The organism is Burkholderia sp. LFS061, assembly GCF_047978125.1.
Taxonomy (GTDB): domain Bacteria; phylum Pseudomonadota; class Gammaproteobacteria; order Burkholderiales; family Burkholderiaceae; genus Burkholderia; species Burkholderia pyrrocinia_C.
In genome coordinates this window covers 57,363-170,101 of record NZ_JBFPFS010000011.1, presented here as the reverse complement: position 1 = coordinate 170,101, position 112,739 = coordinate 57,363, and the positions used below count along the sequence as shown (strand labels likewise).

Below are 112,739 nucleotides of genomic sequence, written 5' to 3'. Positions count from 1 at the left end.
GGCGGCGCGCGCGAGCGCCGGTCGCGAGCAGCAGCGCGTCGTAGCCGAACACCCGAGCGCCGGACACGTGCACTTCGCGTGCGTGCGAATCGATGCGCTCGACCGTCGCGACGACCGGCTCGATGCCGTCGGCCGCCCATGCGCCCGGATCGCGCAACCGGCACTGCGCCGCGCTGCGCTCGCCCGTCAGCACGCCCTTCGACAACGGCGGCCGCTCGTACGGCAGGTGCGCCTCCGCGCCGATCAGCACGATGCGACCGCGCCAGCCGGACTCGCGCAGCACCTGCGCCGCGCGGCCGCCCGCATGGCCCGCGCCGACGATCGCCATCACACGGTGGTTCGTCATCGCATCACACCTCGATCAGGATGCGGCCGCCCTCGATCTTCGCGCGGTACGTGCGCAGCTTCTCGCATGCGGGCGCTGACAGCGGCCGGCCGTCGCGCACGTCGAAGCGGCCGTTGTGCTTCGGGCATTCGATCACATGGCCCATCACGAGCCCGTCCGCGAGATGCACGTTCTCGTGCGTGCACAGGCCGTCGCTTGCATAAACCTGGCCGTCGATCCGGTAGATCGCGTACGTGCGGCCCGCGTGATCGAAGCGCGCGACGTCTTCATCGTCGATGTCGTCGAGCGCGCCGGTGTCGATCCATTGCGTCATGATGCGTGTCTCCTTGATTGGGTTGTTCGATGCCGGTCACGCGCGCGCCGTGTCCGGCACCGGCCGCACGACGTAATGGGACGGGTCGCGCGTCTGCCGGACCAGCGCCGGCACGATCTCCGCATACGCGGCGAGCGTGCTGCGGTACGGCGGCGGCATGTCGGCCTTCACGGCCTCGTGCAGCTTCGGCAGCGCGTGAAACGGCACCATCGGGAACATGTGGTGCTCGACGTGGTAGTTCATGTTCCAGTACAGGAAGCGGAACACCGGATTCATCATCACGGTGCGGCAATTGCGCCGGTGATCGAGCACGTTCTCGGGCATGCCTGCGTGCTGCGTGAGGCCGAAGTACAGGTACAGCCACGAGCCGTAGAGGCTCGGCAAGCCGATGTAGAGCAGCGGCAGGAGCGTGTGCCAGTACAGCGACGCACCGGCCACGAGCGCATAGACCGCCAGATGGATGCGCGCCTCGCGCACGACCTTCGGCCATTCCGACTCGGGCACGTAGGTGCGCTCCTCGTCGTCGAGCCGGCCGGTGAACGCGGCCGCGATCATCTTGCGCAGTTCGCCGGCCACATGCTTCAGCGCGACGACGTTCAGCGCGAGCGCGAGCCAGTCGGTCGGCTTCGGCGCGGCGATTTCCGGATCGCGCCCGACGACCAGCGTGTCGGTGTGATGACGCGCATGGCTCCAGCGCCACGCCGTCGCGCGGCGGAACACCTGGAACGACGCGACCTGGTACAGCGCGTCGTTCATCCAGCGCGTGCGAAACGCGGTGCCGTGCCCGCATTCGTGCCAGCGCGAGTCGGCCGGGCTGCAATAGAGCGTGCCGTACACGAAGAACGCGGGGATCGCCCACGCCGAATGCGCACGCCAGGCAAGCCACGCGAGCGCGCCGCTGGCCGCGATCGCCGCGTACCAGATCAGTGTGTCGCGGATCGCACGCGCGTCGCCGCGCTGCATCAACTGCTTCATCAGCGGCCGCGGCACCGCGCACCGGTACCACTCGGCGTTGACGAGCCCAGCCGCGTGCGCGCGCTCGCCGGCGCCGCCGATCATTCTGTATTCCTGACGGCGCGCCGCCGTGCGATCGTGCGCCTGGTCGTCGGTATGGACCACTCGTGTCTCCCTGGTTTGCTTGTGCGCGGGAAGGGCGGCAAGCGCTTCCCCCATGGAACCAAAATTAGGCGACCGGCCGCCCCCGCTCAATCGAAACGTTGACGAAATTTCGCCATCGTTTTAGCGTTCCTGGCAGCGCCACGCCCCCGATGATGGCGACCACAACGATGGAGACGACCATGGCAGGTGAATCCGGGCCGCGCTGGCGCAAGCGCACCGCGCGCTTCGACGAGATCGCGGCGCTCGCGGGCGTCAGCACGACCACCGTCGACCGCGTGCTGAACGAGCGCGGCAGCGTGTCGGCGCAGGCGCGCGAGCGCGTGGTCGCGGCGGCGCGGCAGCTCGGCGTGCCGCGGCAACTGCCCGACACGCGGCACGGGCTGATCCACGTCGACGTGCTGCTGCCGGACACCGACGCGCCGTTCTTCCGGCGGCTGCAGCAGGCGCTGCAGCGCTCGCTGCAGATGCTCGACCGGCGCGTGGTCGTACACCGGACGATCCTGCCCGCCGCGGACGACGAACGCGCCGCCGCGCTGATCGAACGGCCCGCATACCGGCGCGCGGCGCTGATCGTCACCGCACGCGACACCGCCCGCGTGCGCGATGCACTGGCCGGCGCGATCGCGCGCGGCGAAACCGTCGTCACGATGGTCACCGACATCGGCGGCATCGATCGCGTGCACTACGCGGGCATCGACAACTACCGCGCCGGACGCACGGCCGGCTACTACGTCGGCCGCCTGGCGGCACGCCCCGGCCGCGTGCTGCTGCTCGGCGGGCGCATGGGCTACCGCGCGCACGCCGACCGGATGGCCGGCTGCCGCGACCAGCTTGCCGACGCGTTCGCCGCGCTGCGCTGCGACGGCGAGCCGGTCGAGACGCTCGACCAGGACGACCGCTGCTACCGCGCGGTGACGAAGGCACTGCAGGCACACGACGACGTGGTCGCGATCTACAACAGCGGCGCCGGCTCGGCCGGCATCGAAGCGGCGCTGCGCAAGGCCGGCGCGACCGGGCGCGTGGTCTGGATCGGGCACGAGATGCTCGACGAGCACCGCAGCTTCATCGAAGCCGGCGCGATGGATCTCGCGATCGACCAGGATCCCGACGGACAGGCGATTTCCGCGCTGCAGCACGTGCTGCATGCGTGCGGGATCGTCGAACAGCCGCCGCCGGGCGACCCGGTCGAATTCCGCGTGTTCTGTGCGGCGAACGTGAGGACGAGCGCCTACCTGCAGCCCTGAATGCCGCCGCACCTCGCGCCGCACGCACGTGCCGCACGCACGTGCCGAAAAAATCGACCGGCACATTGGCGATTTTTCGTCAACGTTTGTCATGCAGCCCGCTCGGCGCATCCGTACATTGAGCAGCCATCCCCACGACAACAACGTACAGGAGACGATGGCTGAACCGATCCTCATCGGCGTGAACCTCGACGGCGTGCTCGAACACGACGGCCTGCCGTTGCCCGCGCCCGCCGAACGCTTCCGGATGGTCGCCAATGCCGGCGTGTTCGACTACATCGAAAAGAACCCGGCACGCGGCGAAGATCTGTCGCCGTATTTCGCGCTGGTCGAACGCCATGCGCTGCCGATTCGCGTGATCGGCGGCATCTGGCGCGCGGGCCATGACGAAGCGCATGTCGCCGAAATCGTCGATGCCGGCGCGCGGTTCGGCAGCACGGTGCTCAACTGCCAGCTCTACGCGCATCACGCGGACGGCCATCCGCTGTCGGACCGCGATGTCGCCGATTTCTACCTGCGTACGTACGAGCGCGGCGAGCCGGTCGGCTGCCTGCCGAGTCTCGAAGTACACGTCGACATGTGGAGCGAGGACTTCACGCGCGTCGCGCGTGTCGCGCGGCATGTCGAGCAGGCCGGTGCGCCGTTCCGGATCACGCTCGATCATTCGCACCTGCTGTTCAAGATCGGCAATCGCGCCGAACTCGATGCATCGGGCCTGCGCGAGCCCGCCGACAGCGTGCACCGCATGCTCGACCCTGCATCGCCATCGACCGTCTACGCCGACTGGATCGCGCGCGGCTGGGTCCGGCATGCGCATGCGCGCAGCGTGATCCCGAACAATCCGGAGAATCGCTGGATGCGCCGCGCGGACGGCCGGCCCGGACGCGGCATCCAGTATCCGTTCGTCGCGCCGGCACCGGGTGCATACCACGGCGATTGGCACGCGGCGGCGCTCGACACGTGGAAAGCCGCGCTACGCCAGTTGCTGCAATCGCAGGTTCACGCGCGGCCGGCGCGGCTCGAGCAGATCAGTTGCGAGTTCATCCCGTTTCCCGATTACGGCGGCGGCGCACGCTATTCGATCTTCGACAACAACGTCGCGTGCGCACACTGGCTGCGCGACACGTGGCACGCGCTCGCAGCGCCGCCGGCAAACCCGCCGGCCGGCGGCACCGCCTGCCCCGGCCCCTGATTCGGACCCCGCCCTACTCGACACACAAGGACAGAACGATGACGCAAGCATTCCACTTTTCGCTGAACCGGATGAGCGCGCCGCGCCTGCCGCTCGATCGCTATGTCGCGCTGTGCCGGCGCCTCGGCATCGACACGATCGAGATCCGCAACGATCTCGACGGCGTCGAGATCGTCGACGGCACGCCGGCCGCCGCCGTGCGCGCGACGGCCGAAGCCGGCGGCGTGACGATCCTGACGATCAACGCGCTGCAGCGCTTCGAGCAATGGAACGCCGAGCGCGCCGACGAAGCGACCGTGCTGGCCGACTACGCGGCGCAATGCGGCGCGCGCGCGCTGGTGCTGTGCCCGACCAACAGCCGCGGCGACACGCGCGGCGCGGACGCGCGCCATGCGGATCTCGTGAAGGCGCTGAAGGCGCTCAAGCCGATCCTCGAAGCGCGCGGCCTGCTCGGCTTCATCGAGCCGCTCGGTTTCGAGGAGTGCGCGCTGCGCCGCAAGTCCGATGCGGTGAAAGGCATCTACGCCGCGGCCGGCGAACAGGTCTTCCGGCTCGTGCACGACACGTTCCACCATCACCTGTCGGGCGAGGACATCTTCTTCCCGAACCTGACGGGCCTCGTGCACATCTCTGGCGTCGACGAAGACGACCTGCCGGTCGACCGGATGCGCGACGGCCATCGCGTGCTGGTCGGCGGCGCCGACCGGCTCGGCAACATCCGGCAGTTGCACGAACTGCTCGCGCGCGGCTACCGCGGCGCGTTCTCGTTCGAGCCGTTCGCGAACGAAATCGCCGAAGCCGACGACATCGAAGACCGGCTGCGCGCGAGCGTCGAATACGTGCGGCGCGAACTGGCGGATTGCTGAGCGTCGCCGCGGTACGCGGCCGGCGCGGCGACCGGCACGCATGACGCCATGCGCGATACGCGCGGGCCCGACAGGAAGAAGACCACGGACTCAACGGAACAGGAGAACAGGATGATCGAATTCGCTTTGTTCGGCGCGGGAAGAATCGGCAAGATCCATGCGGCGAATCTCGCGCGCCATCCGGGTGCGAAACTGAAATACGTGATCGACCGGCATGCGCCGTCGGCCGAAGCGCTCGCACACGCACACGGCGCGCAGGCCGCCGACATCGATCGCGCGCTCGGCGACGCAGCCGTGCAGGCGGTCGTGATCGCGTCGAGCACCGACACGCATGCGGACCTGATCGTCGCGGCGGCGAACGCGGGCAAGGCCGTATTCTGCGAGAAGCCGGTCGACCTGAGCGTCGAGCGCTCGCGCGCATGCGCGGACGTCGTGCGCCGCACCGGCGTGACCTGCATGATCGGCTTCCAGCGCCGCTTCGACCCGACCTTCGCCGCGCTGAAGGCGCGCGTCGAACGCGGCGAGATCGGCGCGCCGGAGATGCTGGTCGTCACGAGCCGCGACCCGGGCGCACCGCCCGTCGACTACATCCGCAGCTCGGGCGGCATTTTCAAGGACATGCTGATCCACGATTTCGACATGTTCCGCTGGATCCTCGGCGACGAAGCGCAGACGCTGCACGCGACCGGCAGTTGCCTGACCGACCCGGCCGTGCTCGATGCCGGCGACATCGATTCGACCGCCGTCACGATCCGCACGCGGCGCGGGCTGCTGTGCCAGATCAACACGTCGCGGCGCGCGGCTTACGGCTACGATCAGCGCTTCGAGCTGCTCGGCAGCAACGGGATGCTGCAGGCCGGCAACGTGCGGCCGACCGAGGTGAGCGCGTGGCTGGCCGGCGGCATCGCGACGGACGTGCCGGAGCCGTTCTTCCTCGAGCGCTACCGGCATGCGTATTCGGCCGAGATCGCGCACTTCGTCGACGCGCTGCGCGACGGCACGCCAGTCAGGACGACGATCGACGACGGGCTCGCCGCGCTCGAGCTGGCCGAGGCCGCGATGACGTCGTGGAAAACGGGGCGCGCGATCGAGATGTGACGCAAGCGATGGCGGCCCGTGCAAGCGGGCCGCCGCCGTCGCACCATCGGCAGCACACCTGTACGAAATGCTGCGACGGCACGGCCGCATCGGGCAGATTTGCCGAAACGTCGCGCGGCATGCGTGTGAAAGCACGTATGATGGCGAATCGATCGGCGTTGCCGATATCCCGCTTGTTCACCATCATGCTCGATCACCTCATCTGCGACTGCGACGGCGTGCTCGTCGACAGCGAAGTCATCGCCGACCGCGTGCTGCTCGACACGCTGACCGCCACCTTCCCGCACATCGATTTCGAAGCCGCCGCGAAGTCGGCGTTCGGCCAGCAGACGTCGCGTTTCCTCGCGGGGCTCGAATCCCGCTTCGGGGTCGAGATGCCCGCCGACTTCATCGAGACCGTCGAGCACAACATCGAGATCGCACTGGCGCAATCGCTCGCGCCGATCACCGGCGTGCGCGACGCACTGCTGAAGGTCAGCCTGCCGGCCGCCGTCGTGTCGAACAGCCGGCTCGTGCGCGTGCGCAATTCGCTGAAGCGCGCATCGCTCACCGAGATCTTCGGCGAGCGCGTGTTCAGTTCCGAGCAGGTGTCGCGGCCGAAACCCTACCCCGACGTCTACCTGCATGCGGCGCAGACGCTCGGCGTGGCGCCGGCGCGCTGCATCGTCGTCGAGGACAGCGTATCGGGGTTGAATGCCGCGCGTGCGGCGGGGATGAAGACGATCGCGTTCGTCGGCGCGAGCCACATCCCCGACAACTACGCGGACGCGCTGCGCGCGATGGGCATCACGCGGATCATGCGCAAGATGGACGAACTGCCGGCGCTCGTCGAAGCCGGCATGCGCGGCGAATTCGGCGACGTGCAGTCCTGACTTTCATTCAGGCCGGCCCGGCGTGCGCCGCTTCACGCACGCCATGTCACGGGCGCGCGAACGCGCCCGCTCCCTCCTCGCTCAGGCCGGCTCGCAGCAACGCTCGCGCGCAGCGGCCAGCGCCTCGCGGAATTCGACGAGTTCCGCGATCGTCAGCATCGGCAGCCCGTGCTGTCGCGCGAAACGCTCGACGTCGTCGCCGCGCGTCATCGTGCCGTCCGGATTCATCAGCTCGCACAGCACGCCGGCCGGCTTCAGGCCCGCAAGGATCGACAGGTCGACCGTGCCTTCGGTGTGACCGCGGCGCGCAAGCACGCCGCCCGGTTGCGCACGCAGCGGAAACACGTGGCCGGGGCGCACGATGTCGTGCGGCTTCGCTCCGTCGGCGATCGCCGCGCGGATCGTCGTCACGCGGTCGGCCGCCGATACGCCCGTATGCACGCCTTCGCGCGCCTCGATCGATACGGTGAACGCGGTGCCGTTGCGGCTCTCGTTGGTCTGCACCATCGGCGGCAGTTCCAGCGCGCGCACCGTGTCGTCGGTCAGGCACAGGCACACGATGCCGCTGCACTCGCGAATCAGCAGCGCCATCGTCTCGGGCGTGATGCGCTCGGCGGCGACGATCAGGTCGGCCTCGTTCTCGCGGTCGTGGTCGTCCTGCAGCACGACCGCGCGGCCTGCGCGCATCGCTTCGAGCGCAGCGGCGATGCGCGGCGGCACCGGTTCGGAATCCAGCAACGGGAGATCGGCAAAGGCGTCGGCGGGAGCCGACGAAACGGACATCAAGGACATGTGAAACGCTCCTCGCAAATACGATTTGGGCGAAAAACGTTTCAGGGCATTGCAAACAGACAGAACGACAACCCGCTTCGCATGCATCGCGAAGCGGCCCTGGCGGACATGACTATCTGCACATCTTCTCTCATCCGGACTATGACCGTCGGCTCTGGCATTCGACCAGATCTGCTGACCCCGCGCGGTTGCGCGGGCGCTCGCGGGCTCGCCGGCTTACGCCAGCCTACCGCCGGTGGGGAATTTCGCCCCGCCCTGAAGACGCACTGATTGCCGGATGGGGGCTGCCCATCGCCGGCGGGCCAAGCATACAACAGCCGCGCGCATAGCGCAGCCAACAACACTTAAAACCTTACTGACAACTCCGTCTAACGGCATCGTCCAAACAGCTGACTGCCGCGCTGCGATCCCGCCCGATATGGGGACGGCACCCGTTCCGTGCGACCCGCACGATCAACCGGCCGCGTGCGCCGCATCGGGCACGAGCCAGCGCGGTGGCACTTCAGGGCTCACCGTCACGCGGAACGCGCGCGCTTCGCTGTCGCCCGGGTTGCGCAGGCTGTACGGCTGATCGGCATCGAACACGATCGCGTCGCCGGTCGCGAGCAACTGGCGGCGGTCGTGCACGCTGACTTCGAGCGTGCCTTCGCTGACGACGAGATTGACCGTCGTGCCGGGCGCGCGGCGCGTGCCGGGCTCCGTATGCAGCGGCGCGATCCGCAGCTCGTGGAATTCGGCCGCGGCCGGCTCGCCTTCCGGGTACAGCGCACGCGCCGAGAAACGGCCGTTCGAGCTGACGACGCGCGACGCGCGCTCGGCCGCCAGGTGTTCGAAGCCGTTCACCGCATGGCGGCGCAGGAATGCGGCGACCGACACCTTCAGCGCCGCGGCGATCTTGCAGAGCACCTTGATCGACGGCACGCTGCGCGCCGACTCGATCTGCGCGAGCATCGCGCGCGACACGCCGGACAGCCGCGCGAGCGCATCGAGCGACAACTGCCGCTCAGCGCGCAAGCGCGCGAGGTTCACGCCGACGACCTGTTCGAGGACATCGAGCGATGCGGATGCCCGCGCGTCGGCGGCGTTGCCGGACTCGAAGGAAGACACGTCGCGCACCAGCGCCAGGGATGAAGACATAGCATTGCCTCCGGGCCGCCGCGCGGCCCTGCGTATGGGGTAAGCCGGGATCGAAATCGGGTTGCGCCTGCAACGGCGCGTATCGAGACGCTATCACCCGGCCTTGCGCGGGCAAACGAAGTTATCTTCACACCGTTATCAGCATCGCGGAGGAATGCGTTTCTCGCGAACCTTTTCCTGCCGCTATGGCGTCGCCGTCATGCCGCTATCGCACCGCTCATTGCGCCGCCGGCGCCGCGCCGCGTGCCGGCGCCCGCGCGTCGAGCCGCATCGCGAGCCACGTGACGACGAGCGCCGCGAACGTCACCGCGACGGCGACCCACGGCAGCGTATCGAGCGCGAAGTCGTGTTCCAGCGCGAGGCCGCCGAGCCACGCGCCGCCTGCATTGCCGACGTTGAACGCACCGATATTGAGCGTCGACGCGAGATGCGGCGCGCTCGCGGCCTTCTCGACCACGCGCGCCTGCAGCGGTGGCACCGTCGCGAAAGCGGCGATCCCCCACACGAACACGGTGACGGCGGCCGCGACCGGCAGATGGCTCGTCTTCGCGAACACGGCCATCACGGCCATCAGCGCGACGAGGATCGCGATCAGCGACGGCATCAGCGCGCGGTCGGCGAGCTTGCCGCCGATCGTGTTGCCGATCGTCAGCCCCGCGCCGAACAGCACGAGGATCAGCGCGACCGAGCGCGGCGCGTAGCCCGACACCGTCTCGAGAATCGGCGCGATATACGTGAACACGACGAACACGCCGCCGAAGCCGAGCACGGTCATCAGCAGTGCGAGCCACACCTGCGGCTCCTTCAGCACGCGCACCTCGTGGCCGAGGCCGACGGGCCCGCTGTCGTGGCGGTTCGGCACGAGCGCGGCCACGCCGCCGAGCGCCAGCACGCCGAGCGCGGCCACGATCCAGAACGACGCGCGCCAGCCGAGCAGCTGGCCGACGAACGTGCCGAACGGCACGCCGAGCACGTTCGACAGCGTGAGCCCCGTGAACATCAGCGCGATCGCGCTCGCCCGCTTGTCGGCCGGCACGAGCGACGCGGCGACCACCGCGCCGATCCCGAAGAACGACCCGTGCGCGAACGACGTGACGACGCGCGCGACCATCAGCATCGCGTAGCCGGACGCGGTGGCACACAGCACGTTGCCGACAATGAAGATTGCCATCAGCAATTGCAGCGCGGCCTTGCGCGGCATGCGGCTCGTCAGCACCGCGAGCAGCGGCGCGCCGACCGCGACGCCGAGCGCGTATCCGGTGACGAGCAGGCCGGCCGACGGCAGCGAAACGGCGAGATCGTGCGCGACTTCGGGCAGCAGGCCCATGATGATGAATTCGGTGGTGCCGATGGCGAAGGCGCTGATCGCGAGCGCCAGTAACGGAATGGGCATGACGTTCTCCGGAAGGTGGCGGAAGCGGCGCCCGGTTGGTGCCGCACCGCACAAGAAGCGGGATGTGCGCGCATTGTCCCGAATACGCCTATATTTGATAATTGGCGTGGCATTTGAACCATTTTCAAAAAATTCTGGAAAATCGAATGGATCGACTGGGCGACATCCGGCTGTTCGTCGAGGCGGCGGAACTGGGCAGCCTTTCCGCTGCCGGGCGCAAGCTGAACCTCACGCCGGCCGCCGCGAGCGCGCGCCTCGCGAAGCTCGAGGCGAAGACCGCGACGCGGCTCTTCGAACGTTCGACGCGGCAGTTGCGGCTCACCGACGAGGGCCGGCTGTACCTGAACTGCTGCCGCCAGGCGCTGCAGGCGCTCGACGACGCGGACGCGATGCTGCAGGAAGGCCGCAACGTCGTCGGCGGCAAGGTGCGGCTGTCGTCGACGTCCGATTTCGGCCGCAACCAGTTGCTCGACTGGCTCGACGAATTCACGACGCGCCATCCGGACGTCACGTTCTCGCTGACGGCGTCCGATTCGTCGTCGAACCTTTGGCAGGACGAAATCGACCTCGCGATCCGCTTCGCCGCGCCGCCCGACGGTGCGCTGATCGCCCGCCGGCTCGCGACGAACCGGCGCGTGCTGTGCGCGGCGCCGTCGTTCGTCGAGCGCCACGGCGTGCCGGCCGACCCGCGCGATCTGGCCCGCTTTCCGTGCAACGTGATCACGATCGCGTCCGGGCCGATGAACGTCTGGCACTTCACGCGCGGCGACGAGGTGCAGATCCACACGGTGCCGGTCGCGACCGCGTTCGAGACCAACGACGGCGGCCTCACGCGCGAATGGACGCTGCGCGGCCACGGCATAGCGTTGAAATCGCTGTGGGACATCGCCGACGACGTCCGCGCGGGCCGGCTGCGCGTGCTGCTGCCCGACTGGCGGCACCAGGACGCGCCGCTGCACGCGATCTATCACAGCAAGCGCTACATGGCGCCGCGCGTGCGCGTGCTGCTCGACTTTCTCGCCGAACGCTTCGCGCGCGAGGAAGCCGCGCTCGACGACCTGCTGAACGCATGCCGCTGACGGCCGGTGCACCACCGCTCAAGGGTCTGAACCTGACGACCGACGTCGCGCGGCCGCAACCCGCCGGCCGTCCGGCGCAGCGCGAAAAGCTATAATGGAAAGCTTTCCCGACGGCCTTTCATGCTCGACGCGCGCAACCTGCGTGCAGCGCACGGCCGTCCCGATTCACCCTTGACGACGCCCCCAGGTCAACCACTGCGAACGGCGAATCCCCATGACCAAGAAAGTTTACGTAAAGACCTTCGGCTGCCAGATGAACGAGTACGACTCGGACAAGATGGTGGACGTGCTCAATGCGGCCGAAGGCCTCGAAAAGACCGACAACCCCGAAGACGCGGACGTCATCCTGTTCAACACGTGCTCGGTGCGTGAAAAGGCGCAGGAGAAGGTGTTCTCCGATCTCGGCCGCGTGCGCGAGCTGAAGGAAGCGAAGCCCGGCCTGCTGATCGGCGTCGGCGGCTGCGTCGCGAGCCAGGAAGGCGCGTCGATCGTGTCGCGCGCGCCGTACGTCGACCTCGTGTTCGGCCCGCAGACGCTGCACCGCCTGCCGCAGATGATCGACGCGCGCCGCGCGAGCGGCCGCGCGCAGGTCGACATCACGTTCCCCGAGATCGAGAAGTTCGACCACCTGCCGCCCGCGCGCGTCGAGGGGCCGAGCGCGTTCGTGTCGATCATGGAAGGCTGCTCGAAGTACTGCAGCTACTGCGTGGTGCCGTACACGCGCGGCGACGAAGTGTCGCGCCCGCTCGACGACGTGCTGACCGAAGTGGCCGGCCTCGCCGACCAGGGCGTGCGCGAAGTCACGCTGCTCGGCCAGAACGTGAACGCGTATCGCGGCGCGCTGACGGCCGGCGCATCCGAGATCGCCGATTTCGCGACGCTGATCGAATACGTCGCCGACATCCCCGGCATCGAGCGGATCCGTTACACGACGTCGCACCCGAAGGAATTCACGCAGCGGCTGATCGACACCTACGCGAAGGTGCCGAAGCTCGTGAGCCACCTGCACCTGCCCGTGCAGCACGGTTCCGACCGCATCCTGATGGCGATGAAGCGCGGCTACACGGTGCTCGAATACAAGTCGGTGATCCGCAAGCTGCGCGCGATCCGCCCCGACCTGTCGCTGTCGACCGACATGATCGTCGGCTTCCCCGGCGAGACCGAGGAGGATTTCGACAAGATGATGGCGCTCGTGCACGACATGAGCTACGACACGAGCTTCTCGTTCATCTACAGCCCGCGCCCCGGCACGCCGGCCGCGAACCTGCACGACGACACGCCGCGCGACGTGAAGCTCAAACGCCTGCAACATCTGCAGGCGACCATCGAGGAGAACGTCGCGCGCATCAGCCAGTCGATGGTCGGGAAGGTCGAGCGGATCCTCGTCGAAGGCCCGTCGCGCAAGGACCCGAACGAACTCGCGGGCCGTACCGAGAACAACCGGGTCGTGAATTTCCCGGCGCCGCTCGCGTCGCACCCGCGCCTGATCGGCCAGATGATCGACGTGAAGATCAACCATGCGTACCCGCATTCGCTGCGCGGCGAGCTCGTGCTCGTCAGCGACGACGCGAGCGCGGCCACCCACTGACCGACGCATCACCGGAGCCCGACGCCACTTTGAAGCCCGCCCACCCCCTGGAATTCATCGCGCCGCGCGACGACAACGCGCGCCTCGCCAATCTCTGCGGCCCGCTCGACGAAAACCTGCGGCAGATCGAACAGGCGCTCGACGTGACGCTCGCGCGGCGCGGCCACCGGATCACGATCCGCGGGCGCGGCGCCAAGCTCGCGCTCGCGGCGCTCGATAACTTCTACAACCGCGCGCGCGATCCGCTGTCGGTCGACGACATCCAGCTCGCGCTGGTCGAAGTGCGCCACACCGCCGGCAACGGCCGCGAGAACACGCTCGACGTGCGCTTTCGCGGCGACCCCGACCATCCGTTCGACGAGCCTGTCGTGCAGCTCGACGACGAGGCGCTCGAAGAGCAGGGGCCGAAGCTCTACACGCGGCGCGCCGACCTGCGCGGCCGCACGCCCGCGCAGCGCGAATACCTGAAGCAGATCCTGTCGCACGACGTCACGCTCGGCATCGGGCCGGCCGGCACCGGCAAGACCTACCTTGCGGTCGCGTGCGCGGTCGACGCGCTCGAGCGCGACCAGGTCAAGCGGATCGTGCTGACGCGCCCGGCCGTCGAGGCCGGCGAGCGGCTCGGCTTCCTGCCGGGCGATCTCGCGCAGAAGGTCGACCCGTACCTGCGTCCGCTGTACGACGCGCTGTACGACCTGCTCGGCTTCGACAAGACCGCGAAGATGTTCGAGCGCCAGATGATCGAGATCGCGCCGCTCGCGTACATGCGCGGCCGCACGCTGAACCACGCGTTCATCATCCTCGACGAGGCGCAGAACACCACGCCCGAGCAGATGAAGATGTTCCTCACGCGGATCGGCTTCGGCTCGAAGGCGGTCGTGACCGGCGACACGAGCCAGGTCGACCTGCCGCGCGGCCACAAGAGCGGCCTCGTCGAGGCGCAGCAGGTGCTGAGCGGCGTGCGCGGCATCGCGCTCACGCGTTTCACGAGCGCGGACGTCGTGCGCCATCCGCTCGTCGCGCGCATCGTCGAGGCATACGACGAGTTCCACGCGCAGCACCAGGACGGCTGACCGGCCGGCGGCGCCCGCGCGCTGCCCCGGCCTGCCGGCCCGGCCCGCCAGACGGCGCGCCGGGCCTTTTTTCGCCCGCGCGAATTCGGGCGCGATCGGCCGTTTGGTGTATCCTCAACGCGTTCCAATCGCCCCACGTGTCATGAAATCCTCCCGTTCTCGCAAGTCCGGCCGCACCCAGTCCGCCGCGCCCGAATCCCCCCGTCTTTCGCTGTTCGATGCGAAGGGCAAGGCCCGGACCGTCAACGCACTGGGGCTGCGAATCGACTTCCCGGACGGCCGCAGCCTGATGTTCGACCTGTCGGGCAGCTCGGGGGACGCGGCCGTCGCGATCGTCGCGCAGCACAACGATCCGGAGATGCGCGCGAAGCTGGCGCTGCAGCCCGAGCACTACGACAGCGTGACGCTGCACGTGGGCGCCGAGCCCGCGCCGCGCGAAGACGAAATCGAAGGCGCGCTGCGCGAGCCGGAACTCGACCTGTCCGTGCAATACGGCGACGAAATCACGAGCGACGTGCGCAAGACGCTGCCCAAGCGCAAGCTGATCGCCGAATGGATCGAGCCGGCGCTGTTCGCCAGCGCGCAGCTCACCGTGCGCTTCGTCGGCGAAAACGAAGGTCGCACGCTGAACGCCGGCTACCGCCACAAGGACTACCCGACCAACGTGCTGACCTTCGCGTACGACGCGGCGCCCGACGGCACCGTGATCGGCGACCTCGTGCTGTGCTGCCCGGTCGTCGAGCAGGAAGCGCACGACCAGGGCAAGCCGCTCACGGCCCATTACGCGCACCTGCTGGTGCACGGCGCGCTGCACGCGCAGGGCTACGACCACGAGACGAGCGACGAGGACGCAGCCGAAATGGAAGCGCTCGAAGTCGACATCCTCGCGAAGCTGGGCTTCCCGAACCCGTACCAGTAAGCCGGCCGCACGATGCGCAACGCCGCGATGCTCCCGCCCGCCTACCCGCCGTCGATCGGCGACGGGCGGCTGCTGACGGAAGACGAGCTCGCGGCGTCGCTCGCGCACACGATGCGCGACTGGGACGGCCGGCAGGACCTCTGGCTATTCGGTTATGGCTCGCTGATCTGGAACCCGGGGTTGCCGACCGTCGCCGCCGTGCGCGGCAAGGTGCACGGCTACCATCGCGGGCTCTACCCGTGGTCGCGCGTGAACCGCGGCACGCCCGAACGTCCGGGCCTCGTGCTCGCGCTCGATCGCGGCGGCTCGTGCTCGGGCATCGCGTTCCGGCTCGCGGGCCCGACCGCGCAGCCGCACCTCGAGACGCTGTGGAAGCGCGAGATGCCGATGGGTTCGTACCGGCCCGCGTGGCTGCCGTGCTCGCTCGAGAACGGCGAGCGCGTGAACGCGCTCGCGTTCGTGATGCGCCGCGACGCGCCGACCTATACGGGCAAGCTGTCCGACGCCGTCGTAAAGGAAGTGTTCGGCTGCGCGGCCGGCCGCTACGGCACGACGCTCGACTACGTGAGCCGCACGGTCGACGCGCTGCGCGCGAGCGGCATCCCCGATCGCGCGCTGGAAGGGCTGCTCGCGCGATGCCGGTGACGCAACGCGACGCCCGGCTTGCCGCTGCGCGAAACCGCGCTCCCTGCGCATTCGAACGAGGTTCCTGCCGATGAAACCGTCACACTGGTCGCGCTGCAAGGTCGCCGCGCTGATCGTCGCCGCGAGTGTCGCGCTGTCCGGCTGCGGAATAATCGGCTGCGGCGGCGCCGCGAGCAACGGCGGGGCAGCCGGCGGCTGCTCGACCGGAATGCGGTTCTGAGCCGCGCGCCGGGCGCGATCGCATGCGGCAGAATGCCGCCCAGGCACCGACCGGCCGGCCGGTCGCCTTTCCGCGTCGCACCCACCCTTCCCGCATCCGTTTTTTGCCGCTGCTGCGCCGCCGCCCTTTTCTGGGATAGGATGGACACGAGGACGATGCCGCGCCCGGCGCGGCCGTCCGCGAGCAGGCCCGCGCGGGCCGCGCACCCTGGCCGCACGGCCGGGGTGACACGGTCGCGTCGTGCCCTTGGTGTATCCTTGCCTACTCCGTGACAGCGCGCCCCGGCACGACCCGGGCGCACCACCATGAACGATTCGTATCCCAGTCGTAAGCCAACCGACAAACCGCAAGAAAAGCGCTCGCTCCTCGAGCGCCTGACCGACTTCATCTCGCCCGAGCCCGAATCCCGCGGCGAGCTGCTGGAAATCCTCCAGGACGCCCACGAACGCAACCTGATCGACGCCGATTCGCTGTCGATGATCGAAGGCGTGTTCCAGGTATCCGACCTGTGCGCGCGCGACATCATGGTGCCGCGCGCGCAGATGGACGCGATCAACATCGCCGACAAACCCGAGGATTTCATCCCGTTTGTCCTCGAAAAGGCGCACTCGCGCTACCCCGTGTTCGAGGAGAACCGCGACAACGTGATCGGCGTGCTGCTCGCGAAGGATCTGCTGCGCTTCTACGCCGAAGAAGAGTTCGACGTGCGCGGGATGCTGCGCCCGGCCGTGTTCATTCCCGAATCGAAGCGCCTGAACGTGCTGCTGCACGACTTCCGCGTGAACCGCAACCACCTTGCGATCGTCGTCGACGAATACGGCGGCGTCGCGGGCCTGATCACGATCGAGGACGTGCTCGAGCAGATCGTCGGCGACATCGAGGACGAATACGACTTCGACGAGGAAGCCGGCAACATCATCGCGGGGCCGGACGGCCGCTACCGCGTGCGCGCGCTTACCGAGATCGAACAGTTCAACGAGGCGTTCGGCACCGATTTCCCCGACGACGAAGTCGATACGATCGGCGGCCTGATCACTCATCATTTCGGACGCGTGCCGCACCGCGGCGAGAAGCTGCAGCTCGGCAACCTCGTGTTCGAGATCCAGCGCGGCGATGCGCGCCAGGTTCATGTGCTGCTGGTACGCCGCAACCCGCTCGCCAGCCGTCGCGCCGACACCTCGCACGAGGACTGACCGTCCCGCGCCAGCCGCGTCTCCTTCAACCGCTCGCCCACTTCCGCTTCACATGGACGATCCGATCCCGTCACGCCCGGCTGGCGGCCTTCTCGCGCCGGCACCCGGCCGCGCGCTGCCGCGCTGGCACTACCCGGCCGCGCTGCTCGCCGGCGCGGCCAATACGCTCAGCTTCGCACCGACGCCGCACGGCGGCTGGCTGCAGCTCGCCGTATTCGTCTGGTTTTTCGCGCAACTGACGCGCACGTCGAGCTGGCGCGGCGCCGCGCTCACGGGCGGCGCGTTCGGCTTCGGCAACTTCATCAGCGGCGTCTGGTGGCTCTACATCAGCATGCACGTGTACGGCGAGATGGCCGCGCCGCTCGCGGGCGGCGCGCTTCTGCTGTTCTCGCTGTACCTGTCGCTGTACCCGGCGTTCTCGGCCGGGCTGTGGTCGTTCTGCGCGGGCCATGCGTGGCATCGCCGCGCGCCCGACCCGCGGCCGTTCTCGCCGACCTGGCACGGCGCGTTCGCGTTCGCGAGCGCGTGGGCCTTCGGCGAATGGCTGCGCGGCACACTGTTCACCGGTTTCCCGTGGCTCGCGAGCGGCTACCCGCAGGTCGACGGCCCGTTCGCGGGCTTCGCGCCGATCGTCGGCGTGTACGGGATCGCGTGGGCGCTCGCGCTGTTCGCCGCGCTGGTCGTGCAGGCGCTGGCCGCCGCGCGCCCGTCGCCCGCACGTGAAGGCAGCACCGGCGGCAACGCGCGCGTGCGCATCGCCGCGCCGGCCGGCGTCGCCGTCGCGCTCGTCGCGGCCGGCCTCGGGCTGTCGCAGGTCACGTGGACCGTGCCCGCGAACGCGCCGCTCACCGTGCGGCTGCTGCAGGGCAACGTGAAGCAGGACATCAAGTTCGAGCAGGAAGGCATCGACGCGGCGATCAAGATGTACCAGCAGATGATCGTCGAGAAGCCGGCCGACCTGATCGTCACGCCCGAGACCGCGATCGCGGTGATGATCCAGGAACTGCCCGAGCCGTTCGCCGTCGCGATCCGCAAGTTCAGCGACACGACCGGTTCGGCCGTGCTGTTCGGCGCGGTCGGCGCGTCGGTGACCGAGGACGGCCGCTACGTCGACTATACGAACAGCCTGTACGGCGTGACGCCGAACTCGCGCGACATCTATCACTACGACAAGCACCACCTCGTGCCCTTCGGCGAATTCATTCCGTGGGGCTTCCGCTGGTTCGTCGACCTGATGAAGATGCCGCTCGGCGATTTCGCGCGCGGCGCGCCGGTGCAGAAACCGTTCCTCGTGCACAACCAGCCCGTGATGGCCGACATCTGCTACGAGGATCTGTTCGGCGAGGAAATCGCCGCAACGATCCGCGACAATCCGCAGCCGCCCGGCGTGCTCGTCAACGTGACGAACCTCGCATGGTTCGGCGACACGATCGCGCTCGACCAGCACCTGCAGATCGCGCGGATGCGCTCGCTCGAAACGGGCCGGCCGATGCTGCGCTCGACCAATACCGGGATGACGGCCGCGATCGACGCGCACGGGCGCGTGCTCGGCCAGTTGAAGCCGTTCACGATCGGCTCGCTCGACGTGCGGATCGAAGGCACGAGCGGCTTCACGCCGTACGTGACGAGCGGCAACAACATCGTGCTCGCGGTGTCGTTCGTGCTGCTTGCGTTCGGCTTCACGTTCGGGCCGGGGCTGCGCCGGCGCAACGGCCCGAAGCCCGACGACGACCGGCACGCATGACGCAACAGGCGGCCGCCGCGCGCCGCGTGGAGGCCGCCGCCGCGCGACGCGGCCCGCGACCGCAACGCGGTCGGCCGCTCAGGCCTGCCGGACCGATTGAGCCGGCTGCGCGGCCAGGCTCCGCAGATCGCGGCTCGCCTCCTCCATCACCGGTTCCCACGCGCCGAACGTCCGCTGCCGATACAGCGTCGCGGTCGGATACCACGGGCTGTCCTTGCGTTCGAGCAGCCACGGCCAGTGCGGATTCACGTCGAGCAGCACCCAGGTGCGCGCACCGAGCGCGCCCGACAGGTGTGCAACCGATGTGCACACGGTGATCACGACATCCAGCGCGCCGATGAACGCGGCCGTATCGTCGAAGCTCGCCAGCTCCGCCGTGAAGTCCTCGATCGCGAAGCCGGCTGCACGCGCCGCCGCGACATCCGCATCCGCGCCCGGCTGCAGCGAATAAAACGCGACGCCGTCGATCCCGCGGAACGCGTCGGCATAACGCTCGAGCCCGACACGCCGGAACGGATTGCGCTGGTGGCCCGCGCTGCCCGTCCACACGAGCCCGACCTTCAGCCGGCGGTCGCCCGCGAGCCGCGCGCGCCACGCATCGCACGCATCCTGATCGGCCCGCAGGTACGGCACCGACGACGCAAGCGTCGACGCTTCCATGCCCAGCATCAGCGGCAGGCCGATCAGCGGCACTTCGTAATCGAATGCGGGCAGCGCGTCGACGCCGCCGCCCGCGCCGAACGCGTCCGCCTGCGCGCCCAGGCTGCGCTGCATCAGCGTGCCCACCTGGGGGAACGTATTCCACGCGAGCCGGCCGCCCTCGCGATGCACGCGCTCGGCGAGCGGCGTGACGAAGCGGCAGAACTGCAGCACGTCGCCGAGCCCCTGCTCGCCCCATACGAGCAGCGTCTTGCCCGCGAGCGGCTCACCCTGCCAGCGCGGGCCCGGCAGCGCCGGCCGGCGGCCGCGCAGCTCGCCCGCGCCGTCCCAGCGCGCTTCGTGGCCGCGCCAGCCGGCCGCGTGGTTGCCGCGCACGAGCTGGATGATCGCGAGGTTGAAACGGAACGACGCGTCGTCGGGCGCCAGCTCGCACGCACGCGCCGCGTAACGCTCGGCGTCGTCCCAGCGCTGCGCCTCCTTCATCGCCATCGCGACGTTGTTCATCGCGAGCGCGTTGTCGGGCGCGAGGTCGGCGAGCCGCGCGGCGCACGCGAGCGCGCCGTCCAGGTCGTGCGTCGCGATCCGCGCGACGACAAGGTTGATCCACGCCTGCACGTCGCGCGGATCGGTGTTCACGGCCGCGTCGAGCAGCGCGATCTCCTCCGCGCGGTCGCCGCCCGACAGCCGCAGCGCGATCGCGAGGTTGTTGCGCAGCGACGGCCAGCCCGCATCGGCCGCCAGCGCCGCACGGTACGGCGCGACCGCGTCCGCGTGACGGCCGGCGATCTGCAGCGTATAGCCGTGATTGAAGTGCGCGGCCGCGCCCGGCCGCACGCGCGCCGCGCATTCGGCGAGCGCGAGCGCGTCGGCCGTGCGCTGCCGCGCGACGAGCGTCGATGTGAGCTGCGCGAGCGCATCGGCGTCGACCGCGTGTAGATGGGCGGCTGCGGCGAGCCACAGATCGTGCGCGGCGCGCTCGCCGCGCGCCTGCGCATCGGCGGCGTGCCGGAGCAGCGCGAGGAACGGCGGAAGCAGCGGAATGAGGATGTCGGTCGGGTCGTCCATGCGATCGGAGCCTGCAAGCGGTGACGCGGCACGCGTCGCGCGAGCCGCAATACGCGCATCTTAACGCCCGCGCAAAGCGGCGCGACACGCGCGTCGCGACGGGCCGCATGCGCCCGCGCGGAGCGCATGGGGCCACGCTTGCGCAGGCCGCAGGAAGCGGGCCGGCAGCGGCCTCGCCAGCGTTCCGGCCGCATCCGGTCGCCGATCCGGTAAAATTACGCGTTTCAGCACACTAACAAGCCGCGCCGCCGCGCGAGCCGACCCTCGGGGCCCTGCCCGGAGCGCGGCCCGCAACGGAGCGCCAGCGCCTCGAAGGCTCTTCATGCTTACGTTTCAGCAAATCATCCTGACGCTGCAGTCCTACTGGGACAAGCAGGGTTGCGCCCTGCTCCAGCCCATCGACATGGAAGTCGGCGCGGGCACGTCGCACGTCCACACGTTCCTGCGCGCGATCGGCCCCGAGCCGTGGCGCGCCGCATACGTGCAGCCGTCGCGCCGCCCGAAGGACGGCCGCTACGGCGAGAACCCGAACCGCCTGCAGCACTACTACCAGTACCAGGTCGTGCTCAAGCCGGCGCCGGAAAACATCCTCGACCTTTACCTCGGCTCGCTCGAAGCGCTCGGCTTCGACCTGAAGCAGAACGACGTGCGCTTCGTCGAGGACGACTGGGAAAACCCGACGCTCGGCGCATGGGGGCTCGGCTGGGAAGTGTGGCTGAACGGGATGGAAGTCACGCAGTTCACGTATTTCCAGCAGGTCGGCGGCCTCGACTGCAAGCCCGTGCTCGGCGAGATCACGTACGGCCTCGAGCGTCTCGCGATGTACCTGCAGAAGGTCGAGAACGTGTACGACCTCGTGTGGACCGAGTGGGAGGAGCATGGCCCGAACGGCCCCGAGCTGCGCCGCCTGTCGTATGGCGACGTCTACCACCAGAACGAGGTCGAGCAGTCGACCTACAACTTCGAGCACGCGAACGTCGACCTGCTGTTCACGTTCTTCAACAACTACGAGGCGGAAGCGAAGCGGATGATCGACGCGCAGCTCGCGCTGCCCGCGTACGAGCTCGTGCTGAAGGCCGGCCACACGTTCAACCTGCTCGATGCGCGCGGTGCGATCTCGGTGACCGAGCGCGCGGCGTACATCGGCCGCATCCGCGCGCTGTCGCGTCTCGTCGCGCAGGCTTATTACGACTCGCGCGAGAAGCTCGGCTTCCCGATGCTCGGCAACCCGCCGGGCGTGCCGGGCCTCACCACCGACGCCCAGGACGCCGCGCAGCCGGCATGGGCGCCGCCGCTCAAGGTCGAACGCAAGATCGACCAAGACTGACGAGACGAGATTTCTTCCAAACATGACGCACAATCATCCCGCTCCCCTGCTCGTCGAACTGCTGACCGAAGAGCTGCCGCCGAAGGCCCTCGCGCGCCTCGGCGACGCATTCGCCGAAGGTCTCGCGCAACGCCTCGCGGCGCGCGACCTCGTCGAAGGCGAACTCGTGTTCGAACGCTACGCCACGCCGCGCCGCCTCGCCGTCGTCGTGCAGAACGTGCGCGCCGTCGCACCTGACAAGCAGGTCCGCGAAAAGGTCCTGCCCGTATCGGTCGCGCTCGACGCCGAAGGCAAGCCGACGGCCCCGCTCGCGAAGAAGCTCGCGGCGCTCGGCCACCCGAACCTGTCGATCGCCGATCTCGAGCGCGCGCAGGACGGCAAGGCCGAGGCGTTCTTCATCAACTATTCGGCAGCCGGCGCGACGCTCGCCGACGGCCTGCAGGCCGCGCTCGACGAAACGCTCGCGAAGCTGCCGATCCCGAAGGTGATGACGTATCAACGCCCGGACGGCTCCGACGTGCAGTTCGTGCGCCCCGTGCATCGCCTGACGGTGCTGCACGACGATCGCATCGTGCCCGTCACCGCGTTCGGCATCGACGCCGGCGACACCACGCTCGGCCACCGCTTCCTGTCCGACGGCCTCGTCGCGATCCAGCATGCGCGCGCCTACGCCGACACGCTGCGCGACAAGGGCCGCGTGATCGCGCACTTCGCCGATCGCCGCGAAACGATCCGCACGCAACTGAACGAGCACGCGAACGGCGACACGGTCGTGATGCCCGAAGCGCTGCTCGACGAAGTGACGTCGCTGGTCGAATGGCCGGTCGTCTATCCGTGCCGCTTCGAGGACGAGTTCCTGCAGGTGCCGCAGGAATGCCTGATCCTCACGATGCAGACGAACCAGAAGTATTTCGCGCTGACCGACGTCGGCGGCAAGCTGCGCTCGCGCTTCCTGATCGTGTCGAACATCGAGACGAAGACGCCGGACGAGATCATCGAAGGCAACGAGCGCGTCGTGCGCCCGCGCCTCGCCGATGCGAAGTTCTTCTTCGAGCAGGACAAGAAGAAGCCGCTCGCCGACCGCGTGCCGCTGCTCGCGAACGTCGTCTATCACAATAAGCTCGGTTCGGCGCTCGCGCGCGTCGAGCGCCTCGAGGCGCTGGCCGGCGAGATCGCCCCCGCGATCGGCGCCGACGCCGCGCACGCGAAGCGCGCCGCGCGCCTCGCGAAGGCCGACCTGCTGACCGACATGGTCGGCGAATTCCCGGAACTGCAGGGCACGATGGGCACGTACTACGCGCGCCACGACGGCGAAGCCGACGACGTCGCGCTCGCGTGCGCCGAGCACTACCAGCCGCGCTTCTCCGGCGACGCACTGCCGACCACGCCCGTATCGACCGCCGTCGCGCTCGCCGACAAGCTCGAGACGATCGTCGGCATCTGGGGCATCGGCCTCGCGCCGACCGGCGAGAAGGATCCGTTCGCGCTGCGCCGCCATGCGCTCGGCGTGCTGCGCCTGCTGCTCGAGAAGCAGTTGCCGCTCGATCTCGTGTCGCTGCTGCGCACGGCCCACGCGCGCTTCGAAGGCGTGCCGGGCGTCGCCGAATCGACCGATGCGATCTTCGCGTTCTTCATGGATCGCCTGCGCGGCCTGCTGCGCGAGCGCGGCTATTCGGCCGGCGAAGTCGACGCGGTATTGAGCCTGAACCCGACGCGCGTCGACGATCTCGTCGCACGCCTCGACGCGGTGCGCGAATTCACGCTTCTCGTGGAAGCCGAAGCGCTCGCGGCCGCGAACAAGCGGATCTCGAACATCCTGAAGAAGTCGGAAGGCGGCGTGAACGGCGCGGTACAGCCGGCGCTGCTCGTCGAAGCCGCCGAGAAGGCGCTGCACGAACAGCTCGCGGCCGTGACGCCGCACGTGCAGTCGCAGCTCGAGGCGCGTGCATACACGGGCGCGCTGTCGGCGCTCGCCGCGCTGCGCGCGCCGGTCGACACGTTCTTCAACGACGTGATGGTCAACGCGGAAGATCCCGCGCTGCGAGCGAACCGTCTCGCGCTGCTGTCGGCGCTGCACCAGCAGATGAACTGCGTCGCCGACATCTCGAAGCTCGCCGCATAAGGGCCGCACGATGCCGACCAGCCCCACCCGAAAGCTCGTCGTCCTCGACCGGGACGGCGTGATCAACGTCGATTCGGATGCGTTCATCAAAACGCCCGACGAATGGATCGCGCTGCCCGGCAGCCTCGAGGCGATCGCCCGGCTCAACCACGCGGGCTATCGCGTGGTCGTCGCGACCAACCAGTCCGGCATCGGTCGTGGGCTGTTCGACATGGCCGCGCTCAACGAGATGCACCTGAAGATGCATCGCGCGGCGGCCGCGGTCGGCGCGCGCATCGACGCGGTGTTCTTCTGCCCACATACGGCCGAGGATCACTGCGACTGCCGCAAGCCGAAGCCCGGCATGATGCAGATGATCGCCGAGCGCTTCGAGATCGATCCCGGTCACACACCGGCCGTCGGCGATTCGCTGCGCGACCTGCAGGCCGGTGTCGCGGTCGGCTTCCAGCCGCACCTCGTGCTGACCGGCAAGGGCAAGAAGACGCTCGCCGCCGGCAACCTGCCGCCCGGCACGAAGGTCCACGACGACCTGCGCGCATTTGCGCTCGATTTCCTTTCACACGAACACGAGTGATGCGGCTGCCGCGCGCATCCTCCCCAACGCCAGACTCACGCCGATGCGCTTCGTCCGCTCCCTGCTGCTGCTGATCTACTTCATCCTGTACACGGTGCCGTACGCCACCGCGTGCTTCATCGCGTTCCCGTTCATGCGTCCCGATGCGCGCTACTGGATGGCGGCCGGCTGGTGCAAGTCGACGCTGTGGGTCGTGCGCTGGCTGAACGGCATCCGCTACCGGATCGAAGGGATGGACAACCTGCCCGACGGCCCGGCCGTGCTGCTGTCGAAGCACCAGTCCGCGTGGGAGACGCTCGCGTTTCCGGCGCTGATGCCGAAGCCGCTCTGCTACGTGTTCAAGCGCGAGCTGCTTTACGTGCCGTTCTTCGGCTGGGCGCTCGGGATGCTGCACATGGTCAACATCAACCGCAAGGAAGGCAAGAACGCGTTCGTCTCGGTGATCCGCCAGGGCAAGAAGCGCCTGTCGGAAGGCGCATGGATGATCATGTTCCCCGAAGGCACGCGCACGCCGGTCGGCAAGCAGGGCAAGTACAAGACGGGCGGCGCGCGCTTCGCGATCGAAACCGGCACGCCCGTCGTGCCGATCGCGCACAATGCAGGACGGGTGTGGCCGCGCAACTCGTTCACGAAATTCCCGGGCGTCGTTACCGTGTCGATCGGCAAGCCGATTCCCGTCGACGGGCTGACGCCCGATGCATTGAACTCGCAGGTCGAAGCATGGATCGAAGCGGAAATGCGCCGTATCGATCCCGATGCGTATCGTCAGGCGGGCAATGCCGGCACGCGCGATGCCGCGCGAGTCTGAATCCCGCGGATTGCAGCCGTTGCGTACGTCAAAAAGAAGCGAACTGATGAAACAGCGTCCGCGGCCACGGCCAGCCGTCGTGGCTCTCGATCATCGCCAGATGGATCTGCCGCTCTTCGACGGGCCGGCCGCCGCACCGTCGGCGCCCGCCACGCCGCCGGCGCCGCCTGAGGCAGCGCCCGTCGCACCGCTCGATCCGGGCCCGACGCCCGACCGTTCGCGCGTGCGCACGTTCGCACTCGACAGCCGCGTGCTCGAATACCGCCTGAAGCGCTCGGCGCGCCGCACGATCGGCTTCACGATCGACGGCAGCGGGTTGTCGATCACCGCGCCGCGCTGGGTCACGCTCGCCGATATCGAAGCCGCGATCTCCGAGAAGCAACGCTGGATCTTCGCGAAGCTCGCGGAGTGGAAGACGCGCACCGAGCAGCGCGCGCTGCCGCAGATCGACTGGCGCGACGGCGCGCAGCTTCCGTATCTCGGCAAGACGGTGACGATCGCGCTCGGCGCGGGCGCCGTCGGGTTCGACGCCGACGCGCTGCGGCTCTCGTTGCCGCTGCCCGCGCAGGCCGACATGCAGCAGATCAAGGATCGCGTGCAGGGCTGGCTGCAGGGCGAGGCAAAGCGGATCTTCGGCGAACGCCTCGCGGTCTATGCGGAAAAACTCGGCGTCACGTATTCGATGTACGCGCTGTCGTCGGCCGCGACGCGCTGGGGCAGCTGCTCGAGCGACGGCAAGATCCGCCTGAACTGGCGGCTGATCCATTTCCCGATGTCGATCGTCGACTACGTGGTCGCGCACGAACTGTCGCACCTGCGCGAGATGAACCACAGCCCGGCCTTCTGGCAAACCGTCGAATCGATCTTCCCCGAGTTCCGCGAAGCGCGGCACACGCTCAAGCACCACCCGCCCGAGCTGCTGCCGTCGCTGTAACGCGCAACGTCTTGTTTGTAAACGCGAACGGGCGATGCGGGTCACCCCGCACCGCCCGTTCGCACCGCCGCCGCGCGAATCGTGCGCCGCGGCCTGCTCATCCGGCGCTCAGTGCGCCTTCTTCTGGATGAACTCGATCTTGTAGCCGTCCGGATCCTCGACGAAGGCGATCACGGTCGTGCCGTGCTTCATCGGCCCCGCTTCGCGCGTGACCTTGCCGCCTTGCGCCTTGATCTTCTCGCACGCCGCGTAGGCATCCTCCACCGCCACCGCCAGGTGGCCAAAGCCGTTGCCGAGATCGTAGGACGGCGTGTCCCAGTTGTGGGTCAGCTCGATCACGGTGCCCGTGCTTTCGTCTTCGTAGCCGACGAACGCGAGCGTGAACTTGCCTTCCGGATAATCCTCGCGACGCAGCAGCTTCATGCCGAGCAATTCGGTGTAGAACTTGATCGAGCGGTCGAGATCGCCGACTCGCAGCATCGTATGCAGCAAACGCATGTTGTGTACTCCTGTGGGGACTTTCCAGAACCGGAAACTCTACCAGAGTCGGCTGAAACTCGTCGGGGACGCCGAGTGGGGGGCACCAAGCTGGGGACGCCCTGCCTGGGCGGCCGATACCGGGCATCGATCCGATACGCGAGCGCGGGTACGCCGGCTGAACCGGCCGCACACTCGACGCGCGCCCCTTCAGGCCGGCCGATCGGGTAACATCCGTCCACCTCGCACCAAAATCGGGCATGCGGCCCGCCGCCCGAACGCGACCACTCTCCCAACCAGCCATACTGCCGTGCGAAACCGCCGATTCGAGCGCGCCGAACGCGCCGCCCACCCGATCTCGCTGCTGCTGCCGTATCGAATCAGCGAGGCCCGCCGATGACCACGCTTGCCGCCACGCCCATGCGTCGCGCGCTCGACATGCGCGCGGTGGGCCTGATGCTGTTGCTGTGCGCGATCTGGGGCTTCCAGCAGGTTGCGATCAAGAGCACGAATGCCGCCATCGCGCCGATGTTCCAGGCTGGGCTGCGCTCGGTGATCGCCGCGCTGCTGCTGTGGGGTTGGGCCCGCGCGCGCGGCACGCCGCTGTTCCACGCGGACGGCACGTTCGGCGCGGGCCTCGCGGCCGGCGCGCTGTTCGCCGGCGAATTCGTCTGCGTGTTCTTCGGGCTGACGCTGACGAGCGCGTCGCACATGGCGATCTTCCTGTACACGGCGCCGTGCTTCACCGCGCTCGGCCTGCACCTGTTCGCGCCGGGCGAACGGCTGCAGCGCGCGCAGTGGGCCGGCGTCGGCCTCGCGTTCACCGGTATCGCGCTCGCGTTCGCGGACGGCTTCCTGACGCCGCGCGCGCCCGGCGCATCCGTGTTGGCGGGGCTGGCCGGCGACGCGCTCGGCATTCTCGGCGGCGCGATGTGGGCCGCGACGACGGTCGTCGTGCGTTCGACGGCGCTCGCGCGCGCAAGTGCGAGCAAGACGCTGTTCTACCAGCTCGCGGTGTCGGCGGTCGTACTGGTCGCGCTGGCCGCGCTGTTCGGCCAGATGTCGTTCGCGCATGTGACGCCGATCGCGGTGGCGAGCCTCGCGTACCAGTCGGTGATCGTCGCGTTCGTCAGCTACCTGTCGTGGTTCTGGCTGCTGACGCGCTACAGCGCGTCGCGGCTGTCCGTATTCACGTTCCTGTCGCCTCTGTTCGGCGTCGCGTTCGGCGTGCTGCTGCTCGGCGAATCGGTCGGCTGGCGCTTCATGTCCGCGGCCGCGCTCGTGCTGACCGGCATCGCGCTCGTCAACGCGCCGCCGCGCAGGCGGGAGTGACGGCAGGCGGCAGCCGGACATGCGAAGAAAGGTACAAGCGCAAAAAAAGCTGCCCCGCGGGGCAGCCTCGTCGCGACATCCGGTGGTCCGGCCCGCGCCATGCGCGTTATCCGGCCTTGCGCACCGCCGCGAGCGCCTGAGCGACGCCGACGTATTCGGCCACGCTCACGTCCTCCGCACGGCGCGCGAGATCGAAGCCGAGCGCATCGAAATCGATCGTCTCGCGATAGTCGCCGAGCGTATTGCGCAGCATCTTGCGGCGCTGCGAGAACGCGGCGGTGACGATTTCGCCGAGCAGCACCGGATCGACGTCCGGCAGTTCATGCGGCTCGTACGGAATCATCCGGACGATCGCCGAATCGACCTTCGGCGGCGGCTGGAACGATTCCGGCGGCACGTCGAGCATCTTTTCCATCACGTAGCGGTATTGCAGCATCACCGACAGCCGCGAAAACGCCTTCGTACCCGGCTCCGCGACCATCCGCTCGACGACTTCGTTCTGCAGCATGAAATGCTGGTCGATGACCACATCGGCGAACGTCATCAGGTGAAACAGCAGCGGGCTGGAAATGTTGTACGGCAGGTTGCCGACGATCCGCAGCGACGGCTTGTCGCCGGGCGCCGCGAGCGAACCGAAGTCGAACGCGAGCGCGTCGCCCGCGTGCAGTTCGAGCAGCGCGCCGAAGCGCTGTTGCAGGCGCCCGATCAGGTCGCGGTCGAGCTCGACCGCGTGCAGCGGCGACTCGGGCGTCGCGAGACGCTCGATCAGCGGCCCGGTCAGCGCGCCGAGCCCGGGGCCGATCTCGACCATGCGCTGGCCGCGCGCGGGACCGATCGTCGACACGATCGAATCGATCACGCCGTGATCGACGAGGAAGTTCTGCCCGAAGCGCTTGCGCGCGAAGTGGCCTTGGTGCTGTCTGCTGTTCGACATCGACTCAGTAAAACAAAAAATACGACGAATGGGGTGAGGTCGGGCCGCGTCAGGCGGCGCGGCGATGGCGCGCCATCGTGACGGCCGTATCGAGCGCGGCGACCATGCTGCCCGGATCCGCGCGGCCCGTGCCGGCCAGATCGAGCGCGGTGCCGTGATCGACCGACGTGCGGATGATCGGCAGCCCGAGCGTCACGTTGATGCCCTCGCCGAACGTCGCATACTTCAGCACGGGCAACCCCTGGTCATGGAACATCGCGAGCACGCAATCGGCATCGGCCAGATGGCGCGGCTGGAACAGCGTGTCGGCCGGATACGGGCCGCGCGCGTCGATACCCTGCGCGTTCGCGCGGGCCAGCGCTGGCGCGATCACGTCGATCTCTTCGCGGCCGAGATAACCGTTCTCGCCCGCGTGCGGGTTCAGGCCCGTCACGAGGATGCGCGGCGCGGCGAGACCGAAGTCGCGCCGCAGGTCGCGATCGATGATCGCGAGCGTCTCGACGAGCCCGTCGATCGTCAGCGCGGCCGACACGTCCTTCAGCGGCAGGTGCGTGGTCGCGAGCGCGACGCGCAGCGGCCTGGCGCCGGTGCCCGCCAGCATCATCACGACACGCGGCGTATGCGTGCGCTCGGCCAGGTATTCGGTATGGCCGGTGAACGGCACGCCCGCATCGTTGATCGTGCTCTTCTGCAGCGGCGCGGTAACGATCGCGTCGTACCGGCCTGCCAGCGCACCGTCGATCGCCGCGTCGAGCAGGTCGAGCACGTACCGGCCGTTCGCCGCGTCCAGCTTGCCCGCCTGCACGGGCGCGGCGAGCGCGTGATGCGCGACCGACACCTGCCCGCCAGCGAGCGTTGCCGGGTTCGCGCCGACCGCCGCCGCGCGTGCGTCGAGCAGCGCCGCATCGCCGAGCACGGTGAAATGCGCCTCGGGCCAGCGCTGCGCGGCATCTCGCAGCGCCTGCACGGTCAGCTCGGGGCCGACGCCCGCGGGTTCGCCAGTCGTGATCGCGATCTGCAGCGCGGGCGTGGTCATCAGAGGCTCGTTCAGTTCGCCGGGCCGGCGCCGCCGATCTTGTACTGCACGTACGACGAGTCGCGCAGCTCGCGCAGCCAGTCGGCGTATGCCTGCTCGGCCTTGCGCTGGCCGATCGCCTGACGCGCGATGTCCATCTGCTGCTGCACCGAGCCTTCCGCCTCGCGGCGGTTCAGCACCTGGATCAGGTGGTAGCCGTATTCGGTACGAATCGGCTGGCTGATCTGGCCGTCCTGCAGGTTGTTCATCGCACGCTCGAATTCCGGCACGGTTTCGCCCGGGCTGATCCAGCCGAGATCGCCGCCCTGCGACGCCGAACCGTCCTGCGAGTAGGTGCGTGCGAACTTCGCGAAATCGCCGCCCGCCTCGACCTGGTTGCGGATGTCGGCCAGTTGCTGGCGCGCCTGCCCTTCCGACTTGCCTTCACCCACGCGCAGCAGGATGTGGCGCACGTGCGTCTGGACGATCTTCGGCGCCGCGGCGGAAGTGCCCTGGCTCTGGCGGCGGTCGACGAGACGCACGATCTCGAAGCCGTCCGGCACACGGATCAGCGTCGGGTTGACCTGGCCCGGGCGCAGCTTCGACGCGGCATCGACGACTTCGGCCGGCAGCGCGCTCGGCGCCTTGAAGCCGAGGTCGCCGCCCTTCTTCGCGTCGTTCGCTTCGGAGCTGTTCTTCGCGAGCCGCTCGAAATCGGCGCCCGATTTCGCTTGCTGCAGCAGCGCGTCGGCCTTCTTCTGCGCGGCTTCGATGTCGGCCTGCGGCGCGTTGGTCGGCGCCTTGATGAAGATGTGCTGGAAGCGCAGGTCCTGCTGCTGTGCCGCGTTCGGCCCGCGCTGGCTCGCGATGTAGTTCGCGACCTCGGCGTCCGACACGGTGATCTTGCCGTCGACCTCGCGCTCGCGCAGCTTCGACAGCATCAGCTCGGTACGCGCATCGCTCGTGAAGATGCTCCAGGGCACGCCTTGCGACTCCAGACGCGCGCGGTACTGTTCGAGCGTCATCCCGTTCGCTTGCGCGAGACGCTGCAACGTCGACTGCACGGTCGCGTCGTCGATGCGGATCCCGTCGTCCTTGGCCTTCTGCACCTGGATCCGCTCGAGCACCATCTGGTTCAGCACCTGCGCACGCAACTGGTCGGCCGGCGGCACCGGCGCGTTCTGCTGCTGCAGCCGGCGCGCGATCAGGCCGACGCGCTGGTCGAGTTCGCGGCCCGTGATCACGTCGTTGTTGACGACCGCGACGACTTCGTCGGCGAGCTGCGCACCGCGCGAACCGAGCGCCTGCGCCGCGGCCGGCGCGGCGGCGAGCAGCGCGGCGGACGCGGCGAGGCTGGACACGACTGCCGCGAAACGAAGGGTTTTCTTCATTGCCACTGATACTCCATTGAAATCGTGCTGACCGGTGCAGACAAGCCGGCGTTACTCGTAATTGCTGAAACGGGACATCGGCGGCGGCGGCGGCGGCAGCGGCGTGTAGCCCGGCACCCCGGCGCGGAATGCGGACACGAGGCCGTTGTCGACCGTCGACAAGCCCTTGAGCGTCAGTTGCATCATGAAGCGCGTCGACGAGTTCTGCTGTCCCGACGAATTTATGCCGTTCGCAGCCCGCTGCACGCCGACCCCGAGCGCCCAGCAATCCGCGTCGTATTGTAAGCCGAGCAGACCGTCGACCACGCGATCGCCGGCGAGATCGTAGTTGAAGCGGCCGATCGCATACAGGCGGCGCGTGAGCGGCCATTGCGCGGACACCAGGAACTGGTTGATCGGCTGGCCGTCGAGCGTGGGGTTCGCGCGCGTATAGCGGTAGCCGACGTTGATCACGCGGCGCTCGCCCGGGCTGTAACCGAAACCGATGCTCGACTTCACGAGCTGGTTGTTGTTCTGGTTGTACTGGAACGCCGTCTCCGACATGAAGCCCGAGCCGAGCTTCAGCGCGGCGCCGACAATCAGGTCCGAGTGGCGCGCCTGCGCCGCAGGCTGCACCGAATTCAGCGTGACGCGCTGATCGGCGAAGTAGTACTGCTGCGCGATCACGAAACGCGCACGCTCGTCGCCGGTGCGCGGATCGATGAAGCGCGACGTGAGGCCGGCCGTGATCCGGTTCGCATCGGCGATCCGGTCGTTGCCGACGAACGTGTTCGGCTGGTAGATCTCCGCGAGGCCGAAGTCCGATTCCGCGGTATCGAACAGCGGCGCGTTCGACTGGTCGCGATACGGCGTGTACACGTAGTACAGGCGCGGCTCGAGGGTCTGGATGAAGTCCTGCCCGAACAGGCGCACCGAGCGGTCGAAGATCAGGCCCGAGTCGAAGCTCACGGTCGGGATCGACTCGGTGAAGCGCTTCGGATTGTTCGGCGTGCCCGACGACAGGTGGCTCAGGTCGTACGACGCGAAGTGGTACTGGACCTTCGGCACGACGAAGTAGCCTGGGCCGTATACGCCGTATGCGATGTACGGGTTGAAGACGATCCGGTCGCCTTCGGTCGCATCGGCCGTCGTGATGCGGAACCGCGAATAGTCGGCTTCCGCGCCGAAGTCGAAGCCGCCGACGTTGTACTTCGTATACTTCACGTTCAACTGCGGCTCGCGGCTGTACGGCGCGATCGACGGCGGCAGCGTCTGCCAGTGCTGGTAACGCGCAAGCACCGACCACGGGCCGTTGTTGTACGTGAGGCCGGCTTCCTGCTGGTACAGCGTCTGCGTCCCGTTGATGAACTGGTTCGTCGAACCGAGATCTTCGGGATAGGTGTTGTCGGAGACCTTGTTGTAGTAGACGTAGCCGCCGAAGCCGCCGCCGAAGTTCTGCTGGTGCTGCCAGTAGATCGCGTAGCGGTTGCGGTGTGCGAGCCGGTCATCCGGCAGGTAATTGGCCGTAAGCGTGCCCGAATACGACGCCGACAGGTAGCGGAACGTCGCTTCGGCCATCACGCCGCGCCGCGAGATGATGCGCGGCGTAAGCGTCAGGTCGCGGTTCGGCGCGATGTTGAAGTAGTACGGCAGCGACAGCTCGAAGCCGTTGTTCGAGTTCATCGAGAACGTCGGCGGCAACAGGCCGCTGCGCCGCTCGCCCGACAGCGGGAACGTCAGCCACGGGCTCGCGAAGATCGGCACGCCCTGGAAGAACAGCACGCCATTGCGCGCGGTGCCTTCGTCGGCGCCCGTATCGAAGTCGAAGCGGCTGCCCTTGATGTACCACGCGGGGTTCGTCGAGCACTGGCACGCCGTGTACGTGCCGTTGACGAACACCGAGCGCTCGTTGTCGACCATGTCGACGCGCTCCGCGCTGCCCGAGCCGCCCGTCACGTTGAAGTGGTACTTCGGCGCCGTCATGAAGCCCTGGTTCGCCTCGATCTTCAGATGCGCCTCGGGCCCCGCGAACGACGTGCCGCCATTGACCACCTTGACCTGGCCGTACGCATCGGCCATGTCGGTATCCTGATCGTAATGGATCGCGTCGGCCTTCACGACGGCGTCACCGCGCCGCAGTTCGGCCGAGCCCTTCGCGGCCAGATCCTGCTCGGCCGTGCCGCTCGTGTGGTCGGCGATCACGAAGGCGGCCGGCTTCGCGCCGTCCTTCAGCGGATGATCCTCGAGCTGGGGTGCGAGACGCAGATCCCACGGCGAGTCGAGCGGCTGCGGCTGCGCAGCCGCGCCCGACAGCTGCGCGTACGACACGGCCGGCACGAGGCCTGGCACGGCCAGGAGCGCGAGCGCGAGCCGCCGTTTGCGCGGCGCCCCGTCACCGGGGAAAACATTCGGGAATAGCGGTTTGGGCGGCATCTATCGTTTGGCGAATCGCCCCTTGTCAACCGCGCCTTCGCGCACATTCGCGCACGGCGGGCCGCACCGTCGAACCGCGACTGCGGCTGAGCGCAAACCGGGGAGGCGATCGGGCGGACGGCGCGACAGGCAGTGGGCCTGTACGGCGGAAGCTGACGCGGGGCGCGTCAAAAAAGTCGTGGGGTATTATATGGCAAGACGTTCCCCCCTCCCGCGAGTTTCATGACGCCCCCATCCGCCGCATCCCAGCCCGACGCCCGCCTCGACGCGCTCACCGCGTGGCTGCACCCGCTCGCCGGGCGCTACGCCCTTGACCTGTCGACCCTCGCGCCTGCGTCGTCGGACGCCAGTTTCCGCCGTTATTTCCGTGTCTCGTCGGCCACGAGCGCCGGCGGCACGCTGATCGCCGTCGACGCGCCGCCGCCCGAGAAGTGCCGCGAGTTCGTCCAGGTCGCGCAATTGCTCGCCGCGGCCGGCGATCACGTTCCGGACATCCTGGCCCACGATTTCGATGCGGGCTTCATGCTCGTGACGGACCTCGGCCGCACGTCGTACATCTCGGTGCTCGATCCAGCCGACCCGGCCGCCGCGCGGCCGCTGATGCGCGATGCGCTCGACGCGCTGATCCGCTTCCAGCTCACGTCGAAGCCCGACGTGCTGCCGCCGTTCGACGAAGCGTTCCTGCGCCGCGAAATGGAGCTGCTGCCCGAATGGTTCGTCGGCCGCCACCTCGGCAAGCCCGTCACCGACGCGATGCGCGGCACGCTCGAGCGCACCTTCGCGCTGCTGGTCGCCAGCGCGCAAGCGCAGCCGCAGGGTTTCATGCTGCGCGACTTCATGCCGCGCAACCTGATGGTCTGTGAGCCGAATCCGGGCGTGCTCGACTTCCAGGACGCCGTCCACGGGCCGCTGACGTACGACGTCGTGTCGTTGCTGCGCGACGCGTTCATCAGCTGGGACGAGGAGTTCGAGCTCGACTGCTTCGCGTATTACTGGGAAAAGGCGAAAAAGGCCGGCCTGCCGGTCGATCCGGATTTCGGCGAGTTCTACCGCCAGCTCGAATGGATGGGGCTGCAGCGCCATATCAAGATCCTCGGCCTGTTCGCGCGCATCAATTACCGCGACGGCAAGCCGCACTACCTGAACGACCTGCCGCGCTTCCTCGCGTATGCGCGCAAGGTCGCGCTGCGCTACCGCCCGCTCGTGCCGTTCGCGAAGCTGCTCGACGAACTCGAGGGCAACGCGCCGGCCGACGTGGGTTACACGTTCTGACCGTCCCGACTGTCCTGATACCCAGCCGAACATGAGCGACACCCTGACCACGGCGATGATCTTCGCCGCCGGGCGCGGCGAACGGATGCGCCCGCTGACCGACACCCGCCCGAAGCCGCTGCTCGAAGCGGGCGGCAAGCCGCTGATCGTCTGGCAGATCGAAGCGCTCGCACGCGCGGGCATCGAGACGATCGTGATCAACCATGCGTGGCTCGGCGAACGGATCGAGGCCGCGCTCGGCGACGGTTCGCGCTGGGGCGTGCGGCTCGCGTATTCGGCCGAGGGCGAAGCGCTGGAGACCGCCGGCGGCATCGCGCAGGCGCTGCCGCTGCTGGAACACGACGGGCGGTCGACGGTGTTCGTCGCGGTGGCCGGCGACGTGTTCGCCGAGTTCGATTACGGGAAGCTCGCCGCCCCCGCCGCGCGCATGTCGGCGCTCGACGCGCCCGCGATGCATCTCGTGATGGTGCCGAATCCGCCTTTCCATCCGTCCGGAGACTTCGTGCTCGGTGGCGACGGGCGCCTGTCGCTCGACGGCGGCGAGCGCGTCACGTTCGGCAGCATCGGCCTGTACGACACGCGGATGTTCCGCGATCTCGCGCCCGGCACGCGACGCGCACTGACGCCGTACTTCCGCGCGACGATCGAAGCCGGCCGCGCGAGCGGCGAACTCTACGAAGGTATCTGGGAGAACGTCGGCACGCCCGCGCAGCTCGGCGAGCTCGACGCGCGGCTGCGCGCCGCGGGCTGACCGGACGACGGACGGCACGGCACGACACCGCGTCGTGCCGCTGCGCCGCCCGCGCGCCCTTGCGGCGGACCGCCGCCTTCCCGCTGCGCGCCACCACGCGCAGCATCGCCGCTCAAGCGGCCTCGGCCTCTTCCCCGCCCGCCGCCGCGCGCTGCTGCTGCAGCGCCCACATCTGCGCATACAGCCCGTCCGCGCGCACGAGTTCGTCGTGCGTGCCGCGTTCGACGATTCGCCCGTGATCCATCACGAGGATCTGCTGCGCGTGCACGACCGTCGACAGCCGGTGCGCGATCACGAGTGTCGTGCGATGCCGCGCGATCTGGTCGAGCTCGTGCTGGATCGCGCGTTCCGAGCGCGAATCGAGCGCCGACGTCGCTTCGTCGAACAGCAGGATCGGCGGATCCTTCAGCAGCGTGCGCGCGATCGCGACGCGCTGCTTCTCGCCGCCCGACAGCTTCAGCCCGCGCTCGCCGACCGGCGTGTCATAGCCCTTCGGCAAGCTTTCGATGAAATCGTGGATGTGCGCGGCACGCGCGGCCGCGACCACCTCGTCGCGGGTCGCGGTCGGCCGGCCGTACGCGATGTTGTAGTAGATCGAGTCGTTGAACAGCACGGTGTCCTGCGGCACGATCCCGATCGATGCGCGCAGCGAATCCTGCGTGACGTCGCGGATATCCTGGCCGTCGATCCGGATCGCGCCGCCCGCCTGCCGGTCGAGATCGTAGAAGCGGAACAGCAGGCGCGACAGCGTCGACTTCCCCGAGCCGCTGTGACCGACCACCGCGGTCGTCGTGCCCGCGTCGATCGTGAACGTCACGTCGTGCAGGATCGACCGCGCCGGCTCGTACGCGAAGTTCACGTGCTCGAAGCGCACCTGTGCGCCGGCCACCGCGAGCGGCCGTGCGTCGGGCAGGTCCGCGACTTCCTTCGCGGCCGACAGCAGCCCGAACATCCGGTCCATGTCGGTGAGGCTCTGCTTGAGCTCGCGATAGACGACGCCGAGAAAGTTCAGCGGAATATAGAGCTGCAGCATGAATGTGTTGATCAGCACCAGATCGCCGAGCGTCAGCTTGCCCGCGAGCACGCCCTGCGTCGCGCGCCACAGGATGAACACGAGCCCCGTGCCGATGATCGCCTGCTGGCCGAAGTTCAGCACCGACAGCGAGTTCTGCGAGCGGATCGCGGCCTTGCGGTAGCGCTTCAGGTTCTCGTCGTAGCGCTGCGCTTCCCACTCCTCGTTGCCGAAGTACTTCACCGTCTCGTAGTTGATCAGCGAATCGATCGCCCGCGCGTTCGCGCGCGAATCGAGTTCGTTCATCGTGCGGCGGAAGTGCGTGCGCCAGTTGGTGACCTTCACCGTGAACACGATGTAAGTGACCAGCGCCGCGAACGTCACGTACGCGTAATAGGCCTCGTACTTGACCACGAAGAAGCCGAGCACGAGCCCGACCTCGACGAGCGTCGGCAGGATGCTGTACAGCGAATACGAAATCAGTTGCTGGATGCCGCGCGTGCCGCGCTCGATGTCGCGCGACATGCCGCCCGTCTGGCGCTCCAGGTGAAACCGCAGCGACAGCCCGTGCAGGTGCCGGAACACCTGCAGCGCGAGCTGGCGCACCGCGCTCTCGGTGACCTTCGAGAACAGGATCTCGCGCAGCTCTGTAAACAGCGACGTCGACAGCCGCACGAACGCATACGCGACGACCAGCAGGCCGACGCCGCCCGCGAGCACGATGCCGGCCGACTGCTCGGCGCGGCCGAGCGCGGTGAGCTGCTGCACGTAGGACAGGTGGTCGACGATGCGCTTCATCACGACCGGCACGCCGAGGTTCGCGACCTTCGCACCGATCAGGCAGGCGAGCGCGAGCGCGACGCGCCATTTGTAGGTGGTCAGGTACGGCAGCAGCGACCGGATGGTCTGCCAGTCGTTGCGGGGCCCGGTCGAAGCCGGCGCGGGCTCGCCGGAAGCAGGAAATCGGCGCATGAGGGGAAGGATCGGCGGCGGTGCCGGACGCGCGCATCTGCGGCCGGCTCGCCCGCTTTCTCGTACAATTTGCGAACGTTGTATTGTCGCAGAAGCCGCTTCGCGCCGCTGCCGGCGGCCTTGCCGGCCAGCCTGCGCGCGGCGGCGAATTTATTACAGGATGAAAGCCCCGCCATGACCGATTCGACCCTCGAACTTCCGCAAAAGCAGCCCGCGCTGCGCGTCGTCCCGCAACCGCACGACGCGAACGTCCACGGCGACGTGTTCGGCGGCTGGATCATGTCGCAGGTCGACATTGCCGGTTCGATCCCCGCGAGCCAGCGCGCAAATGGCCGCGTCGCGACGGTCGCGGTCAACTCGTTCGTGTTCAAGCAGCCGGTATTCGTCGGCGATCTTCTGAGCTTCTACGCGACCATCATGCGCACCGGCAATACGTCGATCACGGTCGACGTCGAGGTGTATGCACAGCGCATGCGCCTGATGGGCGAAATCGTGAAGGTCACCGAAGCGACGCTCACGTACGTCGCGACCGGCCCGGACCGCAAGCCGCGGCAACTGCCGCCGCTCTGACGGGCGAGCGCTGCGGTGCGGCACGCAGCGAGTCAGTGCGTGGCCGTCAGCCCGAACTCCCGCATCGCGGGCAGGAAATCGTGATTCAGCTTCGGTTTGCGCGACAGCTTCACCAGCACGTAGCGCTGGAACGGCGCGAGCCGCTGCCACTGCGCAAGCGCCGGCGCCGACAGCCCGGCCAGCGCGCTCTGCTGCACGAGCGACTCCGGCACCGAGTCGGTGGCGCGCCAGGCCGGCTGCTCGTCCGGCTGGAACCACGACGGTTCCAGATCGGCGTGCGTGCGCAGCATCTCGAACAGCGCATGATCGAAGTTGGGCTCGATCGCGGTGTCGTCGTCAGCCGGAAAGCGCGCGAGCAGCTTGCGGTCCTCGAGCGGCAGCAACTGCCACTGCTCGAGCGAAATCCGCAAACCGAAGCGGTCGAGGTTGAAACGCACGATCATCGGGATGTACGTGAAATTTTCCGACGAATCGTGTTCGAAGTTGAATAGCAACGGAGCGTCGCTGAGTCCCATGGTCGTTACCTGACGTGACGGTTGCCGGCGCGGCCGGCCTGCCTGGGGTATTTTAGAACCTCTGCGCGCGGGCGGCGGACACGATTGCTGGTCCGCCGGCCGCGCCTCGAATCAACGGGAGTGCTCGTGAATCCGATCGAATCCGACGAACTGCGCGATGAACTGCGCGACGAACCGCGCGGCGCGATCGAACTGTCCGTGCGCCGCACGCGCGGCGGCGCCGTCGAAACCGCGCACGACTACGTGGGCCAGGAATGGCCCGTCGCACTCGTCTTCAACGGCATCTCGCACGCGGTGATGATGTGCACGCCGTGCGACCTCGAAGCGTTCGCGGTCGGCTTCGCAATCTCGGAAGGGATCGTCGCGCGCGGCAGCGACATCAAGGACATCGAGGTGATCCTGCACGCCGACGCGCCGTTGCCGCACGCGGAAGTCCATCTGGAAGTCGTCCAGCAGGCGTTCGCCGCGCTGAAGGACCGGCGCCGCGCGCTCGCTGGGCGCACCGGCTGCGGCGTATGCGGAATCGAAAGCATCGACCTGCTCGACCTCGCGCCCGAACGCGTGCCCGACACGGGCTTTCTCGCGCGCCTCGCGCCCGACGCGCTGGCGCGCGCGGCGCATGCGCTGCCGGCCCACCAGGCGCTCACGCAGCTCACGGGCGGCCTGCATGCGGCCGCATGGTGCGACGCAACGGGCGCGATCCGGATCGCGTTCGAGGACGTCGGCCGCCACAACGCGCTGGACAAGCTGATCGGCTCGCTCGTGCTGTCGCGCGCCGACGCGACCGACGGCTTCGTGTTCCTGTCGAGCCGCGCGAGCTACGAGCTCGTGCGCAAGGCCGCACGGGTCGGCATCCCGATGGTCGCAACCATCTCCGCGCCGTCGTCGCTCGCGATCGAGATCGCAAAGGCGGCCGGTTTGCGGCTCGTCAGCTTCTGCCGCGAAACCGGCCACGTGGATTACGGCACCGCGTGAGCGCTCGCGGCGGGCACCTTGCCCGCCGGTTCGGGAACCGCGCCCGGCAGTTCGTCCGCGGCGGCCGGCGGGAGCGCCTCGCATGCCGCGTCGCTCGTCCGGTTTCCGAGGTAGTCCGTCCAGAGCTTGCGGTCGGTGTCATAGAGCTTGCAGCGGCGCGCCGTGTCGAAATACCAGCGCCAGCTGAAGCGCTGCACGACGATCCGCCCGGGCAGCATGTCCTCCAGTTTCGCCTGCGCGGGCTTGAGCCGGTACAGCGGCACGCTCATGTCGACGTGATGCGCCGTGTGCTCCATGATGTGGTGCAGCAGGCCGCCGATACCGAACGGGAACGTCAGGTGCAGCGTGGTCGACACGAACGGCGCGGCATTCGACCATTCCGCGCGGTTCGCATGCCACGCGATGCGCGGATCGGTGTGGTGGACATACACGACGAAGCCGATCATCGAGCACCAGAACAGGAACGGCACGAGCACGGCGGTTGCGAGCAGCAGCGCGATGGGCTGCCCTGTCGCGATCGCCACCCAGACGACGGCGGCGATCCACACGGCCGCGAAGCCCGTCACCAGCAGGCAGTCGCGCCGGAACACGGGCCGCGACGTACCGATATAGGTCCTGGTCGGGAAATACATCCGCAACCACCAGATCTCGACGAGATAGTAAAGCCCCGGTGCCCAGCCGCTTCGGTAGACGCGATCCAGCAAGCGGCGCGCCGGCGACAGCGCGGCGTATTCCGCCGGGGTATTGGGCGCCCACACGAAGTCGAAGCCCTTCAGGTTCGTATAGCCGTGGTGCACGACGTTGTGTCCGACTTCCCACAGGCTGTATGGCGTCAGCGACGGCAGGAATGCGATGCGGCCGAGCCAGCGGTTCAGCCGGCGATCGGGCGTCAGGCTCTGGTGACACGCGTCATGCCCGATGATGAAGAGCCGCCCGGTGATGAAGCCGGCGGCCATCCCGCAGACGATCTTGCCGATGATCGACGGAATCAGCAGCGCGCCGGCGAACGCCGCGAACAGCAGCAGGTAGTCGAGCACGAGCAGCGCGATCGGGCGCACGATCTCGCGCGTGGCGAACGGCACGAGCCACGCGCGGATGACCTTGCGATGCGGGATCGGCTCGTCGGCACGAACCGGTGTCTGGGAATCGTTGTTGATCATGATGCGCAAAGGCGCGCGAACCGCACGCCCGAAAGGAAAAAAGCCGTGCGGCGGGCACGGCGCGGAAGGGCGGGCCGAACCACGGCCCGGGCCGGTCAACGCGACATCATGTTCATGCCGACGTTGTGCATCACCCACAGCGTCCCGAAGATCAGGATCAGCGCGGTGAGCACCGTGTAGCTGAACGCCATCACGTTCCAGCGCTGGCTGGACGACGTGTTCATGTGCAGGAAGCACACGAGGTGCACGAGAATCTGCACGAACGCGAGCACCGCGAGCGCGATGAGCGCCGCCCTCGGCGCCAGCACGCCGCCCGTCACGAGGCCGAACGACGCGGCCGTCAGCAGCACCGACAGCACGAAACCGACGATGTAGCCGCCGGCCGTGCCGTGCGCTTCATCGTGGTGGATGAGTTCCGAATGAGCCATTTAGATCACGCTCGCGAGATAGACGAAGGAGAACACGCAGATCCAGACGATGTCGAGGAAGTGCCAGAAGAGGCTCAGGCAGGTGAGGCGCCGGAAATCGCGTTCCGTCATGCCGGGGCCACGAGCGATCTGCACCACGAGCACGACCATCCACAACAGGCCCACAGCCACGTGCAATCCGTGCGTGCCGACCAGCGCGAAGAACGCCGACAGGAATGCGCTGCGCTGCGGGCCTGCGCCTTGCGCGATCAGGTGCGAGAACTCGCGCAGTTCCATCGCGAGAAACGCAGCGCCGAGCACGAACGTCACCGCAAGCCAGACGAACACGGTGCCGCGTCGGCGGCGCTGCGCGCCGAGCATCGCGAAACCGTACGTGATGCTGGACAGCAGCAGCGCGGCGGTCTCGAGTGCGACACCCGGGATATCGAACAGGTCCTTCGCGGTCGGCCCGCCCGCAAACTGGCGGCCGAGCACCGCGAACGTCGCAAACAGCGACGCGAAGATCACGCAGTCGGTCATCAGGTACAGCCAGAAGCCGAACACGGAATGCGACGGCGGATGGTGGTGCGCCGCAGGTTGATGGCCGGCGCCCGCGAGAGATTGATACGACATCAGTTCGCCTCCAGTTCGGCTTGCGGCGCAGACGTGCCGATCCGCACGCCCGCGCGTCGTTCCTCGATCGTGCGGACGGTATCCGCCGGAATGTAATAGCCGTCGTTGTCCTGTGCGCTGTACAGCACCACCGTCGCGACGATGCCGACGAGCGCGGCGATCGCGAGCCACCAGATGTGCCAGACGAGTGCGAAGCCGAGCATCAGGCTGAAGAGGCCGACGAAGAAACCCGCACTCGTGTTCGACGGCATGTGGATGTCCTGGTACCTGACGTTCTTACCGAGGCCGAGCCCGAGGCCCTTCGCCTTGCGATACGCGAACTCGTCGAGTTCATGAACGGTCGGGATCACCGCGAAGTTGTAGACGGCGGGCGGCGAACTCGTCGCCCATTCGAGCGTGCGGCCGTTCCACGGATCGCCCGTCGCATCGCGATACTGCGGCTGGTTGCGATTGCGCCAGCCGACCCACACCGATGCGACCTGACATAGCACGCCGATCGCGATCAGTGCGACGCCGAGCGCGGCGGCAACCAGCCACGGATGCCAGGCCGGGTTGTCGTAGTGATTCAGGCGACGCGTCATGCCCATGAAGCCGAGCACGTACAGCGGCACGAACGACGCGTAGAAGCCGAGGAACCAGCACCAGAACGCGCGCTTGCCGAACTTCTCGTCGAGCCGGAAACCGAACACCTTCGGGAACCAGTAATGCACGCCCGCGAAGTAGCCGAACACGACGCCGCCGATGATCGCGTTGTGGAAGTGCGCGATCAGGAACAGGCTGTTGTGCAGCACGAAGTCCGCGCCGGGAATCGCCATCATCACGCCGGTCATGCCGCCGAGCGTGAACGTGACCATGAAACCGATCGTCCACAGCACGGGCGCCGTGAATTCGATGCGTCCGCGGTACATCGTAAACAGCCAGTTGAAGATCTTCACGCCGGTCGGAATCGCGATGACCATCGTCATGATGCCGAAAAACGCGTTCACGTTCGCACCCGAGCCCATCGTGAAGAAGTGGTGCAGCCACACGAGGAACGCGAGCACCATGATCACGCACGATGCATAGACCATCGTCCTGTAGCCGAACAGCGGCTTCTTCGCGAACGTGGCGATGACTTCCGAATAGATGCCGAACGCGGGCAGCACGAGGATGTACACCTCCGGATGCCCCCATGCCCAGATCAGGTTCAGGTACAGCATCGCGTTGCCGCCGGCATCGTTCGTGAAGAAGTGCATGTCGAGGTAGCGGTCGAGACCCAGCAGCGCGAGCGCGACCGTCAGGATCGGGAACGTGGCCATGATCAGCACGTTCGAGCACAGAGCAGTCCACGTGAACACCGGCATCTTCATCAGCGTCATGCCCGGCGCGCGCATCTTGACGATCGTCACGAAAAAGTTGATCGCCGTGATCAGCGTGCCGACGCCCGAGATCTGCAGCGCCCACAGGTAGTAGTCGACGCCGACGCCCGGGCTGAACTGCAGCTCCGACAGCGGCGGATACGCGAGCCAGCCCGTCTGCGCGAATTCGCCGATCACGAGCGAGATGTTCATCAGGATCGCGGCCATCGCCGTCATCCAGACGCTCAGCGAGTTCAGGAACGGGAACGCGACGTCGCGCGCGCCGATCTGCAGCGGCACGATCAGGTTGAAGAACGCGACCAGCAGCGCCATCGCCATGAAGAAGATCATGATCACGCCGTGCGCGGTGAAGACCTGGTCGTAATGATGCGGCGGCAGGTAGCCGGGGCCGTTGTACGCGAGCGCGAGCTGCACGCGCATCATCACGGCGTCCGCGAAGCCGCGCAGCAGCATCAGCACCGCGACGACCAGGTACATCACGCCGATCTTCTTGTGATCGACGGACGTCAGCCATTCGCTCCACAGCCATTTCCATCGGCCGGTGACCGTCAGCGCGGCGACGAGGCCCAGCACGACGAGCCCCATGAAGGCGCTCGCCCCCATGATGATGGGCTGATCGAACGGGATCGCCGATAGTGTGAGTTTGCCGAACATGCGTTACCCCTTCGTCGTGCAGGCGGCGTCCTTCGGGTCGAGGACGTGGCCGTTGTTGTATTTCGCGATGATGTTGTGAAACAGCTTCGGATCCACCGACGAGAAGTAGCGCACGGGCGCCTTCTCGCTCGGCTGCGCGACGGTGCCGTACACGGTCGCGTCGAGTCGCTCCGGCGACGCCTTCACCTTGCGCACCCACGCGTCGAACTGCTCGCGCGGCTCGGCGAGCGTGCGGAACTTCATGTCGGAGAAGCCGCGGCCGCTGTAGTTGGCGGACACGCCCGTGTAGCTGCCCGCCTCGTCGGCGATCAGGTGCAGGCGCGTCTGCATGCCGGCCATCGCATAGACCTGGCTGCCGAGCTGCGGGATGAAGAACGAGTTCATCACCGAGTCCGACGTGATGCGGAAATTCACCGGCGTGCCCACCGGAATCGCGAGCTGATTGACCGACGCGATGCCAAGCTCCGGATAGATGAACAGCCACTTCCAGTCGAGCGCGACAACCTCGACGTCGATCGGCTTGACCGACGATTCGAGCGGCTTGTACGGGTCGAGCTCGTGCGTCGTCCGCCACGTGAGGATGCCGAGGAACAGGATGATCAGCGTCGGCACCGTCCAGATCACGGCTTCGATCGCGGTCGAGTGCGACCAGTTCGGCGCGTAGGTTGCGTTGCGGTTCGACGCGCGGTAGCGCCACGCGAAGTAAAGCGTCAGCAGGATCACCGGCACGACGACGATCAGCATCGCCCACGTCGCCGTCGCAATCAGCGATTTCTCGGCGACGCCCACCGCGCCCTTCGGATCGAGCACGTGAAGGTCGCTGCATCCGGCGAGTGCCGCCAGCAGCCCGATGACGGGCGCCGCACGCGCTCCGCCGGTGATTCGTCCGATCATTGTTCGTTCGCCTGATTGTCGTTGAGTAGAGCCGGCCGTATGCCGTCATCGCGCGACGCGTCCGGCCGCGGCGACCTGTGCGCGAACTGTACGGAAAATTGCCGCAGTGCAACTTGACGGCGGACAAGCTTTGCCGAGGTGAGCCGGAACCGCCCCGAGCGGGGCGAGTCGGGACGCCGGCACCCGCGCACGATTGCCGGCGATGGCCTATGGCACAACGGATAGGGGGCCGCCGCTCAAGCACCGCGGATAGCGGGCGGCAATGGCGAAACGGGAAACATGACGGCGCCGCACCGCGACACGAGAGACGCCGGCCGCGGCATCACGCCACGCCATCGTCGACACCGACGCGCGTTGCGAGCGCAGCGCAACCGCAGAACGGCGCAGGGGAACGCGGAACGCCGCGCGAACGCGCAGCGGCGCAGGTTCGAACCGACGCGTCGATTGACGCATCGACGGTGAAGACCGAACGAAAGCCGCGCGGTCGGCGGCTCGCGGAGGCTGGCGTTGCCGCCTCGGACGGCGAAGGAATCCGAGGCGGCAAAGCACGTGTGCCCGGTGTCAGTCGAACTGACGGAAATCCGGCTTGCGCTTCTCGAAGAACGCGGTCATCGCCTCGCGCGCTTCGGGTGCGCGCAGCATCGCGGAGAAATGGCCCGCCTCTTCGGCCATCCGCGCGGCGGTCGCCACGCCGCCCGTATCCTTCAGCAGTGCCTTCGTCACGCGCAGCGACGACGCCGGCAGCGCCGCGAGCTTCGCCGCCTGCTTCGCCGCGAACGCGTCGAGTTCGGCGGCCGGCAGCACGCGGTTGACGATGCCGATCCGGTGCGCCTCCAGCGCATCGAACGCCTCGCCGAGCAGCAGCTTCTCGGCGGCGACCTGATGGCCGGCCAGGCGCGGCAGCAGCACGCTCGATGCGGCTTCCGGGCACAGCCCGAGCTGCGCGAACGGCAGCGAGAACGTCGCGGTATCGGCTGCGTACACGAGATCGCAGTGCAGCAGCATCGTCACGCCGACGCCGACCGCGATGCCCGGCACCGCGGCCACGATCGGCTTCGGTGCACCGCTGATCCGCGCGAGAAACTGGAACACCGGCGCGTTCTCGTCCTTCGGCGGCGCCTTCAGGAAATCCTCGAGATCGTTCCCCGAGCTGAAATTGCCGTCGCCGCCACGCAGCAGGATCACGCGGACAGCCTTGTCTTCCTGTGCTTCGGCGAGTGCGTCGGCCATCGTCTGGTACATCGCCGCCGTCAGCGCGTTCTTCTTCGCCGGGCGCGCGATCGTGATCGTCATCACGCCGTCGGCGCGTTCCACTTGAATTTCGGCCACAACCGTCTCCTTTGACTTTCCTCTATCGGAATGAAAAAACGGTGCGCGAGCTCGTGGCCCGCGCACCGTCGTCGCTTTTCGTCGCGTCCCGCTTACAGGCGTTCGATGATGCCCGCGGCACCCATGCCGGTGCCGACGCACATCGTGACCATCCCGTACTTCAGGTTGCGGCGGCGCAGGCCGTGCACGACGGTCGCCGCGCGGATCGCGCCGGTCGCGCCGAGCGGGTGGCCGAGTGCGATCGCGCCGCCCAGCGGGTTGACCTTCGACGGGTCGAGGCCGAGATCGCGGATCACCGCCAGCGATTGCGCGGCGAACGCCTCGTTCAGCTCGATCCAGTCGAGATCGTCCTGCTTCAGGCCCGCGGCCTTCAGCGCGGCCGGAATCGCTTCCTTCGGACCGATGCCCATGATTTCCGGCGGCACGCCGCGCACCGCGAAGCTCACGAAGCGCGCGAGCGGCGTCAGGTTGAACTCCTTGAGCACCCTCTCCGACACGACGAGCAGCGCGCCCGCGCCGTCCGACGTCTGCGAGCTGTTGCCGGCCGTCACCGACCCTTTGTTCGCGAACACCGTGCGCAGCTTCGCGAGGCCTTCGAGCGACGTGTCCGCGCGCGGACCTTCGTCGAGTGCGATCTCGCGCGTCTTCACGTCGACTTCGCCGGTCGCGAGGTTCGGGAAACGCTCGGTGAGCGTGTATGCGGCGATCTCGTCGTTGAACTCGCCGGCCTGCTGCGCGGCGAGCGCCTTGCGGTGCGACTCGACCGAGAACGCGTCCTGGTCTTCGCGGCTTACCTTCCACTGGTCGGCGACACGCTCGGCCGTCAAGCCCATCCCGTACGCGATGCCGAAGTCTTCGTTGCGATCGAAGATGTGCGGCGACATCGACGGCTTGTTGCCCATCATCGGCACCATGCTCATCGATTCGCAGCCACCCGCGAGCAGCGCGTCCGACTCGCCGACGCGGATGCGGTCGGCCGCCATCGCGAGTGCCGTGATGCCCGACGCGCAGAAGCGGTTGACCGTCACGCCGCCGACCGTCTGCGGCAGGCCCGCGAGCAGCGCGCCCATCCGCGCGACGTTCAGGCCCTGCTCGGCTTCCGGAATCGCGCAGCCGATGATCGCGTCCTCGATCAGCTTCGTGTCGAAGCCGGGCACCTGCGCGACCGCCGACCTGATCGCGTGGACCAGCAGCTCGTCCGGGCGCGTGTTCTTGAATACACCGCGCGGGGCCTTGCCGATCGGCGTGCGGCTGGCGGCGACGATGTATGCGTCTTGCAATTGTTTGCTCATTTCAGACTCCTTGTCCGCTCTGTCCGCTCGCTCAGTTACGCACCGGCTTGCCGGTCTGCAACATGCCCATGATCCGTTCCTGCGTCTTCTGCGTGCCGAGCAGCTCGACGAACGCGCGGCGCTCGAGCGCGAGCAGCCACTGCTCGTCGACGAGGCTGCCGGCTTCGACGTCGCCGCCGCACACGGCTTCGGCGATGCGGCTCGCGATCAGGTAATCGTGGTCGCTGATGAAGCGGCCGTCACGCATGTTGACGAGCGATGCCTTGATCGTCGCGATCGCCGAGCGGCCCGCGACCGGCACGTCCTTCGCCCGCAGCGGTGCGCGGTAGCCGGTTTCGGCCAGTGCGCGCGCTTCCTTCTTCGCGGTGTCGAGCAGTTCGAACACGTTGAAGATGATCGTGTCGGACGGCTTCAGGTAGCCCATCGCTCGCGCATCGTGCGCCGATGCCGACACCTTCGCCATCGCCGCGTTTTCGAACGACTTCGTGACGAACTTCAGGATGTCGGTGGTCGCGTTCGCGGCCGTGGCGGCATCCGCCGCGCGCAGCGCCGCTTCCTTCAGGCCGCCGCCCGCCGGCACCAGGCCGACGCCCACTTCGACGAGACCGATGTAGCTCTCGACGTGCGCGACGCGCTTCGCGCTGTGCAGCATCAGCTCGCACCCGCCGCCGAGCGCGATGCCCGACACGGCTGCAACGACCGGCACGTTCGCGTACTTCACGCGCAGCATGCCTTCCTGGAACTTCTTCACGAACGGCTCGATGCCCTTCGCGCCGCCCATCATGAACGCGGGCATCGCCTCTTCGAGGTTCGCGCCGGCCGAGAACGGGCCGCCCGGCGTGCCGAGCTTCAGCGACGTCGGCTGCCAGATCACCACGCCCTTGTAGTCCTTCTCCGCGAGCTCGATCGCCTGCACGAGGCCGTCGATCACGCTCGGTCCGATCGTGTTCATCTTCGACTTGAACGACACGATCACGACGTCGTCCTCGCCCGCACGGTCGTCGACCCAGGCGCGCACCGCGTCGGTTTCGAACAGCGTCTTGCCGTACGACTTCGGATCGGCACCGGTTTCGCCGAGCAGCGGCGCGCGGAACACCTGCTTGCCGTAGACCGCGAGGTCCGAACGCGGCACGAAGCGCTGCGCTGCCGGCGCCCACGAGCCTTCGGCCGTGTGCACGCCGCCCTGCTCGGCGACCGGGCCTTCGAGCACCCACGTCGGCAGCGGCACGTTCGCGAGCGCCTTGCCGGCCGCGATGTCTTCCTGCACCCACTCGGCGACCTGCTTCCAGCCGGCGGCCTGCCAGCCTTCGAACGGACCTTCGTTCCAGCCGAAGCCCCAGCGGATCGCGAGGTCGACGTCGCGCGCGTTGTCGGCGATCGACTCGAGATGCACGCCGATGTAGTGGAACACGTCGCGGAAGATCGACCAAAGGAACTGCGCATGCGGATGGTCCGTCTCGCGCAGCAGCTTCAGGCGCTCGGCCGGCGGACGCTTCAGGATCCGACCGACGGTTTCGTCGGCCTTCGCGCCGGAATCGACGTAGGCGCCCGTCTTCGCGTCGAGCACCTTGATCGCCTTGCCTTCCTTCTTGTAGAAACCGGCGCCCGTCTTCTGGCCGAGCGCGCCCTGCTTCACCAGTTCGGCGAGCACGGCAGGCGTCTGGTAGACCGGGAAGAACGGATCGTCGGCGAGGTTGTCCTGCATCGTCTTGATCACGTGCGCCATCGTGTCGAGGCCAACCACGTCCGCGGTGCGGAACGTTGCCGACTTCGCGCGGCCGAGGCGGCTGCCCGTCAGGTCGTCGACTTCATCGAAGCGCAGGCCGAACTTCGCGGCCTCGGTGATCACCGCGAGGATCGAGAAGATGCCGACGCGGTTCGCGATGAAGTTCGGCGTGTCCTTCGCGCGCACGACGCCCTTGCCGACGATGCTCGTCAGGAACGTCTCGAGCTGGTCGAGGATCTCCGGGCGCGTATGCGCGGTCGGGATCAGCTCGACGAGGTGCATGTAGCGCGGCGGGTTGAAGAAGTGCACGCCGCAGAAGCGCGCCTTCAGCTCGTCCGAGAAACCTTCGGACAGTTTCGTGATCGACAGGCCCGACGTGTTGGTCGCGAAGATCGCGTTCGGCGCGAGGTGCGGCGCGACCTTCTTGTACAAGTCGTGCTTCCAGTCCATCCGCTCGGCGATCGCCTCGATCACGACGTCGCATTCGGCCAGCTTCGCGACGTCGTCTTCGTAGTTCGCCGCTTCGAGGTACTTCGCGTCGTCCTTCACGCCGAACGGCGCGGGCGACAGCTTCTTCAGGTTCTCGATCGCCTTCAGCGCGATCGCGTTTTTCGGGCCTTCCTTGGCCGGCAGGTCGAACAGCAGCACCGGCACGCGCGCGTTGATGAGGTGCGCGGCGATCTGCGCGCCCATCACGCCGGCGCCCAGCACGGCGACCTTGCGAATCAGGAAATTGCTCACGGGATGTCTCCGGATAGTGTCGTGCAGCGCGGGATGTGAGGGCTGCACGGAGAAGTGAGTACCAGGAACCGTTGCGTTCGGGCGGCACGCATCGCGCACCGCCCGGACTCGCGTCAGAACAGCGATTCGTCGACTTCCATCAGCGTCTTCGAGCCGGCGCGCGCGGCGCGGATCGTGGATGCCGTTTCGGGCAGCAGGCGCGCGAAGTAGAAGCGGGCCGTCGCGAGCTTCGACTTGTAGAACGGATCGCCCGACGCTTCGTTGTCGAGTGCGAGACGCGCCATCCGCGCCCAGAAGTACGAGAACACCAGATGGCCGACGGTGCGCAGGTACGGCACGGCGGCGGCGCCGACTTCGTCGGGGTTCTGCATCGCCTTCATGCCGATTTCCATCGTCAGCTTCTGCACCTTGTCGCCGATGTCGGCGAGCGGGTTGATGAACTCGGCCATCTCCGGCTTCACGCCTTCGGCTTCCGCGAATTCCGTGACGAGCTTGCCGAACTTCTTCAGCTTCGCGCCCATGTCGCCCAGCACCTTGCGGCCCAGCAGGTCGAGCGACTGGATCGAGTTCGTGCCTTCGTAGATCATGTTGATCCGTGCGTCGCGCACGTACTGCTCCATGCCCCACTCGGAGATGAAGCCGTGGCCGCCGTAGATCTGCATCGCGTGGTTCGTGCACTCGAACGCGTTGTCGGTCAGGAACGCCTTGATGATCGGCGTGAGCAGCGCGACGAGGTCGGCCGCTTCCTTGCGCACCGCTTCGTCGGCGTGCGACAGTTCCTTGTCGATCTGCAGCGCGGACCAGTACGTGAACGCGCGCGCGCCTTCCGCGTACGCCTTCTGCGTGAGCAGCATGCGGCGCACGTCCGGGTGCACGATGATCGGGTCGGCCGGCTTGTCCGGCGCCTTCGGGCCCGTCAGCGAGCGCATCTGCAGGCGCTCCTTCGCATACGTGAGCGAATTCTGGTACGCGACTTCCGTGAGGCCGAGGCCCTGCATGCCGACGCCGAGACGCGCGGCGTTCATCATCACGAACATCGCGTTCAGGCCCTTGTTCGGCTCGCCGACCATCCAGCCCTTCGCGCCGTCGAGGTTCATCACGCACGTCGAGTTGCCGTGGATGCCCATCTTGTGCTCGATCGAGCCGCACTTGATGCCGTTGCGCTCGCCCGGCTCGCCCGCTGCGTCGGGGATGAACTTCGGCACGATGAACAGCGAGATTCCCTTCGTGCCTTGCGGCGCGTCCGGCAGGCGCGCGAGCACGAGGTGGACGATGTTCTTCGACATGTCGTGCTCGCCGCTCGAGATGAAGATCTTCGTGCCGCTGATCGAGTACGAGCCGTCGCCGTTCGGTTCGGCCTTGGTGCGCAGGATGCCGAGGTCGGTGCCGCAGTGCGGCTCGGTCAGGCACATCGTGCCGGTCCATTCGCCCGTCACGAGCTTCGGCAGGTAGGCCTTCTGCAGTTCCGGCGCGCCGTGCGCGTGCAGGCATTCGTACGCGCCGTGCGACAGGCCCGGATACATCGTCCATGCCTGGTTCGCCGAGTTCAGCATTTCGTAGAGCGCGTTGTTCACGAACGCGGGCAGGCCCTGGCCGCCGTAGTCCGGATCGCAGCCGAGTGCCGGCCAGCCGGCCTCGACGTATTGCCGGTAGGCTTCCTTGAAGCCGGTCGGGGTCTTCACGACGCCGTCGCCTTCATACGTGCAGCCTTCGCGGTCGCCGACCTGGTTCAGCGGGAACAGTACCTCGGAGCAGAACTTGCCCGCCTCCTCGAGGACCTGGTTGATCGTGTCGGCGTCGAGGTCCGCATGCTTGGGCATTTGCTTGACTTCGGCTTCGACGTTCAGAAGCTCGTGCAACACGAATTGCATGTCGCGCAGCGGCGCGGCGTACTGTCCCATGACTCTCTCCAAAGGTGGGCAAAACGGCTCGAGCTCCTGGCGGGCGGATCACGCGCCGCTAACGGCTCTCGCTCTGATACGAAACAATCGTCTTTTCCAGCGCGGCCCACGTGAGGCGCACGGCATCCGGCGAATGCAGGAAACGTGCGTCGTGGTGCAGGCCGAGCGTGAAGCTGTACAACTCGAAGAGCATCAGGTCCGGATCGGTATCCGTGCGCAGGTGCCCCTCTTCCATCGCCTGCGAAATGGCGCGCAGCAACGCGGCACGCCAGGCCGTCACGCTCGCGATCAACTGCTCGCGCACGGGGCTGTCCGGCCGGTCGTCGTACTCCACTGCGCCGCTGATGTAGATGCACCCGGTCGTCACCTCCTGGATGCGCTTCTCGATCCAGCGCGCCAGCATCGCCCGCAGACGCGGCAGGCCGCGCGCTTCGCGCAGGCTCGGAAAGAACACCTCGTTTTCGAAACGATGGTGATACTCGCGGACGACCTCGACCTGCAGGTCCTCGCGCGATCCGAAGTGCGCGAACACGCCACTCTTGCTCATCTGCATGCGCTCGGCCAGCAGGCCGATCGTCAGCCCCTCCAGCCCGTCACGACTGGCGAGGTCCAAAGCAGCTTCAAGTATCGCGGCACGCGTCTGTTCGCCTTTTCGCATAGCTATTTCTGTAACCGTTCGGGGGTTCGAATAAAATCGAACGGCCGTACTATTATTGAGTGCGGCCGCTCGCGAAACAAGGAAATTATTAGAAACCGGTGTCTAACCGAGCCGCTATTTTGCGCGATTCCGGCGGGACCGGAGCGGCTTTTCCGCACGAACGTGCGGACAGATTTTTGAAGCGAATGCTTAGTCCGCGTCAGTCGTAACTGCCGACCGTCAGCGCCTTCATCACGACGCGATACACGGTATAGGCGAGCCAGTTCAGCATACGCTCGATGCGCGGGCGCGCGGCGAATCGCGCAGCGTCGATCTCCCGGCCATCGGCGAATGCGGCCGCGATCGCGTCGCGCAGTTCGTTCGTGACCGAATCGTAGCGCACCAGCACGACGTTCGCCTCATTGTTCAGCATCAGGCTCAACGCGTCCAGATTCGACGAGCCGACCGTCGCCCAGCTGTCGTCGATCACGGCCACCTTGCCGTGCAGCATCGTCTTGTCGTATTCGGCGACGCGCACGCCCGCGCGCAGCAGCGTGTGATAGAGGAACGGCACGGCCGTATCGAGCGCCGCGAACTCCTTGCGGCCGATCAGGATCCGCACGTCGACGCCGCGTCGCGCGGCGCCCGTCAGCGCACGGCGCAGCTTGCGGCCGGGCATGAAATACGGATTCGCGACCAGGATCCGCTGGCGCGCCTGGCCGATCGCCGCGAGATAGGCCTTCTCGATCGCGCGGCGGTTCACGACGTTGTCGCGCGCGACGAACGCGACGCTCGGCTCCGTCACGACCCGCAGCGCGCCGGCCTTGATCCACCGGTGGCTGCGTATCCAGCGCCGGAACATGTCGGGGAACGCTTCGCCGCCATGCAGCCCGGCCGCGTACTGTGCATACGGCTTGTGGCCGAACTGGATCCGGTGCCACTGCAGTTCGAACGCCGCGCGCACGTCGGACACGGCCGACCCCGCCATCTCGACCGCGAAATCCCAGCGCGGAAACGGCAGCGTCGTGCCGTTTTGCGCGTAGTCATCGACGATGTTGATGCCGCCGCAGAACGCGGCCGCGTGATCGATCACCGCGAGCTTGCGGTGCGTGCGCGAGAAGCCGAAGCGGCCGAACAGGAAACGGTTGTAGATGCAGTGCTCGACGCCGGCCTCTGCCCACGTGTCGAACAGCGGCAGGCGCGCGGTGCCGACGCCGTCGGTGATCACGCGCACGCGCACGCCGCGCTGCGCCGCGCGGATCAGCGCATCCGATACTGGCCGGCCGGCCGCATCGTCGCAGAAGATATAGGTTTCGAGCATCACCTGCTCGCGCGCGGCATCGATCCGCTCGATCAGTGCCCGGAAGAATTCGCCGCCGCCCTCGCACAGCCGCACCGTGTTGCCCGCCGTGAACGCGAGCCGCGACGCGGAGCCGCGTTCCTGCAGGAACATCTGCCGCAATTGCGCGAAGCGCTTGCGAGCCTCCGCAGTCATGCGGACGAGCCGTGCGGCGTGCGCGCGAGTGCGACGCGCGCGGGCAATTGCAGGATCGCCTCCGCGTTCGACGGCGAGAAGCAGCGCGCGGCCGCCTCGCGGAACGGCAGCCATGCGTGATCCACATGCTCGCGCGGCGACAGCGTCACGTCGACGCGACGCGGCACGCACAGGCCGAACCAGTGCTCGGTGTTGCGCGTGACGCCCGGTGCATAGCGGTGCAGGTATTGCGGATAGATCGTGTATTCGATCCGGTGGCGCCAGTCGACCAGCGCGGTGGCCGGCACGTCCGGCGTGCCGACCGAGATGCCGGTTTCCTCGGCCACTTCGCGCGCGGCCGTGACCGCGAGCGGCTCGTCGAGCGCGTCCTTCGATCCGGTCACCGATTGCCAGAAATCGGGCTGGTCGGCACGCTTGATCACCAGCACATCGAGGTCGGGCGTGTAGATCACGACGAGAACGGATTCGGGGATTTTCGGCGGCTTCGTCATCTTGGTTTCATGCGGCACGGGGCCGCGCGCCGGGCATGTGCTCCGAACGTGCGGCAAGTGCTGCGACTGTACCGCAAAAAATGAAAAAGGCGCATCGCGGCGCCTTTTTCATGTGCGTCGTGTGCGCGTCGCCGCACACACGACCGGGTGCGAAGGAGTGTTAAGCCTTCGGCTGTTCCGGCTGACGCAGACGGATGTGCAGTTCGCGCAGCTGACGCTCGTCGACCGGGCTCGGTGCCTGCGTGAGCAGATCCTGCGCACGCTGCGTCTTCGGGAACGCGATCACGTCACGGATCGAGTCGGCGCCGGCCATCATCGTGACGATGCGGTCGAGGCCGAATGCGATACCGCCGTGCGGCGGCGCGCCGTACTGCAGCGCGTCCAGCAGGAAGCCGAACTTCAGCTGAGCCTCTTCCGCGCCGATCTTCAGCGCGCGGAACACCTTGCTCTGCACTTCCTCGCGGTGGATACGCACCGAGCCGCCGCCGATTTCCCAGCCGTTCAGCACCATGTCGTATGCCTTCGCGAGGCAGCGGCCCGGGTCGGTCTCGAGGTACTCGAGGTGCTCGTCCTTCGGGCTCGTGAACGGGTGGTGCGCAGCGACGTAGCGCGCATCTTCGTCGTCGTATTCGAACATCGGGAAATCGACGACCCACAGCGGCTTCCAGCCGGCCTGGACGAGGCCGTTCGCCTTGCCGAATTCCGAATGGCCGATCTTCAGGCGCAGCGCGCCGAGGCTGTCGTTGACGACCTTCGCGCGGTCGGCCGCGAAGAAGATGATGTCGCCGTCTTCAGCGCCGGTGCGCTCGAGGATCGCCGCGATCGACGCGTCGTGCAGGTTCTTGACGATCGGGCTCTGCAGGCCGTCGCGGCCCTTCGCCTTCTCGTTGACCTTGATCCATGCGAGGCCCTTTGCGCCGTAGATGCGCACGAATTCCGTGTAGCCGTCGATGTCGCCGCGCGACAGCTCGCCGCCCTTCGGCACGCGCAGCGCCGCGACCCGGCCGTCCTTCGCGTTGGCCGGCGTGCTGAACACCTTGAAGTCGACGTCCTTCATCGCGTCGGTCAGCTCGGTGAATTCGAGCTGCACGCGCAGGTCCGGCTTGTCCGAACCGAAACGCGCCATCGCTTCCGAGTACGGCATCACCGGGAAGGTCGCGTCGAGCTCGACGTCGATCGTCGTCTTGAAGATGTGACGGATCATGTCTTCGAACAGGTCACGGATTTCCTGCTCGCCGAGGAACGACGTCTCGCAGTCGATCTGCGTGAATTCCGGCTGACGGTCGGCACGGAGATCTTCGTCGCGGAAGCACTTGGTGATCTGGTAGTAACGGTCGAAGTTCGCGACCATCAGCAGCTGCTTGAACAGCTGCGGCGACTGCGGCAGCGCGAAGAACTGGCCCGCGTTCACGCGCGACGGCACGAGGTAGTCGCGCGCGCCTTCCGGCGTGCTCTTCGTCAGCATCGGCGTTTCGATGTCGATGAAGCCCTGCTCGTCGAGGTACTTGCGCGCCTCGATCGCGACGCGGTAGCGCAGGCGCAGGTTGTGCTGCATCTGCGGACGGCGCAGGTCGAGCACGCGGTGCGTGAGACGCGTCGTTTCCGACAGGTTGTCGTCGTCGAGCTGGAACGGCGGCGTGACCGACGCGTTCAGCACGTTCAGTTCGTGGCACAGCACTTCGATCTTGCCGCTCTTCAGGCCGGCGTTGACCGTGCCGTCCGGACGGTTGCGCACGAGGCCCTTGATCTGTACGCAGAACTCGTTGCGCACGCCTTCGGCGGTCGCGAACATCTCCGCGCGATCCGGGTCGCACACCACCTGCACGAGGCCTTCACGATCGCGCAGGTCGATGAAGATCACACCGCCGTGATCGCGGCGGCGCTGCACCCAGCCGCACAGCGACACGGTTTGGCCCAGCAGGTGTTCGGTCACGAGACCGCAGTATTCAGTACGCATCGACATGATGTTTGCTTTCGTTCGGTTTGATCAACGGGCGCCGCAACGCGCGGCCCGGGCGATGATTCTTTACTTACAGCGGCGGCTCGACGGGGCGGCGGGCGGGCGCCGGAGCCGGCGCCAGGGGCGCCACGACGCCCATCGAGACGATGTACTTCAGCGCGGCATCGACCGACATGTCGAGTTCGATGACTTCGCTCTTCGGCAGCATCAGGAAGAAACCCGACGTCGGGTTCGGCGTCGTCGGGATGTACACGCTCACGTATTCTTCCGTCAGATGATTGAGCACGTCGCCGCCGGGCGTGCCGGTCAGAAACGCGATCGTATACGAGCCGCGGCGCGGGTATTCGATCAGCAGCGCCTTGCGGAACGCGTTGCCGCTGCTCGACAGCAGCGTGTCCGATACCTGCTTGACGCTCGTGTAGATCGGCCCGACGACCGGGATGTGGCGCACGACCGCATTCCACCAGGTGACGAGCTTCTGGCCGATGAAATTCCGCGTGGCCAGCCCGACGACGAAGATGAACGCGAGCGTCAGCACCGCGCCGATCCCCGGCAGGTGGAAGCCGAGCAGCCGCTCGGGCTGCCACGATTCGGGCAGCAGGAGCAGCGTCTGGTCCATCGTGCCGATGATGAGACCGAGCACCCACAGCGTGATCGCGAGCGGGACGAGAACCAGCAGGCCGGTCAGAAACACCGATTTCAGGGTCGTCTTTTTCATCATCTGCCGTCAATGAACCGCGCCGGCGGCGCGGGGTGGTCGCGGCCCGGCCGGGCCGCGACGGTCAACTGCTGGCGGCGGCGGGCGCTGCGGCCGGGGCCGGCGCGGCACTCGTCGTCGTGCTTTCGGAACTGCTCGATGCAGCCGGCGCATCCGCTGCGGGCGTGGCCGCCGCAGCGGATGCCGGCGCCACGTCGCCCGACGCCGTCGCCGGTGCGCTGGCGCCGCCGGAGCCGCCGCGGAAATCGGTGACATACCAACCCGAACCCTTCAGCTGGAAGCCCGCGGCAGTGACCTGCTTGCGAAACGCATCCTTCCCGCATTCCGGGCACTGCGACAGCGGCGCGTCGCTCATCTTCTGGAGCACGTCCTTCGCGAAACCACACGCTTCGCATCGATAGGCGTAGATCGGCATGATATTTTTCCCGCGGAAACTGGAAACGGCTTGCAAAACCTTGAATTATAGCCGAAACCTCGGCGCGCTCCGGCAACGGCCGTGACGCCCGGGCATCAGCGGCGGCGCCACGTGAGCCAGCGCTCGTGCCCTTCGAACACCGGCAGCGAATCGGTCACGGGCAAATCCTCGATCAGTTCGAAGTGCGGCGCGAGCAGCGCGTCGAGTTCGGCACGCTCGATCCCGAACGGCGGCCCTTTCGGTTTCGCCGTCAGGAAGAAATAGCCGGCCAGCAATCCGCCTGCCGGCAGCAGCCCGGCCATGCGTGCCGCATAGTCGGCGCGCAGGCTCGGCGGCAGCGCGCACAGGAACGCGCGCTCGTACACCCACTGCACGTCGAACGGCGGCCGGTACGTGAAGAAATCGGCCTGCTCGACGACGTCCGCATGCGCGCCGAGCCGCGCCTTCGCGGCAGCCACCGCCTGCGCGGCGAAATCGATCGCACGCACGGGCCAGCCGGCCTGCGCGAGCCACCCGGCCTCCTGCGCACTGCCGCAGCCGGGAATCAGCACCGCGCACGGCTCGAGCCGGTGCGCGAACACGCGAAAGCCGTCCGGAACGCCGCCGAATTCCCACGGCGTCACGCCGCGCTCGAAACGCTCGTCCCAGAACGACGCGTTGCCCGGGTCGCGCGTCGCGAAATCGGCGGCCGCCGGTGCGGCCGGTTGCTTCGGATCGGACATCGCCCTGCTCCTTTCGGTCATGCGCCGTACGCGAGCGCGAGCAGCACGCGCGCGACGAGCGCCCCGACGCCGACGGCGAGGCCGAAGATCAGCAGCGCCTGCAGCAGCCGGTTGGTACGCTTCTGCTCGACGAGGACCTGGCGCATCAGGTCCTCGCTCGCGGCGCGCGGCGCGTCATGGCGCGCCGCCATCGCGTGATGGATCAGGCGCGGCAGTTGCGGCAGCGTCTTGCTCCACTGCGGCGCCTCGACCTTGAAGCGCTCGTACCAGCCGCGCAGGCCGATCTGCTCGGTCATCCAGCGCTCGAGGTAAGGCTTCGCGGTCTTCCACAGGTCGAGTTCGGGGTCGAGCGAGCGGCCGAGCCCTTCGACGTTCAGCATGGTCTTCTGCAGCAGCACGAGCTGCGGCTGGATCTCGACGTTGAAGCGGCGCGACGTCGAGAACAGGCGCATCAGCACCTGGCCGAGCGAGATGTCCTTCAGCGCACGGTCGAAATACGGCTCGCACACCGCGCGAATCGCGCTTTCGAGTTCCTCGACGCGCGTCTCGGGCGGCACCCAGCCCGATTCGAGGTGGAGCGTCGCGACGCGGTGATAGTCGCGCTTGAAGAACGCGAGGAAGTTCTGCGCGAGGTAATTCTTGTCGAAATCGGACAGCGCGCCGACGATCCCGAAATCGAGCGCGATGTAGCGGCCGAACGTGTTCGGGTCGAGGCTCACCTGGATGTTGCCGGGGTGCATGTCCGCATGGAAGAAGCCGTCGCGGAACACCTGCGTGAAGAAGATCTCGACGCCTTCGCGCGCGAGCTTCTTGATGTCGACGCCGGCCGATCGCAGCGTCTCGACCTGGCTGATCGGCACGCCGGTCATGCGCTCCATCACGAGCACCTGCGACGTCGAGAAATCCCAGAACATCTCGGGCACGAGTAGCAGGTCGAGGCCCGCGAAATTGCGGCGCAACTGGCTGCCGTTCGCGGCCTCGCGCATCAGGTCGAGCTCGTCGTGCAGGTACTTGTCGAATTCGGCGACGACCTCGCGCGGCTTCAGGCGCCGGCCATCGGCCCACATGCGCTCGGTCCAGATGGCGATGTCGCGCATCAGCGCGAGATCCGAATCGATCACGGACAGCATGTTCGGACGCAGCACCTTCACGGCGACGGCCTTGCCTGCGTGCAAGCCCTGCTTGAGTTTCGCGAAATGCACCTGCGCGATCGACGCGCTCGCGATCGGCTCGCGCTCGAATTCGTCGAACAGCTCGTCGACCGGCGCACCGAGCGACTTCTCGATGATCGCGATCGCGACCGCCGAATCGAACGGCGGCACCTGGTCCTGCAGCTTCGCGAGTTCGTTCGCGAAATCGACCGACAGCAGGTCGCGGCGCGTCGACAGCACCTGGCCGAACTTCACGAAGATCGGGCCGAGGCTTTCGAGCGCGTGACGCAGCCGCACGGCGGGCGGATCGGAGTAGCGGCGGCCGATCGTCGTGATCCGCAGCAGCAGCTTCACGCGCCGGTCGTCGATCCGGGACAGCATCACTTCGTCGAGGCCAAAGCGGATGACGGTGTAGACAATCTTGATGAAACGGAAAATGCGCATGCCCTGCGGCCCTCAGTGCGCGCCGCGCGGGCCTGAACCCGTGCGCGCGCCGATTTTTTGTTCGAGTCGCTCGACCCGCTTTTCGACCCGCGCGAGCGCATCGCGTGCGCGCGCCAGTTCGGCGTCGAAGCCGCCGAGCGCCGTGCGCCGGACGACTTGCGGATTCTCGTCGAGCCAGTACTCGGCGACGGAATCGAGCACGTTGCGGCCGGTACGTCGCGCGCGCGCGCCGGCATCGCGCACGACCGTCGCGATCCGGTGTGCCGCCGCGTCGCCGACCAGCTTCGCGAGATCTTCTTCCGGTTCCCAGCGCAGATGCTCGGCCAGCTTCGCGATCTGCGTCGCGAACTCCGCATCGCCGTCGATCTTCACGTGCTTCATCACCGCCGCCTGGCCGCCCTGCAGGAACGCGGCGACCGTGTCGCCCGCGAGTGCGATCGACACGTCGACCTGTTGCGCATCGTGCGCGTCGACAGCCGACAGGTAGCCGTCGGGCTGCACCAGCAGCGTGAGCGTGACGGGGGGCACGTCGATCCGGGCAGTCTTGCCCGCATACGGAATCAGGCGGTCGCGCGCCCACGATTCGCGCGCGAGCAGGTGATTGACAGCAGCAGCAAAAGGCTTGGCGGCAAAGGTCATCGGGCTGGGAAAGAAAAAACCCGCGCAGGCCGGGCGCCCACGCGGGTTTCTATTGTAACGTCGGATCGTCGGCAGACCGTGCCCGACCGTACACCCGGGCGGCAAGCGGTCGCAGTGCGGCGGCGCTCGCCCGGGCATCCGGCGGCGCGGGCCGCCGGTCACGCTCAGTGCGTGTTGAGCTGCTGGATGCCCGCGAGCAGCCAGCCCTGACTGCCCGACTTCGACAGGTTCCACACTTCGTCGAACGGCGCGGCCGACGCATTCGCCGATTCGCGGATCAGGCCGTGGAAGCGCACGCTCGCCGACTGCTCAATGCCGCGATCCTCGATCGCGACCAGTTCCGCGTCGAGCTGCACGACGTCGGTCTGGTTCGACTCGTTGCCGCGCGAATCGAGGTCGATCTTGATCTCGGCGAACATTTCGGGCGTCGTGAACTCGCGGATGTCGGCCAGGTTGCCCTGGTCCCACGCAGCCTGCAGGCGCACGAAATAGACCTTCGCGCTGCGCAGGAACGCTTCGGTGTCGAAGCCGGCCGGCACCTGGAGCGGTGCGGCCGAGGCCATCGCACCCGCTGCCGCGCCGGCAGCCGCGGCACCGCCGCCGAACACGCCTTGCGCTTCGTTCGCGTAGCTGCTGCCGCTGCCCGCCTGGTTGCTGCCGGTATTGCCCTGCTGGAACGACGGGCTTTGCGAGTAGCCGCCCGACGACGATGCCGAACCGCCGACCGAATACGCCGGCTCCTGCGAGCGACGGCGGTTCATGAACTTGCGCACCAGCCAGATGCCGATCATCGCGAGCAGCGCGATCACGATGATGTTCGACATCATGCCGGCAAACGCTTCGCCGAGACCGAAGTGCGACAGCAGCGCCGCGATGCCGAGACCGGCCGCGAGGCCGGCGATCGGCCCGAGCCAGCGCGAGCGGTTAGGCTGCGCGGCCGGCGCGGGTGCGGCCGGGTTGGCACGCTGCGCCTGCGACGGCGCGGCCTGCTGCATCGGCTGCTGCGCGGGCGGCGTGGCCTGGCGCTGCGTGACGGTGGAATTCTGGCGGCCGATGCTGCGCCCGCCCCCCATGCGCCTGGCTTCGGCGTCGAGCGACGCGAACGTGCCGGCCGTGAGCAGGCCGACCATCAGCAGCGTGCCGACCCGTCGAGCCCACGGCTTCGACGGCTTGCTACGGTTGAACAACGAACGCGATTCGGACATCACTTTCTCCAGATGTAAGGCGAATGTATGGAAAGAACCCCTTAGTACTTGGTTCCCATGTGTAAAGCTACCACGCCACCTGACAAATTGTAATATTTGACGGCATCGAGGCCCGCTTGTTCCATCATCGTCTTCAGCGTGTCCTGATCGGGGTGCATCCGGATAGATTCAGCAAGATACCGATAACTTTCAGCATCTTTCGCGAACTTGTCGCCAAGCCACGGTAATACTTTGAAAGAATACAGATCGTACGCTTTTTTCAGCGGATCCCAGACTTTCGAGAATTCCAGCACCATCACGCGGCCGCCGGGCTTTGTCACGCGGCGCATTTCCGCCAGCGCGGCGTCCTTGTGCGTCATGTTGCGCAGCCCGAACGCGACCGTGACGACGTCGAAGTAGTTGTCCGGAAAGGGAGTTTTCTCCGCGTCGCACAGCAGCGACGGCGTCACGATGCCCTTGTCGAGCAGCCGGTCGCGGCCGACGCGCAGCATCGATTCGTTGATGTCCGTGTGCCAGACCTCGCCCGTCGGCCCGGCCGCCTTCGCGAACGACTTGGTCAGGTCGCCGGTGCCGGCCGCGATATCGAGCACCTTGAAGCCGGGGCGCACGTTCGCCTGCGCGATCGTGAACGCCTTCCACGCGCGGTGCATGCCCGCCGACATCAGGTCGTTCATCAGATCGTAGTTGCTCGCGACCGAATGGAACACACCCGCCACTTTCTTCGCTTTTTCGTTTTCCTCGACGCTTTCGAAGCCGAAGTGGGTTTTGCTCATCGCGTTGATCCTCAGTAAATGGCAAGACGGCGCCGAGCGGGCGCCGTCGATTTCAGTGGCAGTGGCCGTGCGGCGCCGCGGCCGCCTGCATCGGGGCGTCGCGATCGGCGCCCGCCGCCTTCAGTTTGTCGAAATAGTCCCGCCACAGCGCGTCCTGCTGCGTCGCCAGTTCGTACAGCAGGTCCCACGAGTAGATGCCGGTCGAATGGCCGTCGGAGAACGTCGGCTGCAGCGCATAGTTGCCGACGCCTTCGAGCGCGGTGATCGTCACCTCGCGCTTGCCCGTCTGCAGCGTCTCCTGGCCGGGCCCGTGGCCGCGCACCTCGGCCGACGGCGAATAGACGCGCATCAGCTCGAACGGAATCCGGTAGCTGTCGCCGTTCGGGTACTGCAATTCGAGCACGCGCGATACCGCGTGCACGACGACGCCGGACGGAATCGGCGTCGTGGAAGTCAAACCGCTCATGGCTGCCTCGAATCGGTCGTTCGTTGAATTTCCTCGCGCACCGCATTGTGCAGCAGCGAGGCCTGCGCGGCGCGCGTGCGCAGCAGCGCCTCGGACACGCCGCGCTGGCGCGGCGCCCACACGGGCTGCGGGAAATGGGCGTCGTTCGAGAAGCGCGGGATCACGTGCCAGTGCACGTGCGGCACCATGTTGCCGAGGCTCGCGAGATTCACCTTGTTCGGCTGCATCACGCGGCGCACGGCCCGCTCGACCGCGTAGACCACGCGCATCAGATGTGCCCGCTCGGGCTCGCCGAGATCGGAAAACTCGGCCACGTGCGCACCCCAGATCACCCGGCAGAAGCCCGGGTAGTCGTGCTCGCCCGTCGCCAGCACGACGCGCAGCGCATCGTCCCGCCAGAGCAGCTCGCCGCCGTCTTCACGGCAAAACACGCATTCCATCGTCGCTCCCATGTGGGCGGGCGCCCGCGCATCGGCGCCGGCGCCCGCTCTCATCCCAAGCCCGGTCGGGCGGTCGTCATGCCCGCATTAGACCAGCACGCGCTCGATCCCGCCATGGTTCGCACGTGCGACATAATCGGCCATCCAGTTTTCACCGAGCACCTGGCGCGCGATCTCGACCACGATGTAGTCGGCCTCGATGTTCGCATCCTCGTTGTAGCGCGACAGGCCCTGCAGGCACGACGGGCAGCTCGTCAGGATCTTCACGTCCGGGCCGTTCGCGGCCGCTGCGGTCGTCGCCGGGGCATCGCCGGCGACGACCGGGATGCTGCGCAGCTTCGCCGCGCCCTTGCGGATTTCCTCTTCCTTGCGGAAGCGGACCTGCGTCGACACGTCCGGGCGCGTGACCGCGAGCGTGCCCGATTCGCCGCAGCAACGGTCGTTCTTCTCGATCTTGTAGCCGTCCTTCTCCGTGCCCATCAGCTCGTTGACGAGCTTGACCGGGTCCATCGTCTTGATCGGCGTATGGCACGGGTCGTGATACATGTAGCGCGTGCCCGTCACGCCGTCGAGCTTCATCCCCTTCTCGAGCAGGAACTCGTGGATATCGATGATCCGGCAGCCGGGGAAGATCTTGTCGAATTCGTAGCCTGCGAGCTGGTCGTAACACGTGCCGCACGACACGACCACCGTCTTGATGTCGAGGTAGTTCAGCGTGTTCGCCACGCGGTGGAACAGCACGCGGTTGTCCGTGACGATCTTCTCGGCCTTGTCGTACTGGCCCGAGCCGCGCTGCGGATAACCGCAGCACAGGTAGCCCGGCGGCAGCACCGTCTGCACGCCCGCTTCCCACAGCATCGCCTGCGTCGCCAGGCCGACCTGCGAGAACAGCCGCTCGGAACCGCAGCCCGGGAAGTAGAACACCGCCTCCGAATCGACGGTCGTCGACTTCGGGTTGCGGATGATCGGCACGATCTTGTTGTCCTCGATGTCGAGCAGCGCGCGCGCCGTCTTCTTCGGCAGGTTGCCCGGCATCTTCTTATTGACGAAGTGGATCACCTGCTGGACGACGGGCGGCTTGCCGACGGTCGCCGGCGGGTGCTGCGTCTGCTTCTTCACGACGTTCTTCAGCATGTCGTTCGCGAAGCGCTGCACCTTGTAGCCGACGCCCATCATTACGCTGCGCGCGGCGTTGATCGTCTGCGGATTGGTCGCGTTCAGGAAGAACATGCCCGCCGCATTGCCGGCGTTGAATTTCTTCTTGCCCATCTTGCGCAACAGGTTGCGCATGTTCATCGTGACGTCGCCGAAGTCGATCTTCACCGGGCACGGCGTCGCGCACTTGTGGCACACCGTGCAGTGGTCGGCCACGTCGTTGAACTCGTCCCAGTGCTTGATCGACACGCCGCGGCGCGTCTGTTCCTCGTACAGGAACGCCTCGACCAGCAGCGACGTCGCGAGGATCTTGTTGCGCGGGCTGTACAGCAGGTTCGCGCGCGGCACGTGCGTCGCGCATACCGGCTTGCACTTGCCGCAGCGCAGGCAGTCCTTCACCGAATCGGCGATCGCGCCGATGTCGGACTGCTGCATGATCAGCGACTCGTAGCCCATCAGCCCGAAGCTCGGCGTATACGCATTGCGCAGATCGGCGCCGTCGAGCAGCTTGCCCTTGTTGAAGCGACCGTTCGGGTCGACGCGCTGCTTGTACGCGCGGAATTCGGCGATCTCGTCGTCGGTCAGGAACTCGAGCTTCGTGATGCCGATCCCGTGCTCGCCGGAGATCACGCCGTCGAGCGAGCGCGCGAGCTTCATGATGCGCGCAACCGACGCATGCGCGTCCTGCAGCATCTCGTAGTTGTCGGAGTTGACCGGGATGTTCGTGTGGACGTTGCCGTCGCCCGCGTGCATGTGCAGCGCGACGAACACGCGGCCGCGCAGCACATGCTTGTGGATCGCCTGCGCTTCGTCGAGGATCTGCTTGAACGCGCCGCCATTGAAGATCGCGCGCAGCTCGGCGCGGATCTCCTGCTTCCACGAGATGCGGACCGTGCGGTCCTGCGTGATGTGGAACACGGTCGCGCCCGGCTGCTCGTCCGCGCGATCCGCGAACTTCTCGGCCAGCGCCTCGTAGCCGAGCTGCACGAGATAGTGCTGCGCCTCGCGCAGCGGCTGGTCGAGCCGGTCGCGCACGAATTCCCAGCGCGCGCGCACACGCTTGAGCAGCTCCAGCGCCTGCTGGACGCGGTCTTCGAGCAGCTCGGCGCTCGGGATCTCGTTCGCGTCGTCGGTCTTGCCGAGCGGCAGGTTGCCGCCGCGGAAGAACGCTTCGAGCGCGTCGACGAGTTGCAGCTTGTTCTTCAGCGACAGCTCGATGTTGATCCGCTCGATGCCGTCGGTGTACTCGCCCATCCGGTTCAGCGGGATGACGACGTCCTCGTTGATCTTGAATGCGTTCGTGTGCTTCGCGATCGCGGCCGTGCGGCTGCGGTCGAGCCAGAAGCGCTTGCGCGCCTCCGCGCTGACCGCGACGAAGCCCTCGCCGCTCTTGCCGTTCGCCATCCGGATCACTTCGGACGTCGCATGCGCCACTGCATCCGCATCGTCGCCGACGATGTCGCCGATCAGCACCATCTTCGGGAACGAATTGCGCTTGCTCTTGGTCGCGTAGCCGACCGCGCGCAGGTAGCGCTCGTCGAGGTGCTCGAGGCCCGCGAGGATCGCGCCGCCCTGCTTCGACGTTTCGAACAGGTAGTCCTTGATCTCGACGATGCTCGGGATCGCCTCGCGCGCCTGGCCGAAGAATTCGAGGCAGACGGTGCGCGTGTGCGCGGGCATCTTGTGCAGCACCCAACGCGCGGACGTGATGAGCCCGTCGCAGCCTTCCTTCTGCACGCCCGGCAGGCCGGCGAGGAACTTGTCGGTCACGTCCTTGCCGAGCCCTTCCTTGCGAAAGCGCCGGCCTTCGATCTCGAGCATCTCGGTGCGCAGCAGCTTCTCGCCCGGCGCGTACGCGCCGTCGAACCACTTCAGTTCGAAACGCGCGACCGCGATGTCGTGGATCTTGCCCTGGTTGTGCTCGTGGCGCGTGACTTCGAGCCAGTTGCCGTCCGGGTCGACCATCCGCCACCAGGCCAGGTTGTCGAGCGCGGTGCCCCACAGCACGGCCTTCTTGCCGCCCGCGTTCATCGCGACGTTGCCGCCGATGCACGACGCGTCGAGCGAAGTCGGATCGACCGCGAACACGTAGCCGGCCGCCTCGGCCGCCTCGGTCACGCGGCGCGTGACGACGCCCGCGCCGGAGAAGATCGTCGGCACCTTGTGCGCGACGCCCGGCAGCTCGGTCAGCTCGACCGCGCCGAGCTGTTCCAGCTTCTCGGTGTTGATCACCGCGGAGAACGGCGTGAGCGGCACCGCGCCGCCCGTGTAGCCGGTGCCGCCGCCGCGCGGGATTACCGTCAGGCCGAGCTCGAAGCAGGCCTTGATCAGGCCCGCGATCTCGGCTTCGGTATCGGGCGTCAGCACGACGAACGGGTATTCGACGCGCCAGTCGGTCGCGTCGGTGACGTGCGACACGCGCGACAGCCCGTCGAAGCGGATGTTGTCCTTCTGCGTGCAGCGGCCGAGCGCCTTGGTCGCGCGGCGGCGCAGGTCGGCCATTTTCTCGAATTCGTCGGCGAACTCGTTGACCGCCCGCTGCGCGGCGGCTTCGAGCATCTCGACGCGAACCGCGCGCTCGCGGCCCGCGTCGTCGCGGTGCGCGGTGAGATCCGCGCTGCGGCGCTTGCCGATCTCGGTCAGGCGGTGGTTCAGCGCCTCGATCAGCAGCGCGCGGCGCTTCGGGTTGTCGAGCAGGTCGTCCTGCAGATACGGATTGCGGCGCACGACCCAGATATCGCCGAGCACTTCATACAGCATCCGTGCCGAGCGACCCGTACGGCGTTCGGCGCGCAGTTCGTCGAGCACCGACCACGCCTCTTCGCCGAGCAGGCGGATCACGATCTCGCGATCCGAGAAGGACGTGTAGTTGTAGGGGATCTCGCGCAACCGGGGCGCGGGGTCGGCGGCGACGGCGGCGGCCGCGCCATTCGGATCGAAAACTTGTGGTGCGTTCATGTTCGGACGACTCGGAGGGCCGATACCCCGTGCACGGGCGTCGGCAAGCGCGTGGGCGCAATCTTGGGGAAATCTGTTCTGTTACCAGGCGCGCGGCTGTCCTTCATGGGGCCGGAGCGGGCGTTGATTCGCCCCTCCTGGCCGGCGACAGGGCCTGGCGGCACTCGGAACCATCAGCACGATCGCGCGCGGCGCGCGTGCCGTTCCGCCGCGGGGCTGGCTGCGCGCGGCGTCGGCTTCAACGGGGCGATCCGAGGGTGCCTCTGCATCTTCCGATCCTTGATTCAAAACGGAATTCTAACCCATGATCGGGCCATGCGTGACACGCCGGACAGGTCGTGGGGCTATCCCCGCAAGCCGCGCCAGGCCTGGTTCGGCGCGGATTCGTGCGATCATTCGCCGCCCGTCCGGTCGGTAACCGCGCGGTTAAACCGGTAAAAACGGGACGCCCGGCGTCGCGAATGCGCCGCCCGCGCCGCCCCGCGACCGCTCGCCCGGCATGCCGCTTGCATGCGGGCGGACCCTTGGCGCTATCATTGATCCTTTACCGTCTGCTTCCGCACTGCACGCGAGCGCCCATGGCATCCCACGATTACCTGAAGAAAATCCTCACCGCGCGCGTCTACGACGTCGCGATCGAGACGGAACTCGAACCCGCCCGCAACCTGTCGGCCCGACTGCGCAATGCCGTCTACCTGAAGCGCGAGGACAACCAACCGGTGTTCTCGTTCAAGCTGCGCGGCGCGTACAACAAGATGGCGCACATTCCGGCCGACGCGCTTGCGCGCGGCGTGATTACCGCGTCGGCGGGCAATCACGCGCAGGGCGTCGCGTTCTCGGCGGCCCGGATGGGCGTCAAGGCGGTGATCGTCGTACCCGTCACGACGCCGCAGGTGAAAGTGGACGCGGTGCGCGCGCACGGCGGCCCGGGCGTCGAGGTGATCCAGGCCGGCGAGTCGTACAGCGATGCCTACGCGCATGCGGTCAAGGTGCAGGAAGAGCGCGGCCTCACGTTCGTCCACCCGTTCGACGATCCTTACGTGATCGCCGGCCAGGGCACCATCGCGATGGAGATCCTGCGCCAGCACCAGGGCCCGATCCACGCGATCTTCGTGCCGATCGGCGGCGGCGGCCTCGCGTCCGGCGTCGCCGCATACGTGAAGGCCGTGCGCCCGGAGATCAAGGTGATCGGCGTGCAGGCCGAGGATTCGTGCGCGATGGCGCAGTCGCTGAAGGCCGGTGAACGCGTCGAGCTGACCGAGGTCGGCCTGTTCGCGGACGGCACTGCGGTGAAGCTCGTCGGCGAGGAAACCTTCCGGCTGTGCCGCGAATACCTGGACGGCGTCGTGACCGTCGACACCGACGCACTGTGCGCGGCGATCAAGGACGTGTTCCAGGATACCCGCAGCGTGCTCGAGCCGTCCGGCGCGCTCGCGGTCGCGGGCGCGAAGCTGTACGCGGAACGCGAGGGGATCGAGAACCAGGCGCTCGTCGCGGTCACGTCCGGCGCGAACATGAATTTCGACCGGATGCGCTTCGTCGCCGAGCGCGCGGAGGTCGGCGAGGCGCGCGAAGCCGTGTTCGCGGTCACGATCCCCGAGGAGCGCGGCAGCTTCAAGCGCTTCTGCTCGCTCGTCGGCGACCGCAACGTCACCGAGTTCAACTACCGGATCGCCGATGCGCAGTCCGCGCACATCTTCGTCGGCGTGCAGATCCGCCGGCGCGGCGAATCGGCGGAGATCGCCGCGAACTTCGAGTCGCACGGCTTCAAGACCGTCGACCTGACGCACGACGAGCTGTCGAAGGAACATATCCGCTACATGGTCGGCGGCCGCTCGCCGCTCGCGCTCGACGAGCGCCTGTTCCGCTTCGAATTCCCGGAGCGGCCGGGCGCGCTGATGAAGTTCCTGTCGTCGATGGCGCCGGACTGGAACATCAGCCTGTTCCACTACCGCAACCAGGGCGCGGACCACAGCTCGATCCTCGTCGGGCTGCAGGTGCCGCAGGCCGATCGCGCCGAGTTCGAGGGCTTCCTCGCGGCACTCGGCTATCCGTATGTCGAAGAGAGCGCCAACCCGGCTTACCGCCTCTTCCTGTCGTAAAGGCGTCACGCAATGAATCCCGAACATTCCCCGCTCGGCAAGGCCACCGTCTACGCAGCCCGGTACGACGCGTCGCTGCTGTTCCCGATCCCGCGCGCGGGCGCGCGCGAGCAGCTCGGCATCGCGTCGGCGCTGCCGTTCTTCGGCACCGACATCTGGAACGCGTACGAGCTGTCGTGGCTCAACGCGCGCGGCAAGCCGCAGGTCGCGGTCGCGACGTTCTTCGTGCCGGCCGAATCGCCGAACATCGTCGAATCGAAGTCGTTCAAGCTGTATCTCGGTTCGTTCGCACAATCTATGTTCGACTCGGTCGACGCGGTGCGCGACGTGCTCAAGCGCGACGTGTCGGCCGCGTGCGGCGCGAGCGTGTCGGTGCAGCTCGTGTCGCCGCACGATTTCGGCAAGCTCGAGATGGAAGAGCTCGACGGGCTGTCGCTCGACCGGCTCGACCTCGACACCGACGTGTACGAACCCGATCCGTCGCTGCTGTCGGCCGCCGAAAACGAAGCGCCGGTCGAGGAGACGCTCGTGTCGGACCTGCTGCGCTCGAACTGCCCGGTCACCGGTCAGCCCGACTGGGGCAGCGTGCAGATTCACTACGTCGGGCCGCAGATCGATCATGCCGGCCTGCTGCGCTACATCATCTCGTTCCGCAATCACACAGGCTTTCACGAGCAGTGCGTCGAGCGGATCTTCCTCGACATCCTGCATGCGTGCAAACCGGTGAAGCTCGCGGTGTACGCGCGTTACACGCGCCGCGGCGGGCTCGACATCAACCCGTTCCGCACGAACTACAACCAGCCGATGCCGGACAACGCGCGGACGGCGCGGCAGTGAGCGAGCGCCCCCTCTCGACGAGGGGCCACGGCATCCCGGACGGCGAACTGCCCGGAGTCATCCTTGCAGCGGCCGCTCCGGGAGGATTTCCACCAGGCGCAGCAGGTAACCGTCGGGGTCCTGCACCAGCATCTCGATCTGGCCGTGCTCGATATCGTCCTGCCGATACCAGGAAGTGCACGGTTCGACGAACATCGCCACGCCTGCGGCGCGGATCCGGGCGTAGATGGGTTCGAGCGAATCGACCTCGATCTGCAGATTGATCCCACGGCCGAACGGCGGTTCCAGCGGGCCCGTCAGCCAGCTCTCCGGACGGTGCTGTTCAAGCATGAGCTGGGCCGAGCCGATCTCGATGTATGCGAATCCGTCTTCCGGACGCTCGAAGCGGATCCGGAATCCCAGCACGTCACGATAGAAGCGAATGCTTCCGGCAAGGTCCGTGCAGACCAGCTCCGGCACCAGCGCAGCCCATTCCATGCATTTCCTCTCCTCACAATCGTGCGGCACACGATAAAACGGGCCCGGCGCACATGAATGCGCCGAGCCCGTTGCGTATCGGCTCGCCGTCGCCGCGTTACTTCGCCTGCGCCTTGTACGCGATGCAGTCGACCTCGACCTTGCAGTCGATGACCATGCTCGACTGCACGCACGCGCGTGCCGGCGGATGCTCGCCGAAGTACGACACGAACACCTTGTTGAACGACGCGAAATCGCGTGCGTCGTCGAGCCACACGCCGCAGCGCACGACGTGCTCGAGCCCATAACCGGCTTCCTTCAGGATCGCGATCACGTTCTCGATCGTCTGCTTCGACTGCGTGACGATCCCGCCTTCGACGACCTCGCCGTTCACCATCGGCGTCTGGCCCGACACATACAGCCAGCCGTCAGCCTCGACCGCACGTGCGAACGGCATCACCTGGCCGCCGGTACCCTTCGCTTCGCCTACGCCATATCGCTTCATCGTTTCACTCCTTGTTTTGTCGACCCGGGCAGGCGCTTCAGCACCGCCCCGGATCCCATGCAACGCTCGGTTGCGGATGCGCGCGCCGGCAGCGGCGCGCGCGAAGATCGGAACAACCGCCGCGCTCAGAACGCGGCGTCGGCGCCCACCGGCACGCGCTCGCCGCGCGCGACGAAGCCGCCGGCGCGCTCGCCGGTCGGCTGGCCGTTCTCGTAGGTCAGCACGCCGTTCACCCACACGGCATCGATCCCGTGCGCGGGCTGCTGCGGCTTCTCGAACGTCGCGGCGTCGATCACGCGCACCGGATCGAACAGCACGAGATCCGCGTGATAGCCCACATGCACCTCTCCGCGCCGCGCGATCCCGTAGCGGCGCGCGGACAGCGACGTCATCTTGCGGATCGCCTCCTCGAGCGGCAGCAGGTTCGTGTCGCGCACGTAATGGCCGAGCACGCGCGGAAACGCGCCCCACAGCCGCGGGTGCGGCAGCGGATCGTTCGGCAGGCCGTCCGAGCCGACCATCGTCGCGGGGTGCGACAGGATCCGCCGCACGTCGTCCTCGGACATGTTGTGGTACACGGCGCCCGCCGGGCGGATGCGCTGCGCGGCTTCCTGCTCGGTCACGTCCCAGTCGGCCGCGATCGCCTTCAGCAGCTTGCCCGCGACTTCCGGGTGCGGCTCCGACCACGTGATCGTGATGTCGATGTCGCCCGTCACCTGCTTCAGGTCGAGCGTCGACGAGCTGCGGCTGTACGGATAGCAGTCGCAGCCGACCGGCTGGTAGCGGCGCGCGCCCTCGAGCGACGCGAGCACTTCGGTGCTGCGCCCCCAGTTCGACGGGCCCGCGCATTTCAGGTGCGAGATCACGACCGGCACCTGTGCATGGCGGCCGACGCGATACGCCTCGTCCATCGCGTCGAGGATCGCGTCGAACTCGGTGCGCATGTGCGTCGTGTACAGCGCACCCGCATTCGCGAGCGGCTCGGCGAGCGCCATCACTTCCTCGGTCGGCGCCGCGAACGCGGAACCGTACGCGAGGCCCGACGACAAGCCGAGCGCGCCGTTCGCGAGCGCCTCCTCGAGCTGCGTGCGCATCGCGGCGATCTCGCCGCCGGTCGCCGCGCGGTCGAGGCGGTCCATCTGGTTGTTGCGCAGCGCCGTGTGGCCGACGAGCGCCGCGACGTTCACGGCCGGACGCGCGTCGTTCACGGCCGCGACGTAGTCGGCGAAGGTCGGGTACTGGAACGCGCCGCGCTCGCCGAGCAGGTTCATCGGATCGGGCGGATCGCCCGCGAGCGTCACCGGCGACGCGCTGATCCCGCAGTTGCCGACGATCACCGTCGTCACGCCCTGCGAGATCTTCGGCAGCATCTGCGGCGCGCGGATCACGTGCGTGTCGTCGTGCGTGTGCACGTCGACGAAGCCCGGCGCGAGCGCGCGGCCGTTCGCCTCGACGACGGTCTCGGCGAGCCAGTTCGACAGGTTGCCGATCGCCGCGATCACGCCGTTGCGGATCGCGACGTCGCGCGTGACGGGCGGTGCGCCGGTGCCGTCGTACAACTGCGCGCCGACGATCAGCGTATCGGCGGCTTCGGGATGCGAATGCATGGTCAGTCTCCTACCGGTTGACGGTCTCCGCCGCCGCGATGCGCATCGAGCGCATGCTTGATGCGGCGCAGCGATTCTCGGCCCGCATCGCCGAGCCGCAGCGCGACTCCGGTGACGAGCACGTCGATCGCCATCATCATCGCGTAGCGCGATGTCGACGGCTTGTAAATGAAATCGGTTTCGAACGCGACGACCGGGATCAGGTGGTCGGCGAGCTTCGCGAGCGGCGAAGCCGGCGCGGTGATCGCGATCAGCTTCGCGCCGTAGCGTTTCGCGAGCCGGCAGCTCTCGAGCAGCTCGGGCACGCGCCCGCTCACCGACAACGCGACGACAACTGCGTCGCGCGACAGCGTCGCGGACACCATCCGCTGCAGCAGGCTGTCCTGGTAACTCGCGACCGGCCGGCCAAAGCGCACGAGCCGGAAGCGCAGCTCGTCGGCGAGCATGGTCGAGCCGCCGCCCTGCCCGTACACATAGATCATCTTCGCGCCGGCAAGCAGGTCGGCCGCCGCGTCGAACGACGTGTTGCGCAGCAGTTGGTGGTTGTGCGCGAGCGCCACGCGAATCTCGTCGTAGACGACCGACGCGGGGCTCGCGTCGGCGGCCGGGGCATCGTCGGACGGCACCAGAAAACGCTGGCCGACGGCCGCCGCCTGCGCGACGAGCACCTTCAGTTCGCGCACGTCGCGGCAGCCGACGGCCTTCGCGAAACGCGTGACCGTCGCGGCGCTGACCTCCGCGTCGCGCGCGAGCGCGCCGATGCTCGCATGCGCGGCGCGCGCGAGATCGGCGAGGATGAACGCGGCGACCTTGCGCTCGGCTTCGCGCAGCTCGGGCGCGCATTCGGCGATCCTCGCGACGATGTCGAGGACCGGCGGGGCGGCCGAAGCCGGATGGGGCTCGGCCGCGAGCGGAGCGGACGGGGTGGCGGGCGTATTCATCTGCGGGAAAGGTTGCGAAGCTTGATGTTACTAAATAACATCACCGCGCCGATGCTACTTTCTGTACCATCGGCATGTCAACTTCAGTGCAATGCATAGTGATGATGGAGCGGGATGACATGAAAGTTACAAACTATCAGGAAGCGACGATCGATCCTTTCGGCAAGGGCCTCGGCAACCTGCCGAGCGCCAGCGTGCCGCTCGGCGACGCGGGCCGCCTCGAGTGGAACCTGCTCGCGGAAGACGTCAGCCTGCCGGCTGCCGTGCTTTACGAGGACCGCATCGAACACAACCTGAACTGGATGCAGGCCTTCGTCCAGCGGTATGGCGTCAAGTTCGCGCCGCACGGCAAGACGACGATGGCACCGCAACTGTTCCGCCGCCAGCTCGATGCGGGCGCGTGGGGCATCACGCTCGCGACCGCGCACCAGACGCAGGCCGCGTATCACGGCGGCGTGCGGCGCGTGCTGCTCGCGAACCAGCTCGTCGGCCGCCAGAACATGACGATCATCGCCGGGCTGCTGTCCGATCCCGACTTCGAATTCTTCTGTCTCGTCGATTCCGCCGAGGGCGTCGACCAGCTCGGCCGCTTCTTCGGCGACGCGAAAAAAACGCTGAACGTGCTGCTCGAGCTCGGCGTGCCGGGCGGCCGCGCGGGCGTGCGCGACGCCGCGCAGCGCGAAGCCGTGCTCGCCGCGCTCGCGCGCTATCCGGACACGCTGAAGCTGGCCGGCATCGAACTCTACGAAGGCGTGCTGAAGGAGGAAGGCGAGATCCGCGCGTTCCTGCAGGACGCGGTCGCGCTCACGCGCCAGCTGGCCGACGCGGGCCGCTTCGCGCGCACGCCGGCAATCCTGTCCGGCGCCGGTTCGGCGTGGTACGACGTGGTCGCGGAAGAATTCGCGAAGGCGTCCGACGCAGGCTTCGCGGAAGTCGTGCTGCGTCCGGGCTGCTACCTGACGCACGATGTCGGCATCTACAAGAAGGCGCAGACCGACGTGTTCGCGCGCAACCCGATCGCACGCACGATGGGCGAAGGGCTGCTGCCCGCGCTGCAGCTGTGGGCGTACGTGCAGTCGGTGCCGGAGCAGAATCGCGCGATCGTCGCGCTCGGCAAGCGCGACGCGGCGTTCGACGCGGGCCTGCCCGAGCCGGCGCGCCACTTCCGCCCGGGCCGCGACACCGCGCCGCGCGACGTCGCCGCCACCGAAGGCTGGGCCGTCACCGGGATGATGGACCAGCACGCGTACCTGCAGATCCCGCCGGGCGCCGACGTGAAGGTCGGCGACATGGTCGCGTTCGACATCTCGCACCCGTGCCTGACGTTCGACAAGTGGCGTCAGGTGCTCGTGCTCGATCCGCAGTTCCGCATGACGGAAGTGGTCGAAACGTTCTTCTGACGCACGTTGCGCGCGCCGCCCCGCCGCTCGCGCGGGGCGGCCGTCACGCGCGCTTCAATCTGCCGGAGTACACTGCGCTTTCGTCCTCGGGGCTCCTCGCGGCCGTTGCGTCGGTCTGCCGCACGCGGCGCGAACGGGCCCTCAACGCTGCTTCACTGGAGAAAGCCATGGCCGCGAAGAAGATCCTGTTCCTGACCGGCGATTTCGCCGAAGACTACGAAACGATGGTGCCGTTCCAGGCGCTGCAGGCCGTCGGCCATCACGTCGACGCAGTCTGCCCGGGCAAGCGCGCGGGCGACAAGATCAAGACCGCGATCCACGATTTCGAGGGCGACCAGACCTATACCGAAAAGCCCGGCCACCAGTTCACGCTGAACGCGGCGTTCGACGACGTCGACGCATCGCGCTACGACGCGCTCGCAATCGCGGGCGGCCGTGCACCCGAATATCTGCGACTCGACCCGAAGGTGATTTCGCTCGTGCGCGAGTTCGCTGCGGCCGGCAAGCCGATCGCCGCGATCTGCCATGCCGCGCAACTGCTCGCGGCCGCCGACGTGATCCGCGGCAAGCGCATCTCGGCCTACCCGGCCTGCGCGCCCGAGGTGAAGCTCGCGGGCGGCGAATACGCGGACATCCCGGTCGACGCGGCCGTGACCGACGCGCCGTTCGTCACCGCACCCGCGTGGCCCGCGCATCCGGCATGGCTCGCGCAGTTCCTCGCGCTGCTGGGCACGCGCATCGAGCTGTGAACCTGAAGTGAATTGAGATGAGATGAGATGAAGCGCCGGCCGGCGGCGGGATTCCATGCCCGCCTGCCGGTCGCGATCGTTCGCGGGCGCGGCGTGCGCGCGTGCCCGCGCCGCGCTTCAGCGCGCGACCGGCGTCGAACCGACGTCCGCGATCCGCGATTCCAGCATCGCCAGCGCACCCGACAGCGCATTCAGCACGTCGTCCGGCAACTGCGCCACCGTCTGTTCGAGAAACGCCTTGCGGCGCGGCAGGCATGCATCGAACGCGGCGCGGCCGTCGTCCGTCAGCGTCACGTTGGTCACGCGGTTGTCGCGTGCGTCGGATTCGCGCTCGATCCAGCCGAGCGCGTCGAGCGACTTCAACTGGCGCGTGAGCGCGCCCGGATCGATGCGCAGCACTTCGACGAGCTTCTTCTGCGACGAATGTCCACCCATCGTGTGCAACGCGACCATGACGCGCCAGCGCGGCATCGGCTGCCCGACGTGCGCTTCGAACGCGGTCATGAACGCGCGATACGTGCGTCCGAATTGCTGCAAGATCGCGACGCGGTCCTGTTCTTCCATGCGCTGATTTCGTTTCCGGTGAATCGTTGAATCGTTAATCGGCCGCGACGTGCGGCTCGATCTTGCGCCGCAGCGCGATCGGCGGCACGCGGCGGCACTGCCACACCGACACCACGGCGACGACGGCCGCCATCGCGACGCCCAGGTGAATCGCGCCGACGAGCGCTTCGCGGGCCGCTTCCAGCAGCAGCGCGCCATTATGCCCGGCGCGCGTCAGCTCCGCGACGAGACCGCCCTGCGCCGCCCGGTCGATCAGGATCTGCGGATCGGCGAGCTGCGCATGCCACTGCATCGCATGGTCGGCCGCGAGTGCATTGCGCACGCCGCCAGAATACATCTGGTTGACGAGCGTGCCCGTCAGCGCGGTGCCGATCATCCCGCCGACCATCCGCAGCGACTGCAGCAGCGCCGTCGCGATGCCGAGATGCTCGCGGCCGGCCGCCTGCTGCGCGAATACCGTGAGGTTCGGCAGCACGAAGCCGAGCCCGATGCCGCCCGCGACCATCAGCGCCATCAGCATCCAGGTCGGCGTCGTGTGCGTCGACACGACGATGCCCGCGCATGCGATCGCGAACAGCACGAAGCCGACGTGCAGCATCGCGTTCGGATTGCGGATGCGCGTGACGACGCGGCCGTTCATGATGCTGCCGATCGTGATGAACACGACGAGCGGCGTGATCACGAGCCCGGCCTCCTTCGGCGACATCCCGAAGCCGCCCTGGAACAGCAGCGGCGCGTAGAACAGCAGCGAGAACATCGAGAAGCCGGCGAGGATCGCGAGCACGAACAGCGCCGACAGCGCGCGGTTGCCGAACATGTCGAACGGCAGAATCGGCTGCGCGCAGCGCTTCTCCCAGTGCCACAGGCCGACGCCCGCCGCGACCGCGACGACGAGCAGCAGCGACGCCCAGCTCGCGACGCCGTACTTCGGCAGCCATTCGACGAACAGCTGCAGCGCGCCGAGCGACAGCGCGATCAGCAGCGCGCCCGGCCAGTCGAGCCGCATCTTGCGATCGTGCTCGACGTGGCGCAGGTGCGGCAGGTAGCGCCACACGAACAGCAGCGACAGCAGGCCGACCGGCAGGTTCACGTAGAACACCGAGCGCCAGCCGAACGACTGGGTCAGCACGCCGCCGAGCGACGGGCCGACCGCGTTCGCGATCCCGAAGGCCGAGCTCATCAGCACCTGCCAGCGCAGCCGCACGACCGAATCCGGGAACAGGTCGGGAATGCACGCGAACGCGGTGCCGACCAGCATCCCGCCGCCGATCCCCTGCAGCCCGCGCGCGAGCACGAGGGTCAGCATGTCGTTGGCCATCCCGCACAGCACCGACGCACCGGTGAACACGACAATCGACACGATCACGAACGGCTTGCGGCCGTAGTAGTCGCCGAGGCGGCCGAAGATCGGCACCGTGATCACGGAACTGAGCAGGTACGAGGTCGCGACCCACGCGTACAGGTCGAAGCCCCTCAACTCGGCGACGATGGTCGGCAGCGCGGTGCCGACGACGGTCTGGTCGAGCGCGACGAGCATGGTGACGAACGAGATCCCGATCATCGCCAGCAGCGATTCGCGGAACGGCAGGACTTGCCCGCTCGAATGGTGGGCGGCAGTATGGACGGCCATTTTTTGTTGATGCAACTTTTGACGAGTCAAACAATCTCAAAATTCTAGCATGTCGGAGTAATCTAGGCCGGCGGCGGTCAAACCGCCCCCCGGCCACCAAGGAGAAAGATGGAACCGATTTCAATCACCCCAGCGACGACGCTGTCGCCGGAGGACCGGGACGCGCTGCGGCGCGCGAAGCAGGTGCTGGAAAGCCCGTCGCTGACGATGAAGCTGACGGGCGTGCTCGGCGCGCCGGTCGAGAAGATGATCGCGCGGCTGCCTGATTTCGCGACCGGCAAGATCAACGATGCGACGCAGCTCGCGCTGCGCAAGTGCCTGAACATCGCGCTGCGCACGCTCGGCAAGCCGCAGGCGCCGGACGCCGAGCCCGAGAAACCCAGCAACCTGCTGCACAAGCTCGCGGTCGCGACAACCGGCGCGGCGGGCGGCGCGTTCGGCTTTCTCGCGCTGCCGGTCGAACTGCCGGTGACGACCACGCTGATCTTCCGCTCGGTGTGCGACATCGCGCGCAGCGAGGGCGAGGATCTCGCGTCGGTGGAGTCGCAGTTGCAATGCCTGGCCGTGCTCGGCATGGGCGGCAACCCGGACAAGCAGGAAGAGGACGCCGATCTCGGCTATTTCGTGCTGCGCGGCGCGCTCGCGCAGGCGATCTCGAAGGCGTCGTCGGACATCACGACGAAAGGCATCGCCGCGCACAGCTCGGCGGCGGTGTTCAAGCTGGTACAGACGGTGGCATCGCGGTTCTCGGTGCAGGTGACCGAGCAGATGGCCGCGAAGTCGATCCCGGCGATCGGCGCCGTGCTCGGCGCGACCGTCAACACGCTGTTCATCGACCACTTCCAGCAGATGGCGCACGGCCACTTCACCGTGCGCCGCCTCGAGCGCAAGTACGGCCCGGCGGCCATCCAGGCCGCGTATCAGGCGATCGACGCCTCGCCGACGCGCTGAACCGCGCGTTCGACCGCGACGCGGCGCAGGAACGCGGCCGCGCGGTCGAGCGCATCGCGCGCTTCCGGCACCATCGGCGCGTAAAGCTGCCACACGTGCGGCATGTCCGGCCACACCTCGATCTCGACCGGCACGCCGGCCGCCTTCGCCTTCTCCGCGACACGGCGCGAATCGTCCAGCAGCACCTCGGTGCTGCCGACCTGGATATACAGCGGCGGCAGGCCCGCGAAATCCGCATAGAGCGGCGATGCGTACGGATGCGTCGCCGGCGCGTCGCCGAGGTACAGCTTCGCGGCCTTCGGCAGCGCGGCGCCGGCGAACATCGGATCGGCGCCGTCGTTGGTGCGCATCGTAGCGCCCGTGCCGGCCAGGTCGGTCCACGGCGAGAACAGGATCGCGCCGGCCGGCAACGGCTCGCCGCGATCGCGCAACGCGACGAGAGTCGCGAGCGCGAGGCCGCCGCCGGCCGAATCGCCGCCGAGCACGATCGACTCGGGCGGCGTGCCGAGCGCCAGCAGTTGACGGTACGCGGCCAGCGCATCGTCGAGCGCGGCCGGGAAGCGGTTTTCGGGTGCAAGCCGGTAGTCGAGCGAGAACGAGCGCACGCCCGCGCGCTTCGTCAGGCCGAACACGAGCGGCCGGTGAGTCTTCGTCGAACAGAAGTAATAGCCGCCGCCGTGAAGGTACAGCAGCGTGCGGCCGGGCGCGCGACCCGCGCCCGTGTCGGTGCGTTCGAGCCATTCGCCGCGCAGCGGCGCGTCGCCCGCGCCATGGCATTCGCGCAGCCGGTAGCCCGACGGCGCACGGCGCGGCACGACCATCCGCAGGTCGGTAAAGCGCCGTGCGCGGGCGGGATCGAGCACCTCGCGCGTGGTCTCGGGACGGAACTGCCAGCGCAGCAGCCAGCAGGCGAACTTGCTTTGCCAACTCATCGGACGCACTCCGTAATCACAGTGTGACGATGGTACGTGCGATCGTTCCGGCGCCGCTCGAACGGAGCCTCTATATCAAACGCCGGCGCTCAGTTCGCCGGCATCAGCTGGCCGCGGATCTCCCCGGACGGGTGCTCCTTCGTATGGACGTTGAAATACCACTTGCCGCCCATCAGGTCGGTGACCTGCGCGTCGGTCAGCACCTTCGAGCCCTTGATCGGGCTCGCGAGCTCGTCCTTCGGAATCGGCACCTGCACGCCGGCGTTCTGGCCGACCGGCGCGGGCCCATGGAAGTGCGCGGCCGTCGCCGGGCCGGTGAGGTGTTCGTAAGTCACCATCCATTGCAGCGTGCGGCTGGCCGTGTCGTAGGTGGCGTCGACGGCGCCCGAGCCCTTGGTCGCCGTCGGCGGCACTTCGCTCGACGGCTGAAGACTGGCGGACAGGCGTACCGTTTCGGCAGCGGCGCTGCCGGCGGCCAACACGCCCGCGAGTAACGCGACCTGGAACAAACGCAGCTTGAGCATGGACTCTCCTTGCACGACGTTGTACGCCGCCCGAACGGGAGCGTTACACATGATGGTAGTCGATCGCCGCCGATCCGGGAGTCCTCCGAACGGCCATGCCGCGAATCGCCGCACGCCCATCGGCGCGCCGCGCACGGCAGGTCGTCTCGCGCGACGCATCGCGTCAGTCTGCGTCAACCTGGAAGAGACCTTTGCAGCCTGACGCCTGAATCCGCGCCCAGCCTTTCGCTACACTTCGTCTCACAGTTGCTTGCTTCCTTCGTCCGAAGGAGTCTGCGAGTATTCACGCGGCCACCCGGCCGCGTTTTTTTTGCGTGCGCCGCGCGGCCTGGCGATGTGACATGCCGGCATCGCAACGTGAATCCGCATTCGTCATATGACAAGCATGACGAAGCAATTTCCGCTGCTTCTCCTTCGCATCGAATATCGCGCTGCCCATCCTGTCGTGCGGCGCGAAGACGCGCACGCGCCGTTGTCACGACGTAACAGGCTATTGCGCAAACTCGCATCGACGCGTCATCGCACGCACGTGACAATGACGACGTCGGATCGTGACTGGAAGTGAACCGTGCCGGCCCGTCGTCCACTGCCCTGCCCGCCCCGACCTGTCCGTGTCCGCCCGATGCTGGCGGGCCTCTGTTCCGTCGCCGCGCTCTACGGCGCGCCTGGCCGGAGCCGGTGCCTGTTTCGCGGTCAACGAGCGCAACCGGGAAGGGCAACCCGGGCCCGGCGACGGCCGGGTCACGGGCATCGTGTCAATCTTGGCCAGCTACCGGCGCTCCGATCGCTGGCTCACGCGCATCACGTGGATCCGCGTGGTCATGCGCTACAACCGCGACACCGACCTGATCCAGGCCGGCCTCGGCTACCGCTTCTAGCGGCCCCGCGGCCGCCCCGCGTCACGCGCGATAGCCGGGATCGATGCGATCGACGATGCGCTGCAGCGCGTCGAACGCGTCCTGCCCCGCACCATGCTTCGGGTCGAAATTCAGCGAATCGCGCACGCACGCTTCGAGCACGGGCGGCGCGATCGGCAGCGCGTCGCCGATCGCGTGCGTGGCAACCTGCACCTCGCATGCGCGGTTGAGCAGCCACATCAGCGAGAACGTCTGCGCGAGCGTCGCGCCGATCGTCACCGGTCCGTGGTTGCGCAGCAGCAGCACGGGCCGCCCGCCGGCGCTCTCGACGATGCGCCGCCCTTCCTCGAGATGCACGGTGATGCCCTCGAAGTCGTGATACGCGATCTTCCCGTACAACTGCGCCGAATAGAAATTCGAGAACGACAGCCCCTCGCGCGAACAGCACACGGCCATCGTGGGCGTCGTGTGCACGTGCATCACGCAGTGCGCGTCGGGCAGCGCCGCATGGATCGCGCTGTGGAACGTGAAGCCGGCCGGATTGATCGGCCAGTCGGAATGGCCGATCACGTTGCCATCGATGTCGATCTTCACAAGGTTCGACGCACACACTTCGCGGTAATGGAGCCCGAACGGGTTGATCAGGAAATGCCCGTCCTCGCCCGGCACGCGCAGCGAGATATGGTTGTAGATCAGCTCGGTCCAGCCGAGATGATCGAAGATGCGGTAGGCCGCCGCGAGCTGCACGCGCGCCTGCCATTCGGCTTCGGAGAAACGGGCGGGACGCGTGAACGGCTGATTCGGTACACGTTGCATGGGGGCACTCCGGTTGCGGGCGTGCGCGTCCGCGCGGGCGGCTGCGCGCATCGTCCATCGTCTCCTGACGCCGCACGCGGCTCATGCGGCTCATGCGGCGCGTCGTTCGCTCACCGCCCCGGCCCCGCATTGCGAGAGCCGTCCGGCGACGTCTTCACGATACGAATATCGTTGCGCACACAACCATATCACCTTTCCCCGCGCACCGGTATCGCGGGTTTGGCCTGAGCCGTTCCGGCCCTTACAACTGGTCGTCGACCGGCAGCAGCATGAAGATGCCGGTCATCACGTTGCGCAGCAGCCCCGCGTGCGGATCGACGTGATAAGTGGTCGGCCGGCCGTCGTCCGTGCCCGTCCACTCGAGTTCGGGCGCGCCGCCGCCCGCCGGCGTCGCGAGGCTCACGCGATAGCTTTCGTCCGGCTGCGTCACGCGCGCGAAGATCGTCGCGACCTGCTGCGCGAGCGCCGGACTGTGGATCACGAGCGCCAGTTCGGTATTCAGGTGCGCGGAACGCGGATCGAGATTCATCGAGCCGATCACGAGGATCTTCCGGTCGATCACGTACGCCTTCGCGTGCAGGCTCGCGCGCGAGCGCGACCCGAACAGGCGCGGGCGCTGCCGGCCGGGCTGCGCCTTGAACTCGTACAACTCGACGCCGTGCCGCAGCAGCGGCACGCGGTACGGCCCGTAGCCGGCCTGCACCGCAACCGCGTCGGTCGCGGCGAGCGAATTCGTCAGGATCGCGACGCGCACGCCGCGCGCGGTCGTGTCGCCGAGAATCTTCACGCCCGCGTCGTGCGGCACGAAATACGGCGAGAACGCGAGGAATTCCTGCTGCGCGCCGCGCGTCAGTTCGACGAGGCGCCGCATCGGCGGGCTCACGTACGCGTCGGTCGGCTGCGCGACCTTGTCGGGCGCGTCGGCCTTGAACTCGGCCTGCGCCCACACGAGCGCGAGCTCGTCGCGCGCGATCTGCTGCGCGAGCGGCGTCGCGTTCAGCGGCTTCGCGTTGTACGGATCGGCGTTCTGGCGCCAGTGGGCGCGCAACTCGTCGCGCATCGCGTCGAGATCCTTCGGATCGAACGACTGGTGATTCAGCACGCGCAGCGGATAGCTGCTCGCGCTCGCCCAGTAGGTGTCGAAGCTCGCCGAGATGTCGGTCGTCACGGGGCCGGCGGCGAGCACGTCGAGATCGCGGAACTGCAGCGTCGGGCTCGCGCTGAAGTATTCGTCGCCGAGATTGCGGCCGCCGACGATCGCAATCCGGTTGTCCGCGATCATCGCCTTGTTGTGCATCCGGCGCGTGAAGCTGTCGATACTCGTGAAGAAATTGGTCGTGCGCTCGACCATGCCCTGCTGCGACGCGCCGAACGGGTTGAACACGCGGATCTCGATGTTCGGGTGCGTGTTCAGCGCGGCCATGATGCGGTCGATGTCACGGAAGTTCAGGTCGTCGACCAGCATCCGCACACGCACGCCGCGATCGGCGGCGTACAGCGCCGCGGCGAGCAGCAGCTTGCCCGTCGTGTCCTCGGTTGCGATGTAGTACTGCATGTCGAGCGTCTTCGTCGCGGCGCGCGCGAGCGCGATGCGCATCTGCAACGCCTCGGCGCCATCCGCCAGCAGCCGAAAACCCGACTGGCCCGGATGCGCGGCCTCGGGCGCGGCCAGCGCGTCGCGCAGCGGCGTCGCGGTATCGGACGGCAATGCATGGGAAACCGGGCGATCGAGCGTGGTGGCGGGCGGATGCGTCGCGCACGCGGCGACGAGCGACAGCAGCACGCAGACGGCCAGCGCACGGGCCGGGCCGCATGCGGCGCGCCACGACAGCGCGGCCTGCGCGCGCCGGATGAAAGACGTGAGCACGGAAGCTTCCTCGACTGGCGGAACAAGGGTCCGCATTCGCCGCGGCGCGAGGCTGGCGGGCGGTCCCAGCCGATTTTAGTGGGCGCCCGATGAACCGGTCAATCGTGCGGGTGGCGCAAGCGGCACCCCGCTGCGGCAGCGGGCGACGTGGGCGGCCGGCGAACGTCCGCGTGCCTGGCGTCGAGGTCCGACCGCCCCGGATCCGCCCGTCGGGCGGCCCGTGCACCGAAACGGTCCGACCAATCTCATGCCCCGTCGCCGCTGCGCTCGAAATGGCTGCGCACGTAGTCGATATGCGTCTGCATCGCGGTGCGCGCCTCTTCGGGCCGATGCGCGCAAATCGCGTCGCACACGACACGGTGCTGCAGCAACAGCAGCTCGGACGCCTGCTCGTCGTCCGTCGTCATACCCGCCACGTTGATCGAGATGTGCTCGCGCAGCATCCCGATCACGCTCGTATGCAGGTGCAGGAACATCGTGTTGTGCGACGCAAGCGCGATCGCCTCGTGCAGCTTCGCGTCGGTCGCGGCTTCGACGGCCGCGTCGTCGTTCGCATGCGCGGTTTCGAGTTCGCGCAGCAGCGTGCGGATCCGGCGCCGGTCGTTCGCATCGGCCCGCAGCGCGGCGAAATACGCGGTCGCGCCTTCGAGCACGCGGCGGAATTCGAGGATGTCGTCGCGCAGCGCCGGATGATCGGCGACCAGCTGGCCCCACGGCGACGCGATGCCCGCGCGCAACTGGTCCGTCACATAGACGCCCGCGCCGCGCCGGCTCTGCAGCAGCCCGCGCGCGACGAGCCGCTGGGTCGCCTCGCGCACCGTGTTGCGCGCGACGCCGTACTGCTGCGCGAGCACGCGCTCGGCCGGCAGGCGCGCGCCGGCCGGCCAGGTGCCGTCGAGCAGCGCCGTCTCGATCTTGCGCATCACCACTTCGGTCCGGCCCCGTGCCGTCATCGCTGCCATCGTCTCGTCTCCCCCGGAATGCCCGTCGCGCCGATTGGCCCAACCAATTTGAGCTGCGGCGCCGTCGCGGGAATTATGCAGCGAAATCGTCGTCCCGCATCCGCATGCCGGGCCGTCGCCACTGGAGCGAGACATGAACGAAAGGCAGTATCCCGCCGCCGCCCCCGCGCACGTCTATCTGTTCGCGACCTGCCTGGTCGACCTGTTCGTCCCCGAAGCGGGGCTCGACGCGGTCCGCCTGCTGGAGCGCGAAGGGCTGACCGTCCACTATCCGCGCGGCCAGAGCTGCTGCGGGCAGCCGGCCTACAGCAGCGGCAATCCCGACGAAGCGCGCCGCGTCGCGGCCGCGCAGCTCGACCTGTTCGCCGAACCGTGGCCCGTGATCGTGCCGTCGGGCTCGTGCGCGGGCATGATCCGTCACCATTGGCCGGCGCTGTTCGCCGACGATCCCGTCCATGGCCCGAAGGCGCGCGCGATCGCGGAGCGGACCTACGAACTCGCCGAATTCCTCGTCCATGTGCTCGACGTGCAACTCGACGCGGCCGCGACAAGCGCCGGGCCCGACGAGCGCGTCGTGCTGCATACGTCGTGCGCGGCGCGCCGCGAAATGGGCACGCGCGTGCACGGCGTCGCGCTCGTCGATGCGCTGCCGGGCGTGACGCGGATCGAACACGAACGCGAATCCGAATGCTGCGGCTTCGGCGGCACGTTCTCGCTGAAGCATCCCGACATCTCCGGCGCGATGGTGCGCGACAAGGTCGCGTCGGCCTGCGCGACCGGCTGCGACCGGCTCGTGTCCGCGGACTGCGGCTGCCTGCTGAACATCGGCCATGCTGCGACCAAGGCCGGCGCGTCGCTGCCGGTCGAACATCTTGCGAGCTTCCTGTGGCGACGCACGGCCGGTGCCGCGCCGCTGCGCGGAGACAAGCAATGAGCGCGCGCAACGCGATTCTCGCGCGCCTGCGCAGCGCCGCCCCGGGCGTCGCCGCGACGGCCGCCGCCGCGCTCGACACACGCATCGGCACGCATTACGACACGCGCCGCACATCGGCCGCGCGCGATCCGCTCGCGCTCGCATCGGCGATGCAGGCCGCGCTCGCCGCATCGCACGCGGAAGTCTGGTGCGCGACCGACGACGAATGGCCCGCTCAACTCGCCGCGCGTCTCGCCGACGCCGGCGTGCGCCGCCTGCTGCTCGACCCGGCCCGCGCCGAATCCGCGGCGCTCGCCCGCGCGCTGCCGGACGCGGTCGCGCCCATGCCTTTCGACCGGCCGATCGACGCGTGGAAGGCCGAACTGTTCGACACGATCGACGCGGGCTTCACCGTCGCCCGCTCGGGCATCGCGGCCACCGGCACCGTCGTGCTCGCGCCCGATGCCGGCACGCCGCGCACGGTGTCGCTGGTGCCGCCGCTGCATGTCGCGCTCGTCCACGCGAACACGCTGCATGCGGACCTGCACGCAGCCGCGCACGCGGAGCGCTGGCACGCCGGCATGCCGACCAACCTCGTGCTGGTGTCGGGGCCGTCGAAGACGTCCGACATCCAGCAGACGCTCGCTTATGGCGCGCATGGCCCGCGCCGCCTGTGGGTCGTGATCGTCACCGATCCGGCGGCCGATGCCGCGGCCGCCCGGCCGGCCGCAACCGCTTGCGAGGACCAACCGCGATGAGCGACCACACGCTGCAATTCGTCGCCCCCGGCGACTTCAAGGCCCGCGCGCGCGCCGCGCTCGACGATCCCGCACTGCGCCGGAGTTTTCGCGGCGCGATGGACTTCCTGCAGGGCAAGCGCGCGACGCAATTCCCCGACGACACCGAGCTGCAGCAGTTGCGCGATCTCGGCGAAGCCGTGCGCCAGCATGCGCTCGCGCAGTTGCCCGCGCTGCTCGAGCGGCTGGAGGCGAAGCTCGTCGAAGCCGGCGTGCACGTGCACTGGGCCGAGACGGCCGCCGACGCGAACGCGATCGTGCTCGGCATCGCGCAGGCGAAGAAGGCGCGCCGCGTGATCAAGGGCAAATCGATGGCGAGCGAGGAAATCGAGCTGAACCATTACCTCGCGGATCACGGGGTCGACTGCATCGAGTCCGACATGGGCGAGTTCATCGTGCAGCTCGCGGGCGAGAAGCCGTCGCATATCGTGATGCCGGCGATCCACAAGACGCGCGGCGACATCGCCGAACTGTTCGAGAAACACATCCCCGGCACGCGCTACACGGAAGACGTCGACGAGCTGATCCAGACCGGCCGGCGCGCGCTGCGCCGCGCGTTCGCCGACGCGGACATCGGCCTGTCGGGCGTGAACTTCGCGGCAGCCGACACGGGCACGCTGTGGCTCGTCGAGAACGAAGGCAACGGCCGCCTGTCGACGACGGTGCCCGACACGCACATCGCGATCATGGGGATCGAGAAGGTCGTCGAAAAACTCGAGCACATCGTGCCGCTGTCGAGCCTGCTCACGCGCTCGGCTACCGGCCAGGCGATCACGACCTACTTCAACCTGATCTCGGGCCCGCGCCGCGACGGCGAACGCGACGGCCCGCGCGAACTGCATCTCGTGCTGCTCGACAACGGCCGCACGCAGGCCTATGCGGACGAACAACTGCGCGCGACGCTGCAGTGCATCCGCTGCGGCGCATGCATGAACCACTGCCCCGTCTATACGCGCATCGGCGGCCACGCGTACGGGACGACCTACCCGGGGCCGATCGGCAAGATCATCTCGCCGCACCTGCTCGGCCTCGACGCGACGGCCGACCTGCCGACCGCGTCGACGCTGTGCGGCGCATGCGGCGAGGTATGTCCGGTCCGGATCCCGATCCCGGAACTGCTCGTGCGGCTGCGCACCGAGGCGAACCGCAAGCCCGACGAACCCGTCGCGCATCCGCTGCGCGGCCAGGGCGCGAACTACAACCGCGCGGAAGACCTCGTGTGGCGCTTCTGGTCGGGCGCATTCGCGCATCCGCGCGCGTACCGCGCGTTCCGCTGGACCGCGACGCGCCTGCGCGCGCTGACACCCGCGAAACAGATGGGCTGGACGCAGCACCGCACGCCGCTCGAACCGGCGCCGCGCAGCCTGTCCGACCTGCTGCGCGCACGCGGCCAGCCCGAATAGACATCGCTTTCCCGACCGTACCCATAGAGATACAGACACAGATGGAGGAGACAACCATGCAGGTTTGGCATCAGATCTACACCCCGCTCGGCAGCCTCGGGCTGTCGGCGTTCGTCGCCGCGATCCCGATCATCTTCTTTTTCGTCGCGCTGGCCGCGCTGCGGATGAAGGGCCACGTCGCGGCCGCGATCACGCTGCTGCTGTCGCTCGGCGTCGCGATCCTCGCGTACGGGATGCCCGTGCCGCAGGCGCTCGCGGCGGCCGGCTTCGGCTTCGCGTACGGCCTGTGGCCGATCGCGTGGATCATCGTCGCGGCCGTGTTCCTGTACAAGATCGTCGTGAAGACCGGCCAGTTCGACGTCATCCGCGCATCCGTGCTGTCGATCACCGACGACCAGCGCCTGCAGATGCTGCTGATCGGCTTCTCGTTCGGCGCCTTCCTGGAAGGCGCGGCCGGCTTCGGCGCGCCCGTCGCGATCACCGCTGCGCTGCTCGTCGGCCTCGGCTTCAAGCCGCTGCACGCGGCCGGGCTGTGCCTGATCGCGAACACCGCGCCGGTCGCGTTCGGCGCGATGGGCATCCCGATCATCGTCGCCGGACAGGTGACGGGCATCGACCCGTTCCACATCGGCGCGATGGCCGGCCGCCAGCTGCCGCTGCTGTCGCTCGCGGTGCCGTTCTGGCTCGTGTTCATGATGGACGGGCTGCGCGGCGTGCGGCAGACCTGGCCGGCCGCGCTCGTCGCGGGTGGCAGCTTCGCCGTCACGCAGTACTTCACGTCGAACCACATCGGGCCCGAGCTGCCGGACATCACGTCGTCGCTCGTCAGCCTCGTCGCGCTCGCGGCGTTCCTGAAGGTGTGGCAGCCGCGCACCGCGCGGCAGCCAGCCGGCGGCATCGTCGCGACCGGCGGCGGCGCTGCGCTGGCCGGTTTCGGCGCGGGCAGGTTCGACGCGGGCGGCTTCGGCACGGGCACGAGCCGGCAGGCGTCGCCGTACACGCTCGCGCAGACGGTGCGCGCGTGGTCGCCGTTCCTGATCCTGACGGCCGTCGTCACCGTGTGGAGCATCGCGCCGTTCAAGGCGCTGTTCGCCGCGCACGGCGCGCTCGCGTCGACCGTGCTGAAGTTCCATGTGGCGGGGCTCGACCAGCTCGTCGTGAAGACCGCACCGATCGCCGCGACACCGAAGGCGCTCGAAGCCGTGCTGAAGATCGATCTGGTGTCCGCGGTGGGCAGCGCGATTCTCGTGACCGCGCTGATCTCGATGGCGCTGTTGCGGATGAAGCCGCGCGACGCGCTCGTCACGTTCGGCGAAACGCTGAAGGAGCTGACGCGCCCGATCCTGTCGATCGGCCTCGTGCTCGCGTTCGCGTTCGTCGCGAACTATTCGGGGATGTCGTCGACGCTCGCGCTGATGCTGGCCGCAACCGGCGCCGCGTTCCCGTTCTTCTCGCCGTTCCTCGGCTGGCTCGGCGTGTTCCTGACCGGCTCGGACACGTCGTCGAACGCCCTGTTCTGCTCGCTGCAGCAGGCCACGGCCCATCAGCTCGGCGTGCCCGAGACGCTCGCGGTGGCCGCGAACACGACGGGCGGCGTGACCGCGAAGATGATCTCGCCGCAGTCGATCGCGGTCGCGTGCGCGGCGACGGGCCTCGTCGGCAAGGAGTCGGAGCTGTTCCGCTTCACGGTGCGGCACAGCCTGCTGTTCGCGGTGATCGTCGGGTTGATCACGCTGGTACAGGCGTACGTGCTGCCGGGGATGGTGCCGTAAGCGGCGCGCCCCAAAAAAACAAAACCCCACGCCCGGAAGAGCGTGGGGTTTTTCATTTTGCCTGCCTATCGCCAGCGTCAGCCGGCGAGCGGCTGCGCGATCAGCTGCCCTTCGCGATGCGATCCTCGATGTGCTGCGCACGGCTCGTCGAAGACGGGTGCGAGCTCATCATCGAGCTCTGGCCGCCATCGAGCTTCGCCAGCTTCTGGAATGCGGTGACGAGGCCCTTCTGGCTCATGCCCTTCTGCTTCATCAGGTCGAACGAGTAGTCGTCCGCCGCGCTTTCCTGCGTCTGCGAGAACTGCGCGTTGATGAACTTCTCGGTGATGTCGCCGAGCTGCGAGCTCGTCAGCGCCGCCACGCCCGGCGATGCCGCGCCGGCCGCGCTGCGCGCCGCGCTCACCGCGTACGCCGTCTGCATCGCCTTCTTCGAGTGACCCAGTGCGACGTGGCCCATTTCATGGCCGATCACGCCGCGCAGTTCGTCGTCGTTCATCATGTCCATCAGGCCGCTGTACACGCGCACGCAGCCATTGCCCATCGCCCACGCGTTGACGTCCTTGGTCACGTAGACCTTGTAGTTGACCTTCTGGCCATTCAGCGTCATGTCGCCGAAGCCCTTCATCACCTTCGTCAGGCGCTTCGAATACGCGCTGTTCGCCGGCGCGATCTTCGATTCGGCGTCGCTGGACTTGCACGAGTCGTTCGACAGCGCGGCGATGTCCGAATCCGACAGCGTCGCTGCCTTGAACAGGTTCGTGCCCGCCGACGTCAGGCCGTTCGCGTCGAGATTCTGTACCCCGCCGCATGCGCTCAACAGGAACGCCACGCCACACGCTGCCACCGCTTTCTTGAGTTGCATCCCGGATCCCTCGATAGTTGTATTTGGGAGCGGCGATTTTGCATAATCCGGCAGAAAATTACCAGATGTTTACATCCGATGACACCTTAATTACTCATAGGATTGATGCGAAACGGCGATTTTCAGCGAAATTGAAGATCGAAACCGAAGCAATCGCCGCGAGCGGGCGACGATCGGGAGGGAAAACGGGCGCGCGGCTCAGGCCGCCTGGTCGCGGCGCCGCGTCAGCCGCCGCGCGACCAGCATCGGCAGCCGCACCGCGAAGCCGGTGAAAAGCCGCAGGTGCATCCATGCAAGCAGCGCGTTGTCGCGACCGTAGTGGAAATGAGACACGCCGCCCTCGTGCCGGCCGAAGTAGCGCACCGGCGCGTCGATGCGGATCGGGCGCACGCCGGCCCAGCACAGCCGCACGGCCGCCTCGGGATCGAAGTCGAAGCCGCGCATCCACGGCTGGCGCCGCATGATCGCGGCGAGCGGCGCGACCGGATACACGCGAAAGCCGTACAGCGAATCGCCGATCCCGGCCCACAGCGTCTCGAGGTCGGCCCAGGCGTTCGACAGCCGGCGCCCCTGGACGCGCAACTGCGGCGCACTCGCGTCGAACTTCGGCACGCCGAGCACCATCGCATCGGGCGCGGCCTGCGACGCGGCCATGAAAGCGGGAATCAGGTCGGCCGGATGCTGGCCGTCGGAATCCATCGTCAGCACGTGCGTGAAGCCGCTCGCGGCAGCCGCGTCGAGCCCCGCGAGCACCGCGGCGCCCTTGCCGCGGTTCTCCGGCAGCACGATCACGCGCAACCCGGGATCGTGCTCGGCCATCGCCTGCAGCCGCTCGGCGCTGCCGTCGGTGCTGCCGTCGACGACGACCCACACCGGATTCCACTGCGCGCGGGCATTGCGCACGGTCGTGTCGACCTTGGCGCCAGGGTTGTAGCTCGGAATCAGGACGAGGTGGGTGGACGAGGCGTGCGGCTTGGACATGGGAACGGCCGATTGCGAAGACAGGGATCCTGACAAAAGTTTATGACTTGCCGGCGACTGGCGGCAGGCTTCGTCGACGCCGCCCGTATGCGGTGCCGGTTGCCGGATCGTGAAGTTCTCCCGCTTCATGACAGCCGCTCCATCGCGTGCCCCGCGCTCGCCTCGATCTCGACCAGCAGGTCGTCGCGGCATACGTCCGCATGGACAAAGAGCGGCCGCACGCCGGGACCGGCCGCATCGCGCAGCACCCGATCGATCTCGGCAAGCGCCGCGGCATCGCCGGCGTCGCGCACGTAGATGCGATAGCTCAGGTCGGCAAGCGAGAACGGGCCATGCCCCTGCCGCGCGGCCTGCTCGAGCACGGCCGCGAGGTTCGCGACCGTCTCGCGCGTTTGCGCGACGACGTCGCCGCGATGCACGGTGCGGTGCCCGACGATGCTCGCGGTGCCCGATACGAACAGCACCGGCGCGGCGCCGCCGTCCGCCCAGGCGGCTGCACGCGCGAACGTCGGCGCACGCGGGCCGTATTGGGCCGGATAGTGATACGCGCTGACTTGGCGCGGGTTCTCGACCGGATCTGCGGGCGTGCGGCTCGCGATGAAATGGATCGCGAGCGGCGCCGCCGGCAACGCGTCGCCCGCGACCGGCACGACCGAACCGAGCGCGCACGCGGCCGGCACGCCGCCCGTCAATGCGCGGCGGCACGCGTCGAAGGCGTGCTGACGGCCGATATTGAACTGACGATAGCGTTCGATCCCGAACTGCACGGCATTGATCGCCGGCACGGTATTCCAGATGCGCAGCGGATGCGGCATGCCGAGCGTATCGAGCACGTCGAACAGCGTGCGGTAAGCATCGTGCGTCGCGCGTTCGAGCGGCGTGCCGCTGTCGCGCTGCGTGTCGCGCGTTTCGTGCACGACGATGCTGCCGAACACGAGCCCCGCCGCTTCGCTGTAGCGATAGTGCAGCGCACCGCGCCGTTCGCTGCGCAGGTCGCGCGCATTGCATTGCCAGATTTCGCAGACGGCATCGCCCGGTGCGACGCCGGCGCCGAGCAGCGCCATCTGCACCGGTGCGACCGGCAGGTCGGGGGCTGCATCGGCTAGCATTCGTGCCGCCGCACCGGCGTGCGATTCGGCCTGCGATTCTGCGTTCAATTCGTCCTGCAATCCGGCCGCGCCGATGCACACCGCGCCCAACGCACCCGGAAACGCGCGGTCGATCCCATCGCCACGCATGCGTGCATCGTGCAGCAACGCAGCGAGCCGCACATGACTCATCCGAACGAGCTGCAGTGCGCGGTCGCGGCCCTGCGCGAGCGGCGCGCCCGATCGCGATGCGTCCGGCCCGCCGGCCGCCTGCCCGCGCGCGAGCGGCGCGGAGGCTGACGACAGGGAACACGGGCGCCGTTCGGCGTCGACTGGATGCACGGACACTTCGATTTCCTCACTATGCGATGCGGGCCGTGCGACATCGTGGTCGGCATCGCGTTGCGCGACGTCAGGCCGACGCCGCGCGTTTCGTCATGCGAGCCCGCCGTTGACGGACATCACCTGCCCCGTCACATAGGCCGCGGCGTCGGACACCAGATACGCGACCATCGCCGCGACTTCGTCGGGCCGGCCCGCGCGCTGCGCGGGCACGAGCTGCTTGATCCGTTCGGCGGGAAACGCCTGTTCGGCCATCGGCGATTCGATGATGCCGGGCGCGACCGCGTTCACGGTAATGCCGCGCGACGCGAGCTCCAGCGACAGCGATTTCGTCGCACCGATCAGCCCCGCCTTCGCGGCCGCGTAATTGACCTGCCCGCGATTGCCGGTCACGCCAGCCACCGATGCGATGTTGACGATCCGCCCGCGTCGCGTGCGGATCATCGGCAGCAGCAGCGGCTGCGTGACGTTGAAAAAGCCGTTGAGCGTCACGTCGATGACGTTGTGCCACTGCCGGCGCGACATGCCGGCCATCGGCGCGTCGTCGTGAATGCCCGCGTTGTTGACGAGGATCTGCACCGGCGCTTCGTCGGCGAGCGGCGCCAGCGCGGCGAGCGTCGCGTCGGCGTCGGTCACGTCGAACGCGATCGCGCGCGCGGTGCCGCCGGCCGCGACGATCTGCTGTGCGACCGCCTCCGCCTGCGCGAGATGGCGGTTCGCATGGACCCACACTTCATGGCCGGCCTGCGCGAGCGCCATGCAGATCGCCTGCCCGAGTGCGCCGCTGCCGCCCGTCACGAGCGAGCGCATCGAATTGCTCCGTTCATCGCGTTTCACCTCGATCGGCGCGGCGGCGCATCGTCTGCCGATCGCCGCCGCATACCGTCATCACCTGCGCGCCGCGCCCGTGCGCCGCGCCGTCACTTCGTACGATGCGCGGCGACGTACACGGCCAGCGCGCCGAGCGTCGCAAAGATCTTCTGGTTATCCGGATTGTCCGAGCGCAGTTCGAAGCCGTATTTCTTCGAGATCAGCAGCGCGATTTCCAGGATGTCGATGGAGTCGAGCCCGAAACCTTCGCCGTACAGCGGGGTCTCGGCCGTCACTGTTTCGAGCGGGACGTCTTCGAGATTCAGTTCGCCGATGATCAGCGTGGCGAGCTCTTGTTCCAGTGCGTTCATCATGCGTGCGAGCAGGCGGCCAATGGCAGCGGGAGGCGCCCGGAAACGGCAACCGTCGTGCACGCCCGGCGCGTGCAAATCTCCGTCCCTCCGGCGTCTGCCGGCGTCCCCGCCTGCGTTATTTGGGGATCGTTTGTAAAAGTTACGCGGATTCTAGACGATGGGTATCGGCCCGTATACCGAGATTGGTTACAGACTGGCGGGCCGGCGCCGCGGCCCGTTTCGTGACACGAATGCACGAGACGCTTGAGCCGCTTTGGATGGAAATGGACCGACCCCGCGAAACCGTTCGTCCGGTGCCATACAATCGGTTACAAAACCCGCACACGCCCGCCCCGAACACGCCGTGCCGCGGCCCTAAAATGGGCGCACTCGATTACCGGCCCGGACCCGCGTCCCGGCCGCCATTCATATGATGTTTGACGGCCCGACCACCACGTCCGGCCACGATCCGCCCGATGTCTCCAGTCATGCCGCGTCCGTCCTTCCGCTCCGTTCCGGTTCGCCCGTCCGTCTGCCGCCGCCTGACGGCCGCCGGCCACGCGCGCCCGCGCCCGCACGGAGGCCGCCGATGAGCAGGTTGATGTCCATCGCGCGCGGCGTCGCCGTGGTCGGCACCGTCGCCGCCTACCAGGCCGGCGCGCACTACGCGGCCGCGACGCCCGGCGCACACGGCTTCGGCCTCGCGATGGCGCTCGTGCCGCCGCTGCTGCTCGCGCTCGGTGCGGCGCTGCGCTCGCCGCGACGTGCATGGTTCGTGCCGGCTTGGCTGCTGGCCGCCGCTGCACTGTGGGCCGCGCGCGCGCCGCTCGCGCAGCACTTCGAATGGGGCCTGTATCTGGAACACGCGAGCTTCAACGTCGCGATGGCGCTGCTGTTCGGCCGCACGCTCGCGGCAGGCGAGGTGCCGCTGTGCACGCGCTTCGCGACGATGATCCACGGCGCGGTCACGCCGGCCATCGCGCGCTATACGCGGCAGATCACGCTCGCGTGGACGCTGTTCTTCGTCGCGATCGCCGCCGTGTCGACGCTGCTGTTCGCGACCGCGCCGATCGTCACGTGGTCGACGTTCGCGAACTACCTGTCGCTGCCACTCGTCGCCGTGATGTTCGCCGCCGAGCATGCCTGCCGGCGCTTCGCGCTGCCGCACGAGCCGCGACCGCGAATGGTCGACGCGGTGCGCGCGTATCGCGCGACAACCCACGCGTCGCAGGCGTCACGATGAATTCACGGCCGGCGCGGCGCCGCAACGCGGCCGCGCCGGCCTTCGCTCCCGTTTTTACCGATTTATGCCGACTCACCCGCTGGTATTCCATTCGTCGCCGGACCAGACGATCGCATGGCGCGACGGCGCGCCCGTCACCGTGCGCGCGTTCGTCGCCGATGTCGCGCGCGTGGCCGCCGCGCTGCCCGCCGGCGGCCACGTGTTCAACGTGTGCCGCGACCGCTACCGCTTCGCGGTCAGCCTGTGCGCGGCGCTCGTCGCCGACAGGGTCAGCCTGCTGCCGTCGACGCACACGCCGGAAATGGTCCGCCAGCTCGCGTCGTTCGCGCCGGATGCGTTCTGTCTGCACGACGCGCCCGACTGCGCGATCGACCTGCCGCGCTTCGCGTATCCCGATACCGCCCCCGGCGACCTCGCCGACGATGCGCCGTTCGCCGTGCCGCAGATCGATGCGGCGCGGATCATGGCGTACGTGTTCACGTCCGGTTCGACCGGCGCGCCGGTGCCGCACCGCAAGACCTGGGGCTTCCTGGTCGGCTGCGTGCGCGCGGCGGCCGACCGCCTCGGGCTGCTCGACGGCCGCGCGGCCACGCTGATCGGCACGGTGCCCGCACAGCACATGTACGGCTTCGAATCGACGGTGCTGCTCGCGCTGATCGGCGGCCTCGCGTTCAGCAACCGCCAGCCGTTCTACCCGGTCGACATTCGCGACGAACTCGACGCGATCCCGCAGCCGCGCGTGCTCGTCACGTCGCCGATCCACCTGCGCGCGCTGCTGTCGGCCGGCCATGCGCTGCCGCGCGCGGCGCTCGTGCTGTCGGCCACCGCACCGCTGTCGGAGAAGCTCGCGTGCGAAGCCGAAGCCGCGCTCGACGCACCGCTCGTCGAGATCTACGGCAGCACCGAGACCGGCCAGATCGCGACCCGCCGCACGTCGCAGGGCGCAGCGTGGCAGCTGTTCCCGGGCATCCGCCTCGACGCGCGCAACGAACCCGCAAGCGACGGCGCGGGCGACGACGGCGAGCCGACCGTCTGGGTGTCGGGCGGACACGTCGAGGCACCCGTGCCGATGGGCGACGCGCTCGAACTGCTCGGCGACGGCCGCTTCCTGCTGCACGGCCGCAAGGCCGATCTCGTCAACATCGCCGGCAAGCGCACGTCGCTCGCGTACCTGAACCATCAGCTCAACGCGATTCCGGAGGTGGTCGACGGCGTGTTCTTCATGCCCGACGAAACCGTGGCCGCGCACGATGATTCGAACTTCGAACCGGTCACGCGCCTCGTCGCGCTCGTCGTCGCGCCGACGCTCGCGGCCACCGATCTGCAGCGCGCGCTGCGCGAGCGGATCGATCCCGCGTTCATGCCGCGCCCGCTCGTGTTCGTCGACGCGCTGCCGCGCAACGAAACGGGCAAACTGCCGCGCGACGCGCTGGCCGCGCTCGTCGCACGACACGCACGCACCGCGGCCGCACCGCTTCCCTCGCGCGACGCGGCCGGCACGCCCGCGCTCGCGTTCACGATTCCCGCCGACCATCCGGCGCTGCCCGGCCACTTCCCCGGTCATCCTGTCGTGCCGGGCGTCGTGCTGCTCGATCATGCGATCCACGCGATCGGCGCGGCGCTGAACCGTCCGCTGCATGCATGGCGGCTCGGCTCCGCGAAATTCCTGAGCCCGGTCGCGCCCGGCGAACCGCTCGATCTCGCGTTCGACGCCTCGGCCAGCGGCGCAATCCGCTTCACGCTGCGCGCCGGGTCGCGTGATGTCGCGACCGGCGTGCTGTCCGCGCCGCCGGCCGTGCAGGACGGTGCCCAGCCATGAAGCGCACCGCGTGGGCCGAACGCCAGGAGCGTAGCAACGCGGGATTGCTGCGCGCGATGACGTGGATCTCGCTGCGCTTCGGCCGGCAGCGTGCGCGCATCGTGCTGCATCTGATCGCGACGTATTTCGTGCTGTTCTCGCCGGTCGCGTGCGCCGCGTCGCGCGACTACCTGCGTCGCGTGCTCGGCCGCCCCGCACGCTGGCGCGACGTGTACCGGCACGTGTTCACGTTCGCGGCGACGATCCACGACCGCATCTATCTGATGAACGGGCGCTTCGACCTGTTCGACATCCGGCTGCACGGCGAAACGCTCGTCGACGATGCGCTCGCGGGCGGACGTGGCGCGTTCCTGATGGGCGCGCACCTCGGCAGCTTCGAGGTCGTGCGCGCGATCGGCCGCACGCACCCGGACCTGCGCGTCGTCGTCACGATGTACGAGAACAATGCGCGCAAGATCAACGCGACGCTCGCCGCGGTGAATCCGGCCGCGACGCCGGAAGTGATTCCGCTCGGGCAGGTCGACTCGATGCTGAAAGTACGCGAGCGCCTCGACGCGAACTGCATGATCGGCATGCTCGCCGACCGCACGCTGCGCGACGACGCGGCCGCGTCGCTGCGGCGGCTGCCGCTGCTCGGCACGCCGGCCGCATTCCCGCTCGGCCCGCTCTACATGGCCGCGATGCTGCGACGCCCGGTGATCTTCATGACGGGCCTCTATCGCGACGGCAATCGCTACGACGTGCACTTCGAGACGCTCGCCGATTTCTCCGACGTGCGGCGCGACGCACGCGCGGCGGCCGTCGACGCGGCACTCGCGCGCTACGTCGCGCTGCTCGACAAGTACTGCCGGGCAGCGCCGTACAACTGGTTCAACTATTTCGATTTCTGGCAAGTCGGCGACGCCGCGGCCGCGCGCCGCGCCGCTGCGCGCGCCGCTGCCGACCTGCCCGCCACGAGGGATTCCGACGCATGACCGCCGTTCGCCGCTTCCTGCTCCCGTTCCCGCTCGCGCTGCACCGCGGCGCCCGCTTGCTCGCCGCAACCGCCGCCGCGATCGCGCTGGCAGCGCACGCGCACGCGGCCGACACGGGTTCGGCCTGGAACCTCGACCGGCTGATGTCGACGCTCGCGCAGCACAAGTCGGGGCGTGCGACGTTCACCGAAACGAAGTACCTGTCGATCGCCACGCAGCCGGTCGAATCGTCCGGCGAACTCGTGTTCGTCGCGCCCGATCATCTGGAAAAGCACACGCTGAGCCCGAAGCCAGAACACCTCGTCGTCGACGGCGACACGCTCACCGTCGAGCGCAACAACCGCAAGTACACGCTCGCGCTCGCGCGCTATCCGGAACTCGGCGCGTTCATCGACAGCATCCGCGCGACGCTCGCCGGCAACCGCTTCGCGCTCGAACAGGTGTACAAGGTCGCGCTCGCCGGGCGCGGCGACGACTGGACGCTGACGCTCACGCCGCTCGACTCGCGGATGCTGAAGGTGGTCAGCACGATCACGCTCGACGGCACGCGCGATGTGTTGCGCGGCGTCGCGATCCGGCAGGCCGACGGCGATCATTCCGTGATGCGCCTGCAACCCGTTCCGGCGAATCCGAACTGATGGACGAGCAGCGCATCCGCCCCTCGCCCGTCACGCGCCGCCTGCACGCGTTGCGGCAGCGCGCGGTGCTCGTGTGGCTGCTCGCGCTCGTCGCGTGCGGCGTCGCGATCGGCCGCGCGCACTTCACGGCCGATCTGTCAGCGTTCCTGCCAAACTCGCCGAGCGCGGGGCAGCGCGTGCTCGTCGACCAGTTGCGCGACGGCATCGTGTCGCGGCTGATCCTCGTCGCGATCGACGGCGGCGATGCAAGTACGCGCGCCTCGCTGTCGCGGCGCATCGCCGGCACGCTGCGCACCGATCCGCAGTTCGCGGCGGTTCACAACGGCGAAGCCGCGAACGACGCGCGCGACCGGCAGTTCATCTTCGATCACCGCTACCTGCTGAGCCCGGCGGTCACGCCGCAGCGCTTCAGCGCCGACGGCCTGCATCAGGCGCTCGGCGACAGCCTCGATCTGCTGAGCTCGTCGGCCGGCCCCGTCGCCAAGGCGATGCTGCCGCGCGACCCGACCGGCGAAGTCGCCGCGCTCGTCGACCAGCTCGACAGCGCGGCGCAGCCGGCGAACCGCGACGGCGTGTGGGCGTCGCACGACGGTACGCGCGCGGTGCTCGTCGTGCAGACCGCCGCGGCCGGCTCCGATACCGACGCGCAGGCGCGCGCGATCGACACGGTGCGCCGCGCATTCGCCGCCGCGACGCAGGCCGTGCCGAACGCGGCCGCGACCACGCTCGCGATGACGGGCCCCGGCGTGTTCTCGGTCGACATGCGCGATACGATCCGGCACGACGTCGAGCGGCTGTCGACGGCAAGCGTCGTGTTGATCGTCGCGCTGCTGCTGACGCTGTACCGCTCGCCGCGCACGCTCGCGCTCGGGTTGCTGCCGGTGCTGACGGGCGTCGCGGCCGGGATCGCGGCGGTCAGCGTCGCGTTCGGCACGGTCCACGGGCTGACGCTCGGCTTCGGCACGACGCTGATCGGCGAAGCCGTCGACTATTCGATCTACCTGTTCGTGCAATCGGCGCAGGCCGGCACGCGCGGCGGCGCGCGCCCGGCCGATGCGACGCGCGCATGGCTCGCTGCGTACTGGCCGACGATCCGGCTCGGCGTGCTGACGTCCGTGTGCGGTTTCGCGTCGATGCTGTTCTCCGGATTCCCGGGCCTTGTGCAGCTCGGGCTGTATTCGATCGCCGGGCTCACGGCCGCCGCGCTCGTCACGCGCTTCGTGCTGCCGCACCTGCACGGCGGGCATGTCGCGATCCGCGACGTGTCGCGCGTCGGCGCCGTGCTCGCGCGCGCGGCCGACGCCGCGCCGCGGCTACGCTGGCCGCTCGCCGCACTGGTGGTCGCCGCGTGCGCGACGCTCGTGCTGCATCGCGACGGCCTGTGGAGCCGCGAGCTCGCCTCGCTCAGCCCCGTGCCGGCGCGCGCGCAGGCGCTCGACGCGCGGCTGCGCGCCGATGTCGGCGCGCCCGACGTACGCTACCTCGTCGTGATTTCCGCGCCGACCGAGCAGGCCGCGCTCGAAGGCGCCGAAAAGGTCGCCGTGCAACTGCAGCCGCTCGTCGACCAGCGCGCGCTCGCGGGTTTCGAAAGCCCCGCGCGCTACCTGCCGAGCGACGCCGCGCAGCGCGCGCGCCAGGCGAGCCTGCCCGATGCGGACGTGCTCGCCGCGCGAATGCGCGGCGCCGTCGCGAACCAGCCGATCGCGGTGAAGCCCGACCTGTTCGCGCCGTTCATCGCCGATATCGAAGCCGCCCGCCACGCACCGCTGCTGACGCGTGCGGACTTGCGCGGCACGTCGATGGCGCTCGCGGTCGATGCGCTGCTGACCGAACGCGACGGCCGCTGGAGCGCGATGCTGCCGCTGCGCGCGCCGGACGCCGCACGCGCAGCGCAATCGGCGCAAAGGTTCGACGCAACGCCGATACGCACGGCCGTCGCGCAGGCGGGCGTGCCCGATGCGCTGTTCGTCGACATGAAAGCCGAAGCCGATCGCCTGTACGTGAGCTACGTGCGCGAGGACATCCGGCTGTCGCTCGCGGGTTTCGCGGCGATCGCCGTGCTGCTGCTGATCGTGCTGCGCTCGCCGCGCCGTGCCGTGCGCGCGCTCGCGCCGCTCGTCGCGGCCGTGCTGGTCGTGACGGCCGGCTTCGCGCTCGCCGGCGTGCAACTGACGATCCTGCACCTCGTCGGCATGCTGCTGATCGTCGCGGTCGGCTCGAACTACGCGCTGTTCTTCTGCAAGCGCGACGACGCGCAGCCCGTCACGCCACACACGCTCGTGTCGCTGCTGGTCGCGAACCTCGCGACGGTCGCCGGCTTCGGGCTGCTGGCGCTGTCGCGCGTGCCGCTGCTCGAAACCTTCGGGCTGACCGTCGGCCCCGGCGCGATGCTCGCGCTCGCGTTCGCGGCGATACTCGCGCCGCGCGCCACGGCGGCCGGCGATCGTCGTCAACGGAGCCAGGCATGAACGCACCGTCGTCCGTTCCGCCCCGACAGGACGGCCAATCCGGCGCGCGCCGCTGGAAGCCGACGCCGCTGATCGCGGGCACGGCCGCGCTGCACGCGGGCGCGGCCGCCGCCGTCGCCGTGCAGCCGGCCGCGTGGCCGTGGGCCGTCGGCGGCGTGGTCGCGTCGCATCTCGCGCTGACGGCAGCCGGCCTGTGGCCGCGCAGCACGCTGCTCGGCCCGAACTGGACGCGCCTGCCGGCCGGCGCCGGCCGCCGGATCGCGCTGACGATCGACGACGGCCCCGACCCGGACGTCACGCCGCGCGTGCTCGACCTGCTCGACCGTTACGACGCGCGCGCAACCTTCTTCTGCATCGGCGATCTGGCGCGCCGTCATCCGCAGTGGATCGAAGCGATCGTCGCGCGCGGTCACGCGGTCGAGAACCACAGCCAGCGGCACCGGCACACGTTCTCGCTGTCGGGGCCCGCCGCGCTGCGGCGCGAGATCGCGGCAGCGCAGCAGACACTGACCGAGATCGCCGGCACGCGCCCGCTGTTCTTCCGCGCGCCGGCCGGCCTGCGCAACCCGTTTCTCGAACCGGTGCTGTGCGAACTCGGCCTGCAGCTTGCGAGCTGGACGCGACGCGGCTTCGACACGCGCGCGCACGACGCCGCGACCGTCACGCGCCGCCTGCTGAACGGCCTCGCACCGCGCGACATCCTGCTCGTGCACGACGGTCACGCGGCACGCGACGCGCGCGGCGAACCGGTCGTGCTCGACGTACTGCAAGCGGTGCTGCACGCAGCCGCCGATGCGCAACTGCACTGGACCACGCTGCGCGCGGCGCTCGCGCCCGAACCGCCCGGCCAGCCGGGCGTTCCGGCACCCCCGTTTGATAAAATCTGACCGCGGACGGCGCGCCTCCCAGCCTTGCTGCGGCGCCCGTTCCGGCCACCGGATGCGACCCTCGTGAAACCTCTCCTGCTCTCGCACTTCACCGCCACCAGCTGCATCGGCCGTGGCCTCGATGCGACCCTCGATGCACTGCGCGACGCCCGCGGCGGGCTCGCACCATGCGACTTCGAGCGTGCGGATCTCGACACGTGGATCGGCGCGGTGGACGGTGTCGACGAGCAACCCGTGCGCGCGGACCTCGCCGACTTCGAGTGCCGCAACAACCGCCTCGCGCAACTCGCCCTGACGCAGGACGGCTTCGACGCACGCGTCGCGGCAGCCGTCGCTCGCCACGGCGCGGCGCGCGTCGGCGTGTTCATCGGCACGAGCACGGCCGGCATCCTCGAGACCGAACGCGCGTACCAGCATCGAGACCCGGCGAGCGGCGCGCTGCCTGCCGATTTTCGTTATGCGCACACGCACAACCCGTATTCGCCGGCCGCGTTCGTGCGAGCGTATTTCGCGCTGCGCGGGCCGGCGATGGCGATCTCGTCCGCGTGCTCGTCCGGCGCGAAGGTGTTCGGCTCCGCGCGCCGCATGATCGAGGCCGGGTTGATCGACGCGGCCGTCGTCGGCGGCGTCGATTCGCTGTGCCTGACGACGCTGTACGGCTTCAACTCGCTCGAACTGCTGTCGCGCCTACCGTGCCGGCCGTTCGACGTTGCGCGCGACGGCATCTCGATCGGCGAGGCCGCGGCGTTCGCGCTCGTCGAACGCGTGCCCGAACCGCACGCCGCGCTCGACGGCAACGCGATCCTGCTGCTCGGTATCGGCGAATCGAGCGACGCGCACCACATGTCGTCGCCGCATCCGGACGGGCTCGGCGCGCGCGTCGCGATCGAGCAGGCACTCGCGTCCGCCGGCCTCGACGCGAACGACATCGATTACGTGAACCTGCACGGCACCGCGACGCCGAGCAACGATGCGGCCGAAAGCCGCGCGGTCGGCGCGCTGCTCGCGCACACGCCGTGCAGCTCGACGAAGGGCGCGACCGGCCACACGCTCGGCGCGGCCGGCGCGCTCGAAGCGGTCGTCGCCGCGCTCGCGCTGCGCGAGCAGTTCGCGCCGGCCGGCGTCAACACGACGCAACCCGACCCGGCGCTCGCCGCCGACTACGTGCTCGCGAGCCGCGATATGCGCGTGCGCACCGTGCTCTCCAATTCGTTCGGCTTCGGCGGCACGAATTGCAGCCTGCTCCTCGGCCGCGCCGGCCACGTACGCCGTTGAGGCCCGACATGACGCTCACCGCCTTCATCGAAAGCATCGGCCTCGTCGGGCCGGGCTTGAACGACTGGCCGCACGCGGCCGACGTGCTCGCGGGCCGCGCGGCCTATGCAAGCGCACGCACCGTGCTGCCGCCGCCGGCCGGCCTGCCGTCGGCCGAGCGGCGCCGCACGGGCCCCGTCGTGCGCGTCGCGCTCGCGGTCGGCCACGAAGCGGTCGCCGCGAGCGGACGCGATGCGGCCACGCTCGCTACCGTGTTCAGCGCGTCCGGCGGCGACGGCCAGAACTGCCACGCGATCTGCGAAACCCTCGCCGGCGACGATCGCCAGCTGTCGCCGACGCGTTTCCACAACTCCGTACACAACGCGCCGGCCGGCTACTGGAGCATCGCGACCCGCGCGATGGCGACGTCGAACGTGCTGTGCGCGCACGACGGCAGCTTTGCCGCGGGCCTGCTCGAAAGCCTGTGCCAGGTCGCGGTCGATCGCTTGCCGACCCTGCTGATCGCGTACGACACCGACTATCCGGAACCGCTGCGCACGGTGCGGCCGATCGACGACGCATTCGGCGTCGCGCTCGTGTTCGCGCCGGAAGCGAGCGAGCGCGCGCTCGCCCGCATCGACGTGCAGCTCACCGACGCGCCTGCCACGACGCTCGCGAATGCCGAGCTCGACGCACTGCGCACCGGCAATCCGGCCGCGCGCGTGCTGCCGCTGCTCGATGCGCTGGCTGCACGGCGTTCGACGCGCGTCGTGCTCGACTACCTGGCCGATACGCGCGTGCAGGTCGACGTCGCGATGCCGGCTGCCTTCGCGGAGCGCGCGTGATGGCCGCAACGATCGCGTTGACGCCGCCGCTCGACCACGCGTGGATCGCCGCGCATATTCCGCACGGCGGCACGATGTGCGTACTCGATACGGTCGATGCGTGGGACGCCGAACGCATCCGTTGCACGGCGACGAGCCACCGCGATCCGCACAACCCGCTGCGCTCGCACGGCCGGCTCGCGTCGGTCTGCGGCATCGAATACGCGGCGCAGGCGATGGCCGTGCACGGCGCGCTGCTCGGTATGCAAGAACAACGTCCGCGCGCCGGCTATCTGGCGAGCGTGCGCAATGTCGACGCGTTCGTCGACCGGCTCGACACGTTCGACCTGCCGCTCACCGTCGACGCGGAACGCATGAGCGGCGACGGCCGCTCGGTGCTGTACGGCTTCGCGCTGCGCTGCGGCGATCGCGTGCTGCTGACCGGCCGCGCCGCGGTGATGCTCGACGCATCGGCGGGCGGCACGTTTGCGCCGCCGCCCGCCGGCAATTCGAATCCTCGATGAAGAGACTTATACAAGGAAACCAGGTCGTGAAAGTTCGTCAGTTCATTGGCACCGCGCTCGTTCTGGCGCTGATCAGCCCAATCGCGCATGCGGACATGTCGGAAGTGAAACAGGACATCAAGCGCGATTCGAAGGAAGCCGCGCACAAGACGGGCGAAGCTGCACGCAGCTTCGGCCACGCAACCGCGAGCGCCGCGAAGGCGGTCGGGCACGGAGTCGCACACGCGTCGCGCGAAGGCTGGGATGCCACCAAGCGCACGACGAAGCGGATCTTCCACAAGAACGACTCGGGCGCTTCGGGTGGAAAGAGCGAAAAGAGCGATTGAGCACGCACATCGCGCGCATCACCGACTGCATGCGCGCGATGCGTGACCATCCGTCGATCGCGACGCCGCGTTACCACGGCGTCGTGGCCGTCATCGCGCGCCGCGCATGCGGCGTGCCGGCCTCGCCGGCCTGCGCGCGAAGCACTTGCCGTACGCGACGAACCAGCAATCGCGATGATCGAAGTTCCGCAGCAGCCGCGCGCGGCGCCGCTCGAGCCAGTAGAGCAAGACCGCCATCGTCAGCGCGACGGCCAGTGCCGAGCCGCCGATCGCGAGTCCCATCCAGGTTTCACCCATGCCTTCTCCGGAATGCGAGGCCGAAGCGGCACGCCTGCCGCCGATCCGGCACTGGATATAGCGGAACGCGGCCCGAAACGCGCGCGAACGCGGTCCGGGCCGCCGTGCGTCATTGCATGTGCTGGCCGCCGTTGATCGCGATATTGGAGCCCGTCACGAAGCCGGCCTCCTCCGAGCACAGGTAAGCGACCAGCGCCGCGACTTCCTCGGGCTTGCCGAGCCGGCCCGCCGGAATCTGCGGGAGGATCTTCGTGTCGAGGATGTCCTGCGGGATCGCCGTGACCATCTTCGTCGCGAGGTAGCCCGGCGACACCGTGTTCACCGTCACGCCCTTGCGCGCGACCTCGAGCGCCAGCGATTTGGTGAACCCGTGCATGCCGGCCTTCGCGGCCGCATAGTTGGTCTGGCCGACCGAGCCCTTCGAGCCGTTCACCGACGAGATGTTGACGATGCGACCCCAGCCGCGCTCGACCATGCCTTCGCAGACGGGCTTCGTCATGTTGAACACGGAATCGAGGTTCGTGCGGATTACGGCATCCCAGTTCACCTTGTCGAGCTTGCGCAGCGTCATGTCGCGCGTGATGCCCGCGTTGTTCACGAGAATGTCGACCGGGCCGACGTCCCGCACGATCGCCTCGATGCATTGCTGGCACGAATCGTAATCGGCCACGTCCACCGGGTACGCATGGAACTCGCGGCCGGCCGCGTGCATCTCGGTCAGCCAGCGGTCGGCGCCGGTGTTGTTCGGCGAATACGTGACGACTACCCGGTGGCCCGCGTCGTTCAACCTGATGCTGACCGCTTCGCCGAGACCGCCCATTCCACCTGTCACAACTGCAATTCGCTTAGTCATCCTATAAATTACCGACAAAAAAGTAATCGATGAATGCGGGGCGACGGCATCGCACATGCTGCCGCCCCACCGCTTCGATGCGCAGCCGCCCGCGTCGCGGGCGCGGCACGCATCGGAACATCGCGCTTGTTGTTGGCTGCTTGTCGTGCGCGACAACCACTTCGCCCGCACGCGGCGCCGGCCGGCGCCGCCAGCGGGTCGTCTTCAGCCTCTGCTCAGACGCGCTCGACCGCGAGCGCGACGCCCATCCCGCCGCCGATGCACAGCGACGCCAGCCCGCGCTTCGCATCGCGCTTGGCCATCTCGTGCAGCAGCGTCACCAGGATCCGGCAGCCCGACGCGCCGATCGGGTGGCCGATCGCGATCGCCCCGCCGTTCACGTTCACCTTCGACGTGTCCCAGCCCATCTGCTTGTGCACCGCCAGCGCCTGCGCCGCGAACGCCTCGTTGATCTCCATCAGGTCCAGGTCGCCCGGCGTCCAGCCCGCGCGCTCCAGGCACCGGCGCGACGCCGGCACCGGACCCATCCCCATCACGCTCGGATCCACCCCCGCGTTCGCATACGCCTTGATCCGCGCCAGCGGCGTCAGGCCCAGCGCCGCAGCCTTCTGCGCCGACATCACCAGCACCGCCGCCGCGCCGTCGTTCAGGCCCGACGCGTTCGCCGCCGTCACCGAACCGTCCTTCGAGAACGCCGGCTTCAGCCCCGCCAGCGATTCCGCCGTCACGCCGTGACGCACGAATTCATCGGTCGCGAACTGCAGCGGCTCGCCCTTGCGTTGCGGAATCGACACCGGCACGATCTCGTCGTCGAAGCGCCCGGCCTTCTGCGCCGCTTCAGCCTTGTTCTGCGACAGCGCCGCGAATGCGTCCTGCTCTTCGCGCGTGATTCCGTATTCCTTCGCGACGTTCTCCGCCGTGATGCCCATGTGGTACTGGTTGTACACGTCCCACAGGCCGTCGACGATCATCGTGTCGACCAGCTTCGCGTCGCCCATCCGGAACCCGTCGCGCGAGCCCGGCAGCACGTGCGGCGATGCGCTCATGTTCTCCTGCCCGCCCGCGATCACGATCTCCGCATCGCCCGCGACGATCGCGTTCGCCGCCAGCATCACGGCCTTCAGGCCCGAGCCGCACACCTTGTTGATCGTCATCCCCGGCACTGCCGCCGGCAGCCCGGCCTTGATCAGCGACTGCCGCGCCGGGTTCTGCCCCGAGCCGGCCGTCAGCACCTGGCCCATGATCACTTCGCTGACCTGCTCGGGCTTCACGCCCGCACGCTCCAGCACCGCGCGGATCACCGTCGCGCCCAGTTCAGGCGCCGCAATCTTCGCAAGCGAGCCGCCGAATTTGCCGACCGCGGTCCGCGCGGCCGATACGATCACTACGTCCGTCATGTTCAGTTCCTGCATCGAAATCAAGTTCGTCGTTCTGACGCCGGCACGAGCCGGCTGCAATTGGCGATGGCGCACGTCGGGCCATTCGGCGCGATAAGGGTCGCACGCCGCCGCGCCATGAGCAGCGTCCGGTCGCACCGGCGGCACACCGGCACGGCCCGCACATGCACCTTGCGGCAAACCGGAGGGCCGCCGTGCACTGCGCAACACACGCGATGCACGGCGCCATCCGACGCCGATCAATCGTGTCGTGTCGCGCCTGCGCGCGACACGCGCTCACGTCCGCGGTTATGTCCGCGGTTGCGCCGTTACGCGGCCGATTCGCGCGCAGCCGCTGCCGCGTCCTTGCGTGCGGCGGCAGCCGTCTGCTTGCCGCCCCGCGTGGCCGTTTCGCTGACCGCATCGAAGCCGCTCTGTGCAGCTTCGATCGCCTGACCCGTCGCTGCGCGCACGGAGTCGGCCGCTGCCGTCGCCGCGGACAGCGCCGAATTCAGTGCGGCCACCACCGGCGCCGAGCCGGCCGGCGCATGCTTCGACAGTTCGCCGATCACGTCCTTCAGGCGCTTGTCGTTCTGTTCGTATTGCGCCTGCGCGACCTTCGCCCATTCGGATTGCGTCGACACCGCGATGTCGAACAGATGGCGGCCGTACGACACGACCTTGCCGGCCGCTTCCTGCGGTACGGCCGCCTGCTGCGCGAAACCCGCGGCCGGATTGCTGCTGTTGAAGGCGTTCTTCAGCTTGTCTTCGTATTCCTCGAGCGCCGTCCGGGCTGCCTGCAGGTTGAGTTCGACGACAGCCTCGAAACCCTTGATCGCCGGACGGGCGATCGCGAACCACGCGGCGATACCGGATTGATAATCGGCGGCGAATTTTTCGGGGGCAAATACGGACATCGGGCACGCTCCTGTTGGCAATGCGAGAGACGACGTAAAGAAAAATAGAAGCCAGATCGAAAGCCGGCTTACTTATTGACAACTCTCCACTCACTTGAGCGCGAGAAGTTGGAGGAAGCCATTCTAGATCGATTAATTGTCAATAAAATGGCATTAATGATAAGTGTAAACCCTTATTTCATTTCGTGCGACCGCCTGAGCCCACGACGCGCCGTCATCGCAGAGAAAAAAGTACCTCGCACTCTGTCCCGTATTGCCTTTTTACCTTTTTACAACGTAGCGCATCATGACGCCGCTCAACATTTACCAATTCACTATTTCGTTTATTAGAAAACCGGCGCCCATTGAAAATGGAGCAGTTACTTATGTAATCGATTTTCCGGATTTATTATGAAATCGTTTCCGGGATTATTAATGACAAAATCAATGATCGGATGAATTGCGGGTCGCAATGGAAAAAACCTGGCGCGGCCGTATGAAACGGCCGAGGCCGCGGCCGCGGCCGGCGCCGGCGCCGGCGTGCGGGCGATCAGCCGGCCAGTTCGCGATGCAGTGCGCGGAATTCCTGGGCGAGCTTGTGCCCGGGTTCGAGATGGATCACCGGCTTGGACTGCTGATGCGACTCGCGGATCTTCACCGACGCCGACAGCCTCGACGCGAGCACCGGCAGCCCTTCGTCGACGAGTTCGTCGACCAGCCGTTGCGGCAGGCTCGCGCGCGGCTGGAACTGGTTGATGACGATTCCTTCCACCTCGAGCGCCGCATTGTGGTCCTGCTGGATTTCCTTCACGTTCTCGAGCAGCGTGTACAGCGCGCGGCGCGAGAAATCGTCGCAGTCGAACGGGATCAGGCAGCGCTCGACCGCGATCAGCGCCGAGCGCGTATAGAAATTCAGCGCGGGCGGCGTGTCGATGTACACGGCGTCGTAGGTATCGAGTTCGTTCAGCGCATCGCGCAGCTTGTAGATCTTGTAGCGCGATTCCAGCTTGCCGTGCAGCGTGTCGAGGTCCGGATGCGCGGGCATCACGTCGAGCCCTTCGAACGGGGTCGGATGGATGAACGACGCGACGTCGACCGGACGGAAGTTGAAGGTCAGCGCGGTTTCGAAGAAGCCGGCCACACCCGGTTGCGCATCGGCAGCGGCGTCGCCAAGCAGGTAGCGCGTGGAATTCGCCTGCGCATCGAGGTCGATGACGAGCGTGCGCAGCCCTTCGCTCGCGCTGATCGCCGCCAGGTTGCAGACGATCGTCGATTTGCCCACGCCGCCCTTCTGGTTGAATACGACCCGCCGCATGGTGTCTCCTCGATCGAAACGTCGAAAGGATCAGCTTAGCCGGTCAATAATGGCGGCTGCGTGACGCAGATCGAATTACGCGCGATTGTGCGCGGCACGCATCAGATGCGCGGCAGCGCACCCGATACATGGCGATTGCCGGGCACGCTCCATCGCCACGGAAGATCCGTGCCGACGCGAATGCCGATGCGCGGCCCGCCCGCCAGATCGGTGGGCGGCGCCATGCCGTCGTCCACGACCGCGAACCCTTCGCGCGCGCAGACCAAATCGACGCCATCCTGGGCGCCGCCGATCCCCATCGCCTGGGTCAGCCGCGCCGGCCCGCGACACAAATCGCGATCGCGCGTCAGCGGCGGCCGTGCCGCACGCATCTGCTCGAGCCCGTGCAGCGGTTCCAACGCACGGATCAGCACGCCCGTTCCCGTGCCGTCGGGGCCGCACACGCAATTGCAGCACCAGTGCATGCCGTACGTGAAATAGACGTACAGGTGCCCGGGCGGCCCGAACATCGTCGCATTGCGCGGCGTCTTGCCGCGATAGGTATGCGCCGCCGGGTCGATCGCGCCGGCATAGGCCTCCACTTCGACGATGCGGCCGGCCCGGCCGTCGGCTGCCGCGAGGATCTTGTTGAGCAGTTGCGGCGCGACGTCGGTCGCTGCGCGATCGAAGAACGCACGCGGCAACACGGTGCCCGGCCATGGGGATGCCGTCTTACCGAGTCGCATCCGGCTGCCCCTCCGGCTGACGACCGGAAGCGGTCCTCGCGTGCAGATAAAGCTGACGGTACGCATCGACCAGATCGTCGAGGCCGAACGCAAGATTTCTCCCGCTGGGATTGGGCAGCACCCAGACGCTCGCGCGCTGCATGCGCGCCGGCTGCAATCCCCACGCGATTTCGCGTTGCCCCGAGAGCGCCGAGTACGCCGCCTTGCCGAGAAACGCGACAAAGCGCGGCCCATAATGCGCTACCTTCTGTTCGAACTCCGCCGCCGCGGCGAGGAATTCCGCGCGCGAAAGCTGATCGGCACTCGCGGTCGGCCGCTTCACCACCGCCGTCAGGCCGCAGCCGTACCGGAGTATCGCGCGATCGTCCTGCGGAGGAATTTCCGTTGGCGTGAAACCCGCGAGATGAATCACGCGCCAGAAGCGATTGGCTCTCCCCGCGAAGTGATGCCCGGTTGCGGCGGCGGTCATGCCGGGGTTGATCCCGCAGAACAGCACGTCGAGATGCGCAGCGATGAGGTCGGGGAGTTCGTCAGCCACGGTTCGCCTGGAGTGCGACGTACAAGGACGTAAACGAAGAAAGGCCCGAAGACCCGGGCCAAGCAACCGGCTTGACTCGGACATTCGGGCCCATCGTGATGCGGGATGCCGACTTGCCGATCAGAACGGGATATCGTCGTCCATCTCGTCGAAGCCGCCGCCTGCCGGCGCACTCGGACGGCTCTGCGCGCCGCCGCCAGCACCACCGCGCGCCGCACCGCCGGCACGACCGCCGCCGCCACCGGCGCGTTCCGTCTGCTCGCCACGGCCGCCACCGCCGCCACCGTAGCCGCCGCCGTAACCGCCTTCGTCACCGCCGCCGCCACCACCGCCCGCACCGCCGCGGCCACCGAGCATCTGCATCTGGTCGGCGACGATTTCGGTCGAATAACGATCCTGGCCGTCCTGGCCTTGCCACTTGCGCGTGCGGATGCGGCCCTCGATATAGACCGACGAACCCTTCTTCAGGTATTCGCTGACGATTTCCGCCAGACGACCGAAGAACGCGACGCGATGCCACTCGGTCATTTCCTTGAAATCGCCGCTTGCCTTGTCCTTGTAGCGGTCGGTCGTCGCGAGACGGATGTTCGCAACCGCGTCGCCGCTCGGCAGGTAACGGACTTCAGGATCGGCGCCGAGATTGCCGACGAGGATGACCTTGTTGACGGATGCCATGTGTTTCTCCAGTAAATTCGATGCCGGGCCGCCCGCGCATGCGTCGGAGCGGCCCGCCGGGCAAGCCGGCGAACGCCGCCGGTGCCTGCCCGAAAATTGGGTTCAGGCCTTGCGCGGCGGCGCTTTCATGCTGGCCGCGATTATAAGCCACGCGGCAACCAGCCCTGAGCACGCGTAAAACACGGTGTTCGCGCCGCCGTGCTTCAGCAGCCAGCCGCCCGCGATGCCGCCGAGCGCGAGCCCGATCGACTGCGTGGTGTTGTACACGCCCGTGGCCGCGCCCTTGCGCGAACCCGGCGCGAGCTTCGACACGAGCGACGGCTGCGACGCTTCCAGGATGTTGAACCCCAGGAAGTAGACGAACAGGATCG

Annotated in this window: 104 protein-coding genes, 1 pseudogene and 1 riboswitch (2 of these 106 cut by a window edge); of the genes and pseudogenes, 43 read left to right on the top strand and 62 right to left on the bottom strand. The window is 68.1% G+C overall.

The genetic code is table 11. From position 1 onward, the window contains the following. The 3 genes in view from ACNQQL_RS13500 to ACNQQL_RS13490 are tightly spaced (at most 36 nt apart) and all read right to left on the bottom strand, a layout consistent with a single transcriptional unit that may run on beyond the window. A protein-coding gene (locus ACNQQL_RS13500; protein ID WP_347064382.1) for an NAD(P)/FAD-dependent oxidoreductase crosses the window boundary here: on the bottom strand, nt 1-346 show its start. The gene continues 788 nt to the left of window position 1, outside the view; only the first 346 of its 1,134 coding nucleotides appear in the window; the start codon lies at nt 344-346; its stop codon lies off the left edge, out of view. Between the two features lie 4 nt (nt 347-350). Beyond that, nucleotides 351-659, bottom strand: coding sequence for a non-heme iron oxygenase ferredoxin subunit (locus tag ACNQQL_RS13495; protein ID WP_072443450.1), 309 nt, complete (start codon nt 657-659; stop codon nt 351-353). A 36-nt stretch (nt 660-695) separates the two neighbouring features. Beyond that, entirely contained in the window at nt 696-1,718 is a 1,023-nt protein-coding gene (locus tag ACNQQL_RS13490) for a fatty acid desaturase family protein (protein ID WP_416392614.1), read from the bottom strand. Between the two features lie 239 nt (nt 1,719-1,957). On the opposite strand from ACNQQL_RS13490, the gene ACNQQL_RS13485 reads away from it, so the two are divergent. The 5 genes from ACNQQL_RS13485 to ACNQQL_RS13465 all read left to right on the top strand — a co-directional run bounded on the left by ACNQQL_RS13485 (nt 1,958) and on the right by ACNQQL_RS13465 (nt 7,050). Then, a complete protein-coding gene (locus ACNQQL_RS13485; protein WP_175962002.1) occupies nt 1,958-3,022 on the top strand; it encodes a LacI family DNA-binding transcriptional regulator in 1,065 nt (354 codons plus the stop codon). A 157-nt stretch (nt 3,023-3,179) separates the two neighbouring features. Continuing rightward, a complete protein-coding gene (locus ACNQQL_RS13480) occupies nt 3,180-4,214 on the top strand; it encodes a xylose isomerase (RefSeq protein ID WP_347064380.1) in 1,035 nt (344 codons plus the stop codon). Between the two features lie 38 nt (nt 4,215-4,252). Next, nucleotides 4,253-5,080, top strand: a complete 828-nt coding sequence (locus ACNQQL_RS13475; protein WP_347064379.1) for a TIM barrel protein — start codon at nt 4,253-4,255, stop codon at nt 5,078-5,080. Nucleotides 5,081-5,191: 111 nt separating this feature from the next. Then, nucleotides 5,192-6,178: an inositol 2-dehydrogenase gene (gene iolG / locus ACNQQL_RS13470; RefSeq protein ID WP_347064378.1), complete on the top strand. Its 987-nt coding sequence runs from the start codon at nt 5,192-5,194 to the stop codon at nt 6,176-6,178. Nucleotides 6,179-6,363: 185 nt separating this feature from the next. After that, on the top strand, nt 6,364-7,050 hold the full coding sequence (locus tag ACNQQL_RS13465; RefSeq protein ID WP_347064387.1) for an HAD family hydrolase: 687 nt from the start codon (nt 6,364-6,366) through the stop codon (nt 7,048-7,050). An 81-nt stretch (nt 7,051-7,131) separates the two neighbouring features. Here the strand turns inward: ACNQQL_RS13465 and ribB are convergent, their stop codons facing one another. The 3 genes from ribB to ACNQQL_RS13450 all read right to left on the bottom strand — a co-directional run bounded on the left by ribB (nt 7,132) and on the right by ACNQQL_RS13450 (nt 10,372). Continuing rightward, entirely contained in the window at nt 7,132-7,842 is a 711-nt protein-coding gene (gene ribB, locus ACNQQL_RS13460) for a 3,4-dihydroxy-2-butanone-4-phosphate synthase (protein WP_072443457.1), read from the bottom strand. Nucleotides 7,843-7,960: 118 nt separating this feature from the next. Then, nucleotides 7,961-8,109: riboswitch (FMN riboswitch) on the bottom strand. Nucleotides 8,110-8,295: 186 nt separating this feature from the next. Then, on the bottom strand, nt 8,296-8,979 hold the full coding sequence (locus ACNQQL_RS13455) for a helix-turn-helix domain-containing protein (protein WP_310142836.1): 684 nt from the start codon (nt 8,977-8,979) through the stop codon (nt 8,296-8,298). A gap of 217 nt (nt 8,980-9,196) precedes the next feature. Beyond that, complete coding sequence (locus ACNQQL_RS13450; RefSeq protein WP_347064377.1) at nt 9,197-10,372, bottom strand: MFS transporter; 1,176 nt, start codon at nt 10,370-10,372, stop codon at nt 9,197-9,199. A gap of 146 nt (nt 10,373-10,518) precedes the next feature. On the opposite strand from ACNQQL_RS13450, the gene ACNQQL_RS13445 reads away from it, so the two are divergent. From ACNQQL_RS13445 to lnt, 8 genes are all read left to right on the top strand, one after another. Continuing rightward, the gene (locus ACNQQL_RS13445; protein ID WP_072443460.1) at nt 10,519-11,451 is read left to right on the top strand and encodes a LysR family transcriptional regulator; all 933 of its coding nucleotides are present in this window, start codon (nt 10,519-10,521) and stop codon (nt 11,449-11,451) included. A 214-nt stretch (nt 11,452-11,665) separates the two neighbouring features. Then, nucleotides 11,666-13,039 (top strand): tRNA (N6-isopentenyl adenosine(37)-C2)-methylthiotransferase MiaB, encoded by a 1,374-nt coding sequence (gene miaB / locus ACNQQL_RS13440; protein ID WP_347064376.1) that lies wholly within the window; start codon nt 11,666-11,668, stop codon nt 13,037-13,039. A 29-nt stretch (nt 13,040-13,068) separates the two neighbouring features. Next, on the top strand, nt 13,069-14,112 hold the full coding sequence (locus ACNQQL_RS13435; RefSeq protein ID WP_034178971.1) for a PhoH family protein: 1,044 nt from the start codon (nt 13,069-13,071) through the stop codon (nt 14,110-14,112). Nucleotides 14,113-14,254: 142 nt separating this feature from the next. Beyond that, nucleotides 14,255-15,031, top strand: coding sequence for an rRNA maturation RNase YbeY (gene ybeY, locus ACNQQL_RS13430; protein WP_175962011.1), 777 nt, complete (start codon nt 14,255-14,257; stop codon nt 15,029-15,031). A 12-nt stretch (nt 15,032-15,043) separates the two neighbouring features. Then, entirely contained in the window at nt 15,044-15,676 is a 633-nt protein-coding gene (locus tag ACNQQL_RS13425) for a gamma-glutamylcyclotransferase (protein WP_347064375.1), read from the top strand. A 70-nt stretch (nt 15,677-15,746) separates the two neighbouring features. Continuing rightward, nucleotides 15,747-15,896: a hypothetical protein gene (locus ACNQQL_RS13420; protein WP_347064374.1), complete on the top strand. Its 150-nt coding sequence runs from the start codon at nt 15,747-15,749 to the stop codon at nt 15,894-15,896. Nucleotides 15,897-16,201: 305 nt separating this feature from the next. Further along, nucleotides 16,202-17,089 carry an HlyC/CorC family transporter gene (locus ACNQQL_RS13415; RefSeq protein ID WP_072443463.1) on the top strand — a complete coding sequence of 296 codons (888 nt, stop codon included), beginning with the start codon at nt 16,202-16,204 and terminating at the stop codon, nt 17,087-17,089. 52 nt (nt 17,090-17,141) lie between these two features. Then, the gene (gene lnt, locus ACNQQL_RS13410) at nt 17,142-18,833 is read left to right on the top strand and encodes an apolipoprotein N-acyltransferase (protein WP_347064373.1); all 1,692 of its coding nucleotides are present in this window, start codon (nt 17,142-17,144) and stop codon (nt 18,831-18,833) included. A 78-nt stretch (nt 18,834-18,911) separates the two neighbouring features. Here the strand turns inward: lnt and ACNQQL_RS13405 are convergent, their stop codons facing one another. Beyond that, complete coding sequence (locus tag ACNQQL_RS13405; protein ID WP_347064372.1) at nt 18,912-20,558, bottom strand: hypothetical protein; 1,647 nt, start codon at nt 20,556-20,558, stop codon at nt 18,912-18,914. A 322-nt stretch (nt 20,559-20,880) separates the two neighbouring features. Here ACNQQL_RS13405 and glyQ point away from each other — a divergent pair, with 322 nt between their 5' ends. From glyQ to ACNQQL_RS13380, 5 genes are read left to right on the top strand one after another with little or no spacing between them, the layout of a single operon-like run. Further along, on the top strand, nt 20,881-21,885 hold the full coding sequence (gene glyQ / locus ACNQQL_RS13400; RefSeq protein ID WP_347064371.1) for a glycine--tRNA ligase subunit alpha: 1,005 nt from the start codon (nt 20,881-20,883) through the stop codon (nt 21,883-21,885). 22 nt (nt 21,886-21,907) lie between these two features. Next, on the top strand, nt 21,908-24,007 hold the full coding sequence (glyS, locus tag ACNQQL_RS13395) for a glycine--tRNA ligase subunit beta (protein ID WP_347064370.1): 2,100 nt from the start codon (nt 21,908-21,910) through the stop codon (nt 24,005-24,007). A gap of 10 nt (nt 24,008-24,017) precedes the next feature. Further along, on the top strand, nt 24,018-24,581 hold the full coding sequence (gene gmhB, locus ACNQQL_RS13390; RefSeq protein WP_034178978.1) for a D-glycero-beta-D-manno-heptose 1,7-bisphosphate 7-phosphatase: 564 nt from the start codon (nt 24,018-24,020) through the stop codon (nt 24,579-24,581). Between the two features lie 43 nt (nt 24,582-24,624). Next, nucleotides 24,625-25,389, top strand: a complete 765-nt coding sequence (locus ACNQQL_RS13385; RefSeq protein ID WP_347064369.1) for a lysophospholipid acyltransferase family protein — start codon at nt 24,625-24,627, stop codon at nt 25,387-25,389. 46 nt (nt 25,390-25,435) lie between these two features. After that, nucleotides 25,436-26,323, top strand: coding sequence for a M48 family metallopeptidase (locus ACNQQL_RS13380; protein ID WP_175962018.1), 888 nt, complete (start codon nt 25,436-25,438; stop codon nt 26,321-26,323). A gap of 108 nt (nt 26,324-26,431) precedes the next feature. Here the strand turns inward: ACNQQL_RS13380 and gloA are convergent, their stop codons facing one another. Then, nucleotides 26,432-26,821 (bottom strand): lactoylglutathione lyase, encoded by a 390-nt coding sequence (gloA, locus tag ACNQQL_RS13375; protein WP_031401084.1) that lies wholly within the window; start codon nt 26,819-26,821, stop codon nt 26,432-26,434. Between the two features lie 375 nt (nt 26,822-27,196). On the opposite strand from gloA, the gene ACNQQL_RS13370 reads away from it, so the two are divergent. After that, nucleotides 27,197-28,132, top strand: coding sequence for a DMT family transporter (locus tag ACNQQL_RS13370; protein ID WP_347064368.1), 936 nt, complete (start codon nt 27,197-27,199; stop codon nt 28,130-28,132). 106 nt (nt 28,133-28,238) lie between these two features. Here ACNQQL_RS13370 and rsmA read toward each other — a convergent pair whose 3' ends face one another. From rsmA to ACNQQL_RS13350, 4 genes are read right to left on the bottom strand one after another with little or no spacing between them, the layout of a single operon-like run. Beyond that, nucleotides 28,239-29,066, bottom strand: coding sequence for a 16S rRNA (adenine(1518)-N(6)/adenine(1519)-N(6))-dimethyltransferase RsmA (gene rsmA, locus ACNQQL_RS13365; RefSeq protein ID WP_072443474.1), 828 nt, complete (start codon nt 29,064-29,066; stop codon nt 28,239-28,241). A 49-nt stretch (nt 29,067-29,115) separates the two neighbouring features. Further along, nucleotides 29,116-30,102: a 4-hydroxythreonine-4-phosphate dehydrogenase PdxA gene (gene pdxA / locus ACNQQL_RS13360; RefSeq protein WP_347064367.1), complete on the bottom strand. Its 987-nt coding sequence runs from the start codon at nt 30,100-30,102 to the stop codon at nt 29,116-29,118. 11 nt (nt 30,103-30,113) lie between these two features. After that, a complete protein-coding gene (locus ACNQQL_RS13355) occupies nt 30,114-31,472 on the bottom strand; it encodes a peptidylprolyl isomerase (RefSeq protein ID WP_347064366.1) in 1,359 nt (452 codons plus the stop codon). Between the two features lie 51 nt (nt 31,473-31,523). Further along, entirely contained in the window at nt 31,524-33,884 is a 2,361-nt protein-coding gene (locus tag ACNQQL_RS13350) for an LPS-assembly protein LptD (protein ID WP_347064365.1), read from the bottom strand. 222 nt (nt 33,885-34,106) lie between these two features. Here ACNQQL_RS13350 and ACNQQL_RS13345 point away from each other — a divergent pair, with 222 nt between their 5' ends. Then, the gene (locus tag ACNQQL_RS13345) at nt 34,107-35,156 is read left to right on the top strand and encodes an aminoglycoside phosphotransferase family protein (protein WP_072443478.1); all 1,050 of its coding nucleotides are present in this window, start codon (nt 34,107-34,109) and stop codon (nt 35,154-35,156) included. A gap of 31 nt (nt 35,157-35,187) precedes the next feature. Further along, nucleotides 35,188-35,907, top strand: coding sequence for an N-acetylmuramate alpha-1-phosphate uridylyltransferase MurU (murU, locus tag ACNQQL_RS13340; RefSeq protein ID WP_204424464.1), 720 nt, complete (start codon nt 35,188-35,190; stop codon nt 35,905-35,907). A 112-nt stretch (nt 35,908-36,019) separates the two neighbouring features. Here the strand turns inward: murU and ACNQQL_RS13335 are convergent, their stop codons facing one another. After that, a complete protein-coding gene (locus ACNQQL_RS13335; protein ID WP_347064364.1) occupies nt 36,020-37,891 on the bottom strand; it encodes an ABC transporter ATP-binding protein/permease in 1,872 nt (623 codons plus the stop codon). A gap of 174 nt (nt 37,892-38,065) precedes the next feature. On the opposite strand from ACNQQL_RS13335, the gene ACNQQL_RS13330 reads away from it, so the two are divergent. Continuing rightward, entirely contained in the window at nt 38,066-38,461 is a 396-nt protein-coding gene (locus tag ACNQQL_RS13330; RefSeq protein ID WP_027789162.1) for an acyl-CoA thioesterase, read from the top strand. A gap of 32 nt (nt 38,462-38,493) precedes the next feature. On the opposite strand, the gene ACNQQL_RS13325 is transcribed toward ACNQQL_RS13330, so the two are convergent. Further along, a complete protein-coding gene (locus ACNQQL_RS13325; protein WP_347064363.1) occupies nt 38,494-38,976 on the bottom strand; it encodes a nitrate reductase associated protein in 483 nt (160 codons plus the stop codon). A 120-nt stretch (nt 38,977-39,096) separates the two neighbouring features. Here ACNQQL_RS13325 and fdhD point away from each other — a divergent pair, with 120 nt between their 5' ends. Beyond that, nucleotides 39,097-39,951 carry a formate dehydrogenase accessory sulfurtransferase FdhD gene (gene fdhD, locus ACNQQL_RS13320; RefSeq protein ID WP_347064362.1) on the top strand — a complete coding sequence of 285 codons (855 nt, stop codon included), beginning with the start codon at nt 39,097-39,099 and terminating at the stop codon, nt 39,949-39,951. Here fdhD and ACNQQL_RS13315 read toward each other — a convergent pair. The 23 genes from ACNQQL_RS13315 to ACNQQL_RS13205 all read right to left on the bottom strand — a co-directional run bounded on the left by ACNQQL_RS13315 (nt 39,936) and on the right by ACNQQL_RS13205 (nt 67,715). After that, nucleotides 39,936-41,111 (bottom strand): fatty acid desaturase, encoded by a 1,176-nt coding sequence (locus ACNQQL_RS13315; protein ID WP_347064361.1) that lies wholly within the window; start codon nt 41,109-41,111, stop codon nt 39,936-39,938. The genes fdhD and ACNQQL_RS13315 overlap by 16 nt on opposite strands. Nucleotides 41,112-41,206: 95 nt before the next feature. Beyond that, entirely contained in the window at nt 41,207-41,539 is a 333-nt protein-coding gene (gene cyoD, locus ACNQQL_RS13310) for a cytochrome o ubiquinol oxidase subunit IV (RefSeq protein ID WP_347064360.1), read from the bottom strand. Continuing rightward, complete coding sequence (cyoC, locus tag ACNQQL_RS13305; protein WP_347064359.1) at nt 41,540-42,151, bottom strand: cytochrome o ubiquinol oxidase subunit III; 612 nt, start codon at nt 42,149-42,151, stop codon at nt 41,540-41,542. It lies immediately after the preceding gene. Then, the gene (gene cyoB, locus ACNQQL_RS13300) at nt 42,151-44,163 is read right to left on the bottom strand and encodes a cytochrome o ubiquinol oxidase subunit I (protein WP_347064358.1); all 2,013 of its coding nucleotides are present in this window, start codon (nt 44,161-44,163) and stop codon (nt 42,151-42,153) included. Before cyoB ends, cyoC begins: the two co-directional genes overlap by 1 nt. Before the next feature lie 3 nt (nt 44,164-44,166). Continuing rightward, nucleotides 44,167-45,057: a ubiquinol oxidase subunit II gene (cyoA, locus tag ACNQQL_RS13295; RefSeq protein WP_347064357.1), complete on the bottom strand. Its 891-nt coding sequence runs from the start codon at nt 45,055-45,057 to the stop codon at nt 44,167-44,169. 561 nt (nt 45,058-45,618) lie between these two features. After that, complete coding sequence (locus tag ACNQQL_RS13290; RefSeq protein ID WP_034178996.1) at nt 45,619-46,386, bottom strand: enoyl-CoA hydratase; 768 nt, start codon at nt 46,384-46,386, stop codon at nt 45,619-45,621. 92 nt (nt 46,387-46,478) lie between these two features. Then, nucleotides 46,479-47,678, bottom strand: a complete 1,200-nt coding sequence (locus ACNQQL_RS13285; RefSeq protein WP_347064356.1) for an acetyl-CoA C-acyltransferase — start codon at nt 47,676-47,678, stop codon at nt 46,479-46,481. 31 nt (nt 47,679-47,709) lie between these two features. After that, complete coding sequence (locus tag ACNQQL_RS13280) at nt 47,710-50,145, bottom strand: 3-hydroxyacyl-CoA dehydrogenase/enoyl-CoA hydratase family protein (RefSeq protein ID WP_347064355.1); 2,436 nt, start codon at nt 50,143-50,145, stop codon at nt 47,710-47,712. Nucleotides 50,146-50,258: 113 nt separating this feature from the next. Then, nucleotides 50,259-52,046, bottom strand: a complete 1,788-nt coding sequence (locus tag ACNQQL_RS13275) for an acyl-CoA dehydrogenase C-terminal domain-containing protein (protein WP_204424483.1) — start codon at nt 52,044-52,046, stop codon at nt 50,259-50,261. 58 nt (nt 52,047-52,104) lie between these two features. Further along, nucleotides 52,105-52,704, bottom strand: coding sequence for a TetR/AcrR family transcriptional regulator (locus ACNQQL_RS13270; RefSeq protein ID WP_034179000.1), 600 nt, complete (start codon nt 52,702-52,704; stop codon nt 52,105-52,107). A 199-nt stretch (nt 52,705-52,903) separates the two neighbouring features. Then, nucleotides 52,904-54,178, bottom strand: coding sequence for a cardiolipin synthase ClsB (gene clsB, locus ACNQQL_RS13265; RefSeq protein ID WP_347064354.1), 1,275 nt, complete (start codon nt 54,176-54,178; stop codon nt 52,904-52,906). Further along, on the bottom strand, nt 54,175-54,669 hold the full coding sequence (nudB, locus tag ACNQQL_RS13260; RefSeq protein ID WP_347064353.1) for a dihydroneopterin triphosphate diphosphatase: 495 nt from the start codon (nt 54,667-54,669) through the stop codon (nt 54,175-54,177). The genes clsB and nudB overlap by 4 nt, the downstream gene beginning before the upstream one ends. A 160-nt stretch (nt 54,670-54,829) precedes the next feature. Then, entirely contained in the window at nt 54,830-56,632 is a 1,803-nt protein-coding gene (aspS, locus tag ACNQQL_RS13255) for an aspartate--tRNA ligase (protein WP_034179002.1), read from the bottom strand. Nucleotides 56,633-56,699: 67 nt separating this feature from the next. Continuing rightward, nucleotides 56,700-57,350 (bottom strand): DUF502 domain-containing protein, encoded by a 651-nt coding sequence (locus ACNQQL_RS13250; RefSeq protein WP_162631599.1) that lies wholly within the window; start codon nt 57,348-57,350, stop codon nt 56,700-56,702. 61 nt (nt 57,351-57,411) lie between these two features. Then, nucleotides 57,412-57,762, bottom strand: a complete 351-nt coding sequence (locus ACNQQL_RS13245) for an FmdB family zinc ribbon protein (protein WP_347064352.1) — start codon at nt 57,760-57,762, stop codon at nt 57,412-57,414. A gap of 95 nt (nt 57,763-57,857) precedes the next feature. Next, nucleotides 57,858-58,484 (bottom strand): SAM-dependent methyltransferase, encoded by a 627-nt coding sequence (locus tag ACNQQL_RS13240; RefSeq protein WP_347064351.1) that lies wholly within the window; start codon nt 58,482-58,484, stop codon nt 57,858-57,860. Nucleotides 58,485-58,501: 17 nt separating this feature from the next. Continuing rightward, complete coding sequence (gene ubiB, locus ACNQQL_RS13235; protein WP_072443505.1) at nt 58,502-60,079, bottom strand: ubiquinone biosynthesis regulatory protein kinase UbiB; 1,578 nt, start codon at nt 60,077-60,079, stop codon at nt 58,502-58,504. A gap of 12 nt (nt 60,080-60,091) precedes the next feature. Beyond that, complete coding sequence (locus tag ACNQQL_RS13230) at nt 60,092-60,718, bottom strand: ubiquinone biosynthesis accessory factor UbiJ (RefSeq protein ID WP_072443507.1); 627 nt, start codon at nt 60,716-60,718, stop codon at nt 60,092-60,094. Nucleotides 60,719-60,882: 164 nt separating this feature from the next. Next, on the bottom strand, nt 60,883-61,923 hold the full coding sequence (locus tag ACNQQL_RS13225) for a Tim44 domain-containing protein (protein WP_034179007.1): 1,041 nt from the start codon (nt 61,921-61,923) through the stop codon (nt 60,883-60,885). A 41-nt stretch (nt 61,924-61,964) separates the two neighbouring features. Continuing rightward, nucleotides 61,965-62,696, bottom strand: coding sequence for a bifunctional demethylmenaquinone methyltransferase/2-methoxy-6-polyprenyl-1,4-benzoquinol methylase UbiE (gene ubiE, locus ACNQQL_RS13220; RefSeq protein ID WP_072443509.1), 732 nt, complete (start codon nt 62,694-62,696; stop codon nt 61,965-61,967). Between the two features lie 52 nt (nt 62,697-62,748). Continuing rightward, complete coding sequence (locus ACNQQL_RS13215; RefSeq protein WP_034179009.1) at nt 62,749-63,162, bottom strand: gamma-butyrobetaine hydroxylase-like domain-containing protein; 414 nt, start codon at nt 63,160-63,162, stop codon at nt 62,749-62,751. After that, on the bottom strand, nt 63,159-63,602 hold the full coding sequence (locus ACNQQL_RS13210) for an HIT family protein (RefSeq protein WP_034179010.1): 444 nt from the start codon (nt 63,600-63,602) through the stop codon (nt 63,159-63,161). The genes ACNQQL_RS13215 and ACNQQL_RS13210 overlap by 4 nt, the downstream gene beginning before the upstream one ends. Before the next feature lie 87 nt (nt 63,603-63,689). Then, entirely contained in the window at nt 63,690-67,715 is a 4,026-nt protein-coding gene (locus tag ACNQQL_RS13205) for a DUF3683 domain-containing protein (protein WP_347064350.1), read from the bottom strand. Between the two features lie 578 nt (nt 67,716-68,293). Between ACNQQL_RS13205 and ilvA the strand changes: the two genes are divergently transcribed. After that, nucleotides 68,294-69,817 carry a threonine ammonia-lyase, biosynthetic gene (gene ilvA, locus ACNQQL_RS13200; protein ID WP_347064349.1) on the top strand — a complete coding sequence of 508 codons (1,524 nt, stop codon included), beginning with the start codon at nt 68,294-68,296 and terminating at the stop codon, nt 69,815-69,817. 12 nt (nt 69,818-69,829) lie between these two features. Further along, nucleotides 69,830-70,654: an NADPH-dependent 7-cyano-7-deazaguanine reductase QueF gene (gene queF, locus ACNQQL_RS13195; protein WP_347064348.1), complete on the top strand. Its 825-nt coding sequence runs from the start codon at nt 69,830-69,832 to the stop codon at nt 70,652-70,654. A 57-nt stretch (nt 70,655-70,711) separates the two neighbouring features. Here queF and ACNQQL_RS13190 read toward each other — a convergent pair whose 3' ends face one another. The 4 genes from ACNQQL_RS13190 to ACNQQL_RS13175 all read right to left on the bottom strand — a co-directional run bounded on the left by ACNQQL_RS13190 (nt 70,712) and on the right by ACNQQL_RS13175 (nt 74,163). Further along, nucleotides 70,712-71,131: a bleomycin resistance protein gene (locus ACNQQL_RS13190; RefSeq protein ID WP_204424499.1), complete on the bottom strand. Its 420-nt coding sequence runs from the start codon at nt 71,129-71,131 to the stop codon at nt 70,712-70,714. A gap of 97 nt (nt 71,132-71,228) precedes the next feature. Further along, nucleotides 71,229-71,615, bottom strand: a complete 387-nt coding sequence (locus tag ACNQQL_RS13185; RefSeq protein WP_204424502.1) for a RidA family protein — start codon at nt 71,613-71,615, stop codon at nt 71,229-71,231. A gap of 125 nt (nt 71,616-71,740) precedes the next feature. After that, the gene (locus ACNQQL_RS13180) at nt 71,741-73,222 is read right to left on the bottom strand and encodes a D-aminoacylase (protein WP_347064347.1); all 1,482 of its coding nucleotides are present in this window, start codon (nt 73,220-73,222) and stop codon (nt 71,741-71,743) included. A gap of 2 nt (nt 73,223-73,224) precedes the next feature. Next, nucleotides 73,225-74,163 carry a MurR/RpiR family transcriptional regulator gene (locus ACNQQL_RS13175; protein WP_072445132.1) on the bottom strand — a complete coding sequence of 313 codons (939 nt, stop codon included), beginning with the start codon at nt 74,161-74,163 and terminating at the stop codon, nt 73,225-73,227. A gap of 119 nt (nt 74,164-74,282) precedes the next feature. Here ACNQQL_RS13175 and ACNQQL_RS13170 point away from each other — a divergent pair, with 119 nt between their 5' ends. Together ACNQQL_RS13170 and ACNQQL_RS13165 are read left to right on the top strand one after the other, a co-directional pair. Further along, a complete protein-coding gene (locus tag ACNQQL_RS13170) occupies nt 74,283-75,563 on the top strand; it encodes an amino acid deaminase (protein ID WP_347064346.1) in 1,281 nt (426 codons plus the stop codon). 167 nt (nt 75,564-75,730) lie between these two features. After that, complete coding sequence (locus tag ACNQQL_RS13165; RefSeq protein WP_034179017.1) at nt 75,731-76,312, top strand: DJ-1/PfpI family protein; 582 nt, start codon at nt 75,731-75,733, stop codon at nt 76,310-76,312. A 117-nt stretch (nt 76,313-76,429) separates the two neighbouring features. Here the strand turns inward: ACNQQL_RS13165 and ACNQQL_RS13160 are convergent, their stop codons facing one another. After that, nucleotides 76,430-76,876: a MarR family winged helix-turn-helix transcriptional regulator gene (locus ACNQQL_RS13160; protein ID WP_072445134.1), complete on the bottom strand. Its 447-nt coding sequence runs from the start codon at nt 76,874-76,876 to the stop codon at nt 76,430-76,432. A gap of 34 nt (nt 76,877-76,910) precedes the next feature. Then, complete coding sequence (locus ACNQQL_RS13155; protein ID WP_072445135.1) at nt 76,911-78,506, bottom strand: MDR family MFS transporter; 1,596 nt, start codon at nt 78,504-78,506, stop codon at nt 76,911-76,913. 108 nt (nt 78,507-78,614) lie between these two features. Here ACNQQL_RS13155 and ACNQQL_RS13150 point away from each other — a divergent pair, with 108 nt between their 5' ends. Beyond that, nucleotides 78,615-79,457 carry an EcsC family protein gene (locus ACNQQL_RS13150; protein ID WP_347064345.1) on the top strand — a complete coding sequence of 281 codons (843 nt, stop codon included), beginning with the start codon at nt 78,615-78,617 and terminating at the stop codon, nt 79,455-79,457. Here ACNQQL_RS13150 and ACNQQL_RS13145 read toward each other — a convergent pair. Both ACNQQL_RS13145 and ACNQQL_RS13140 read right to left on the bottom strand, forming a co-directional pair. Beyond that, the gene (locus ACNQQL_RS13145; protein ID WP_347064344.1) at nt 79,427-80,389 is read right to left on the bottom strand and encodes an alpha/beta hydrolase; all 963 of its coding nucleotides are present in this window, start codon (nt 80,387-80,389) and stop codon (nt 79,427-79,429) included. The two genes, ACNQQL_RS13150 and ACNQQL_RS13145, sit on opposite strands and share 31 nt — an antisense overlap. Nucleotides 80,390-80,478: 89 nt before the next feature. Next, the gene (locus tag ACNQQL_RS13140) at nt 80,479-80,913 is read right to left on the bottom strand and encodes a CHRD domain-containing protein (protein WP_072445138.1); all 435 of its coding nucleotides are present in this window, start codon (nt 80,911-80,913) and stop codon (nt 80,479-80,481) included. Between the two features lie 659 nt (nt 80,914-81,572). Here ACNQQL_RS13140 and ACNQQL_RS13135 point away from each other — a divergent pair. Then, nucleotides 81,573-81,791, top strand: a pseudogene (locus ACNQQL_RS13135) (hypothetical protein); the annotation flags it as partial. Nucleotides 81,792-81,812: 21 nt separating this feature from the next. Here ACNQQL_RS13135 and ACNQQL_RS13130 read toward each other — a convergent pair. The 3 genes from ACNQQL_RS13130 to ACNQQL_RS13120 form a co-directional block, all read right to left on the bottom strand. Further along, the gene (locus ACNQQL_RS13130) at nt 81,813-82,586 is read right to left on the bottom strand and encodes a class II aldolase/adducin family protein (protein ID WP_347064343.1); all 774 of its coding nucleotides are present in this window, start codon (nt 82,584-82,586) and stop codon (nt 81,813-81,815) included. A gap of 241 nt (nt 82,587-82,827) precedes the next feature. Further along, nucleotides 82,828-84,453: a phospholipase D family protein gene (locus ACNQQL_RS13125; RefSeq protein ID WP_347064342.1), complete on the bottom strand. Its 1,626-nt coding sequence runs from the start codon at nt 84,451-84,453 to the stop codon at nt 82,828-82,830. 245 nt (nt 84,454-84,698) lie between these two features. Next, nucleotides 84,699-85,415 carry a FadR/GntR family transcriptional regulator gene (locus tag ACNQQL_RS13120; protein ID WP_347064341.1) on the bottom strand — a complete coding sequence of 239 codons (717 nt, stop codon included), beginning with the start codon at nt 85,413-85,415 and terminating at the stop codon, nt 84,699-84,701. 133 nt (nt 85,416-85,548) lie between these two features. On the opposite strand from ACNQQL_RS13120, the gene ACNQQL_RS13115 reads away from it, so the two are divergent. Genes ACNQQL_RS13115 through ACNQQL_RS13100 form a run of 4 tightly spaced genes read left to right on the top strand, consistent with a single transcriptional unit; the run spans nt 85,549 to nt 90,300 of the window. Further along, on the top strand, nt 85,549-86,349 hold the full coding sequence (locus ACNQQL_RS13115) for a (Fe-S)-binding protein (protein WP_347064340.1): 801 nt from the start codon (nt 85,549-85,551) through the stop codon (nt 86,347-86,349). Then, nucleotides 86,346-87,086: a LutC/YkgG family protein gene (locus ACNQQL_RS13110; protein ID WP_347064339.1), complete on the top strand. Its 741-nt coding sequence runs from the start codon at nt 86,346-86,348 to the stop codon at nt 87,084-87,086. Before ACNQQL_RS13115 ends, ACNQQL_RS13110 begins: the two co-directional genes overlap by 4 nt. Then, nucleotides 87,083-88,528 (top strand): LutB/LldF family L-lactate oxidation iron-sulfur protein, encoded by a 1,446-nt coding sequence (locus ACNQQL_RS13105; protein WP_347064338.1) that lies wholly within the window; start codon nt 87,083-87,085, stop codon nt 88,526-88,528. The genes ACNQQL_RS13110 and ACNQQL_RS13105 overlap by 4 nt, the downstream gene beginning before the upstream one ends. Nucleotides 88,529-88,584: 56 nt before the next feature. Next, the gene (locus ACNQQL_RS13100; protein ID WP_347064337.1) at nt 88,585-90,300 is read left to right on the top strand and encodes a lactate permease LctP family transporter; all 1,716 of its coding nucleotides are present in this window, start codon (nt 88,585-88,587) and stop codon (nt 90,298-90,300) included. Nucleotides 90,301-90,400: 100 nt separating this feature from the next. On the opposite strand, the gene ACNQQL_RS13095 is transcribed toward ACNQQL_RS13100, so the two are convergent. The 5 genes from ACNQQL_RS13095 to ACNQQL_RS13075 form a co-directional block, all read right to left on the bottom strand. Beyond that, nucleotides 90,401-91,162 carry a M48 family metalloprotease gene (locus tag ACNQQL_RS13095; RefSeq protein WP_347064336.1) on the bottom strand — a complete coding sequence of 254 codons (762 nt, stop codon included), beginning with the start codon at nt 91,160-91,162 and terminating at the stop codon, nt 90,401-90,403. Between the two features lie 198 nt (nt 91,163-91,360). Continuing rightward, nucleotides 91,361-92,143, bottom strand: coding sequence for a glycosyltransferase family 2 protein (locus tag ACNQQL_RS13090; protein WP_347064335.1), 783 nt, complete (start codon nt 92,141-92,143; stop codon nt 91,361-91,363). 125 nt (nt 92,144-92,268) lie between these two features. Continuing rightward, the gene (locus ACNQQL_RS13085) at nt 92,269-93,579 is read right to left on the bottom strand and encodes an endoribonuclease L-PSP (protein ID WP_347064334.1); all 1,311 of its coding nucleotides are present in this window, start codon (nt 93,577-93,579) and stop codon (nt 92,269-92,271) included. Nucleotides 93,580-93,666: 87 nt separating this feature from the next. Beyond that, complete coding sequence (gene fabG, locus ACNQQL_RS13080; RefSeq protein ID WP_347064333.1) at nt 93,667-94,383, bottom strand: 3-oxoacyl-ACP reductase FabG; 717 nt, start codon at nt 94,381-94,383, stop codon at nt 93,667-93,669. A gap of 110 nt (nt 94,384-94,493) precedes the next feature. After that, nucleotides 94,494-94,754, bottom strand: a complete 261-nt coding sequence (locus ACNQQL_RS13075; RefSeq protein ID WP_347064386.1) for a phosphopantetheine-binding protein — start codon at nt 94,752-94,754, stop codon at nt 94,494-94,496. Nucleotides 94,755-95,325: 571 nt separating this feature from the next. On the opposite strand from ACNQQL_RS13075, the gene ACNQQL_RS13070 reads away from it, so the two are divergent. The 10 genes from ACNQQL_RS13070 to ACNQQL_RS13025 all read left to right on the top strand — a co-directional run bounded on the left by ACNQQL_RS13070 (nt 95,326) and on the right by ACNQQL_RS13025 (nt 105,693). Next, the gene (locus ACNQQL_RS13070) at nt 95,326-95,979 is read left to right on the top strand and encodes a hypothetical protein (RefSeq protein WP_347064332.1); all 654 of its coding nucleotides are present in this window, start codon (nt 95,326-95,328) and stop codon (nt 95,977-95,979) included. A gap of 64 nt (nt 95,980-96,043) precedes the next feature. Then, nucleotides 96,044-97,798, top strand: a complete 1,755-nt coding sequence (locus ACNQQL_RS13065; protein ID WP_347064331.1) for an AMP-binding protein — start codon at nt 96,044-96,046, stop codon at nt 97,796-97,798. Then, nucleotides 97,795-98,772, top strand: a complete 978-nt coding sequence (locus tag ACNQQL_RS13060) for an acyl-CoA synthetase (RefSeq protein ID WP_347064330.1) — start codon at nt 97,795-97,797, stop codon at nt 98,770-98,772. The genes ACNQQL_RS13065 and ACNQQL_RS13060 overlap by 4 nt, the downstream gene beginning before the upstream one ends. Continuing rightward, nucleotides 98,769-99,410: an outer membrane lipoprotein carrier protein LolA gene (locus ACNQQL_RS13055; RefSeq protein ID WP_347064329.1), complete on the top strand. Its 642-nt coding sequence runs from the start codon at nt 98,769-98,771 to the stop codon at nt 99,408-99,410. The genes ACNQQL_RS13060 and ACNQQL_RS13055 overlap by 4 nt, the downstream gene beginning before the upstream one ends. Continuing rightward, complete coding sequence (locus tag ACNQQL_RS13050) at nt 99,410-101,878, top strand: MMPL family transporter (RefSeq protein ID WP_347064328.1); 2,469 nt, start codon at nt 99,410-99,412, stop codon at nt 101,876-101,878. Before ACNQQL_RS13055 ends, ACNQQL_RS13050 begins: the two co-directional genes overlap by 1 nt. Continuing rightward, entirely contained in the window at nt 101,875-102,765 is an 891-nt protein-coding gene (locus tag ACNQQL_RS13045) for a polysaccharide deacetylase family protein (RefSeq protein WP_347064327.1), read from the top strand. Before ACNQQL_RS13050 ends, ACNQQL_RS13045 begins: the two co-directional genes overlap by 4 nt. A gap of 63 nt (nt 102,766-102,828) precedes the next feature. After that, nucleotides 102,829-104,040: a beta-ketoacyl-[acyl-carrier-protein] synthase family protein gene (locus tag ACNQQL_RS13040; RefSeq protein WP_347064326.1), complete on the top strand. Its 1,212-nt coding sequence runs from the start codon at nt 102,829-102,831 to the stop codon at nt 104,038-104,040. Between the two features lie 8 nt (nt 104,041-104,048). After that, nucleotides 104,049-104,864, top strand: a complete 816-nt coding sequence (locus tag ACNQQL_RS13035) for a beta-ketoacyl synthase chain length factor (RefSeq protein ID WP_347064325.1) — start codon at nt 104,049-104,051, stop codon at nt 104,862-104,864. After that, complete coding sequence (locus tag ACNQQL_RS13030) at nt 104,864-105,367, top strand: hotdog family protein (protein ID WP_347064324.1); 504 nt, start codon at nt 104,864-104,866, stop codon at nt 105,365-105,367. The genes ACNQQL_RS13035 and ACNQQL_RS13030 overlap by 1 nt, the downstream gene beginning before the upstream one ends. After that, complete coding sequence (locus tag ACNQQL_RS13025; RefSeq protein WP_347064323.1) at nt 105,364-105,693, top strand: hypothetical protein; 330 nt, start codon at nt 105,364-105,366, stop codon at nt 105,691-105,693. Before ACNQQL_RS13030 ends, ACNQQL_RS13025 begins: the two co-directional genes overlap by 4 nt. Before the next feature lie 90 nt (nt 105,694-105,783). Here ACNQQL_RS13025 and ACNQQL_RS13020 read toward each other — a convergent pair whose 3' ends face one another. The 9 genes from ACNQQL_RS13020 to ACNQQL_RS12980 form a co-directional block, all read right to left on the bottom strand. Next, on the bottom strand, nt 105,784-105,990 hold the full coding sequence (locus tag ACNQQL_RS13020; RefSeq protein ID WP_175962072.1) for a hypothetical protein: 207 nt from the start codon (nt 105,988-105,990) through the stop codon (nt 105,784-105,786). Between the two features lie 109 nt (nt 105,991-106,099). Continuing rightward, nucleotides 106,100-106,843: an acetoacetyl-CoA reductase gene (phbB, locus tag ACNQQL_RS13015; protein ID WP_347064322.1), complete on the bottom strand. Its 744-nt coding sequence runs from the start codon at nt 106,841-106,843 to the stop codon at nt 106,100-106,102. A 215-nt stretch (nt 106,844-107,058) separates the two neighbouring features. Beyond that, nucleotides 107,059-108,240, bottom strand: coding sequence for an acetyl-CoA C-acetyltransferase (locus ACNQQL_RS13010; RefSeq protein WP_047901068.1), 1,182 nt, complete (start codon nt 108,238-108,240; stop codon nt 107,059-107,061). Nucleotides 108,241-108,548: 308 nt separating this feature from the next. Further along, nucleotides 108,549-109,136: a TIGR01841 family phasin gene (gene phaP / locus ACNQQL_RS13005; protein ID WP_347064321.1), complete on the bottom strand. Its 588-nt coding sequence runs from the start codon at nt 109,134-109,136 to the stop codon at nt 108,549-108,551. A gap of 529 nt (nt 109,137-109,665) precedes the next feature. Further along, nucleotides 109,666-110,430, bottom strand: coding sequence for a ParA family protein (locus ACNQQL_RS13000; protein WP_034179044.1), 765 nt, complete (start codon nt 110,428-110,430; stop codon nt 109,666-109,668). Nucleotides 110,431-110,531: 101 nt separating this feature from the next. Next, on the bottom strand, nt 110,532-111,155 hold the full coding sequence (locus tag ACNQQL_RS12995) for a DNA-3-methyladenine glycosylase (RefSeq protein ID WP_347064320.1): 624 nt from the start codon (nt 111,153-111,155) through the stop codon (nt 110,532-110,534). After that, nucleotides 111,142-111,693 carry a G/U mismatch-specific DNA glycosylase gene (mug, locus tag ACNQQL_RS12990; RefSeq protein WP_347064319.1) on the bottom strand — a complete coding sequence of 184 codons (552 nt, stop codon included), beginning with the start codon at nt 111,691-111,693 and terminating at the stop codon, nt 111,142-111,144. Before mug ends, ACNQQL_RS12995 begins: the two co-directional genes overlap by 14 nt. A gap of 120 nt (nt 111,694-111,813) precedes the next feature. Continuing rightward, entirely contained in the window at nt 111,814-112,368 is a 555-nt protein-coding gene (locus ACNQQL_RS12985) for a single-stranded DNA-binding protein (RefSeq protein ID WP_034179047.1), read from the bottom strand. 102 nt (nt 112,369-112,470) lie between these two features. Next, nucleotides 112,471-112,739, bottom strand: partial view of an MFS transporter gene (locus ACNQQL_RS12980; protein ID WP_072444663.1) — the 3' portion only. 919 nt of this gene lie beyond the right edge of the window; the window shows 269 of its 1,188 coding nt (coding positions 920-1,188); its start codon lies off the right edge, out of view; its stop codon occupies nt 112,471-112,473.

What these genes read in the sequence shown, in the direction of transcription:
- ACNQQL_RS13495 (WP_072443450.1), bottom strand. Translation starts at nt 659, where the DNA reads ATGACGCAATGGATCGACACCGGCGCGCTCGACGACATCGACGATGAA.
- ACNQQL_RS13490 (WP_416392614.1), bottom strand. Translation starts at nt 1,718, where the DNA reads ATGATCGGCGGCGCCGGCGAGCGCGCGCACGCGGCTGGGCTCGTCAAC.
- ACNQQL_RS13485 (WP_175962002.1), top strand. Translation starts at nt 1,958, where the DNA reads ATGGCAGGTGAATCCGGGCCGCGCTGGCGCAAGCGCACCGCGCGCTTC.
- ACNQQL_RS13480 (WP_347064380.1), top strand. Translation starts at nt 3,180, where the DNA reads ATGGCTGAACCGATCCTCATCGGCGTGAACCTCGACGGCGTGCTCGAA.
- ACNQQL_RS13475 (WP_347064379.1), top strand. Translation starts at nt 4,253, where the DNA reads ATGACGCAAGCATTCCACTTTTCGCTGAACCGGATGAGCGCGCCGCGC.
- iolG (WP_347064378.1), top strand. Translation starts at nt 5,192, where the DNA reads ATGATCGAATTCGCTTTGTTCGGCGCGGGAAGAATCGGCAAGATCCAT.
- ACNQQL_RS13465 (WP_347064387.1), top strand. Translation starts at nt 6,364, where the DNA reads ATGCTCGATCACCTCATCTGCGACTGCGACGGCGTGCTCGTCGACAGC.
- ribB (WP_072443457.1), bottom strand. Translation starts at nt 7,842, where the DNA reads ATGTCCTTGATGTCCGTTTCGTCGGCTCCCGCCGACGCCTTTGCCGAT.
- ACNQQL_RS13455 (WP_310142836.1), bottom strand. Translation starts at nt 8,979, where the DNA reads ATGTCTTCATCCCTGGCGCTGGTGCGCGACGTGTCTTCCTTCGAGTCC.
- ACNQQL_RS13450 (WP_347064377.1), bottom strand. Translation starts at nt 10,372, where the DNA reads ATGCCCATTCCGTTACTGGCGCTCGCGATCAGCGCCTTCGCCATCGGC.
- ACNQQL_RS13445 (WP_072443460.1), top strand. Translation starts at nt 10,519, where the DNA reads ATGGATCGACTGGGCGACATCCGGCTGTTCGTCGAGGCGGCGGAACTG.
- miaB (WP_347064376.1), top strand. Translation starts at nt 11,666, where the DNA reads ATGACCAAGAAAGTTTACGTAAAGACCTTCGGCTGCCAGATGAACGAG.
- ybeY (WP_175962011.1), top strand. Translation starts at nt 14,255, where the DNA reads ATGAAATCCTCCCGTTCTCGCAAGTCCGGCCGCACCCAGTCCGCCGCG.
- ACNQQL_RS13425 (WP_347064375.1), top strand. Translation starts at nt 15,044, where the DNA reads ATGCGCAACGCCGCGATGCTCCCGCCCGCCTACCCGCCGTCGATCGGC.
- ACNQQL_RS13420 (WP_347064374.1), top strand. Translation starts at nt 15,747, where the DNA reads ATGAAACCGTCACACTGGTCGCGCTGCAAGGTCGCCGCGCTGATCGTC.
- ACNQQL_RS13415 (WP_072443463.1), top strand. Translation starts at nt 16,202, where the DNA reads ATGAACGATTCGTATCCCAGTCGTAAGCCAACCGACAAACCGCAAGAA.
- lnt (WP_347064373.1), top strand. Translation starts at nt 17,142, where the DNA reads ATGGACGATCCGATCCCGTCACGCCCGGCTGGCGGCCTTCTCGCGCCG.
- ACNQQL_RS13405 (WP_347064372.1), bottom strand. Translation starts at nt 20,558, where the DNA reads ATGGACGACCCGACCGACATCCTCATTCCGCTGCTTCCGCCGTTCCTC.
- glyQ (WP_347064371.1), top strand. Translation starts at nt 20,881, where the DNA reads ATGCTTACGTTTCAGCAAATCATCCTGACGCTGCAGTCCTACTGGGAC.
- glyS (WP_347064370.1), top strand. Translation starts at nt 21,908, where the DNA reads ATGACGCACAATCATCCCGCTCCCCTGCTCGTCGAACTGCTGACCGAA.
- gmhB (WP_034178978.1), top strand. Translation starts at nt 24,018, where the DNA reads ATGCCGACCAGCCCCACCCGAAAGCTCGTCGTCCTCGACCGGGACGGC.
- ACNQQL_RS13385 (WP_347064369.1), top strand. Translation starts at nt 24,625, where the DNA reads ATGCGCTTCGTCCGCTCCCTGCTGCTGCTGATCTACTTCATCCTGTAC.
- ACNQQL_RS13380 (WP_175962018.1), top strand. Translation starts at nt 25,436, where the DNA reads ATGAAACAGCGTCCGCGGCCACGGCCAGCCGTCGTGGCTCTCGATCAT.
- gloA (WP_031401084.1), bottom strand. Translation starts at nt 26,821, where the DNA reads ATGCGTTTGCTGCATACGATGCTGCGAGTCGGCGATCTCGACCGCTCG.
- ACNQQL_RS13370 (WP_347064368.1), top strand. Translation starts at nt 27,197, where the DNA reads ATGACCACGCTTGCCGCCACGCCCATGCGTCGCGCGCTCGACATGCGC.
- rsmA (WP_072443474.1), bottom strand. Translation starts at nt 29,066, where the DNA reads ATGTCGAACAGCAGACAGCACCAAGGCCACTTCGCGCGCAAGCGCTTC.
- pdxA (WP_347064367.1), bottom strand. Translation starts at nt 30,102, where the DNA reads ATGACCACGCCCGCGCTGCAGATCGCGATCACGACTGGCGAACCCGCG.
- ACNQQL_RS13355 (WP_347064366.1), bottom strand. Translation starts at nt 31,472, where the DNA reads ATGAAGAAAACCCTTCGTTTCGCGGCAGTCGTGTCCAGCCTCGCCGCG.
- ACNQQL_RS13350 (WP_347064365.1), bottom strand. Translation starts at nt 33,884, where the DNA reads ATGCCGCCCAAACCGCTATTCCCGAATGTTTTCCCCGGTGACGGGGCG.
- ACNQQL_RS13345 (WP_072443478.1), top strand. Translation starts at nt 34,107, where the DNA reads ATGACGCCCCCATCCGCCGCATCCCAGCCCGACGCCCGCCTCGACGCG.
- murU (WP_204424464.1), top strand. Translation starts at nt 35,188, where the DNA reads ATGAGCGACACCCTGACCACGGCGATGATCTTCGCCGCCGGGCGCGGC.
- ACNQQL_RS13335 (WP_347064364.1), bottom strand. Translation starts at nt 37,891, where the DNA reads ATGCGCCGATTTCCTGCTTCCGGCGAGCCCGCGCCGGCTTCGACCGGG.
- ACNQQL_RS13330 (WP_027789162.1), top strand. Translation starts at nt 38,066, where the DNA reads ATGACCGATTCGACCCTCGAACTTCCGCAAAAGCAGCCCGCGCTGCGC.
- ACNQQL_RS13325 (WP_347064363.1), bottom strand. Translation starts at nt 38,976, where the DNA reads ATGGGACTCAGCGACGCTCCGTTGCTATTCAACTTCGAACACGATTCG.
- ACNQQL_RS13315 (WP_347064361.1), bottom strand. Translation starts at nt 41,111, where the DNA reads ATGATCAACAACGATTCCCAGACACCGGTTCGTGCCGACGAGCCGATC.
- cyoD (WP_347064360.1), bottom strand. Translation starts at nt 41,539, where the DNA reads ATGGCTCATTCGGAACTCATCCACCACGATGAAGCGCACGGCACGGCC.
- cyoC (WP_347064359.1), bottom strand. Translation starts at nt 42,151, where the DNA reads ATGTCGTATCAATCTCTCGCGGGCGCCGGCCATCAACCTGCGGCGCAC.
- cyoB (WP_347064358.1), bottom strand. Translation starts at nt 44,163, where the DNA reads ATGTTCGGCAAACTCACACTATCGGCGATCCCGTTCGATCAGCCCATC.
- cyoA (WP_347064357.1), bottom strand. Translation starts at nt 45,057, where the DNA reads ATGATCGGACGAATCACCGGCGGAGCGCGTGCGGCGCCCGTCATCGGG.
- ACNQQL_RS13285 (WP_347064356.1), bottom strand. Translation starts at nt 47,678, where the DNA reads ATGAGCAAACAATTGCAAGACGCATACATCGTCGCCGCCAGCCGCACG.
- ACNQQL_RS13275 (WP_204424483.1), bottom strand. Translation starts at nt 52,046, where the DNA reads ATGGGACAGTACGCCGCGCCGCTGCGCGACATGCAATTCGTGTTGCAC.
- ACNQQL_RS13270 (WP_034179000.1), bottom strand. Translation starts at nt 52,704, where the DNA reads ATGCGAAAAGGCGAACAGACGCGTGCCGCGATACTTGAAGCTGCTTTG.
- clsB (WP_347064354.1), bottom strand. Translation starts at nt 54,178, where the DNA reads ATGACTGCGGAGGCTCGCAAGCGCTTCGCGCAATTGCGGCAGATGTTC.
- nudB (WP_347064353.1), bottom strand. Translation starts at nt 54,669, where the DNA reads ATGACGAAGCCGCCGAAAATCCCCGAATCCGTTCTCGTCGTGATCTAC.
- aspS (WP_034179002.1), bottom strand. Translation starts at nt 56,632, where the DNA reads ATGTCGATGCGTACTGAATACTGCGGTCTCGTGACCGAACACCTGCTG.
- ACNQQL_RS13250 (WP_162631599.1), bottom strand. Translation starts at nt 57,350, where the DNA reads ATGATGAAAAAGACGACCCTGAAATCGGTGTTTCTGACCGGCCTGCTG.
- ACNQQL_RS13245 (WP_347064352.1), bottom strand. Translation starts at nt 57,762, where the DNA reads ATGCCGATCTACGCCTATCGATGCGAAGCGTGTGGTTTCGCGAAGGAC.
- ACNQQL_RS13240 (WP_347064351.1), bottom strand. Translation starts at nt 58,484, where the DNA reads ATGTCCGATCCGAAGCAACCGGCCGCACCGGCGGCCGCCGATTTCGCG.
- ubiB (WP_072443505.1), bottom strand. Translation starts at nt 60,079, where the DNA reads ATGCGCATTTTCCGTTTCATCAAGATTGTCTACACCGTCATCCGCTTT.
- ACNQQL_RS13230 (WP_072443507.1), bottom strand. Translation starts at nt 60,718, where the DNA reads ATGACCTTTGCCGCCAAGCCTTTTGCTGCTGCTGTCAATCACCTGCTC.
- ACNQQL_RS13225 (WP_034179007.1), bottom strand. Translation starts at nt 61,923, where the DNA reads ATGTCCGAATCGCGTTCGTTGTTCAACCGTAGCAAGCCGTCGAAGCCG.
- ubiE (WP_072443509.1), bottom strand. Translation starts at nt 62,696, where the DNA reads ATGAGCAAAACCCACTTCGGCTTCGAAAGCGTCGAGGAAAACGAAAAA.
- ACNQQL_RS13215 (WP_034179009.1), bottom strand. Translation starts at nt 63,162, where the DNA reads ATGAGCGGTTTGACTTCCACGACGCCGATTCCGTCCGGCGTCGTCGTG.
- ACNQQL_RS13210 (WP_034179010.1), bottom strand. Translation starts at nt 63,602, where the DNA reads ATGGAATGCGTGTTTTGCCGTGAAGACGGCGGCGAGCTGCTCTGGCGG.
- ACNQQL_RS13205 (WP_347064350.1), bottom strand. Translation starts at nt 67,715, where the DNA reads ATGAACGCACCACAAGTTTTCGATCCGAATGGCGCGGCCGCCGCCGTC.
- ilvA (WP_347064349.1), top strand. Translation starts at nt 68,294, where the DNA reads ATGGCATCCCACGATTACCTGAAGAAAATCCTCACCGCGCGCGTCTAC.
- queF (WP_347064348.1), top strand. Translation starts at nt 69,830, where the DNA reads ATGAATCCCGAACATTCCCCGCTCGGCAAGGCCACCGTCTACGCAGCC.
- ACNQQL_RS13190 (WP_204424499.1), bottom strand. Translation starts at nt 71,131, where the DNA reads ATGGAATGGGCTGCGCTGGTGCCGGAGCTGGTCTGCACGGACCTTGCC.
- ACNQQL_RS13185 (WP_204424502.1), bottom strand. Translation starts at nt 71,615, where the DNA reads ATGAAGCGATATGGCGTAGGCGAAGCGAAGGGTACCGGCGGCCAGGTG.
- ACNQQL_RS13180 (WP_347064347.1), bottom strand. Translation starts at nt 73,222, where the DNA reads ATGCATTCGCATCCCGAAGCCGCCGATACGCTGATCGTCGGCGCGCAG.
- ACNQQL_RS13175 (WP_072445132.1), bottom strand. Translation starts at nt 74,163, where the DNA reads ATGAATACGCCCGCCACCCCGTCCGCTCCGCTCGCGGCCGAGCCCCAT.
- ACNQQL_RS13170 (WP_347064346.1), top strand. Translation starts at nt 74,283, where the DNA reads ATGAAAGTTACAAACTATCAGGAAGCGACGATCGATCCTTTCGGCAAG.
- ACNQQL_RS13165 (WP_034179017.1), top strand. Translation starts at nt 75,731, where the DNA reads ATGGCCGCGAAGAAGATCCTGTTCCTGACCGGCGATTTCGCCGAAGAC.
- ACNQQL_RS13160 (WP_072445134.1), bottom strand. Translation starts at nt 76,876, where the DNA reads ATGGAAGAACAGGACCGCGTCGCGATCTTGCAGCAATTCGGACGCACG.
- ACNQQL_RS13155 (WP_072445135.1), bottom strand. Translation starts at nt 78,506, where the DNA reads ATGGCCGTCCATACTGCCGCCCACCATTCGAGCGGGCAAGTCCTGCCG.
- ACNQQL_RS13150 (WP_347064345.1), top strand. Translation starts at nt 78,615, where the DNA reads ATGGAACCGATTTCAATCACCCCAGCGACGACGCTGTCGCCGGAGGAC.
- ACNQQL_RS13145 (WP_347064344.1), bottom strand. Translation starts at nt 80,389, where the DNA reads ATGAGTTGGCAAAGCAAGTTCGCCTGCTGGCTGCTGCGCTGGCAGTTC.
- ACNQQL_RS13140 (WP_072445138.1), bottom strand. Translation starts at nt 80,913, where the DNA reads ATGCTCAAGCTGCGTTTGTTCCAGGTCGCGTTACTCGCGGGCGTGTTG.
- ACNQQL_RS13130 (WP_347064343.1), bottom strand. Translation starts at nt 82,586, where the DNA reads ATGCAACGTGTACCGAATCAGCCGTTCACGCGTCCCGCCCGTTTCTCC.
- ACNQQL_RS13120 (WP_347064341.1), bottom strand. Translation starts at nt 85,415, where the DNA reads ATGGCAGCGATGACGGCACGGGGCCGGACCGAAGTGGTGATGCGCAAG.
- ACNQQL_RS13115 (WP_347064340.1), top strand. Translation starts at nt 85,549, where the DNA reads ATGAACGAAAGGCAGTATCCCGCCGCCGCCCCCGCGCACGTCTATCTG.
- ACNQQL_RS13110 (WP_347064339.1), top strand. Translation starts at nt 86,346, where the DNA reads ATGAGCGCGCGCAACGCGATTCTCGCGCGCCTGCGCAGCGCCGCCCCG.
- ACNQQL_RS13105 (WP_347064338.1), top strand. Translation starts at nt 87,083, where the DNA reads ATGAGCGACCACACGCTGCAATTCGTCGCCCCCGGCGACTTCAAGGCC.
- ACNQQL_RS13100 (WP_347064337.1), top strand. Translation starts at nt 88,585, where the DNA reads ATGCAGGTTTGGCATCAGATCTACACCCCGCTCGGCAGCCTCGGGCTG.
- ACNQQL_RS13095 (WP_347064336.1), bottom strand. Translation starts at nt 91,162, where the DNA reads ATGCAACTCAAGAAAGCGGTGGCAGCGTGTGGCGTGGCGTTCCTGTTG.
- ACNQQL_RS13090 (WP_347064335.1), bottom strand. Translation starts at nt 92,143, where the DNA reads ATGTCCAAGCCGCACGCCTCGTCCACCCACCTCGTCCTGATTCCGAGC.
- fabG (WP_347064333.1), bottom strand. Translation starts at nt 94,383, where the DNA reads ATGCGCTCGCTCGTGACGGGCGGCAGCGGCGCACTCGGGCAGGCGATC.
- ACNQQL_RS13075 (WP_347064386.1), bottom strand. Translation starts at nt 94,754, where the DNA reads ATGAACGCACTGGAACAAGAGCTCGCCACGCTGATCATCGGCGAACTG.
- ACNQQL_RS13070 (WP_347064332.1), top strand. Translation starts at nt 95,326, where the DNA reads ATGAGCAGGTTGATGTCCATCGCGCGCGGCGTCGCCGTGGTCGGCACC.
- ACNQQL_RS13065 (WP_347064331.1), top strand. Translation starts at nt 96,044, where the DNA reads ATGCCGACTCACCCGCTGGTATTCCATTCGTCGCCGGACCAGACGATC.
- ACNQQL_RS13060 (WP_347064330.1), top strand. Translation starts at nt 97,795, where the DNA reads ATGAAGCGCACCGCGTGGGCCGAACGCCAGGAGCGTAGCAACGCGGGA.
- ACNQQL_RS13055 (WP_347064329.1), top strand. Translation starts at nt 98,769, where the DNA reads ATGACCGCCGTTCGCCGCTTCCTGCTCCCGTTCCCGCTCGCGCTGCAC.
- ACNQQL_RS13050 (WP_347064328.1), top strand. Translation starts at nt 99,410, where the DNA reads ATGGACGAGCAGCGCATCCGCCCCTCGCCCGTCACGCGCCGCCTGCAC.
- ACNQQL_RS13045 (WP_347064327.1), top strand. Translation starts at nt 101,875, where the DNA reads ATGAACGCACCGTCGTCCGTTCCGCCCCGACAGGACGGCCAATCCGGC.
- ACNQQL_RS13035 (WP_347064325.1), top strand. Translation starts at nt 104,049, where the DNA reads ATGACGCTCACCGCCTTCATCGAAAGCATCGGCCTCGTCGGGCCGGGC.
- ACNQQL_RS13030 (WP_347064324.1), top strand. Translation starts at nt 104,864, where the DNA reads ATGGCCGCAACGATCGCGTTGACGCCGCCGCTCGACCACGCGTGGATC.
- ACNQQL_RS13025 (WP_347064323.1), top strand. Translation starts at nt 105,364, where the DNA reads ATGAAGAGACTTATACAAGGAAACCAGGTCGTGAAAGTTCGTCAGTTC.
- ACNQQL_RS13020 (WP_175962072.1), bottom strand. Translation starts at nt 105,990, where the DNA reads ATGGGTGAAACCTGGATGGGACTCGCGATCGGCGGCTCGGCACTGGCC.
- phbB (WP_347064322.1), bottom strand. Translation starts at nt 106,843, where the DNA reads ATGACTAAGCGAATTGCAGTTGTGACAGGTGGAATGGGCGGTCTCGGC.
- ACNQQL_RS13010 (WP_047901068.1), bottom strand. Translation starts at nt 108,240, where the DNA reads ATGACGGACGTAGTGATCGTATCGGCCGCGCGGACCGCGGTCGGCAAA.
- phaP (WP_347064321.1), bottom strand. Translation starts at nt 109,136, where the DNA reads ATGTCCGTATTTGCCCCCGAAAAATTCGCCGCCGATTATCAATCCGGT.
- ACNQQL_RS13000 (WP_034179044.1), bottom strand. Translation starts at nt 110,430, where the DNA reads ATGCGGCGGGTCGTATTCAACCAGAAGGGCGGCGTGGGCAAATCGACG.
- ACNQQL_RS12995 (WP_347064320.1), bottom strand. Translation starts at nt 111,155, where the DNA reads ATGCGACTCGGTAAGACGGCATCCCCATGGCCGGGCACCGTGTTGCCG.
- ACNQQL_RS12985 (WP_034179047.1), bottom strand. Translation starts at nt 112,368, where the DNA reads ATGGCATCCGTCAACAAGGTCATCCTCGTCGGCAATCTCGGCGCCGAT.